We start from the raw sequence: 90,307 nt of genomic DNA on the forward strand, positions 1-90,307 counted from the left end.
AAAGACGGTCCTCTTTTCAATTACGACCGTGCAAATCGCCATTACGACCGTCCTAATCTTCGCGAGGTGCCGAGTGCACTACACATTAGCACGGTCGTAATGGCAAAGAGGACGGTCGTAATGGCTGGGAACGCTCAAAAAAGCGGAAAAAGTCCCTTTTTGAGGTCAAAAAAAGCCATTAACATTTGTTTTGTTTCGGATGCCTTTCGAGCCTGAAAAATGCGTTTTATACAATAAGCTACTCTTTGGGGGAGTTGAAAGTTTAGAGTTGATTCCTCTCTGTCTGATATTGTAATAATTTTTTTTTGTAACTTTTAATAGTCAGTAATACGGAAGACTTATATATTTGTCACCGCCTATTGATAATTATTTTGTGAGAAAATTATTATAAAAATGCGAACTAATCATCTTAATTTACTACTTGTACTCGTACTTGTATTATTTGTGATGAGTACACGCGCAAATGGCGCAGAGAAAAACGTGATGTTGTACACTCCCTACACTCAGATTGCGGTTCCGCCGGGAGAGTCTATCAATTACAGTGTTGACGTCATTAATAACAGTGACGAAGTGAAGAATGCTTCTATCCTTGTGGAAGGAATGCCGCGAGGGTGGAAATATGAGATGAAGGCCGGCGGCTGGACGGTGAGCCAGATATCTGTTCTGCCAGGTGAAAAAAAGAATTTCTCGTTGAAAGTCGATGTCCCGTTTAAGGTCAATAAGGGAACATATCATTTTACCGTGACTGCTCCCGGAGTGGTCGAACTGCCGTTGACGGTGACCGTCTCCGAGCAGGGTACTTACCAGACGGACTTTACGACAAAGCAGCCCAATATGCAGGGCAATTCAAAATCAACCTTTAATTTCAGCGCCACGCTGAAGAACCAGACAGCCGACCAGCAACTTTATGCGCTGATGGCGGAAGCTCCGCGAGGATGGAACGTGACGTTCCGGGTGGGTGGCAAGCAGGCCACTTCTGCGCAGGTGGAAGCCAATGCGACGGAAAATATCAGTATCGACATAACTCCGTCTGCAACCGTACAGGCCGGCAGTTATAAAATACCGATTCATGCGACAACCAGTTCGACTTCAGCCGATATAGAGCTGGAGGTCGTTATCACCGGTTCTTATGATATAGAACTGACCACCCCACGCGGTTTGTTGAGTACGGATATTACGGCGGGGGATACGAAGCGCATCGATCTGGTGGTGCGTAATAACGGATCTGCCGAGTTGAAGGATGTACAGTTGTCTGCCAGCAAGCCGGTCGATTGGGAAGTGACTTTCGAACCTTCTAAAATAGAGAAAATGACTGCCGGCAGTACAACTAATGTGACGGCGACGATAAAAGCTTCTAAAAAAGCCCTCCCGGGCGATTATGTAACCAAGATGACCGCGAAGACGCCGGAAGTGAATACGACTGCCGAGTTCCGAATCTCTGTCCGTACGCCGATGATTTATGGATGGTTAGGAGTTCTGATTATTGTGATCGTACTGGGTGGCGTTTATTATCTGTTCCGTAAATATGGAAGGAGGTAAGCGATGTGCCAGTATGTGATCGAACTTACCGGTTTGACGAAGAAATACGGGAACTTTACTGCTGTGAACGACTTGAACCTGAATATCCGCAAAGGTGAAATATTCGGGTTGCTGGGACCTAACGGGGCGGGAAAGTCGACGACTATCCTGATGATGTTAGGACTGACGGAGCCGACTTCGGGTTCAGTCAATGTGTGTGGCATCAACTCGACAACTCATCCGGTCGATGTCAAGCGGAAAGTCGGCTACCTGCCCGAAGACGTTGGCTTTTATGAGGATATGACAGGCATCGAGAATCTTCTTTATACCGCAGCTTTGAACGGGATCGGTAAGAAGGAGGGACGTGCCAAGGCCGAACAGCTGCTCGAACGGGTTGGTCTGGCAAAAGAGGCGGACAAGAAGGCGGGTAAATATTCCAAAGGGATGCGGCAACGCCTCGGGCTGGCCGATGTGCTGATCAAGAGTCCGGAAGTAATCATCCTGGACGAACCGACTTCGGGTATCGATCCGGCCGGCGTACAGGAGTTTATGGATCTGATCTTGCAACTGAGCCGGGAAGAGGGATTGACCGTACTGTTTTCATCCCATCATCTGAACCAGGTGCAGCAGGTGTGCGACCGCGTCGGGTTGTTTGGCGGTGGCCGGTTATTGGCGGAAGTCGAGTTGACCGATTTGCACAAGACCGAGCATGGGCTTGACGATATCTATAACCAGTATTTCGGAGGAGGACATGGCCATGAGTAATACGAATCATCCTTTTTGGGTTATTGTCAATAAGGAAATAGCCGATTATGTGAGAAGTTGGCGCTTTATCATCCTGATTGTTATCATTGCGCTGACTTGCATGGGGTCTTTATATACAGCTCTTACAAATATCCGCGAGGCGATAAAGCCGAATGATCCGGACGGGGCTTTCCTGTTCCTGAAACTGTTCACGGTATCGGATGGGACGCTGCCTTCGTTTGTCGTGTTTATCAGCTTCTTAGGGCCTTTGTTGGGTATCTCGTTAGGGTTCGATGCTATCAACTCGGAACAGAACAAGGGGACGTTGAGCCGTATCCTGTCCCAGCCTATCCACCGGGATTACCTGATTAATGCCAAGTTTGTGGCAGCTCTGATCGTGATTGGCATTATGCTGTTTGTACTGGGTTTCCTGGTGATGGGGTTCGGGTTGATTGCAATCGGGATTCCGCCTACGGCTGAAGAGTTTATGCGGGTTGTCTTCTTCCTGATCGTGAGTCTTTTTTATGTGGCGTTCTGGTTGAACCTGTCAATCTTCTTTTCAATCCGTTTCAAGCAGGCGGCTACCTCGGCGCTGGCATGTGTGGCGATATGGCTGTTTTTCAGTGTTTTCTATAATATGATCGTGAATCTGGTAGGGAAGGCGTTGAGCCCTTCGGCTTGGGCTTCCGACTATCAGGTGATTGCCTACCAGCGGTTTATGCTGAATCTGCTGCGTTTTGCCCCGAGCGAATTGTTCAATGAGGCGACCATGACGTTGCTGATGCCTTCGGTGCGCAGCCTTGGTCCGCTGACGATGGAGCAGGTACATGGTGCAATCCCCAGTCCGCTGCCTTTGGGACAGAGCCTTTTAGTTGTCTGGCCTCAGTTGACGGGGCTGATTGCTGCAACGGTTGTCTGCTTCGGCTTGTCGTATGTCTCATTTATGAGGAAAGAGGTACGATCCAGGTAAATAATGTGCCAATATGCCAATGAACAGGAAATTTCCCTCAATTGGCATATTGGCACATTAACATATTGGCATATTATTTCATTCTGTCAATTTGAAACGCATACGCAACCGTCCGTCGGCATAGTCGTAGGTGAGCATCTTGAAATGCCCGATTTCGGATGTGTTGCCGACATGTGTACCGATACAGGCACAAACGTCGTAATCGCCGATCCGGACGATACGCAATGTTTCGCTTGCATCTTCCGGCAATTTACTTAGATCGACAAGGGCTCCTGCCTCTGCTTTGGGCATAAACTCTATGGTAACAGGCAGATGCCGGTCGATCACTTCGTTAATACGACGTTCCACCTCTGCCATCATTTCTGCAGTCGGTTCTTCCGCCAACTCATAATCACATTTACTCTTTTTCCTCTCGATATGACTATTCTTCGAGCGCGGACAACCAAACATACGCACCATTGTCTGATTCAAAATATGCTCGGCTGTGTGCATTGGAGCGATTGACACATCCTGGAACTTGGGAGCTGGTTTATTTATTTCTATATTTGTCTCCATATAACTTGATATTGATTTAATTACTCAACAAAGATAATAATTTATGGAAAGAAAAGTTGCAATTTATTGTCGTGTAAGTACTCAACAACAGACAACCGATAGACAAAAAGAAGAGTTGTTGAGGTTTGTTTCTGATAACCAATGGAATGTTGAAGAGGAAAATATTTTTGTTGATGTAATAAGTGGTTTTAAAAAGGGAGAAGTAAGACCGTGCTATAGTAGAATGATTGAACAAGTAGAACAGGGTAACATAGATACAATTCTATTTTCTGAATTTTCTCGATTGGCAAGGAATGCAACAGACTTGCTGAATCAAGTGACTTTTTTTAAAGAATATGGAGTTGAGATGTATTTTCAGAAACAAAATTTGTGGTTGAAACATGATGGTTCTGACTTGGGTAGTACTATAATGCTTCATGTACTTGCTGTAATGTCAAGTTATGAGATTGAGCTATTTTCGGAGCGTTCATTAAGTGGGAAAATAACTAAAGTACAAAATGGGCATGGTGGAGGAGATGAGCGTGCTTTCGGGTATATGAATGATAATAAAAAAATTGTAATTAATCCAGATGAGCGAGATATAGTGAAGCGTGCTTTTGAAATGTATGCAGATGGATATTCTTCTATTGATATTTGTGAAGTGTTCAATTCGGAAAATATACCGTCCCCTTATGTTAATCGTCTTAACTCCTTTATAGAGATGAGAAAGAGAAAAGGGTTAGATGTAAAACAATATAAGTTTGATATAGGTAATTTGAAATGGAGACCTTCCTCTTTAAATCGTATGTTTCACAATGAATTATATGTAGGTAGACGAAAAATCGTTTATTATAAACCAGATCCAACAAATCCTGTTCCTGTAGATAAGAGAACGAATAGGGAGATAATATATGAGTATTCGGAACATGTTGAGGCTTTACGTATAATTTCAGATGAATTGTATCAAAGGGTACAAAATAAATTAAGCAATGCGCATTATAATAAAAATAATGCAGTGAAACATGATAACTTATTGAAACATTTGATGAAATGCGGAGAATGTAGTAGTAACTTTTCTGTAGGTAAGAGTGTCGATACAGCTAAAAATTATGTGGGAGGAGAACGTACTTATAAGTGTTATGGTAGGGTTAATCGTAAAGATAAGCCTCAAACATGTAAAAATGGAGCAGAGGTGAGGCAGTGGAAAATGGATGGGTTGGTATTACAATTGTCTTTACAGATGTTTGCACAAATTGATATAGAAAGTTCAAATAGCCAGCGAATAGAAAAATTGAATACTGAAATATCGGAGAAAGAGTGTATAGTTCAGTCCAAAAGGGATATTTTGCAAAATGCGGAAGGTGAATATAGGAAAGCCTTGAAACGCTTATCTCGTATTGATGATGAAATAGCTGATGAGTTGATTCTTGCAGCAAAAACAGAATATGATGAAGTGAAAAGAAAATTGAATGATGAGATTGTTAATTTGTCGCGTGAGATAATTTCAAATAAAGTGATTATAAATAATTTGGAAAAACTGAATGCAAACCCATTACTCAAAGATAGGATGAATGAAATTCGAGATGACAAGTTGTTGGTAAAGACAATGATAAATGAGTATGTAGAGACTGTATATGTTTATCGGATACATAAGTATTGGCTATTGGTAATAGTTTGCTATAAAGGAGGAGAAGAGATGTGGGGAACGATAAAGAGTGCTCGTTATAAGAAAGATGAAATGTTTTTTGACCCTTTATTGTGTAAGTATGGTGTAGAGTTTCAAGCATGGCTGTTGAATAATACAGAGAAATGTTTTTCTTATGATAAGGAAACTCATACAATTTCATACAATGGGAATAGTGAAATATATCTGGAGTTTCAGAAAGGGACTTATGATTATACAGCATTTGATGAGATGGTAAAGCGGACTGAATGGATAGGTTCTTTTCCTTTTTTTGATTTTGAAAAAGAAGGAGAAAAAAAGAATTTTTCTAAGAATATGGATATACAGCCTATAAATAATGAAATAAATTGGCAAAGACATAATGATTTACTTTTGGAGAGACTAACAAGAGGAAAACATTAGTTTAATTGTATTCAAAATCTGTGTGTATTCAAATTAATCTGCAAAAGTTGATGAATACACTTTAATTTGCATTCAATTTAATCTTTGATTTTTAGATTGTTGTTCTTTTGTTGTTTTCTTGATACTTGTTGCAGGTACTCGTTCAAGTCCTTGCAGCCTTGATAGATGCCGGAACGGTCTGTCACCTTTCCTCCGTAGCGTGTCCGCAGGGCTTCCATTGCCCTGCGTCCGGCTTCGTCTCGGTCGAGGTAACAGTCGATGCGCTCGTACCCGTCCAGATGTTTCAAAGCCTTTTCCACGTTGGCGACGGAGTTCAGCACAAGGCAGTCACCCGTTGCCAAACCGAGCGTGACGGCGGACAGGAAGTCCATAAAGCCCTCGAACACGCTGCACACGTCCGCCGGGATGTCCCCCGCCTTGACCAGCGACACGTCCTTTGGTGGTACGCAACCCTTGAAACGGCGGCTTCGGGTTTCATAGCCGCCCGACACGTTCGGAAAGCCGACGGCAAAGTACCGCTTACCACGCACGCCGTAGTTCAGGCGGCAGCAGTGGCGGGATGCAACGGCATAAGGGATGCCTCTTTCCTTCAAATACTCCGTCAGCGGAGAGCGGAGCAGCGGGACGGCTTCCACTCCCTCAAAGGCAGGTTCGGACGGTTCCGGCAGGTACAACGGCTTTTCTGCTGCGGCAAGCGGCATACGGGCGGTTTCCGCTATGAATCTCGCCTGCGCCATGAAATCCCCGCTTCGGGTAAACTCCCCGACAAGCGTGAAGATGTCGCCGCCCTTGCCCAAGCCGAAGTCGTACCAGAGCTGTTTCGCCACGTTCACACGGAAGGAGGGCGTGCGTTCACTGCGGTATGGCGCACGATACCACAGCTCGTTTCCGCTCCTTCGGACAGGCTCATGTCCCAGCCGTGCGAGAAAGTCCGCAATGGGTATCTGCCTCATATTCTCAATGTCCGTCCGTTCCATGCGACGTGTCAGTTGATGATTATCTTGACGCCCGCCCCGAACTGCGTATGGAACTTCCGTGTGTCGCCACCCCACAGCAGGCGCTCCCGGAGGTTGGCGAGCAGGGCGATACGGTCAGCCACGTAAAACTCCACATCGAGCGTCAGCGCACCGCCGTAGATGAAGGCGTCCCGGTCATGGAGCGTGGAGCCGTCATGCAGCACTTTCTCGCCCCAATTCACCGACTCATATCCGGCGAGAGCCGAAGCCCCCGCATAGACGAACACTATTTTACGGGCGTCGGAGAGTATCTTGAAATAATAACCGCCCTCCGCCGTGAACTGCGCCACAGGTATGGCGGTATCCTTGTACGGGTTGTTCTTCAAGAGGTATTCGCCACCGAACACCCACTTGTTACCGTTCTTCGTGTAGGTGGAGAGAGCCGCCCCGAAACTGTAACCGCCATTGTTGCCACTTAAACGCATACCGTCCACAAGGTTAGCTCTCAATTCGATGCCCTGCATCTTCGGCAGGCATCGCTGGGCGTGCGCCTGCCCCGTGAACAGGGCAAGCGACACGATGATTATTGCGATGTACTTTCTCATGGTCAGCGCACTTGAAGTTCGTTGATGGTATTGGCACGTACCAAGTCCTCGTTTTCAATCACGAAAGACTGGTGACGCCCCCCGTTCTTCTCGTTGAGTTCCACCACGAGGCATTTGTCGTCGGGAATGGTGAACTTCGCCATCGTGAATACCGTGCGCTCGCTCTTCTTGCCCGGCACGAGTGTGGCGTAATTCTGCGCACGGAGCGGCAGGATAATCTGCTCCTGCACGGCGGTACGCTTCGCCACCTTCTTGTCCACGATTTTCCATGTGATGTAGTCCACATCGAAAGGCACGTTGCTCTGGTTCTTTATCTCCGTGTGGAAATAGAGTAACCCATTATGCGTGTAGATACCTTTCAGCAGGTACTGGATGCCGAATCGCTTGCAGCCGATGTGCTTCACCTCACGCTTGTTCTGCTTGTGGATGGACTTCATGATAAGGCGCACCAGCATCGGGCTTTCGCTGCCCAGTTCCTTCAGGTAGATTTCCTGCGCGTTGTTCGGGCGGTTCACCTTCTCGCCGTCATGGATGAAGTCGCACATCTCCACGTTGAGAAGCAGCGGTTCGGAGGCGTACTTCACGTTAAAAGTATAGAAACTCCCGTCCTCCGTGATTACCGACATATTGGTTTCGTTCGGGAAGTTACGCACGGTAGCTTTCACGCGGATGACGTTCTCCGCTCCGTCGGCTTTACCCGCAATCAGGTCGGGCGAGCCTAAATCGACGTAGCGCACCTCCGAGGGGAAAATGACGTGGACGGTCTTGTCGTAGGTCACTTCCAATCCGTGCGGGGGAACCATGCGGTCGAAGGTCAGCTTCTTTGTCAGCCCGTGATACAGATCGCCGTCCGCCTCCTTCTGCGGATAGACCTCCTTTGTCAAGGTCGGTTGTTGGCTTTGCCTTCCTCCTCCTTGCGAGGCATAGTCAAGCGAGCTTGTCTCTGCTCTCGCTTCGTTCGTCGGTTCACTTCCGTTGTTCTCTCCAACGGTTACGTTCTCCTGCGCGTTGGCAGTTATGATGCCCATAGCGAGGGCAAACATGATGATTACTTTTTTCATTCTACTTTGGATTTTAGTGGTAAATAAAAATTTGGTTGTTGTTTTTTTAGTCGTTGATTGTTATTGTTTTCAATCTCTGTCCTGATATAGCATGACCTTGTATCCGGATTTCAGATGCACCTTGACGGTACGCATCTTCTTGGCGATATACTGGCTCGTGCCTTGTATCAGCCCCTTGCCCAAGTCGGAGGCGAGCTGCGCCCCTGCGTTGGTGGAGATATTAATGCTGCTGCCCAGCGAGCCGCCCATGTTGGCGGCAACCTCCCTGACGGCGTTCATCTCCATCGAGTTTGGAATGAAGATGCCGGGCTGTCCGTCCGTGTCATACACCGCCAGTTCTACCGGGATAATCGTACCTGCGTACTCCAGCGAAGTAATTTCAATATCGAGTCGTTCGCCCTGAATCTTTGCCGTGCCTACCACCACTGCATTGCGGGGTATGATTTTGTCCGCCACTGCCATCGGCTCCAGCAGCCGTAATCTTACCGCCTGCCCGTCAGTCACACTCTGCGCCCCATAGACACACGCCGATATGGTGTTCCTGTCCGATACAGTCGTGACACCCACCGCCGTATTGAAACTGCGGTTGCGCTCCTGCGAGAAGGAGGCGACAAACTCAGCGTTGCTCATCGGCTGTGAGAGCGAAGATACCACCTGATGCGTTACCTGCCTGACAGGTGCAGCCGTGTTCTTTCCGGCTTTCTGCACGGGGTAAGGCTCTGCCGCCTGTCCGACAGGTGGCTGTGTGCCGTTCTGCCCGCCCATGTACTTCGCCGCCAGTTCATAGGACTTCTCCATGAGTGCCACTTGGTCATCCATAGCGGATGCCTTGCCTTTCTCGGTTTCCAGTTCCGATTCCAGCGAGGCGATACGCTCTAACAGTTCGTCCATTTCCGCGTTGTCGTTCTTCGGCTGCTCATAGAAGTTGCCGAGCGTGGTATTGAGGTCGCGGTAGGCAGCTGCGGAGGATTGGATGGTTTTCGGAGCGGATGATTTTGCTGTTGCATCTTCCGCATTTCCGGGATTAGCAAGGTCGAAGTCCCTGCCGCCGTCCGTTTCCGCCACCTCGCGGTCGAACATATCGCCCAGTTCCTGCATGGCGCGGCTGCGGTTCTCCTGCCGTTCCTCCATTGCTCCCTGTTCGTAGGCTTTCGCCTTGTCGCCGATGATCTGGCGGTTCGCCTTGTCAGCGTCGGGCATTTCGATGTTGTAACCACCCGTTCCCGGTTGCTGCTCCTTGTCGGAAGACGGGGCGAATATCAGCCACATAGCACCGATGAATACCAGCACTATAGCGGGCAGCACTATCATTTTCTGACGTTTCAGCCTTTGGGCTTCGGTCAGCGGCTTGCGCTCCTTCTTCGGTTTCCCGTTGTCGGGAGCCGCCTTGTTCTCGTTTTTAGGTTCATTCTTCGTCTGTTCCATATAAATAAGGTATTACATTATGATTGTTGTCCGGCTTTATGGACAGTTCCACCTGTCCGGCATGGTCTGTTACCATCCGGCTGCCGTCATTCCTGCCGATTTCATAGACGGCTTTGCCGAAGGTGTAGAGGGCAAGCACCGCAAAGGCGGCGAGCATCGCCAGCACGATGCGCCTGCGTGTCTTCGGGGGCAAACCGTCCAGATAGCCTTTGAGCCTTGCCACCAGCATTTTCTTTTTGTCGTGGAGCTTCCAGTACGCACGCCAAAATGATTTTTTGATTTTCTTCATGTCCGTTTACCTTTTGATGGTTTGTAAATCCTTGTTCTCGATGATGGTGAATCCCTCGATGGTGAAACCGTTGGGATTGTCGTCCGAACGGGACGAGTTCAAGAGGCGGCACGTAGTCACGAGGCTGCGCTCGGTGACGTTGCTCTGCCGGATGATCTTCTGCGTGGCGTAGGTCACGGCACGGTAGGGATAGCCGTTGAAATCGCACACCACGCTGTCCACCTTCAACACCTGATTGATGTTCCCGGCGATGATGCGGTTGTAGTACCCCTTCTCGGCAAAGTCCGAATAGTAGTTGTACACGCTTTTGTCCGCTAATAGCAGGGCGCGTTTCACGTTATGCTCTATCGCGCTCTTTTCGGGTGAGAGCGTGAAGAACAGCTCGTGGAAACGGCGCACGTGTTCCCTCGCTTCTGCCGGACGGTTCTGCGACAAGTCTTGCGAGAGAGCCAGCATCAGCGACTTGCCGTTGTCCAGCACGTAAATCTTTTCCCGTTGCCGCTCCGCGAAGCGGTAGGAACTCCACACGCTCCATACCGTTATTACGGCACACAACGAGAGGAAGACGATACCGAACAGGCGTATCTGCCTGAACGATGATTCGATGTTTTTAAGTGACTTAAATTCCATTGTTGTTTATTCGTTTTTAATTGTCAGTTGATTATTTCAGCAGCTTCCCGACACGTCCGACCACGTTTCCTGCGGCTGCGCCCGCCACGCTGCCCGCCATACTTCCGGCTCGTCCTGCCGTCTGGTTCACGTTGCGACCGTAGCTTCCCATGCCTCCGGCTTGGATAATCCAGCCTGCTACCGTGGGGATGGTGAAGTAACCAATGATGCCGATTATCATGAAGACGATGTACACCCCGTCGCTCGAATCCAGCGAGAAGTTCGGGTCAGCCTGCATCCGTTCGATGTCGCTTTGCAGCATCAGCACTTGTATCTTCGCCAGTATGGTGCTGAACATATCCGACACGGGCAGCCACAGATAGACCTGTATGTAGCGGCATATCCACTGTGTAAGCGTGCTTTGGAAGCCGTCCCACACCGATATGGCGAAGGCTATCGGACCGAGTATCGCCAGCACCACGAGGAAGAACGTGCGGATGGTGTCTATCACGAGGGCGGCGGCTTGGAACATCAGTTCCAGTATCTCGCGGAAGAAGTCGCGGATGCCCTTCTTCATGTTGTACATCCCGCGCTCGATGTACATCCCCGCCATCGTCACCATGTCGCCGGGCGACCAGCCCAGTTCTTCCAGTTGTTTGTCAAACTCCTCATTTGACACGAGGTAGGCGGTTTCGGGATTGCGCATCATCGCTTCGTACTCCAGTTTGTCCTTCTGCTCACGGTATCGGTTCATGTCCAGCGTTTCCGCCTCCAGCATCTTTGCCGTACCCTGCACGACGGGCGACATGATGCTGTTTATCGTACCCAGTACCACCGTCGGAAAGAACATGATGCACAGACCGATAGCGAACGGGCGGAGCATAGGGAACACGTCTATCGGTTCGGCTCTCGCCAGCGACTGCCATACCCGGTAGGCCACATAAAAGAGTGCGCCCAGCCCGGCGATGCCTTTCGCCACGCCCGCCATGTCCCCGCATAGCGGCATCATCTGTTCGTAGAGCGAGCGCAGAATTTGGTGAAGGTTGTCGAAATTCATAGGCTACCAATATCTTTCGTTCATGTTCCCGTACAGCCCCATGATGCGGTCAAGGTCGTTTTTCTTCTTCGCACGCAGGTAACTCACGCTAATGTTCTTGTTGGTGTAGTAGCTCACGAGGTTGCGGTAACGCTTCATTTTGGAGTAGCAGCGTTCCACCACGTCCATGCGCTCCTTGTCCGTCATGGAGAGCGTGGTGATATTCACCACATTCTTCAGTTCCGTCAGCACATCGTTGGATTCCTCCAATAACTTGGTGTAGCCAAAGGCGATGGCTCCCAGTTCCTCCACCGTGAAGTTGTCGTCACGCATCATCTTCTGGAAACTGGTCACATAGGTGTCGGTGATGTCACCCACCATCAGAATGGTCTGCTGCACCTTCCGGGCGTCCTTTACCAGATTGTTCACGGATTTGAGTGCGTCGTAATACTTCTTGCCCTGTTCGTAAATCTTCACGGTCTCTTGAAAATTTTTTATCATATTCTGGGCGGTCGTGGAAGTGTGTACCACGTTCTTCGAGGTGTTCACGATGCTCTGCGCGATGTTGGACGGGTCTATCACCGCCCACTGTGCGCTTGCCCTGCCGACTGCAAACAGGCACAGGCAGATAATAAGTGTTATTCTTGTTCTCATGTTACTTTGGATTTTAGTGGATTTCATTATTTATTGCTCGCCTATCGGATGGTCCGGTTTCGGGTTCACACGCACGTAGTCCCCGTTCGGCGAGAAGGTCAGGATGTCCGTCGCCTCGTTGTAGGACACGTCGATGCGGAATCCGGTGTTCATGAACAGATTGCCGTTCTCCTCCTGCAAGAGATAGGTTTCCGGCTTCAGCTTGCGGCGGATGCCGCTCCGCTTGAATACCGTCACCTTATAGGCTTCGCCCTCCTTGTAGATAAGCACGTCGGGCTTGCCCTCCACACTCTCCCAGTTTCCGCAAAGCAGGTCGCGTCGGTTGTCCGTTATGTCGCAGGATTGCAGCACCATGACCGCCAGCCCGATTAAACACTTGCTGACTTGCAGCATTTTCGTTCTTGATATACTCATACGCATTTTCTTTTTTAGTTGATGAATCTGTTTCTATTTATTCCTTTTTTCTCCGCCTTTCGGCAAGCTGCCGGATGACGGCTTCAATGTCGCCGCCCAACTGTTCCGCCAGACGGTAAACCTCTACTTTTTCCGTTTCTTCGGTGGTGTACGCCAGATACTCTTCAGCACTAACTTCGGTGGCATAGACTGCCGACTGCGTGCCGCCCAGTCCTATCCACACTTCCTTGTAGAGCCTTGACGGGTTGTTCGCCATGTTGATGGAGAGTATCTGCGACTTCTCTTTCTCCGTCAGACCCAACAGGGACTGTATGGCATCAAACTTGTTCATGTACTTCCGCTGGTCAAGGAGTATCTTGCAGTCGGAGTTGTTGATGATGCTCTCCTTGACGACGGGCGAGGAAATGATGTCGTCCACCTCCTGCGTCACCACGATTGCCTCCCCGTAATACTTGCGCACGGTCTTGTACATATAGCGCAGGTACTCAGCCATGTTCGCCGAAGATAGAGCCTTCCAAGCCTCTTCCACTATCAACTGTTTCCTTACGCCTTTCAATCGGCGCATCTTGTTGATGAAGGCTTCCATGATGATGATGGTCACCACAGGGAAAAGCTCGCGATTTTCCTTTATACTGTCAATCTCGAAGACGATGAACCGCTTGCCGAGCAGGTCGATGTTCTCCGTGGAGTTGAGCAGGAAGTCGTAGCGTCCGTCCCGGTAATACTGCCGCATGGTGGTGAGCATATTGTCGATGTTGAAGTCGGACTTCTCCACCTTTATCTCACGTTCCGCCAGTTCGCGGCGGTAGTCGTCGCGCATATACTCGTAGAAGGTGTTGAACGAGGGGACGATGCTCCGGTCAGCCCTGATACGCTCGATATAGGCGTTCACCGCACTGCCCAGTTCGCCGCTCTCCGTCTTCGTCACTTTGTCGTCCTCCGACTTCCAGAGCGTCAGCAGCAATGTCTTGATGCTGTCCTTTTTCTCCACGTCGAACACGTAATCATCGGTGTAGAACGGGTTGAACGAAATCGGTTTCTCCTCCGTGTAGGTGAAGTACACGCCGTCCGCCCCGTTTGTCTTGCACCGGATCATCTCGCACAAGCCCTGATAGGAGTTTCCCGTGTCCACCAGCACCACGTGCGTACCCTGCTCGTAGTATTGCCTCACGAGGTGGTTCATAAAAAAGGATTTGCCGCTGCCCGAAGGACCCAACACGAACTTGTTGCGGTTGGTCGTGATACCCCGCTTCATCGGCAGGTCGCTGATGTCGAGGTGCAACGGTTTTCCCGTAAGCCTGTCCACCATCTTGATGCCGAAGGGCGAGAGCGAACTGCGGTAGTTGGTTTCCTCCGTGAAGAGGCACACCGCCTGCTCGATGAATGTATGGAAACTCTCTTCCGCCGGGAAGTCCGCCGCGTTGCCGGGCATCGCCGCCCAGTAGAGCGTCGGGCAGTCGATGGTATTGTGGTGCGGCACGCACTCCATGCTTGCCAGCTGGCTGCCCACATCGTTCTTGATATGCTTCAGTTCCTCCGCGTCATCGCTCCACGCCATGACGTTGAAGTGCGCCCGTACCGAGGTCAGCCCGTAGGAATGGGCTTCGTTCAGGTACTGGTCTATCCACTCGCGGTTGATGCTGTTGCTCCGGCTGTATCGGGATAGCGACTGCATATTCCTTGCGGACTTCTCGAACTTCTGCAAATTTTCCTCGCTGTTGTCGATAATCACATACTGGTTATAGATGTGGTTGCAGGAAAGCAGCAGCCCCACGGGGGAGGCGAAGGAGAGGCGACAGTCCGAGCGGTCGGTGGAGAGTTTCTCGTAGCGGATGTCGGTAGCCACCTTTCCTGGCATATCCTCCGCGTCGGAGAGGGTGTGCAGGCACAGGCGGTTGTCACCGATACGCATTTCTTTTGCCGAGAGGTCGATGTCCTGCAAGGTCGTGTCGCCTTCGGGCATGAGCGAGAAGTAACGCTCTATCAGCCCGGCGGACTTCTCCGTCCCGACAATCTCGTCGGTGGAGAGGCGGCGCAGCCTCACAAAGCCGCTGTCGTTCATGATGCGCTCGAACTGTTCGGCGGCCTCCATGAACTTCCCGGCGGTTTCCTTGTCCAGCTCCTTCGGGATGATATGTCCCCGGCACAGCGTACTGAAGTTGCTCTGCATACGGTTACGTTCTTTCGTCGTCTTGGTCAAGTAGAGATAGCAGGAGTGTTTCAGGTACGGACGCTCGTTGAAGTGGCGTTCAAAGGAACGGCTCAAGAAACTCATGTCGTCCTTCTGTAACTCCGGCATATATTTCTCCTTGATGAACCAATCCTGCTTATGCACGACGCAGAAGTACGGCAGCACCTTGATAGCCTTGCACCAGCAGCCGTGTATCGCCTCGTACTCTGCGCCCGTCACGGTGTAAAGCTCCGGCAGTTCCACCTCAAAAGCCACCGTGATGTCGGCGTCTTTGGAGATGATGCAGCCATGCTCCACCGCCAGCAGGGGGAACTTGTTTTCCAGTGTTGTCATTTTGGATGTATTTCTCATGTCGTTTCTTCCTTTCGTTGCCGTTTGAGTAATCGGGTGATCCGCCGTCGGTTGATAAGGTATCGGGGATGGCTCCTTGCCGCTCCCAATTTCATCAGCCCGTGTTCGCCGTACCGGGCGTTCAGCGCGAAGGTCTGCCATACGAGGACGGAAGACGATGCCGCGCCGAAGCCGATACATATCCACTGGTCGATGCCGACCATATAGAGGATGACGAACAGGACGAAGAGAGCCAGCAGACCTCCGCAGAAGATGAAGAGGTACTGAGCCTTCAAACCCTTGAACTCGACCGGACGGCCGATACCCTTGTTTATCGGGTATTCAGCCATACATTGTTTATTAAAGGAAGAATGAGCGCAGGATAGTGGCGGCGACAATCAAGAAGATACAAGCCCCGAACCACGAGGCGGCGGTCTTCGAGGTGTCCGGGTCTCCGGACGAGAATTTTCCGTACACTTTCACGCCACCGATAAGCCCGACTACCGCGCCGATGGCGTAGATTAATTTCGTGCCGGGGTCGAAATACGAACTCACCATAGAGGTGGCTTCGTTGATGCCAGCCAGACCGTTTCCCTGTGCGAAAGCGGAGGCGGTTGCGGCAATCATAAGTGCCGCAGCGATGATTAACTTTTGTCTGATGTTCTTGTTCATAAACTGTTCTTTTTTGTGCCGTCCAAAGGGTGGATAGTCCTTTTTCGGGCGGTTGATACTTGATTACTTTACTTTGGTTTTAGTGGTTGCCCGTTTGTTTCTACGGACTTGGGGCTGTCCGTTGCGGGTTGGCTGTACCTTGTACCGCCGTGCGCGTGGGTGTCGTCATTTTACGTTTTCATTTCCATTCTTTTTTAGTTGTTATACATAGTTTCGGAAGTCGAACTCCTCGATGTTGTCGGGAATCACGAACACCTTTTCCTTTTGTTGTGTCACGGTCATGTTCACCGTGTCCACGAAAACTGCCATCGCCTTTGCAATCCTCTCGCTCATTGCTTCATCGGTCAGGCGTTCCGTTATTCTTGTGAAAAGCTCTGTCCCGTCCAGTTCCGTCATGACCTTTCCGGCGTGTCGCATTTCCTCATCGGATGGTGATTCCTTCCGTATGGTGTGTACTGCCATGTCAATATCCTCGAAGCTACTTCCCGAAGCCTGCTTTTTGTCTGGTTCTTCATCCTCCGGTTCATCTTCTCCGTACTCCAGTTCCGAGGGCGGGATGCTCGTGAAGGTTTCATCGAGTTTGTCCTCCGGTACTTGTGTCGGGCGTGAGACGGTTTCCGTGTTTCCGTCGTCAAAAGTAGCCTCTTCCTCCGACAGCTCAATGCCTTTTTCCGAAGTGGCGGCTTCTTGCGTCGGTATGGCAGCGGTTGTCCGGGTCGATGCCATCTTGAAACGGCTCTTGCCAATGATGTCCGAGGTGTCTGCGTGAGGTATTTCCTTATCCTTTCCTTGCTCTGCCACCGTACTGTCCAATGACCGCCACAGCCCGGCAATATGTCTGAAGAAACGGATGAGCTTCATGTCCATGATGCGGTCATAGAACAGCAGAAACAGAAACCACACGTTGCAAGCAACCGATACGATTAAAAACGCCTTTGTCATAATCTTACTTTTTGGGCGTTTTCAATCTGTTCCATGTACTGCTGCCCGTATTGTCGGAAATGGTCGCGGAGGATGTTATCCACAAACTTGCCGATGCTCAAACCGTTTCCCATCCGACTGGTAACGATAGCGACTTTCTCATGAATTTCTCGGCTGATGTATATACATTGCCGCGTTTTGATTTCCGATGCTTGCAGGAAAGTCGAGAGCGGTTTGTCTCTGCCTTTATCCTTGCGGAAGTCAACGTCGGTATTTTCATGCCCGTAGTCGGTTACACACTTTGCTGCACGGACAGCGGTTCTTTCACTCTTTCCTGTTTGCAGATACTCAGCCTGACGGTTCTTATTTGTTCTTTTCATACTTCTTTGTTGTTTTTGAGTGTTTATAAATTATAGGATTCCATGTGCCGTTTGAACGATTCGGCTATCTCGTCTTGGAACAGCGTGAAATGGTGTGTCAGCACGTTGTCAAGAAATGCCGCGATAGTCACTTCGTTGCCTCCGATTACATGAAGCATCTTCTGTATGCGGTCGTGGTACTCCTTGCGGATATAGACCTGCTTGCCGAGCCTTGCCGTGATATTGGAACCGCATATGAATACTGTGTCATAATCCAATTTTTCCGGCTTGCTGTTCCTGCGCCTGCGTTCCGGCTCCTCTTTGGAGTGCGAGGCGGGTGGAGAAACGGCTTCTTGTATCGCTTCTTTCGGAGGTGGGACAGGAGCGTTCCCGTCCGTGCTTCTCGCTTCCGGCGGAATGCTTGTATCGTCCAGTCGAAATGAGTTGATTACGGCTTCGCTGTCGATGTCCTCGATTCTTGTTTTCTTTGCCATGCCGTTCAGTTTTTGATGATGCCGAGAATCTCATCGACGAGTTTGTCGAGGTTGCTGCCGCGTACCAGTATTTTGTCCGCCGGAAACGCCGTGGAGCGGAATACCGCCTTGCGTTCTGCCGCCGTCTCCTTGCGGAAGCGCTTACTGTCCGGTAGATGTGTTTCCAGAATGGGCAGGGCGAACTCGGCACAGACCTTGTCGTATGCCTTGTAAAGTTCAGTCTTTTCGCGTCCGTCCACCATGTTCCACACGAGGTAAATCCCTTTGATGCCGGACTTGCCCGTGCTTATCATCTGTTCGTTGATGACAGTGGCGAACTTGATGGAACTCTCCATCACCACACGGTCGGCGATGATGGGCGTGAAGATATAGTCCATTTGGGAAATGGTCTGCACCACATCGGCATTGTTGATTGTTCCCGGCAGGTCGAAGAACACGAAATCGAGGTCGGGCTGCGCTGCCACCAGATTTTCGGCGGTCTTTACCGCATCTTCCGCACGGCTGCATCTGATGGTGTACGGGTTCTTCTTCAGTCGTTTGAGCTGCTCATACGCCAGCACCTTGTAATGCCCGTCCTCCATGACGGCTTTCATGTCACGCTTGCGCATGTCATGGATACTGTACTGCGGGAAATCGCAGTCCACCACGGCTACGTTGTAGCCTTTCACATAGTGCAGATAGCTTGCTACAAGCACTGTCAGGGTTGTCTTACCCGCTCCACCTTTCTGCGTGGAGATTGCCACATAAGTTGCTTCTTTCATTTTTTTGATAATTTATTTGGTTATACATCTGTCCGGTGGCGGTAGCGTATTGTCATTAGTACGTACGCACGCACTCCCATTCATTTATTTATTCACTCCTTAATCCGGCTGTGCCTGCGGGTATTCATCGGTTTGTCCAACCGTCCATGCTTTTATCCGTCCGCACGGACGTGTGCTTGGAAAACTATCTGAATACATACACCTGTTTTCAACCGTTTGGATTGATGCCCGGATTGCTGTCCGAACATCCGGCGGAAGGAGTGTATTTTCAGTCCCACATCCGAATCACACTGCAAATAAACAAGGATATTTTGGAACTTGTATCACTTCTCCGGCAAGTGGCAGCACGTTGCGCCGGTTGGCACTGATTGTCCGGGTCAAGCCTCTGTCGGACATCGCCTTAAGGGCGTAACTTTGCACCCGAACGGCAGGGTACGCCGCAGGTAGCGCAGCCCGGAGTTTGAAAGGAATCATCCCCAATCCGTCCCCGACGGATTTTTATGTTCACCTGAACATAGCAAGATGTCTTTTCAGCCGCTCAAAATATTTTGAGCAGCCACGAAAAGCACTTGCCCTTGCAGGGGGCGGGCTTTCCCTCCGAAGTCGGGAAGCCTTTCAGAACTGCGGTGCTGTAATCCGAAGCGGCGGCTTATGCCGTCAATCCGCTAAATCCAAAGTAATATGAAAGAGAAAAGGAAAAGCAAATCAGGGAGAAATCCCAAACTTGATCCGGCGGTGTACCGGTACACCGTCCGTTTCAACGAGGAGGAACACAACCGTTTCCTCGCCATGTTCGGAAAATCGGGTGTCTATGCACGGTCTGTTTTCCTCAAAGCGCACTTCTTCGGGCAACCGTTCAAGGTGCTGAAGGTGGACAAGACGTTGGTGGACTATTACACCAAACTGTCGGATTTTCATGCACAATTCCGTGCCGTGGGTACGAATTACAACCAAGTCGTGAAGGAACTGAGGCTGCATTTTTCAGAGAAAAAGGCGATGGCGTTGCTCTACAAATTAGAGCAACACACCGTCGAACTCGTGAAACTGAGCCGCCGGATTGTGGAACTTTCAAGGGAAATGGAGGCAAAATGGTCGCAAAAATCAGTGTAGGAAGTTCGTTGTACGGCGCGATTGCCTACAACGGGGAGAAGATTAACGAGGCGCAGGGGCGGCTTCTCACCACCAACCGCATCTACAATGACGGTTCGGGAACGGTGGACATAGGCAAGGCGATGGAGGGTTTTCTCACCTTCCTGCCACCGCAGATGAAGATCGAGAAGCCGGTGGTGCATATCTCTCTCAACCCGCACCCGGAGGATGTGCTGACCGATATTGAGTTGCAGAATATCGCCCGCGAGTATCTGGAAAAACTCGGTTTCGGAAACCAGCCTTATCTTGTATTCAAGCACGAGGACATCGACCGCCACCACCTGCACATCGTGACGGTCAACGTGGACGAGAACGGGAAAAGGCTCAACCGGGATTTTCTCTACCGCCGCAGCGACCGTATCCGCAGGGAACTGGAACAGAAGTACGGATTGCATCCGGCAGAACGTAAAAATCAGAGATTGGATAATCCGTTGCGCAAGGTGGCCGCATCGGCAGGTGATGTGAAGAAGCAGGTAGGCAACACCGTGAAGGCTCTGAATGGGCAGTACCGTTTCCAGACGATGGGCGAATACCGTGCGCTCCTTTCCTTATATAATATGACGGTGGAGGAAGCGAGGGGCAACGTGCGCGGACGGGAGTATCACGGGCTGGTCTATTCCGTCACGGACGACAAGGGTAACAAGGTGGGCAACCCGTTCAAATCCTCGCTTTTCGGGAAGTCCGCAGGCTATGAAGCCGTACAGAAGAAGTTTGTCCGTTCCAAATCGGAAATCAAGGATAGGAAACTGGCAGACATGACGAAACGCACCGTCCTTTCCGTGCTGCAAGGCACTTATGACAAGGACAAATTTGTATCCCAACTCAAAGAGAAGGGCATCGACACCGTACTGCGCTACACAGAGGAAGGGCGCATCTATGGGGCTACCTTCATCGACCACCGCACGGGATGCGTGCTGAACGGTTCGCGCATGGGTAAGGAGCTTTCGGCGAATGCCTTGCAGGAACACTTCACCCTGCCATACGCCGGACAACCGCCGATACCGCTATCCATCCCTGTGGATGCTGCGGACAAGGCACACGGGCAGACCGCCTACGACAGTGAAGATATATCGGGCGGTATGGGCTTGCTCACTCCCGAAGGTCCGGCGGTAGATGCCGAGGAAGAGGCTTTCATCCGGGCGATGAAGCGCAAAAAGAAGAAAAAACGCAAGGGCTTGGGTATGTAATCAGAGTATCAACAATTAAAAAATCAATGTATGTCACAACAAGAAGACGATTTGAGGGCATTGGCGAAAATCATGGATTTTCTGCGTGCCGTGAGTATCATTTTAGTGGTCATGAACGTGTACTGGTTCTGCTACGAAGCCATCCGGCTGTGGGGCGTGAACATCGGCGTGGTGGACAAAATCCTTCTGAACTTCGACCGCACGGCGGGGCTGTTCCATTCCATTCTCTACACGAAGCTGTTTTCCGTCCTTTTGCTTGCCTTGTCCTGTCTGGGTACGAAGGGTGTCAAGGGTGAGAAAATCACTTGGGGGAGAATCTGGACAGCATTTGCCGTCGGGTTCGTGCTGTTTTTCCTGAACTGGTGGTTGCTGCCCCTGCCGCTGCCGCTTGAAGCGGTGACGGGACTGTATGTCCTTACCATTGGAACGGGCTATGTCTGCCTGTTGATGGGTGGTCTGTGGATGAGCCGCCTGTTGAAACACAATTTGATGGAGGATGTTTTCAACAACGAGAACGAGAGTTTCATGCAGGAAACGAGGCTTATCGAAAGCGAGTATTCGGTCAATCTGCCGACACGTTTCTATTACAGGAAACGCTGGAACAACGGTTGGATCAATGTAGTTAATCCCTTCCGTGCGTCCATCGTGTTGGGTACGCCGGGCAGCGGCAAGTCCTATGCCGTGGTAAACAATTTTATCAAGCAACAGATTGAAAAGGGCTTTAGTCAATACATCTACGATTTCAAGTATCCCGACCTATCTACTATTGCCTACAACCATTTGCTGAACCACCCGGACGGCTACAAGGTAAAGCCGAAGTTCTATGTGATCAACTTCGACGACCCGCGACGCTCTCATCGGTGCAATCCCATTCACCCGGATTTTATGGAAGATATTACGGATGCCTATGAGAGTGCCTACACAATAATGCTCAACCTCAATAAAACGTGGGTGCAAAAGCAGGGCGACTTCTTCGTGGAGTCACCTATCATTCTGTTTGCCAGTATTATCTGGTATCTCAAAATCTATCAGAACGGGAAGTTTTGCACGTTTCCCCATGCTATCGAGTTTCTGAACCGCCGTTACGAGGATATATTTCCGATACTGACCTCTTATCCGGAGCTGGAGAACTACCTTTCGCCGTTCATGGATGCGTGGCTTGGAGGGGCTGCGGAGCAGCTCATGGGTCAGATAGCGTCGGCAAAAATCCCGCTTTCGAGGATGATTTCACCGCAGCTCTACTGGGTGATGTCAGACAGCGAGTTTACGCTGGACATCAACAATCCCGAAGAGCCGAAAATCCTCTGCGTGGGTAACAATCCCGACCGTCAGAATATCTACGGTGCGGCACTCGGTCTGTATAATTCCCGTATCGTGAAGCTCATCAACAAGAAGGGGATGCTGAAGTCATCGGTCATCATCGACGAGTTGCCCACAATATACTTCAAAGGGTTGGACAATCTTATAGCTACCGCCCGAAGCAACAAGGTTGCCGTGTGTCTGGGCTTTCAGGATTTCAGCCAGTTAGTGCGTGACTACGGGGACAAAGAGGCGAAAGTGGTGATGAACACTGTCGGCAATATTTTCTCCGGTCAGGTGGTGGGGGAAACAGCCAAGACGCTCTCCGAGCGGTTCGGTAAGGTGTTGCAGAAACGGCAGTCCATCTCCATCAACCGGCAGGATGTTTCCACCTCCATCAACACGCAGATGGACGCGCTCATTCCACCGAGTAAGATTTCCGGGCTTACGCAGGGAATGTTTGTCGGTTCTGTATCCGACAACTTCAACGAGCGTATCGAGCAGAAGATTTTTCATTGCGAGATTGTGGTGGATGCCGAAAAGGTGAAACGGGAAGAAAGTGCCTACAAGAAAATTCCCGTCATTACAAACTTCACGGACGAGGACGGCAACGACCGCATGAAGGAAACGGTGCAGGCGAACTACCGGCGCATCAAGGAAGAGGTGAAGCAGATTGTGCAGGAGGAACTGGAGCGTATCAAAAACGATCCGGTGCTGTGTAAACTGCTACCAGATAATGAGACTGTCTAACAAGTCCCCAAAATTGAAAATTATCCCTATCGAAGTTTGAAGTGACCCCCAAAAGTTGGATACAATTTTTTTGGGGGGCACTTCAGTTCTGACGGGTAAAATCGTAAAATTCGGACTTGTTAGACAAATACTTACGCGGTTTCAACCTCAGGTACTGAATCTATCGAATTGACAAATTTAACCAATTGCGGATCTGAATCTTTTTGTATGAGGTTTCGGAGACTCTTTTTCAATTCATAAGCATCATCCCCTGCTGTATTTATTAAATCCATATAAAAATCTTTGTTTTGCAGAATCAATGAACGGCATGCCCCATCGGAAATTACAGGTTTCACTATTTTATCAATAACGTCTCCAGCTTGACTTTTCAAATTACCATGCGATCTAAGCCATGTTTCGAAAAATTGAAACTTTATTGCATTGATAGTCTTTTTACCGATGCAGAAATCATTTCTTATATCGGTAACTGTCGATTTAATTTTTCGTTTATCCAATCTTTCAACTATATTCTTGAAACAATTAGGGAAAGGATTCAAACTTTGAGTTCCAGAAGCAATATCCATCAGAATCTTTTTGCCAAATTCAGTCAAGTTATCTGGCAAGGATTTGATTTTAGCCAGTAAATGTTTTATTGCGACAAACCAATAATATGATGTATGTGCTGTTCTTTGGGCGTATAATGTATCAACACTTATTTCAGACAACGCTTCGAACGCTATTTTATTGATATGATCGGTCAGGACATTGCTTATTTTAGTGGTCAAATCGTAAAAAGATGCGTCAGGAATTACATCTTTAATATTGTTCTTAGTGATATACTTATCCAAATCGGTATTCCACTCTGCTAAATGCTCGATAAATACCTCATCCGTTACACCTATTCTGTTCTTAATATCTTCAAATTGGGGCAATATGTCTGAGAGCAATAATTTATAGCCAAGTTTATGATTTACCATGTATTGTAGTGTTTCATTTAATAGCGGTATATTCCATCCCACACTATTTACTAATAAGTCTCCATGATCCACATAATAGTCCATGAGTTCTGCAACATATTTTATATCTCCACCCTCTATTAAGGAAACGGAATGACCATGTGCCAATTGCATGGCGACTAAATCGTAATATCCAGACTCTTTAATGTTTCGGCCATCAGTTTCTAATTCAGAATGCAACTGATTTATGTAGGTTGAATCTAACGTTACAGGTAAAGGTCTTTCTTCGTCAGATGCCAATAAACGATAGGTTGTAAATATAGCCCCTATATTATCTTTATTTACATTCTGTTCATCAATGCAATTCGTGATCGCTTGCAAAAGCGTTGGAAACGTATAGGTAGAATTATCTTTTAACGTTTTTACAATATCTGCATGGTCGAAATTATCGGGTAGTAAGTTTGCCAAATAATTATCGAGCGCCTCCGAATTTGTTGCTACTTGATAATATTTATATGCTTTAGTTGTCGCGTTATCCCGATAGGCAGCATCTGTTGCATTTGCAGCTTGAATATAATCGATAAATGTATTTGGCTTGACTGTTTTTGCTTCAATCAATGACGTAAAATCGCACGCCAACTTATTTTGCGCAATAAACCTGTCTATTGCATCTAACGTTTTGAAATAGTCGCCGCCATTGAAGTCATTGAACCGAACTATCTTCTTATATAATTGAGCAATCACATGGTTTTGGCTTTCCGTGTCTAAATGCAACAGCAGTTCTTGGTATTCGACAGGGAACACCTGCTTCTCTATGGATTCTTTTAATTTCAATTGTGCTATTCTTTGCCATACACGCAGAATAACATCGCTCTTTCGAGTTAATTTATGCAAACAATGTATAATCTTATCGATAAGCGCATTGTCCATACATTGTATAACTTCTTCTAATACAGTGTCAAATTGTTTATTAGTCTCTGCATATTGATTTATGTCGTGGTCTTCTTCTCCGTTGATGCAGCCTTCAATATATTTTTTCAATGGAATTTGTCGAGCATCTTCAACATCGACACCATATACCAAAGCTGCAATTTCGCGTTGTGTTTGCAGATCATTGTTAATTATTGTTTGAATGCCATTCAGATAGTCGCCGGACAATATTTGTTCTACTGGATTTGCCAGAATATCCGTCTTCTTCAAACAGAACAATGCTATGTTTATCATCAAAATTTCGTTACACCACTCTTGTTTAAGAGCGACCATCTCATTGATATATGATATAATTTCCCTAACATTGGCATTAGGATTTACCAATCTGAATATCCGATTTATAGTTTCTTTCGCTTCATTTTCTGTTTCTCCAAATGCTTCAACAAACAGTTTGTTGAATATACTTCGATAGTCGGTAATAACAGGAGGAGCAACACGATAAACAATAGGGAAAGTTTTATTGATAAAATACTTGGTCAGTTGTTTCGTTTGTTCGTCGGTCTCATCTCCGAATGCACAAGCTAAATGTGTTTCATCGAAAGGAATAACAGCCCAAACATTTTCAAAACCGCTATCGGCGAAGAACGTATGGATAGAAGACCATAATTCTTTTACTTTTTCAGCGGGGAGACGATCCATGTTGTCAAAAACAAGGACTAATTTACGTTGTCCTTTTTCCTTGATAAAATCAGAAATGTCTTGCATCCATGTTTTGAACTCGTAAACCGTTGGTTCGTCTTCGCTCAAAGTCTCATAGCAAACGTCCTTTTCGACTTTATCTTGATAAATAGCTAACATATAACTCCATCCATATTTATGATCTTTGCTATATGCCCATTTCCAAACGCACAATGCAATAAGAACTGGCAGTGCAGCTATGATAATAGACAATAAAGAAAACCACCATGTTGTGGGTGTAGGTTTTACTGCATACGCAATAAATGTAAATATCGGAGTTAAAACTGCAACCAAAAATGCCGCAACCATACCATTACTGATAAGGGGATATTTTTCGGTTACGGTCTCCGTTTTACGGGCTAATAAATATTTCAGCTTTTCAGACCATGATACGGTTTTCGTACCTCCACCTTTGACTTTTATTGTTGCATTTCCAGATAGGATACCATCATCAATAAGTTTGCTTGTAAGCAATTCCAATATAGAGCGGCGTTGCAAGTCCTCTTGATGTCCCCATGCGTCATACTCAAAAAAGTAATAGTCGTCTGATAATTCACGTTCCAACATTTTAACCACGTTGGATTTTCCAGATCCCCAAATACCTTCGATGCCGATAATTCGAGGTAAAGTACATTCCTCATCCAATGAATCATTCTGACAAAAATGGCGAGCAATAGTTTTTGCCAACCTTTCTTGCGAACCTCCATCGAATTTGTCAATACCACACGGTTTATTTTGGATAAACCGCGGATATTGCTGTTTGGATTGTAGTTTTGTTTCCATATACGTAATTTATTGATTATACGAACTCCAAATAATTCTCCCGATTTACCACATGAAACTCGGCATAGGGATAGGCTTCTTGGAAGGCTTTCGGTGCGGCCGGCATTTTATTTCCCCACTTGAACTCCAAGGCGGTAAGACTGTCGGCACTCTCCTCAATCAGGTCGATTTCCTGTTTGTCGTAGGTGCGCCAGAAATAGAACTCCCTGTGCAGTCCCTCATTGAAGTTCGCTTTGCGCCGCTCTCCGATGATGTAGTTCTCCCACAGCGCACCGACATCCTGCCGAATGGCCAGCGGTGAGAAAGCCCCGATAATGGCATTGCGAATGCCGTTGTCGTAGAAGTACCACTTGCCAGCTTTTGTAACCTCCTTGCGTAGGTTACGCGAATAAGCCCCCAGACGATAGATAACGAAGACCTTTTCCAATAGGTCGAGGTATTTTTCAACGGTCGTCTTGCTCATGCCGAGTTGTTTACCTAACTCTTCGTAAGAAACTTCGCTGCCCAACTGAAAAGCTATCAATCGCAGTAGATCGCGCATCTTGCTCGAATTTTTTAAGCCGTCAATTGCTAAGATATCTTTAAGCAGGTATGCACCGACAATATCACGTAGGTAGTCTGTTTTACGTTCATAGTTCTCCATCATTACTACTTCGGGATAGGAACCGTAAATCAAGCGCGCTTCGAGGTTCTGGCGGGTTTCAAGTGCCGTTTCCGTCTGTGCGATTTCCCGTTGCGAGAATGGTGTAAGGAGAAATTGCGTACTGCGGCCGACCAACGGTTCACCAGTCTTATTCAGCAAATCGAATGACGAAGAACCACTTGCCAAGACACTTATTCCCGGTATTTCATCAACTATCAACTTCAGAATACTACCGATTTGTGGTATGTTCTGTGCCTCATCAATAGCCAGCAAATCAATACCATCCAATAAATGCCGATAATTGGCTATTGAGCGATTCTCCAATAGTGCTAATGTGTCGTAGTCTTCGCCGTTGAGCATCATCGTCCTACCTGAATAGTTGTCCACAATTTTACGCATCATTACCGTTTTACCAACACGGCGAGCACCAAAAATCAGTACTGCTTTATTGGGCGCGATTCGTGCTGTAATCTTCTCTTGAAGTATTCTATTTACTGTTTCCATACCTTATAAAATATAATGCAAAGATAATCATATTTTTTTAATTGGCGAATTTTACAAAAAAAACGGGCTATTAAATGGCGATTTTTACAACCACAATCTTATGGAAGTTGTTTCATTGTTTTTAGTAATGATATATGTTCATACTATGATGACTCAATAATTTACCAGACATACGTTTCTGAAATTTGTCCTTATAGGAATGAAAAACTCACATATATTGTGCTAATTAATATATAATTAAATGAAAATAAAAAGACAGGATACGAGTATTCCTGTCTTCTCATATGTAATGGATATTTTTTTATTTTCTCATCCGCTCCAACTCCTCATCACGCAACATTCTCTCGTTCAGTTTTTCCTGCATCCTGTCAATGAAATAGGTGCGGCTTTCGTTCTTCCGGCGTTTGATATCAGTGTAGAAGCGGTAGCAGTCTTTAGAATCAACCCCGAATATCTTATAGAGAAGTGGGGCGAGCTGTTTGAGCGGCATATTGCCGTTGTTGATGCAGCCCATCACGTCTATGCCGTAGATAAGTTCCACGAGGTCGATGGCATTGCCCGTCCATTGAAGAAGGCTGGCGGTGGTTTCTGTTGCGTTGTTGGCGGATATTAGTGGTGGCACTTGGGGCGTGGCAAGGAATTTCTGCATCTTTCTTACGAAAGACAGAGCCTTGCTGACGTAGGCGGCAATCTCTCTTTTTTCTTCTGACAGATTACGTACGGGATGGTGCTGCAACTCGATTTCGATGTAGGCAAGCGCGATGACGGTAAGGTTCATGTCCATGCCGCCGTTGCACAGTTCGATCACTTGGGTGGCGAAAGCCGTGTATGCCGTTTCCATATTGCAGTCGCCGGCTTCGTTTATCAGGCGGAAAAAGTCGGTTTCCGCCAGCAAGAAATAATTCATGGTTCTGTCAATTTTGAAAATTACACTTTGTTTTCTGCGTGCGCACATGAATATAATTGGCAAAAAACGCGGCAGAAAATAAAAAATCCAACACTCAATTTTACAAAGTGCTGGATTTCAGAGGTATAAAATTCAGTATTTTTTCACAAGGACAAATTATCTCCGACTTAAATTGTTTGTAATCGGAACATTTATTCTATTCCTGAAAATAGAAATGTATGCTTGCCGCACATTTTGGCTATCTTGCTTTTTTATCAAGGATATAGATAATGCGACATACACCGTTGGGATAGCTTTTCAAAGAGGAAAGCGTCCAGTGTTGCTCTGGCAGAGCCGACTTAAAAAAATGTCGTCCGCTTCCGGATATGAAAGGAACGGTGTATAGTATGATTTCATCCACAGCGTGCATCCGCAGCAGTCCGTTTATATAGTCTGCCGTGTCCGGTGTGGCTTCCGCGAGGTAACGGATGTTTGTGCAGTCTTTTCTCCATTCGTGCAGCATTGAAATGGAATAGTCCGGTGTCACACGGTAAAAGGCTTTCTTCCTGATTTCATCAAGACCGCAACGGTCAAGGCACAAATCCTGATGTGCTTTATCATATAACTCTGAAGAAAGACATCCGTCCATCGTCAGTACGGCGAGAATCTGAACTTTACCCATAATCGTTTCCTTTCGTTAGGCAAGGGTAAAAAAGTAGCGTGCAATTCACACTACCTTCAAGCGATGGCTCTGGTAAAGCCTTTACGGAGAGTACGTGAATGCACGCTATGCGTAAGCATAGCATAAGCATCACGCAATCGTCTCCGTAGTTCCAATTTACCAGATTTTCGCTTGAAACGCCTTGCGGTCTTATCCTATATGTTGGCGGCGAAAAGCTCCTGCCAATCGCCGTTTTTCTCAAATGTTATGCAAAGATAGCCAAATTCAGTGAATTACGGGCTATGATTGCTTGAATTTATATTTAAGTCCATACTCTTCAAGTTTGCTGTATAGTGTTGTCCTGCCTATGCCGAGCAGTTCTGCGGCGACACTCCGGTTGCCGTTTGCCTGTTTCAACGCACGCAATATCCGCTCCTTATCCTCCGCGTCATTGCGCAAGGCGAAGCTGACAGTAGAGGTCGGTTTCGTCACGGCAAGTTCCAGATGCTCTTTCATGACAACACCTTCCTGCGCCTGCAATACAGCACCCATAACTTTCTGCCGAAGTTCCCGCACGTTGCCCGGCCATGCGTGTGTCAGCAACGCTTTACGTGCTTCGGAACTGAACCCGCTCACGCTACACTCCAGCTCTCTGTTTGCCATATCACGGAAGAACTCTGCCAGCGGCATAATGTCTTCTTGACAGTCACGCAACGGAGGAACGGTTATCCCGAAGTCGTGCAGGCGGTACAGAAGATCCTGCCGAAAACGCTTTTCATTCACCGATACCTCCAAATCTTCATTGGTAGCAGCGATGATGCGGACATTGAAATTCCGGTCTGCCTTGTCTCCGACCGGGCGATACCGCCTCTCCTGTATGGCACGGAGCAACATCTGTTGGGTTTCCAACGCGAGGTTTCCTACCTCGTCCAGAAACAACGTGCCGCCTTCCGCCTCATGGAAATATCCTTTCTTGGCATTGTCCGCACCTGTAAATGCACCTTTGACGTGTCCGAAGAAAGCCGACGGTGCAAGCTCTTTGGAGAGTGAACCGCAGTCCACCGCCACAAATGGCTTGCCTGCACGTTTGCTCTTGTCATGCAACAGGTGGGCAATATGCTCCTTGCCCGTGCCGTTCTCACCAAATATCATCACGCTCATATCGGTGGCGGCTACCAGCCTTATGCGGTGCATGATTTTCTGAAAGGCGGAACCTTCACGGGCGAATATAGGCATACGGCGTTGTCCTGCCTGACGTTCTTTCAGTATGGAACGGATCAGGGGGACAAGTTTATCCTCCACAAGCTGTTTGGGAATATAGTCTATCGAGCCGAGTTTCATGCTTTCCACGGCGGTATTAACTTCGGCGTAGTCGGTCATAATGATGAAGGGCTGCATCTTTCCCTCCTTTCGCATCCAGCACAAAAGGTCTATGCCACTGCCGTCAGGCAGACGCAGGTCGGCAACCACGATATCATTATCTGTTGCCTGTTGCAGATGTTTCTTCGCGGTTGAGAGGTGGTAAGCCTTCATATTGCGGTAGCCCTCCCGTGACAGCATATTGCAGACATATTCGCAATACACGATGTTGTCTTCCACCACAATTATTTTTGTCTTATTCATCTTCGTATTTTCTCCTTTCCTCTTCTGCCAACCGTATTATTTCCACTCCCTTATCCAGCACGGCAGTCACGGCATGGCTTAACGCTTCACCATCCGGGAGAGCATCGCCACGAAGCAATCCGTAAAGTACATTCAGCGGTTGGTCGGCACGGAGCACCTCCCACGAACTGCGCAGGTGGTGGATCAGGGAATCCAGCTTTTGCAGGTCTTTTTCTTTTGCTGCATCCCGTACCGCCTGCATTTCCTTTTCTGTTTCAGTTATCAACTTTTCCAGCATGACGGCTTCATTGCCATAGGACAATAAGGCGGAAAAGTCCGGTTTCCCGTCCGGTGTCGCTTTTATGGCACACCTGTCGGAAACCTCCATCAGTTCCGATATGGAGAACGGTTTGAACAGGCATCCGGCAAAGCCTTTTGCCAATAGTTCCCCTTTGTTACAACTGCCCGAAGCGGTTGCCACAACCACCGGGATTGTTGGTGAATTGCCCACGTTGGACGAACGCAACAGTTCCAGCAATTCGAAACCGTTTATATCGGGCATATTCAAGTCTGTCAGCAACAGGCTGTATTCTTTCTGGCGTATCATTTCCATCAGTGCCGCAGCATCGGTGCAAGTGTCGCAGTGTATTCCTTCTTGGGAATACATCTCTTTCAGCATCAGAAGTAATACCTCATCATTGTCAATGGCGACAACATCATGGAATTTATTGTTATGATAAACAGGTGTATTGCTTGTATATCCAAGCTGTTCTTCAGCTTCCTGCATAGAAATTTCAACTGTGAAACGACTGCCTTTCCCTTTCTTGCTGTCTAAACGGATTGTTCCGCCAAGCATCGACACAATATTACGCATTATGGCAAGCCCAAGCCCGAAACCCTCCTTTGCGGCGGCATTTGATAGACGTTCAAACGCACCGAACGCTTGTTTCTGTTCCTCTTCTGTCATGCCTGTACCTGTATCTTCAACGACCAGTGTCAGAACTCCATTATCATATTCAGTAATCAAAGAAACACCGCCTTCTTCTGTGAACTTGACAGCGTTTGACAGCAGGTTATTCCCGATTTGTATTATTCGCTCTTTGTCGGTCAATACAATGGCATCGTGTCCAGTCTTCACGGACAAGGACAGCCCTTTGTTCACGGCAACAGGCATGAACTCCGTTTCAAGTGTGTGCGTGATTGCTGAAATCCGGCAGGGTGACAGACGGGGCTGTTCCTTGCCGTTGTCCAGGCGGAAGAAGTCAAGCAAAGTGTTAAGCATATCCCGCATACGGTCGGAGGATTGCAGTATGTTTTGGATATACTGCCCGGACTTATCCTCACACTGTTCTTTCCGTATCAGTCCGGCATAGCCTGTTATTGCTGTCAGCGGTGTGCGCAGTTCATGGGTGATAGTATGTACCGCCTTCTTCCTTGACGTTATCAGTGCCTCGTTCCGTTGTACGGATTGTTCCAGTTGCCTTATCAAATCAGTTGTCTTGTGCTTGTATTGTTTAATGCTTTTTGCATCACGATGTATGATGATGTAGGAAATTAACAACAATAGAAGAACGAATCCCATTAAACCGCCTACTTGCATAAATGACTTTTCACGCATGGCAACTATTTCGTTTTCCCGGCTTTGCAGTTCGGTTTGTACCTTTTCTTCTATTTGGCAAATCAATTCTTGCAGTTGTCTGTTAAGTTCTGCATTACGAGCTGCAAGGCTGTCGGCTTGTTCCGACAATTGGCGATCCTGCACTTTCTGTTCGCTGATTACGTTTCTATTGACCGAATGAAGGATAGTGGTTGATACTGCTGGAGTTACTTCCTTTTTTTTGCCGAATATGCCTAAGAAACCTTTTCGTTTTGGCTTTTTGGACTGTTCCTGCACACTTTTCTGTACAATAACCGGAATTTGATTGGCTATCTTCTTGTTAATAGATTGTTGTTCATCCATTAACCGGACTATCTGGAACATCTGTCGTTCCTTATCCTCTAAAAGACTGCGCACACTATCGATGCGCTCTGCTGGATAGGTGGCCTTGAAACGGCAGAGCATACTGTCCATTGCCATACGCCGTGCATGGTAATGCTCGATATCTTTATCGTTCCATTCCAGTATTGTTTCACCCAATAGAGAAAATTTTATCATTTGAATATTGATATTGTTTATTTCTTTTCGGAGCTCGTCTATTTTTTTATTGCCAAGTTCTAATGCTTCTATCTCCTGCCATTCATAGAGGCTATTATATGCCATACATCCGATAAGAATGGAGATAAGTATATATCCCAACCGTATTGCCTTATAGAAATTTCCTGACCGCTCCATTATTTTAATGACATTGATTTTTGGAACATGAATAAAAGTTTATCTTTTTCGTTCATGCGGATATTATCAGAATAACCGTCTTTTGTTATTTGATACCCACATGGCTTAACCATAAAAATGCCTAAGCCCTTAGTGTACGAACTTACTTCTGAGGCATAGTCTTTACTTGTATTTAATGGAACTTTCCCTTTAATATGACACCACTCATTATTACAACTGATGTCTTCAATCTCAGACATCAGTTTTTGCAAATCTGTAATAGCTTTGGAACTCGCTACTTGGGGTATCTGCAACTCAAAACAGAGCATCGGTTCGAGAATGTCCACACCTGACTGTTGCAAAGCCAGCCTGAAGACATAAGGGGTCAGCTGTCTGAAATCAGCAGGTGTACTTACCGGGCTATAATACTCGGCTTGAGTAAAAGTTACTTTCAGATCTGTCACTTCCCATCCATGTAAACCAGATTGGCAAGACATACGAATCCCTTCAAAAACGGCATTTTGAAAAGAATGGTTCAGATAACCATAGGAGATGTCACTTTCGATTTGCAACCCTGCCCCTAACGGTAAGGGTTCAAGAGTCAGCCCTATTGTGGCCCAGTAAGGGTTGGGTGGTACTTCGATCTGAATAATCTTATTGACCTTTTTTATAGGTCGTTCTTTGTAGATAGTCTTGATCTCATCAAAATGGACCTTTACGGAAAATCGTTCTTCCAGCAATGTCTGTATGATTTCCTTTTGGGTCAAACCATATAACGAGATTTCCAATTCATCACTATATGAGTTTATGGAAAAGGACAAAGACGGGTCTTCAATCCACAATGTATTCAGAGCGGATATCACCTTGCTTCTCTCTTCGGGCTTATTTGGCCGGACGGAGGATTTGAGAGCGGGATGCTGATGAGATAATCCTTGAATCAAACAAGGTTTAGCACCTAAATAATCTCCGATTCGAAAATCTTCTATATCTTCTACAATCGCGATATCATTGGCACCCACTTCATCAACATTTATCTCTCTGCCCTGATAAATAGTCTTTAGATTTTTAATCTTGATGAATTTTTCCGAATCGTTGATTCTTACAACGTCTCGAAGTCTCAGACTTCCGTCAATTATTTTAAGAAAACTTCTTTTATGCCCTTTGGGGTCATGCTCTATCTTATAGAGATAAGCTGAAAGTCTGTTTGAGACTGATGCCGGAGGAAGTATAAAAGAAGAAATGGCGTCCAACAACTCATTGATACCGATATTGAACATTGCTGATCCATGTAGCACCGGATAGACTTTGGCTTTTGCCACAAGAGCGATTATCGTATTCCAATAATCAGCCGGTGAAATTTCGCTATCCGCCAAATATCGTTCTAATATATCGTCGTCATGGTTGCATACAAATTCTTTGTATTCTTCCTTTATATATGTTTGGGAGCAAACCGGATAAACCGATCCATCGACAACAGTTTGCATAAACAGGACATCTTGCGACAGATTTGTTTTTATATCCATATACAAACGCTCCAAATTCACACCGGCACGGTCAATCTTATTGATAAATATAATTGTCGGGATTTGCAGCTTTTGTAAAGTACTGAACAGCAACTTTGTCTGCGCTTGTATGCCTTCCTTTGCGGATAAGATGAGGACTGCTCCATCAAGCATTTTGAATGTCCGCTCCACTTCCGCAATAAAATCCATGTGTCCCGGAGTGTCAATGATATTGCATTTCACTCCATTCCAGATAATAGATGTCGTAGAAGCCCGGACAGTAATTCCTCTACGTTTCTCTATATCCATAGAGTCCGTTATGGTGTCACCATTATCCACACGGCCGCACTTTTCCGTTGCTCCACTGGCAAACAGCAGATTCTCGGTTACGGAAGTTTTTCCTGCATCAATGTGAGCAAGAATTCCTAAATTTATAATATTCATTTGGATTAAGCAATAATATACTACAGTAGATGCATTGTCGAAACGCACCTTTTAATACCTCCTCGTAGCATATGAGAACTACAGGATTACTAACTCGTATTAATATGTATATTATTACTGCCGCATAACGATTACAAAATTACACAAAAAAATATATCTAACAAAAGTGGGAGGATTTTTTAACTTTTTACCATAGACATTTTATTAGGGAAGCGTAGGTTCAACTGGCAAGTACAAATAAGTAGAAATGTTTGAACAACACCGTTTTAGGAAGTTGAAAAATCAAGTTTCTCTCTCGGTATAGCGTTTATTTTGGCCAATATCTTCTTTAGTTTAGCATTTGTGTATTTCCCATTCGTGTTCTATTTAGCTCCTTATTATGAGTATGTAGCAAGTTACTTATCAAATTCAGCCTCTTTGAGGGTCAAATATGGTTTTGCAAATGGTGACTGACAAGACATAAACAAGGTCAGCAGGAATTTTTTACATAAATGGACATGAATGTATATAACCTAAAATAAGAATAAATTTTAATAAGGGCTGCCCAAAAAGAAAAAAATGCAGTTGCCATCCTATAGATACTTGCAGAAAGGATAAAATTTACTTTTAGACCTTTTGGGATAGCCCTTATTAATACTTCAGATAAAATTCCTTAGGTTATATTTTCAATCCTTTGGACCGGGTTTCCTCCTTGGCATACAGTCCCGGACGCCCGATTATGACATGGTTGGCAACGATACTATCCGCCGGACTGCGTATCTGCGGCGGTGCATTTTCGGGATATTGCGCCTGCCTGTTCCTCACATCTTCCGCTTCCGGCTTGAGCTGTTGCCCTTCATTCTCCTTTTCTGCGACTTCGGGCGTGGGTGGCGCAAGCTCCAGCTGAATTTTTCGGTCAAGGGCGGCAAGTTCGGACTTCAACTGCTTCAGCTCGTCCTCCTTCTTCCACACCTTACCCGCTATCTCCTGTAACTGCGGTATCTCCATCTCCAGCACCTCGTTCTTCGCCTTGTACTGGTCGATGATGGAGGGTATCCTCTCCATCGCGTTGAGGAAGTTGCGGGCGGCGGCCAACGGGTCAGCCATCGCCAGATGCCCGTTGTTGTAGGTGTACTTGTAGTTCCCCTCGACCACGAAGCGGTTGTCGGTGAACTCCAATCCCTCTTTGAGTATCCTTTCGCTCACCACCTTTATCGGAAAACCGTAAAGTTCACCGACCTGCGTGTACAACCCTCCGGTCGTGGCATTCTTGGCTATCTCCTGCAAACGCTTTCCGATGACCTTCTCATCGGCGGAATCCACTCCGTCCACCTTTATTATATTAAGGCGGTTGCCCTCCTTGTCGGTCTGCACCACCGACAGGAAGCGGTTCCAGTCCTCCGTCATGGCATCTATGAAAGCCGTGTTGTTGCGCAACTCGCCGGTCTTTGACTCCAGCTTGAACTCCGAATCACGCTTGCCCTTGTTGAACGACTTGCGTTCCCCTTCGAGCGATGCGATCCGCTTTTCCAGTTTCGCCTTGTCCAACAGGTCGGTATTGCCGGAGAGCAACGCCATGTATTCCGAGAAATTCATGCCCGATTTTTCGTCCATTGCCCCCTCGTCGATGGTACGCGCACCCATCGCACCGCTTTTGAGCTGGCTTATGAAAGTCTGCTTGCAGTGCAGGAGGTTGAACTTGTAGCTGTCCAGTGACTTCTCCACCGCGTAGATGATTACATCCACGTTGTTCCCGGCGAAATGTTTGGCAATCTCATTACCTGCCCTAACTCCGCGTCCGTCACGCTGTTGCAAGTCGGACGGTCGCCACGGCGTATCGAGATGATGGATAGCCACACACCGTTTCTGGGCGTTCACACCCGTTCCGAGCATAGAGGTAGAGCCGAACAGCACACGCACCGTCCCGGCGTTCATGGCGTCTATCACCGCCTTCCGCGCCTTGTCGGTCTTGCACTCCTGAATGAAGCGCACCTCGCTTGGCGGTATACCGTAGTCCTCCGTCAGTTTGCGCTTGATTTCCGAATAGACGTTCCACCCGTCGCCCGGCTGGTATGTCCCCAAATCAGAGAAAACGAACTGCGTGCCTTTCTGGGCGTCGTATTTTTGATAATACTCCGCGATCATCTTGGCACAGTGACTCGCTTTGTTGTCGGGATGATCTTCGTAATTCGGGTCTATCATGCGCATGTCGAGTGCCATTTTCCGGGCATAGTCCGTGGCGATGAGCATCTTCGCCTTTTCTTCCGTTTCCGAAAGCGGCAGCCTGCCCAACAAGGTGGCATCGCCCGTCTTGGCGAACTGCATCAGTTTCTGTATGAAGTCCTCCTGTTCCGGCGTGGGCGGTATATGGTGCAGTATCTCGTTCTTGGCAGGACGGTCAACGCCCACATCCTCCGCCGTGCGGTAGTCCGTGATTTCATTATAGAAGGCGGCAAGCTCCGGCACTTTGATGAAGTAGCGGAAACGCTCCTTCTGGACCACATTGTTCGTCACGTTAAATTCAAAATCCGTCGTCTTCTTGGCAAATATCGCCGCCCAAGCGTCGAAACACCTTATGTCCTGCCGTTCCAGCTCCTTCGGGCGCAGGTACTTGAACAGCAGGTACAATTCAGTCAGTGAGTTGCTGATAGTCGTGCCGGAGAGGAAGGTCGCACCCAAGTCTTTTCCTGTGCGCTCCTGTATGGTGCGTATGGCAAAGAGCATGTTAAGTGCCTTCTGGCTTCCCTCGCTGTTTCCCAATCCCGCCACACGGTCGTGGCGCGTGTTGAAAGTCAGATTCTTGAACTGGTGGCTCTCATCTATGAAGATGTGGTCGATGCCCATCTGCTTGAAATCCACCACGTCGTCCGTGCGTGACTTTATGGCGTGTTCCACCTTCTCCAGCTTCGCTTCAAGGTTGTGCTTGCGCTTCTCCAATCCTTTCAGCATCGCCCGCGACACGTTCTTTCCCTGCTGCCGTAGCACTTCGAGGTTTTCCTCCACCGTGTCAAGCTCTGCTTGCAGGATGCGCTGCTGCAATTCCGGCGACTGCGGTATCTTGCCGAACTGGTCGTGCGACATGATGACGCAATCGTAGTCGTTGTTCTTTATATTATTGAAGAAGCGCACACGGTTGGCGGTCGAAAAGTCCTTCTCCGAAGCGTACAGAATACGTGCGTTGGGATATGCCGCCTGATAGGTGGCTGCAATCTCCGCAACGTTGGCTTTCAGCCCGATAATCATCGGCTTGTGTGCCAAATTCAGACGCTTCATCTCATGCGCGGCGATGCACATTATCAGCGTCTTACCGGTTCCCACCTCGTGGTCGCAAATTCCGCCGCCGTTCTGTTTCAACATCCAGACGCAATCCATCTGTGAGGGATAGACGCTCTTGATACCCCGGCTTGCCAGCCCTTTCAGGTTGAGGTCGGGAAAGGTCTGATGGGAGCCGTCGTAGCGCGGGCGCACGAAACAGTTGAACTTGCGGTTATACATCGTCACAAGCCGCTCCTTGAACTGCGGCGACTGCTCTTCGAGCCATTCGGAGAAGCCGTTTCGTATCTCGTCAATCTTGGCGTTGGCGAGTTGTATTCCCTCGCTGTCGCGCATCTTGATGTCGTTGCCATGCTCGTCCTTGCCGATGGACTTCATCATGTCAGGGCAGGTGTTGTGCAGGGCGTGTTTTAGGAGGTGCATACCGTCATAGTTCCGGTAATACCCCTTCACCAGAAACTCGTCCGTGATTTTCATGGTGCGGTAGCCGCACACCACCGAAAACTCGTCCATGCTTGCGGAATAGGCGATTTTCACCTCCGTGTCGAACAGCCGGCTCATGTAGGCGGCATAGACACCCGTCGGAATCCAGCGTTCCCCGAAATTGAAGTCCAGATCCTCGAAGGCGATGCGCTGCGGCTCGGCATCTTTCAGAGCCTCCAACGCCTGCTTCACCTCCGGCATACGCTCATTTTCGGGATTGTCACCCATCCATGCCTCTATGCGTTCCGCTTTCTCTATGACATTTCCGGCGATGAAACGGTCTTTGATTTCGTAACCGGTCACGAGCGGATTGTAGTAGATGCGCCCTTGCAGGGCAGTGAGCAAATCCTCCGCCGTGCTGTCGGTTATCTCCCGCATATAGTCGAGATTGACCGTACCATATTTGTTGAGCGACGCAGACAGGGCTTCTTCGGGAGAGCCTACGTTGGCATGGCTCTCCACCGCGAAGGAAACAGGATGCTCGAAGATGTCCGCCTTGACGAACTTTCCGTTTTCCATCCGTTCCAGCGAAAGGATGTCGCGCCCGCCCGCATCCATCATCACTAACTTCACGTTCTGCTTGGCGTTGAGGTTGCCGTAGCGCATGACAAACTCATCGTAACAGGTATTCAGATGCTCTCGCCACGGAACATTTGCCTCGCGCCGGAGCGATTCATAACGGTACAGACGCTCGTAGGCGTCACGCAGCGACACATACAACAACGCCTTTTCCTTCTGGTATCCTTTCAGGTCGAGCGGCTGGAATGTCGCCCCGTATGGCGTGATGTCTTTCAGGTAGCCGATGTTATGACGCCCCCGGTCAGCCACCAGCGACCCTTCGCGCAGGTGCATCTCCGGCGTGCGGTGGTAGGCACGCGGAGAAAGGTCCACGACTTCCTCCTTCGGCTTTTCCGCTTCGATGTCGGGGAAAAGGAAAGTCCCCACCGCTTCCGATGGGGTATCTGTAACGGCAGGTGCGGCGACTGCCTCCGGCTGTGTTTCCTCCTGTCGTGGCTGCTCACGGGAAGTTTCCGGCACGGCTTTCACTTCCGTCTTTTCCGCCACTTGTTTCTCGTTATGCTGCCTTGCCAGTTCCCGAAGTTCTTTCCTACGCTCCGGCGTCAAACCCATCATCATTTCATAGAAACCGTTGATGGGAGGATTGGTATCCCAGTCCAGTGTGGCATAGATGTCGTCCGGGTCGGCAGGCTTGGCGGTGTTCTCCGCTTTCACCTCCTTATTCTCCATTGCGGGTTTTGCAGTTGGAGCTGTCGGTGTAACCGTGACTTTCGGTTTGGGCGGAGTGGACTTTGCCGTAACTGCCTTTTTCACCGTCTTTTTCTTTTTGGAGGTTTTCGGTTGGCTGACCTCTTCCGTCATCCCCCAGAGGTCAAGCAGGGTGAGCTGCACGCCTGCGGAATATTGCGGGCGCGGTTCTATCTCCGGCTTTTCATCTGCGGGTTGCGGCTTTTCTGTCGGAGTTTCCACCGTCTGCGCCGAGGATACTGTTTCCAATTTTATGGCAGGACGCTCTACTTTATTTTGAACGGCAACTTTTTCTTCCGTTCCTGCCTGCCGGATTGAACCCGAATACAAGCGCATGGCAAGCCTGTAATGGAAATCCTCGTCGAGCATACGGCGCAAATCCCCGGCGATGCCTGCTGCCTTGCCCTCGTGCAGATAAACCATAGCGGGCTTCCCGTAGGGGTCTGTGTCAAGTTTCGCCATCGTATGCACGATGCGTTCCGGGTGGTGGATGAAATAGGCGTTGTCGGTCAGGGCGGTTTTCGTGTCCGTCTGTATCACGGTCATCAGCCGCTCGTCCTGCGACATTTCCTTCTTGCTGAGGTTCTTTTGCAGGACAATCAGGTCACTGCCCACCTCCGTGCCCGCGTTGTCCGTGAACAGGTTGTTGGGCAGGCGTATCGCGGATACCAGATTGGCCTGACTGAACAGCTCGTTACGCACGGAGGTCTTGGTGCTATTCAATACCCCTTGCGAGGTGATGAACGCCACGATACCGCCGTCACGCACGGCATCCAGTCCTTTGAGAAAGAAATAGTTGTGGATGGTTTTCTGGGCGGAGCGTCTGCCGAAAGAGTCGCTCCGCTGAAACTCCGCGTCGAACACGGCAATGTCACCGAACGGAATGTTGGACACCGCCAAGTCGAAATAATTGTTGAACGGTCTTTCGATTTTCTCAAAACCGCAGGTGCGCATTTTCTGGTCGGGATAGAGATGCCTCAAGATTGTACCCGTGAGCAGATCCTTCTCGAAAGCCATCACATCCGCATTGGGGCTGTGCCGCAGCATGGAATCCACGAACACGCCGACACCTGCCGACGGTTCGAGCATACGGGCGGGGCGGACGCTGTAATCTGCCAGCACGTCCGCGATGGTGTCGGTTATCTCTTTGGGGGTGTAGAAAGCGGTCAGCACGGACGCTTTCAGCGAATCCACAAACCGCTTGTACTCTGTTTCGTCCTTGCTGTTCTCACGGATAAGCCTGTGCAGCTCCACCGTCGGGGCGAACAGTTCGAGGTCGGATTTCGCCCACCGGACGGCATCCGTCAGTTCCTTTGCAGGGTTGAGGATACATTTCAGACCGCCGAAACCGCAGTACCTTTGAAGTATGGCACGCTCTTCGGTTGTCGCTGTCCTATTTTCCCTGTCAAGGATGAATGCCGTCCGTATCGCCTCGATGTTGTCCCGCAGTTTCTGTTTGCGGTTAAACGCCATATTCGTCTAAGTAAAGGACGGTTGCTCCCGTCAGCTCCGTGTAGAGCAGGTCGTAATCGGAAGACAGGGCGAAATTGTCATCCGAGAGGTCATAGACGGAGAACACGTTGCCGACAAGCGGCAGCAGTTTCAGGACAAAGGCTTCACGCTTCTCTTCCGGCACTTCATCGGCAAACTCGTTTTCCACGACTTCGCGGAGGATGGCGTAACGGGAATAATGCAGCCCGCGCAGCAGCGTGTCCATCGCCAGTTCCTGCGCACCATCGGCGGGATAGCCTTCAAGCCGTGCCCTCTCATACGTTTCGGCGGCACGGTCGGCCCGTTCCCGTATGAAAGCGGTGTCGTCAGCCTGTTCAAACTTGTTCGTGCGGAGATAGTCCAGCAGGTACAGACCGTAATAGGAAAAGTCGGTCTGACCCTCGTTTTTCTTCTTGTTGTTCATTACTTTGGATTTAGCGGATTGATAATTAACGGGATAATCGGTTGGAAAAAGGAAGAAAAAGGCACTCGGTATCCCTCCGAGTGCCACCACTAAATCCAAAGTATGAGTGTAATCCGGTATCGAAGAACAATTCATTACTCTGAACAAGTGGCAAAGTTAATACTATTTCTTCCGTCCTGAAAATTTCTTGTCCTTTTTAGCCTCCGGGAACACAAAAGTCGTGTTATATTCCCCGTCAAAGGCGACAACAGCATCGAAACTCTTGCCCTGTTTGCTCTTGAACCCTTTGAGCAGCTTGGTATGCCCTTCGGTGAGCAGGTCTTTGATTTCATCGTCGGACAGGGTGCGTCCCGCTTTCAGCCGGAACACGGGCAGTCCGCACTCCGTGTTGTCGCAGCGTACCACCTTGCCGTAGAACCGCATCCTGCCCGTGCCACACTTGGGACACGCGCAGCCGGAGTCACGGCTGCCGAAGAGCTTGTCGCACGAGATCAGTTCGGAGGTTATCTCACGTGTGTACGCCTCTATCTCCTTGCGGAAGGTGTCGTCGGACAGTTCCCCGCGCTCGATACGCGCCAGCTCCTTTTCCCATTCGCCCGTCATGGCAACATCGGCGATGCGCATCGTCTTGACGACGGAATTGAGGGCAAGTCCTTTTTCGGTGGGAACAAGCGACTTCTTGCAGCGTTCCATGTAACCGCGCTTGAAAAGCGTTTCGATGATGGAGGCGCGTGTGGCGGGAGTACCGATGCCACAGTCCTTCATCGCCTGCCGCAGTGCGTCGTCCTCAATTTCCTTGCCCGCCGTTTCCATTGCCGAGAGCAGGGTGGCTTCGGTATGCAGCGGCTTGGGTTTGGTCTTTCCTTCGGTAATGGACGAGCCTTTCGGTGTCAGCGTGTCGCCTTCCTGCCAGCCGGGGATGGTAATTTCCTCTTTTTCCTCGCCATAGACGGCACGCCATCCGGTTTGCTTCACGACGCTGCCTTTTACGGTAAACTCCACTCCGGCACATTCCGCCGTGACAGTGGTCACATCCTTGACGCATTTCTCAGAGAATGCCTCGACCATGCGCCCGGCAATCATCTGATAGATGGTATTGTCCTCTTTGGAGAGGAAGAGCGGTTTCTCACCCGTGACGAGCAGGGCATGGTGGTCTGTCACCTTGCCGTCGTCCACGCTGCGGCGTGTCGGGGCGGCTTTTGCCCGCACCTTGTCTTTCCATTCGGGCTGTGTGCCGATGAAAGCGAGCAGTTTGGGAATTTCGGCAAACACGTCTTCGGGGATGTAGCGGCTTCCCGTTCTCGGATAGGTTATCAACTTCTTTTCGTAGAGTTTCTGCGCGATTTCAAGCGTCTGTTCCGCCGTGAAGCCGTGCTTGGCGTTGGCTTCTTTCTGGAGCGTGGTCAGGTCGTAGAGCAAGGGAGTTTCCTCCGTCTTCTCCTTGCGCTCGGCTTTCGTGACAGTGGCGCAACCTGCCGCCTTTACCTTATTATATAGTTCCATCGCCGGTTCTTTCTCTTTCCATTTCTCGGAGGATGAGAATTTCACGACTTCGCCGTCGCAACCGTCCGTTGCGATATGGAGCTGCCAGAATGCTTCGGACGTAAAGCGGCGGTTCTCCCAGTAGCGTTCACATACCATAGCCAACGTTGGTGTCTGCACCCGCCCCACGGAATACGTGCCGTGTCCGGCGGCGATGGATAACGCCTGTGTGCCGTTGATGCCCACGAGCCAGTCGGATTCGCTCCGCGCTTTGGCGGCGAGGTAGAGGTTGTCGTATTTGCTGCCGTCTTCGAGTTTCCGCAGTCCCTCGCGGATAGCTTTGTCGGTGAGAGAGCTGATCCACAGGCGCACGAAAGGAGTGGTGCAACCCGTATAGTGGTAGAGGTAGCGGAAGATAAGCTCTCCCTCGCGTCCGGCATCGGTCGCCACGATGATATGTTCGCTTGTGTCGAACAGTCTTTTGATGACTTTTATCTGCGACACCACGCCGCTGTCGGGCTTGTAACCTTTCTCCGTCCTGACCTGACGGGGGACGAGCGTGAATGTGTCGGGAATAATCGGGAGGTTGTCACGGACAAATCCGCGCACGCCGTAGCCGTCGGGCATGGCAAGCTGAACGAGGTGTCCGAATGCCCATGTCACGGCATAACCGCCTCCCTCGAAATATCCTTCCTCTCTCTTTGTCGCGCCCACGATGCGGGCGATTTCACGTGCCACGGAGGGCTTTTCTGCAATGATTGTCTTCATGTCTTCTTCTTTTTTGTTGATACTTTGGATTTTATTTTGGATTCAGTGGCGGACACGGGATTACATTTTCATGCCCTTGCCCGTTTTCTTCTGCGGCTTCTCCTGCTGCTGTTGCTGGCGGGCGTCCTTCGGGTTGGTCTGACCTTTCTGCAACGGCTCTCTCAGATTCTTTGTAGCCTCGTTGGTCTTGCCATCGTTGTTCACCGCCACCTGCGTGCGGCTCTCGTTGGACGGAGCAACCTGCTGTGCATTGTCAGGGTTCGTGTCGTAGCGGTACGGGCGTCCCTTCTCCGGGTTGAACTTGATATACATCGTGGCATGGAAGCCCTGCTTGTCGGTCACGTTCTCCAGCTTCACGGCTTTACCCGCCACATAGTCGGCTTTCTGCTGGTCGGTGAAGCTCACGCCGCTCCATTTGCTGATGGGGCGGATGCTGCCGTCCTCGTTCGTCCACGTGTTGCGGCGTTGCTCCTTCTTGGTCTGTGCGGCATTTTCCCCGCCCTGCGCCTGACTTTTCGATGTGTCGCCTTTGGTTTCCTGTGTCTGTGCGGTACGGGGCGACTTGCCGGTTCCCGGCACGAACTCCACGCCGCGCTGCTCCACGTTCACTTGCAGGGTGGTGACGAACTTTCTGCCGTCGTTGCGCTCGATGAGCTTGTCGCGTACGGGCAGTCCGGCGCGGAGCATGTCCCGCTCCTGCGTGGTGATTTCCGTCTTGCCGATGCGCTCCGGGATGCGCACCCTGCTTGCCGGAATGTCCGTGATTTCATTCGTCTTGCGGTCGATGCTGATGTAGGAGGGGATGATCTCGCCCGTTTCCCTGTCCACAATGTCCACGACCCTACCGAGATTGCCCGTTTCGCGGAGGTTCTTCCGGTCATTGTCGGAGAATTTGTGTTCCTTGTACTCATCCAGCTTCTGCTCCTTGCGGATGAAGTGCGGCACGAGGCTGATGTTTCCCTCACCGTCCTTCTTGAAGGAGAGGCGGGCGTCCAGCTCGAATGATTCGCCGCCGAAGGTCGGTTTGACCTTTACCAAGTCGGACTTGCCATAGTTGAGCATCTTCGTAAGGTCGCCGGACTTTTCAAGGTTGTCCCGCTTTACGCCCCATCTGTCCTCCAGCTCCTGCCAGTTGATTTTACTCTCGTCGATGGGCTGGTAGCCACGTTTGCCCTGCATCTGTTCGGATTTGTCCTGTTGCTGTTCTTTCCGTTGTTCCATGTTCTCCTGTTTTTGAGGTTCTTGTTTCTCTGTCTGTTGTGCTGCCATCTCTTCCTGCACCTTCTTCTCATAGTCGGAGGTGTCCACCTTGTGAGGGGCGAGCAGCTCCTTGTTCGCTTCGGGGTCTTTCAGCAGTTGCTTCATCACCTCTAAGAGATTTTCAGCTTGGTCTGCCGCAATGCGGTAGAAACCGAAGCGGCTGGGTTCCTTGCACTGCCGGAAGAAGTTCTTGAAGAAGTTGTCCAGCACGTCGCCATGTCGGTCGAATTGCAGGAAACTCTGCGCGTTCTCCGCTTTTGCGGGGGTGCGCTTGGGTGTGCCGTCCGCGTTCAGCCCGGCTACCACGCTGATCTCGCCTGTCTTCTCGTCACGGACTACCAGCACGTCCTTTTCGTCTTTTTTCTTTGCCATCTGAAAAATGTTTTAATGGGTTATTTATGAAAGAAATTATGGATACGAGCCTTGTAGAAGGCTATATCTTCCTTTTTGAAGTCCTTGATATGGTTGGAAAGGAATGTCAGCACGTCCTCCTCGCTGTAATAGGTCTTCTTGCCCAGCGTCTTGTAGGGCAATGCGCCTACGCTGCGGTAGCGTTGGAGGGTGCGTTTGCTTATCTGGAGCAACATGCACAAATCCTGATTGTCGAAAAGGCGGATGCTTTCCGTGATAGTGGGCTGTTTCCCCTCAGCCTTCATCGCCAGCAGCAGTTCGTCCTGACGGTCGAGCCGTTCCATCAGCTTCTGCATCCAGCCCTCGAAGTTGTTTCGTGTGAGCAGTTCCATGACCTATGTCCTCCTTCCTTTTGGTTTGCCGCCCGTGCGCAGCGTGTGGTTGTGGAACAGGGTGTCTATTGTCCCTTCCTCGTTCCTTACTGTGTTGTCCTCCAATAGCCGCAGTATCTCGGAAAGGCGGTAGCGGCAGCTTCCGCGTACCACCACATACTCGATACGGTGGTCGGTGCGCATACGCTGCATGGTGCGCTTGCTCACGTTGAGCATCTTCGCCGCCTGTGCCGTGTCAAGCAGCTTGTCTTCGGTTTCCCGCTTCCGTTTCTTCTCGTCCCTTGCCTCGCGGATGTACCCTGCGATGTTCGCAATCTGCGCCATCATCTCCTTGTAGGCGGAACTTTCCATTGTTATCACTTTCATGTTCAGTCCTTTCTTTTTGTTTCTGCGACAAAATTCGGCAATAAACAAAAGGGGCTTTAACAACTCACTACGTGACTCACGTAAGATTTTTGCGGAAGATGGCTCCGTAACCCGGTCAAACGGCGCAACAGGCAGCCTTTCAGCGGAAAACGATACGTCTTGTATGCCGTTTCGTTACCTTTGCGGCAAACTCTAAATGACATGAATATGGAAATAGTATCTATCGAGAAAAAGACTTTCGAGATGATGGTGGCGGCATTCGGCGCACTCTCGGAGAAGGTCGCCGCCCTGAGGCGCAAAAGCGACACGGGGCGCATGGAAAGATGGCTCACGGGCGAGGAGGTCTGCGGGCAGTTGAGAATAAGCCCGCGCACGTTGCAGACGCTGCGTGACAGGCGGCTTATCGGCTACTCGCAGATAAACCGCAGGTTCTATTACAAGCCAGAGGAGGTGAAGCGGCTGATACCGCTTGTCGGCACGCTCTATCCGCACGGCAGATGATTTGATTTATTCACCCACTGAATCCGAAGTTATGATGAACGAGAACAACGATGTTTTTACGATGGAAGACGAGCCGATAGCCTCTGTGGTGCAGGATATGCGCAAAGGCTCGAAATGGCTGTCCGCATTTCTGGAAAGCTACCGTCCTCCGCTGGACGGGGAACGTTACCTGACGGACGGCGAGGTGTCGGAACTGCTCCGTGTGAGCCGGCGCACCTTGCAGGAATACCGCAACAACCGCGTGTTGCCCTTCATACTTTTGGGAGGGAAGGTGCTTTACCCGGAAACGGGGCTGCGCGGGGTACTGGAAGCGAACTACCGCAAGCCGCTGGAGTGAGGCGGTTTCATGAAAAAGTAAACGGGTGACACCTTTTGTGGTGCTACCCGTTTACTTGTCTTATGGGGTATGTGCAATCAGCAATACCCGGCTTTTCCGTTCTGTATGAACATCACGTATGTCTGCCGTTTCTCTTGTGAGAGTGCCTTTCCCACCAGCCATGTGCGGAACAGGTGGGTGTTGTAGGTATTCACCCTGAAAGCGACCGGGATGATGATTTCAAGGGCGTACACGTCCGCGTGCAGCCCGTTTTCAAGCTGCATGTAGCGGCACACCTCGTAGTCGTTCAGCACGTCCGACTTGCGGACGGCTCTGATGGCGGCGTTCACTGCCGGGACGGTCGTATGGAACAATCCGGCTATTTCGGTGGCGGTCATCCACACGTCGTTACCGGTTACGCTGACTGCCTTGTCCTCGATGATGATTGTGTCACGTTTCATGGCTTTTCTTTTTAGATGGTGCAACCTGCAAATTCCTCGACGCCGTTCAATCTTGCGGCAAGGTTCTCCATGTCCTGATTGAGCTTCTCTTTGGTTATCTTTGCGTAAATCTGCGTCGTCTTTATGCTCTTGTGTCCGAGCATGGAGCTGACCGTTTCGATGGGAACACCGTTGGAGAGGAATATCGTCGTGGCTGCCGTGTGGCGGCTCTGATGCCACGTGATATGCTTGGTGATGCCGCAACGCTTGGCGACGGCACGGATACCGGCAAGGCACGTGTTATAATGCGGAACGGGAAATATCCTGCCGTCCCCGCACAGTCCCCGGTATTTGCCGATTATGCGGTTGGCGATGTCGAGCAGGCGGATGTTGGACACCACGCCCGTTTTCTGGCGGTTGATGTTTATCCACTCGTGTTCGTCGAAGTAGGTGCGGATATTCTCTTCCGTAAGGTTGCGCATATCCGCGAACGACAGCCCCGTGAAGGCGCAGAACAGGTAGAGGTCGCGGTACAATTCCTGTTTGGCGTTTTTCAGTTTCCCCTCCATCAGCAGGCGGATCTCATCTTTGGTCAGGAAACTGCGTGTTGTTTCCTCCTTCTTGATTTCATACTCGCGGAACGGGTCGCGCGTCAGCCACTCGTTGTTGATGGCGATGAATACCATCGTCCGTAACGGGCAGACGTACAGCCACACGGTATTGGTGCAGCAGTGCTTGTCCGTGCGCAGGAACATCTCGAAGTCGGAGATGAAAGCCGGGGTAAGCTCTTTTAGGGCGATGTCCTTCACATGGTAGCGGATGTCGAGGAACTCTTGCATGTGCTTGTAAACGGTGCGGTACTTCAGCAGCGTGCCTTTGGCTTTCATGCCTGCCTCCACCTGCTTCTCGTAGTCCTCGTTGTGCTGGCGGAACACCTGCATCAGCGTGTGGTAGCGGTGTTCCAGTCCGAGAAAGGCGTTCTTCACCTTCTCCGCCGTGACGAAGTTGTCACGCTCCATGATTTCCTGATAATGCCTGTTGATGCGTACCCGCATCTTGTCAAGCATACGGTTCGTTTCGAGTGCCGCCGTGCTTCTGCCCGTGACACGTCCACCTTTGGTGTCCCACAGTTTCGGATCGACAGTCAGTTTGCAGCTGAACTGTGTCTGGCTGCCGTCCACCGTGATGCGTCCCATGACGGGAACTGTCCCGTCCTTTTTCACTACCTGACGCTTGAGGTAGTAGATTACTGAAAATGTACTCTTCATTGTCCTTAATTTTTGGGTTTCAAAATTAGTTGGTGAAGAGTCCGGTGTTGGTACGCAAAACGGGGAGGAACGGCGCAATCTTTTTCCGTAACCTGATTTTTCGCATGAGTTATGGATAACTCACTATTCCTTAGAGCCTTGTTTCGCTATTCGTACCCGTTTGTCGCATTTTCGGGCATGGTTACGAACAAGTAACGTAGCGGCGTCAGGATTTGGCTTCGGCAGGGATTGTAATGGCTTCACGGATTATCGCCACTTCAACCAAAACCCTTGTAACTCAATTCTATCACTATATCTTTCCGCATTTCACTTTTTTGTAGTAACTTTGCATCATAAAAAATAATGTTTTTTATGAAAACAGCGGTAATATATGCACGGGTATCAAGTGTAACAGACAGGCAGAGTACAGAGCGTCAAGTAAATGACTTAAAAAAGTATGCGGAATTTGCAGAACTTCAAATAACAAATATCTTTGAAGAGAAAGTTAGTGGGGCTAAACGAAATGAAGAACGTCCTGTCTTAACCGAATGTTTAGATTTCTGTATTGCTAACAAAGTTGATATACTTTTAACTAGTGAACTATCACGTTTAGGGCGCAATTCATTTGAAGTACTTGAGACTGTTAAAAGACTGATTGATGCCAAGGTGAATCTATACATACAAAAAGAACAATTTTTATTATTGGATAATGAAGGGAAACCATCAACCTTTGCTCCAGTAATGATTGCTACACTTTCAACCTGTGCAGAACTTGAAAGAGAAAATATAAAATTTCGTCTCAACTCTGGAAGAGCACAATATATAGAGCATGGCGGCAAACTCGGAAGAAAAGCAGGTTCCTTCAAGACAATGGAACAGAAAAAAGAAGAGTATAAAAAAGTGATAAGTAACTTGAGAGCTGGAAAATCAATACGGGATGTTGCAAAACTAAATGATGTTAGCGTTAGTACAGTTCAAAGACTAAAAAAAGAATTTAACTTATAAGCCTCATTTTGAGGCTTTTTCTTTATCTATTAGCCACGTTTGATTCCTTTTTCGCAATTAAGCCTCAACCTTACATACAAAATATTACAGATCAACCTATTACATAGAACCTCGCACTCCTATATTTAAGAAAAAATGACGTATAGTAAGCGTAAGACACGGCTTGGCATGCAAAATTTATGCTGCAAAACATATAAAATTACATTAAACTATTCTTTCTTTTCTATCTTCTGCGACTATTTATATATATAATAAAAGATTAAAATATATAAATTACAATGAGAACTGTTAGAAATTTAAGCCCAATGACAAAGGGTAAAATCAGCAATGCCATGAAAAGCAAAACGAAAAGCGAAGAAACACGTCAAAAAATCAGCACAGCCATGAAGAAATATTGGTCAACTATTCCAACAGCAAATCCAGAAATTAAACAAAAGAATAATAAGCCTTCAACAGAAATTCCAACACTATGAGACCATTTTACAACATAGGTATAGATAAATTGACATTATGCTATACCATTGAGGAAAACTCAATACTGCATGACATTAACAATGAAGATCAAGAGATTGATATGGGGGATTTTAAGCTTAAAAGGATAGAGAGCGGACACTTTAAAAATTCCTTTTTAATACTGTCGCTATGGGATGCTCCCGATGGGAATGGTTTAACATGGCAAGTTTATGGTACTCTAAAATTTAACCGTTTTACCGACAAAGACGAAAAATGCAAATTAGCGTGGTTATATTTTGACAATCACACGTTGTACAAACAGGTTTATCCAAATGTTAGCTCGATAATATATGGGGAATACATATCCGTCCTCCTTGGCTTAGAGCTCCATAATATTACGGAGATAGAGATTTATATAGATACAAGTAGTAATGCCCCAAGGACCATCAAAAAAATGATACGCAACAATAGCATAGAAACCATTTTTAATGGTAATGTGTTGGAACGCAAAGAGAAACAACCAAAATTAGGATATTACCACACGGGAAACCTTAATAGATATACAGATCTAACCATATACATAAAACAGCAAGACAAAGAAGGTTTTATGATGAAAGCGTACGATAAATTAACAGAAATTCAAGAAGATAGCCACAAAAACTACATTTTAACATGGCATAGAAGAAATACTAATCAACCTTTGTTTCGTGTTGAATTAAGTTTGAAGCATCGTCATTTAAAAGACTACATCAATTCAAATAGCATAGAACTATCTCACAACCTATTCACGGTTAAAGAGTTCTTGTTTAATTGTTTTTTGCATTTCGCCGATCGCTTAATTCGATTTCGAGAGCAAAACGGGAAAGTACATTCTGCTCTTGAATTTATTTAAACTCACTTCTGAGAACCCCTATAACAAAGGGGGTTCCCAGAGGCTTTTTTATTAGATAACACATTGTTTCACAAGTAGAAAGCACGAATAAAAAGCTACTCTATTTTTTAACCTTTCTCAATACTATAAAATAACAATGTCGTTTTCTTGCATGAATAGTTGATTTATAAGTATTTACAAGCATATTTTTTGAAAGGCAAATAAAAATGTCCTCAACATTGACCCCCAGTCGTATTGCCTCATCCATGATGTACTTATGTACCCAAATTTGCTTTCCAGCATAATTGCTATCCCGTATCTTTACTATACATATCGCTTTATGTTTAGTATTTTATCTTCTCAACGATAGAGGCTTTACGAGCCTTAGAAGCGCTTACATTGAGCTTTTTTAGATGTGCCTTAATAGAAGAAACAGAACATTCATTTTTTTTGCGTTTTCTTCCAAGGCTAAACCTTTGTAATACCTTATAGCCATATTATGCAGGGTGCGTAAATTACGCAGGGTTAATCAGTGCCGATTAACCCCACTATATATACAAAAAATTTAATTAACTCTTTTGTATGTTTCTTTTAGCACACATGGGACAAGTTCCCAATTCCCATTTAAATATTCAGCTTCTTGACTAATTATCAATGTGTTATCTTTCAATTCAATCGTAGCTTTTAGCGGAATAGGCAATATATCGGACGTTATTGTTAAGGCAATCCCAGATAACTTCCACTTACCGCCACCTATATCACTAACTCCACACGGGCGATGATCCGAATATGTTCCATTTGATTCAAATTCCACATACCCTTCAAACTCGCATTTCTCATAATCTTCTGCCATTTCTTTTGGCGAAACGCTTGTTAATTGCCATTTTCCTACGATTGAAGAATCCCCTGTATTATTCCCTTCATCATCATCACCACAGCTAAGTAGTGAAAAGGAACTAATAAAACATGCAAGAATGAAATAAAGGTTAAGATACTTTTTCATATTATTATAATTTAGAATTTATATGCAGCATTAACACCAAATACAACTTGATCAAAATCAGAGACAAATTGATATTTTAGCTCAAACCCTAAATCTAAGTTAGGTAAAACAGGATATTGAATACCTGCACCTAAGTTCGCTCCAAATTTAGTCATATTACCAGAGTCACCTTCCATATCATCCAACTCTTTGTCATAATCAGGGTAATAATTACTCCAATCATCATCTATATCAACATCTCCACTTCCTGCACCTGTTGATCCTAATAATGTTAGACCAACAAGAGGATAAATCTTTAGCCCTTCAACACTTTTAATGTCAAATAGATAATGTCCATTTACATTAGCACTCCATAATCCAACGCCATCTCTTTTAAGGAAATAGTCGAAACCAGGTGCAATTCTAATAGCATCCGTAACGTTGTACTTAAACTCTGCTCCAATTTTGAAAGCTTTATGAAAGCTTCCAGAGCCATAACCCAAATTTACACTTGCTGCCTTTTCTCCTTTCTGAGCAAAGGCAGAACTAAAAGCCATTAGTACAGCAAATAGCATTAAAGTACATCTTTTCATATCATATAACTTTTTAAAAATTAATATTTCGCTGCAAAGATAAACACTCACGGATACGTGGGCAAATAAATCGTATATAAATCTTTGTTTTGTAACAAAAAATGAAAACAAAGATAGAACAGTATGTTATAGATAGAGTAAAAGCTAAGCGGATGGAACAACATATTAGTCAAGTTGTTTTAGCCGATAGCATTAATGTTAGTAAAGGGTTTGTAGGAAATGTAGAGGTCCCTACGAATGATTACAAGTATAATATAAATCATCTCAACGAAATAGCAAAAGTGTTAAAGTGTTCTATAAAAGATTTTTTTCCAGATGAACCATTAGAATGATTTTTTTATGTTAAAGTGCTGATTTATTGTGCTTTAAATTAGGAGTGTGTTAAAATCGGCTGTGTGCATGGGTGGATACTCCGCTTTGTTGTGTTCGTTTAATTGGATTTCTGGTTCCATATTAATTATTTTGATTGATTAAATTGACTACTACTTTGACTATGATATCTTTTTCTTCTGTACGGCTTTCGGCTATCATCAAAGTGAGAGCTACCAATGTATTATCAGCAATCCGTTTTTCTCCATTTTCACGATAGAGTATGCCGTTATTTTCCATGAACCAAAGAAACAGCATAGCAGCAATACGCTTATTTCCATCGCTGAACGAATGATTCTTGGTAACGAGGTATAACAACATAGCAGCCTTCTCTTCAATGCTTGGATAGAGTTCTTTACCTCCAAAAGTCTGATAGATAGTGGAGATGGAACTTTTAAATGACTGGTCTTTCTCATGGGCAAATAGTTTGCTTCCTCCAAACTTTCCTTTTAGACTCATAATGGCTTTCATTGCATTTTCGTAAGTAGCATGGAATTGATTGCTTTGGGTAGTTTGTTCGATAGTGAGTTGCTGATAGTCATATTTATCAAGTGTATCGAGAGCATAAACATAGTCAGTTACTACTGCTAATAGTCCTTTGGATTGTTCGGAAGTTAGTTGTTCTTGGTTCTTAATTGTGTTACTGAGAATATGAATCATGCCTTTCAGCTCATCATACTGTTCTAATTTTATCTTTTGGTTAATGGCATATCCTTTAATAAGATAGTCTTTCAATATCTTGTTCGCCCAAATGCGGAATTGGGTGCCACGTTTAGATTTTACTCGATAACCAACAGATATAATAACATCCAGATTGTAAAGAGCGGCTTCATACTTTTGGTCACCTTCAGAACCCATATGTGCAAATTTTGCACATGTGATATGTTTTTCTAATTCTCCTTCTTTATATATATTATTGATGTGTCGTCCAATGACTGTTCTGTCTTTTTGGAACAAATCTCCCATCTGTGCCTGTGTCAGCCACACAGTGTCTGCTTCCATTTTTACATCTAATTGGATTTTACCATCTTCTGCTTGGTAGATAATAATATTATTTGAAGCTGTGTTTAATTCATCTATATACATGGGTGGATACTCCGCTTTGTTGTGTTCGTTTAATTGGATTTCTGGTTCCATATTTATTGTAGTTGTTGTAAATGACGAAAAGATATGCTTATGTCGAAAAATATTTTTGTTTTTCCGGTTGGAAGTTTGACGTTGAATACGTCATATTTATTTTCGAGGGTGGCTTGTTGTTGAATGGATTTTGCTTGAAGCGGTTTAAAAATGATTTCATATTCATCCGATACGCATATCACTTTGTATGCTGTTTCTGTACTGGCGCCATTACCTGTTGCTAAAATCGCTTGGATGATTTGTTGATAACGCAGAGAAGTGTTCTCGAGAAATGATTGCAAATCGGGATCTTTCAGTGCTATGCTACATGTCATTGCTTTAATAAGCAGGCTTAAAGAAAGCGGATTCCTTTTGAGTTCTTGCTTAATCAAAGGAAGTGCCGTTGCAAAATCATTTTTTGAGTAGGCTTTATCTATATTCATGTAAAGTGCGAAACTGTTATATTCATCAGTAAAAGGAAATCCATAATAGATTTGGGCTACTTCTTCCTTGGAAAGAGTGGGATCTCCTTGCTCAAAGCGTGTGAGTAAAAGATCGTATTCGATACGTTCATCTTTGACAAATCGCTCCATTTCAGCATAATCGATTTGCATAAATTCATTTTGAGCAAAAGCAGTAAAAGTGTTGGTAATAAAGAATAGTATTACTCCCATTAAAATTCTTGCCATGACCTTATTGTTTAAAATCGTTTTTCAGTAAACTGTATATATTGATATCCGTATATTCTCCCGACAGCAGCAATTCCCCTTCCCGTTCCGTTCCTTCAAGGGTAAATCCTAAGCGTTTAGGGATAGCGTTGCTTGGGTGGTTACCGACAGCACAGCGGATTTGGATGCGATTAATATTTCGCTCATGAAAAGCCCACTGGCAGAGGTAGCGGACTGCGTTTGTTACAATTCCTTTACCACGATAGGCGGGAAGCAGCCAATAACCGATTTCGGTGCGGTGATTAGATGGATCGGAGAAATGGAAACCTGCTAATCCGCAGATATCTGTATCATGCTCCAAGATAAATACCGGATCACGTTTTTCATAAGGGGTCGCCAGTATAGGATGCAGAAATTGCTGTTCATCGGCTACGCTCTGAAGACTGTCCACAAACGGGAGCCAAGTGCGAAGATCATCCCGATTCTTGTCGATCGCCTCGAAAATGATGCCGGCATCTTCATAAGTCGCTTCCCGGATTGTGTAGCCGGGAACTCCGATCGGGTTGGAATGGGGACGGAGTGTTTTCTCGAAAGCTTTTCGGGCACTGTTGTTCCGGTAATACACTTCCCCACAATAGTTGAAATCCAGTGAGTCAATCAACCGGAGCATATAAGCATTGTCATATTTCGTATCGACACGGAAATTGTAGATCCCTTTTCGGCGGCTGACTTCTTCGGCCTGCAACATGAACTGTTTCGCCATGCCTTGCCGTTTCATCTCGTCGGCGACGGCAAGCCGGTGAACGATGAGATACGGCAAATCATTCGACCATTGATCTTTTATCTGCTCGTACACAGGTTCGCCGTCAAAAGATACGACACCATAAGCTACAACCCGGTTTTCCCGGCAGATCACATATCCGTTTCCGTCCCGGATATCTTGCCGGATATTTTCGATGGACGGGTAATTTTCATCCCATTGCTGGCTGCCGAGCCGGCGCATTTGCGCTTTCGCCTGTTCGATGATTTGCCATATCCGTTCTGTATCTGTTTCTTCTGCTTTACGAAAGATGTCGGGGTTGTCTGAGTATTCCATTAAGTCTCTGATTTTTGTTCTTTATGAACATCAAAGATACTCTTATTTTTCTTTTTCTCAATACCTTTTGTCAATATGTTAAAATGAGAAATAGAATTCAGTTTTTATAAACATTTGCTATTCTTAACCCGGAAATTGGAATCAAAACAGTTTAATTTTTGTTATAAAGATAAATTTAAGTCTGAAACGGTCTAAACAATTTATTAGGTATGATACGAAAACTATTGATTCGGGATCTGACTCTTCGGGATGGTCAGCAATCTGCTTTTGCGACGCGGATGTCACAGGAGCAAATAGACAGAGTGCTTCCTTTTTATCGGAAAGCCGGTTTTTATGCGATGGAAGTGTGGGGAGGCGCAGTGCCTGATTCTGTTATGCGTTATTTGGGAGAAGATCCTTGGGAACGGTTGGAGAAAATAAAAGCGGCCGTCGGTAATGCCTCTAAGTTGGCAGCTCTTTCACGTGGGCGTAACTTGTTTGGTTATGATCCTTATCCGGATAAGATAATCAAAGGGTTTTGCCGTAACTCCATTGAGTCCGGATTGGATATTATGCGTATATTTGATGCTCTGAATGATGTGGAAAACATCAAGTCGACAGTAAAATATGTAAAGCGTTTTGGAGGGATCGCCGATTGTGCTGTTTGCTACACGATCGATCCGCATCATTCGGCTGTCGAAAGGATCAAGGCTGCTTTGCATGGACATGCTCTGCACAAGCCGGTTTTCACGAATGAATATTTCCTCGACAAGGCACTTCAGATGGAGGCTTTAGGGGCAGATATGATTACGATCAAGGATATGAGCGGTCTGCTTCCTCCCGAGAGAAGTGCGGAGATCGTGCGGTTATTTAAAAAACACCTGAAAGTTCCGGTTGATTTCCATACTCACTGTACGCCCGGTTATGGCCTGGCCTCCGTTCTGGCGGCTATCGTCAACGGGGTGGATATTGTCGATACCAATATCTGGTATTTTGCCGGCGGAACGGCAGCTCCGGCTGTTGAACTGGTATATGTGTTCTGTAAGAAAATGGGGATTGAACTGGATATTAATATGGAAGTGATTACGAAGATTAACGCCCATTTGCTGGATATCCGCAAGGAACTGTCTTCTTTCGATATGGCAAAACAATTGCCGAAACCGTTTAATCCGTTGACGGATAAAATTCCGACGGAAGTAGACCGTTTCTTTAATGATGCGATCGAGGCGGCGCGGAAGGATAAAGAGGACGATTTGCTTATATTCTGCCATGCGATAGAAGAATATTTCGGTTTCCCCGAGCCGAATGAATTGGTGAAGAAAGCCCAGATACCGGGAGGGATGTACACGAATATGATCGCCCAATTGAAACAGCTGGGTCAGTTGGATTTATTGGAAAAAGCAATGTCATTGATCCCCCAGGTGCGTATGGATGCCGGTTTGCCGCCTTTGGTGACACCGACCAGCCAAATTATCGCGGCACAAGCTGTTTCATGTGCACAGGACCTGTTAAATGGGCGTCCGTTGTATAGCCACCCTTCCAATCAGTTTATTGCCTTAGTCAAAGGGGAATATGGAAAGACGCCTGTTCCTGTCGATCCGGAGTTCCGGTTGATGATTACAGGGTCGAGAGACGAGGTTCCTTATGATCCTTCGGATTATGAGATGCAGGAGAATCCTGTGATAGAAGAAATCGGTGTCCAGTTGGCGGAAAATGAAAAAGAGGTTTTGCTTTTGGAACTTTTCCCGATGATGGCACATCACTTTCTGGCAAAAAAGAAACAGAAACGGGCGCATACTACTTTTCCTCCGGTCTGATGACCGGGGAAAACTTTTTTTGTCTTACATTTGTCTGCCGGATGTAAGCCCGATAGGATATGAGAGAGAGGTGGAGGATAATTTTGTTTTTACTTTTTACTGCAAATATAGCTTTTGCGGACAATAACCTCGACTCAATATTGATCCGTCTGGATCAGACAATCCTCCGGCATGAGATATATAAGAACGCAAGGGAAGCCCGTATCCGTGTCCTGAAGGAAAAAGCAGTAAATGCCGAGCCTGTCTCTCTTGCCGCTTATCAGTTGAATGATAGTATTTTCCGGGAGTATAAATCCTATATGTGTGATTCTGCGGTTCATTATCTGAATAAAAACGTCGAGATTGCCCGTAAGCTTCATGACCGTGAACGGGAATATAAAAGTATATTTCTTTTATCTTCATTGCTTGCTACTGCCGGCATGTATCAGGAAGCTGTCGATATGTTGGGAGATATCCGGCGAGAGCAGTTACCCTCCTCCCTTATTCAGGATTATTACGTTTGTAAGGAACATGTTTACAGGGAAATATCGGGGAACTCCCGTGAACCGAAAAGTAAACGCCGTTATGGGGATTTGTCTCTGGCTTACCGCGATTCGTTATTAAGGATACTGCCGGAAGGTGTAGACAAGCGGATTGAGTTGCAGGAACTTGTCTTACGAGCAGACGGACGTATGGAGGATGCTTGCCGGATAAACGATGCCAGGCTGGCAAGAGTGCCTTTCGGCTCTCCGGAGTATGCACTGACCTCTTATCAACGTGCCATGATCTACCGTCAGGAGGGGAATCGGGAGAAAGAGAAACTCTATTTGGCTCTGTCATCTCTGTCAGACGTGCAATCTGCCATCACGGATCATGCTTCTCTGTGGATGCTGGCCGATTTATTGCTCAAGGATGGCGATATAGAACGTGCTTATCACTATATCCGTTTTTCCTGGGATGAGACAAACCGGTTCCGGGCCCGTTCGAGAAGTTGGCAGAGCGCTGATATCCTTTCGCTGATCGACAAGAACTATCAGGCAACGATCGAGAAAAAGAACCGAATGCTGGTGACCTACCTGGCTCTGATCAGCTTGCTGACCTTGTTACTGATATCTGCCGTTATTTATATCTACCGACAGATGAAACGCCTGGCGGAAGCCCGGAATCATTTGCAGGAAACAAATGGGCAGTTAAAGGTTTTGAATGGGGAGCTGCATCAGATGAACGCACGTTTGCAGTCGGCCAACCGGCAACTTTCCGAATCCAACCAGATTAAAGAGGAATATATCGGACGTTTCATAAAGCTATGTTCTACTTATATCGATAAGCTGGATGGTTACCGCCGTATGGTCAACAAGAAAGTCTGTGCCGGACAGATAGAGGAGCTGGCCAAAATTACCCGTTCTTCTAATGCGCTGAACGCGGAATTGGATGAATTGTATAAGAATTTTGATACGGCATTCCTTCATTTGTTCCCTAACTTTGTGGCGCAGTTTAATGCGCTTTTGCAGGAAGACGAACAGATCGTATTGAAGAGGGATGAGTTGTTGAACACGGAACTCCGTATTTTTGCTTTGATTCGCTTAGGCATTAATGATAGTTCCCAGATTGCAGAATTTCTTCGTTATTCGGTTAACACGATCTACAACTATAGGGCGAAGGTAAAAAACAAAGCCTGTGTTTCCCGGGATGATTTTGAGAATTTGGTGCGTGAAATACATTAATCCTTTCACTGCTAATCCACTTTTTTAGTAACATTGTTTTGAGTTATTATGCTGTAATATAGTGTATTAATATTTTTGTTTGTCCACTTATTTGTTCACTGATCCTGTTTTGTCTTTTCTTTCTGCTTAATTTTGAATCACACAAAAAGTAATACGCATGGAGAAGAACATAGGGGAGTTTCTATCCCGCAAAAGTACGGAGATAATCGCTATAATTGCCTGTATCGGTTTAGTTGTTACTCTGATTCTTGCTGCCGGAACGATTCGAATTGAGCAGGAGAAGGCGTGTATTGTGTCGCATAAATAAAGAAAGTGTTTTTGGTATTCTCTTATATATAAATACCCGGTTTAATGTTTTTAGGGTACGCTGTTTGTGATAATCCCCGAACTTTCTAAAATGAAAGTGGCGGGGATTCTTTTTTTCTTATTACTTTTGCCGTTGAAACAGGTTTCGTTATCCTTTTCAGGATAAGGATTAAAAGGGAACCGGGTGGGAATCCCGGACAGACCACGCGTTCCCGTGGGGTAGGATAAGACTTGTCGGCAAGAAATAAAATAAATTGAATATGAAAAAGTGTCTGGTAGGATGTTGCCTGCTTCTGTCGTTATTGGTTGTATCATCGTGCACAACCAATAACAACCGGCAGACTGAAAAGGAAGAAGTAGCCGAACAAAATGCGTATTCTGCTACCGTCCGTATTGTGCCGGAATATGCCTGTGGTTTTAGTGTATCTTACAATGACGGATATGTTTTGTTGGATATTCAGGACCCGCAGAATGAGGAAAGTACGACTTTCCATTATGCACTTGTCAAGAGAGGGACTAAGCCGGCGGGTATCCCTGAATCATATACGGTGATCGAGACGCCTATCCGGAGTGTTATTTGTATGACATCCCTTCAACTATCCAACTTTATTAAAATGGATGCCTTAGATAAAGTTGTGGGAATTACCAGCACGCGGCATCTGTTTAACAAAAAAATGAATGAACGGTTGGAGAGCGGGAAGACTGCTAAGATCGGTATAGAAGGAAATTTCGACAATGAAGTGATCATGAGCATGAATCCGGACTTGATTCTCGTTTCACCTTTTAAGCGGGGTGGATATGAAACCTTGAAAGACGTCGGTATTCCACTGATTCCCCACTTGGGATATAAGGAGATGACGCCGTTAGGACAGGCGGAATGGGTGAAGTTCGTAGGTTTATTGTTGGGTGAAGAACAGAAGGCGAATGAAACCTTCTCGACCATAGCAATGCGGTATAATGAATTGAAAGTATTGACGGCGGAAGGAAAGGTAAAGAGACGTCCGGTCGTTCTGAGCGGTGAGATGAGAGGGGGAAACTGGTATGCCGTGGGAGGCGAAAGTTTCCTGGCACAGCTTTTTAAGGATGCCGGAGCCGATTATTTCCTGAAGGACGACAAACGATCGGGCGGTGTGATACTCGACTTCGAGACTGTCTATAACCAGGGTGACGAGGCCGACTATTGGCGCATCGTGAACAGCTATCCAGGTACATTCAGCTATAAAGCCCTGCAAGACCAGGACCCGCGTTATGCAGATTTCCGGGCTTTCAAGGAAAAAGGCATCATCTATTGCAATATGAAAGATACTCCTTTTTACGAAAGCATGCCGACCGAGCCGGAAGTTGTATTGGCCGACCTGCTGCATATCTTCCATCCGGACCTGTTGCCCGGCCATACGCCTGTTTATTACGCACTATTAAAATAAGCTACGTTGATGAGACACTCTACTACTTTTCTGATGTTGCTGATCGTGGCGTCTATCCTTGTTTTGATGTTCCTCAATCTGGTGTTGGGATCGGTATCTATTCCGTTGAAGTCTGTCTGGAATATCGTATGCGGAATAGGAGAGGAACCGGTGACCTGGCAGAATATCGTCTGGAAATCCCGTCTTCCGCAAGCCTTGACGGCATTGGTGGCAGGAGCCGGTCTGGCGATAAGCGGTTTGCAGATGCAGACGGTTTTCCGGAATCCGCTGGCTGGACCGTCCGTTTTAGGCATCAGTTCCGGTGCCAGTATGGGGGTCGCCTTTGTGGTGCTGTTGAGCGGAAGCCTGGGCGGTGTGGCGCTTAGCAAATTGGGGTTTATGGGAGAGATTGCCCTTTCTATTGCGGCGGTGATCGGTTCGTTGTCGGTGATGGCGTTGATTGTCTATGTTTCGCAAAAGGTAAAAGGGAATGTGACGTTATTGATTATCGGTGTGATGATCGGATATGTGGCGAATGCGGTGATCGGCGTGCTGAAGTTTTTCAGTGTGGAGGAGGATATCCGTGCTTATGTGATCTGGGGGTTGGGTAGCTTCTCCCGTGTATCCGGCAATCAGATGATGCTGTTTGTCGCGATCATGTTGGTTCTGATCCCGCTATCTTTCCTTTTGATAAAGACGTTGAACCTGATGCTGTTAGGAGACGGGTATGCCCGCAACTTAGGCTTGAATATCAAGCGGGCGCGCTTGTTGGTGATCACTTCGGCCGGTGTGCTGACGGCTATCGTAACAGCTTATTGCGGTCCTATCATCTTTTTAGGGTTGGCGGTTCCGCATCTTTGTCGGGCGATATTTCAGACATCCGACCACCGGATACTGATGCCTGCCGTATTGTTTGCCGGGGCTGCATTGGCGCTGGTTTGTAACCTGATTGCCCGTATGCCGGGATTCGAGGGAGCTTTGCCGGTCAATTCGGTGACGGCTCTGGTCGGTGCTCCGGTGATCGCTTCCGTACTATTCAGCAAACGTAAGAACGAACTGAACGAATGATGAAACAAGATACAATCCATATAGATAACCTCTCTATCGGCTATCAGTCGAAGAATGATACAAAACTGGTTGCAAGCCATATACAGGCCCGCATCTACAGTGGTGAATTGACGTGCCTGTTAGGAGCGAACGGGGTGGGGAAGTCGACGTTGTTGCGCACCCTGTCCGCTTTCCAACCAAAGATAGAAGGGGTAATTTCTGTCTTAGGACGCGACGTCGACAGCTATTCGGATAAGGAACTGAGTACGACTGTCGGCGTTGTGCTGACCGAGAAATGCGATATCCGGAATATGTCCGTGCATGAACTGGTCGGGATGGGACGCAGCCCTTATACCGGTTTCTGGGGGCGGTTAAGCAAGGAAGACAAACGGATTGTGGAAGAGTCGATCGCCTTGGTGAAAATTGAAAACCTCACCTCCCGGATGGTACATACCTTGTCTGATGGAGAACGGCAGAAGGTGATGATCGCGAAAGCACTTGCCCAGGAAACGCCTGTAATCTTTCTGGATGAACCGACTGCCTTCCTTGACTTTCCGAGCAAGGTGGAAATCATGCAACTACTCCACCATTTGACAAGAAGCACGAACAAGACGATCTTCCTGTCTACGCACGACCTGGAACTGGCCTTACAGATTGCTGATAAAATCTGGCTGATGGATAAGGCTAACGGTATTACGACCGGAACCCCCGAAGACTTGGCTTTAAGCGGTCACTTGAGCGGTTTCTTTGCCCGCAAGGGAATTGTGTTCGACACCGAGACCGGCCTGTTCCGCATCGATAACCAATATTCGACGGAAATACGCCTGAACGGGCACGGGCAGAAATACGCAATGGTTCGCAAAGCCCTCCAACGAAACGGCATACGTGCCGACCGTCGTGTGGAATCGTCCGCTTGGATAGAGACGACGGGAGAAACCTCTACATTTATTGTTCATTTGCCAGACGGACAAGTCCGCAATGCCGGGACTATAGAGGAGCTCTTACAGATTATATCTACCCATCTTTAACAAACTTCCCTTTCCGTTTGTTATCAGTAGACAGATTGTCAAACGCTGAAAAACTAAACGATATGAAAAGGTATTTTCTTTATGTTTCCCTGCTGTTTGCGGGTGTGCTTACCTCTTGCGGAGATGATGCTCCGAACGAGATCGATCCGTCGGTCCCTTTCTACCAGAATCTGGGTGTCGAATACAATATTACGCAGAATCATACGCATATAGGTGCAAACTTCAACAAGTATAACAGCGAAGGTGTGAGTCTGAGGCTGCCGGATAAAGACATCCTGTTCAATGGGAAGGAACCGGATTTCTTAGGACAGGGTACTTATATGTATATGCTCTCGGAACCCGGACTGGATCCGGTTACCTTTACTTTCACCCGTTGGAAAGGTCAGGTGTACACGAATAAGGTCTCTATCGAAGATGTCGATCCGATAGCCATTCCCGAATCATTTACGACTATCAAGGGAAGCGGAAGTACGGTTATCACTTGGGAAGGTAATCCGATCGGGAAAGACGAATATGTCCAAGCGCATCTCACCTATAGCGGAGGCGTTTATGACCTCAACAATACGCAGGAGGGTGCAACCTCTATCACGCTGAACTTTACAAACCCGACCTCGGCTGCTAATGGAACGCTATATCTGAGCCGTGTCAGGAAATTACCTTTGCAGGAAAGCAATGGCGATGCCGGTGGAAAGATCGATGTCTCATACGTGCAAAATAAAGACGTTGTATTCGAGTGATTACATCCGGTAAGGTATTTCTCCGTTTTCCGAGATCAATAGGATAGACAGTTTTCCATCCGGTAGCAGGGGGGCACAATGCTCTTGGCATTTCTTCAACAGAAGCGGGAAGAAACGTGCTTGCCCGGCCGGATCGAACAACTCCCATAGCTCACGAGCCTGGGTCAGGGAATCTATCCGAATGATTGTTTCGGGGGGACATCCGGCTTGTCCGGCAACTTCCTTTAGGAAGGATTTGTTCATGACGACCTTCTTGCTATGCGTGTCCAATGCCCCTTCCGCCAGTTTGACGGCTTTGCCGATCATGATGCCCATGATTACCTCTTCGAAGTGCAGTTCGGAAGCAATCTTCAATGTCTCGCCGATGAAATTCCCATAGTGGATGAACATTTGCGGGGGAAGTTCCCCCCCAAGTTTGCCTGTCAGATATGCTTTCAGGAAGTGTTCGCTTTTAGCGCCGGAGTTGATGACCAGGCGGGAACAGCCTATTGCTTTGGCTACCTCCGCCTCTTTGCGGATGGAAGCGATAAAAGCCTCGTTGGAGAAAGGGCGGACGATACCCGAAGTACCGATGATGGAGATTCCGCCAATGATCCCTAATTTAGGGTTGAAGGTTCGGGAGGCCAATGCCTGTCCTCCGGGGACGGATATTGTGACGATTACTTCTTTAGTCAGGCCGGCCAAGCCATTTTCCTGTAACACTTTGGTTAGCTCTTCCGTCATTAGCCGGCGTGGAGTAGCATTGATCGCAGGGCTGCCGATTTCGAGTCCCAGGCCCGGAAGGGTAACTGTGCCGACCCCTTCACCGCCTCTGAACAGGATAGAAGGGGTATGGCCTTTCCCGGCAAAGCTTGAGTCCGCATTTACCAGTTCGATACGTGCTATGATGGAACAGCCGTTTGTCACGTCCGGATCGTCACCCGAATCCTTAATGACAGTGCATTGTGCCGCCTTGTTCTCCCATTCGGTCGAGGCTACCGGAAGCGTGATGCATTCGCCCGACGGCAGTGTAATCCGGCTGTCCGGCTGCTCTTCTCCCGTCAGCAATGCCAGCAATGCCGCTTTGGCTGCAGCAGTGGCACAGGCCCCGGTTGTAAAGCCACTGCGGAGTGGGAAGAAGTCTGGCGCCAGCCGTTCAATAGCCTTCCGCAATCCTTCTACGCCTTGTACAAAGGTGAATGTCTCAGGTAGGGCAGGCCGTTGGATGACATAAACGGGAATGCCGCAGGCTTGTGCCGCCTCCACTTTTTCGTTGAAATAACCGCTTTCCCCACTTTCTTTCGTTAGGATCGCATCCGGGCGGAGCTGTTCGAATAATCGTTTTTCATCTTCTCCCTCTTTAAAAAAGACAAGCCGTTCGCGGGGGAAACCGCTTGCATCGGCCAGTGAGAGCGACTCTTCCCGGTTCAGGATACGGAACCGGCAGGGCGTCTTTTCCCAATAAGGACGCAGCTTGGCGATCGTCTTTACACCTGTCAGCGCCAGCAGGTCACGGATACCGTCGGCACGGAGGCGGTCGATGGCGTCTGCATAGTCCGTACACCATATCAGCCGTCCGTCCCGTGCGGGATATTGCCTTTCGAGACGGACAACCGGGATTTGCAGTCTGGAAGAAACTTTGGCAAGTGTCCGGTGCAACTGGATGGCGAAAGGATGGGCGGCGTCTATCAGTAATGATATTTGTTTCTCACGGCAGAACTCCGTCATCTCTTCTTCCTGCATACCGCCCGTGATTCGGATGGCATGAGCCGTTTCGATCGTTTGCTCATTGCTCACCGTCGAGTAGTAGTAAGGCTTACCGGCACTTTCTACTACTTGGATGGCTTTGCGCCCTTCTGTTGTTCCTCCCAGAATCAGAATCATACTTATTTCCGGAATAGATGTTTAAACTCGTCTGCATATAGGCGGGAAAGTCCCTCTCGGTTATCAATGGCGTCGCCTACGACCAGCAGGGTTGTCAGCGTCAGGTTGTTGTCCTTGACGATCCGCGCCAGGTCTTTCAGTTCGCCCCTGTAAATACGTTCGTCTTTCCAGGTCAGCTTGTAGCAGGCGGCAACCGGCGTCGTCGGCGGGTAATGTTCCAGTAGTTCTTTCTGCACCTGTTCGACGATTCCGGCACTGAGGAAGATACACATGGTGCTTTGGCTGGCAGCCAGTTTATGTAGTTGTTCCTTTTCGGGCATGGGCGTACGCCCTTCGCCACGTGTCAGGATGATCGTTTGCACTTTTTCCGGTATGGTGAATTGGGAGCGGAGGGCAGCTGCGGCAGCCTGGAAAGAGGAGATTCCCGGCGTGATGTGGTAGCTCATTCCGTATTGGTCGAAGAAGGCCATTTGCTCTTGTATCGCTCCGTAAATGCAAGGGTCCCCTGTGTGCAGTCGGACTACAAACAGGCCTTTGTCGTAGAACTCTTTCATCAACATAAATTGCTCTTCCAGATTCATGTCGGCAGAGCTTCGCACTGTAGCCCCTTTTTTGGCACACAATGTCAGTTCTTTCGGGACAAGGCTGCCGGCATACAGGATCAAGTCTGCCTTTTCCAGCATTCGCCTGCCCCGGATGGAGATCAATTCGGGGTCGCCCGGTCCGGCTCCTACGATTTCGATATGTCCCTGTTTCTCTTCCTGACGCTGCGCATGCTTGTCCAGAGCAACTGAAAAGGTGAAGTCGCATACATCCCGTGTCTGTCCTTTATGTTTTTCGATAATCAACGGGCCGCCTTCCGCACTCCGGATGGCTGCTGCTTCCGAGACACTTGCCGAGCTGGTGACATCTTCTACTTTGGAAGAGGGATTCGGTACGTTGATCTTATTCAGTTCCTCTGCCGGATAAGTCTTAAACGGACACTTCAGATACTCTTTTGCAAAGGTGTTGAGCAACGGTTCGTCCTTTTTAAGGTCGATGGACGATACATCCGCAATGGCTTTCGGATTGATATGAAAGGAGGATAGATGCCGGGTTACTTCTTTTGTAAAAGCATCCATATCGTCCAGTCCCTTCTTACAGCCGACGCCCATATGGAGCACCTTTGGAAAGAACGACAGGCAAGGAATCGGTGAATCTCCGTAGAAATAGGGACTGACTGTAATCAGTTGTTCGTATTTCTCCATATCGATATCCGGATAGTGATAGAATATGTCCACATGAGAAGGGCAGGTCTGTTCCAGATAGTCCGTATCTTTTGTACGGACATCGAGCAGAAGGGCTGTCGGTTTCAGGTTGACGAATCGTGTAATGCATTCGTTCATCAACTTCTGTGGGCACTCTTGCGTGCCGGCCTTCCGGTCGTATATATCCGTCTCCCAGCCGAACTGTTTGGAGAAAGTATCCAAAGCCCAGAGCCCCTGATTGTCGCTTTGAGTCGTAACGACTGCCTCGGCATTCAGCATACGGGCCAATACATGCGTCAGGCTGTTTGCCCCGCCTATATGCCCGGAGAGGACCGATACGACATACTTCCCGGTACTGTCGATGCAGACAACCGCCGGATCTGTATATTTACTCTTTATATAAGGTGCGATGCTCCGCACGCAAATACCCATTGCCCCGATGAAAACAAGGTTTCCGGATGCTGCGAACAACTCGCCTGTCAGCTCCTCGAAGGAGGAGAACTGGCAGATATCATTCGCTATGTCCTTGCTATAAATAACTGTCTCTCCGGGATATCCGTCCCGTATCTTGCGTGCTAACGGCAGGCTGCTTGCCGACACTACAATGATATTCAAAGAATCTTTATACATAATGTTTACCGGTTGCGCAAAGTATTGTTATCGGATTATATTGATCGAGCGTGATATTCATCTCCGAATGCAGCTTCAGACCGTTCTCTTCAACCGCCTCCCGGAACAGTTTGCAGCTTTCTTCCGATACGGAGTTGAATACGATCTTGCCATTCAGCGAATCCAGGTGAGGAACGATTTTCCGGACCATTTCTTTTAGCTTGCCGCCATGTCCGCCGATAAAGACCGCATCTACAATCGTATTCTCTTCGATAGTCGTATCCAGGAAGTCGCCTATATGCAGGTCGATGCCGGGAGCGCTATGCAGCCGTGCATTGGATTGTATGATCGTTTCACATTCTTCCCGCACTTCGAAAGCCCGGATGTGAAGATGCGGATATTGCCGGCGCGCCTCGATCGAGATAGACCCGGTGCAGGCGCCAATATCCCAGAAGCTACGGCTGTTGTGCAGCTCCAGCAGGCTCAGGTCGATTGTGCGGATCGGCGCTTTGGTGATCATTTTTGCCCTGTCATCCAGTAAGAGAAATTCCGTGTCCGGAATGCCGACAGCCGGACGTTGCCGGTTGCAATGCGGAGCCTTGAACAACAAGACGCAGTTCGGCCTTTTGAAAGTCATCCGGCTGATTTCTTCGATAGAATATATCTTATATATCTTTTCTTCATCCGGATTGCCCAAATGTTCGGCAACCCGCATTGTGTAGTCTTTGTCCAGATGGTATTCTACCATTCTTTTAGCAATCGCATCAGGCGTGTGGACATGGTCGGTCAGCACGCCGATCAGCGGATGGTATTCTAACAACGCCCGGTCAAGTTCGTGCCAGGGGCGTCCGGTTACGGACACGGCGTGCATATTCTCGTAGGCTATCTGTTCCCGGTGGGCAAACATCTGCAAGGAATTAAAATAAGGGAATACTTTCATGCCGACCCCTAAAAGGTGTTTCCGGACGGTAGAAGCAAAGCCGAAGAAGAACGGGTCGCCCGAAACGAAGGAGACTATCACTTTATCCTCCTGAATCAGCCGGCTGTATTCAGCCATAACCTCGTCTATCGGCGCTTTTATCTCGATCCATACCGCATCGGCGGGTAGAAAAGGCTTCACGATTTCGTAATGCCGTTTCCCTCCGGAAAAGATATTGTCGTGTTTAATACTCTTGATGATTACTTCTATATGCTTGGGTTGTGGATTATCGTCCATACCGACCATATAGATGTGTGTTTTGCCGTAAGTCTCGACTATTTCTCTTGTGTTCATACGTCTCTACCTGGTTTTAATTGTTCTGCGTCATTGTAGCAAAGTATAGCGTTTACCAAAGTTGCGGCCAGGTTGCTACCTCCTTTCCGTCCTTCGACAATGAATTTAGGAATGGAGACAAACGGTTTTACCATGTGTTTGGATTCCTGTACGTGTACAAAACCGACAGGAGCGGCAATGATGCCGGCGGGTGTGGCTTTCCCTTTCCTTATCAGGTCACAAAGTTCTATCAGCGCCGTGGGCGCATTGCCAAAAACATATAATGCATCAGGATGTTCACTCGCCGCAAGCCGGATGCCCGCCTGTGTACGGGTAATACCTTTTTCGGCTGCCAAAGCAATGGCGCGTTCGTCCTGCAAATAACATTTTACTTCGATCCCCATTCGTTGCAAAGCTCCTTTTCGGATGCCGGAAGCGGCCATTGTCACATCGGTGATGATGGTGCGTACTTCGCCTTGGCTAAACTGCTTGTACAAGGAGGCGACGGCATTGTCGTCGACCCGCAGGATGTTCTCCATGTCGAAATCGGCGGTCGTATGGATAGCGTGGAGCAGGGCCCACTTCTTGTCGAGCGGGATCTCTTTATTCTTCAGTTCTTTCTCTATCGTGCGGAAACTGCGGATCATGATGTCCTGGCCGATGCCGACATCCTTGTTCATCTTGATCTCGCCATAGTAGCCACGCGGTGTGATGAACTTGTCGCCTGAGATGTATGACTGGGAGTTCCCGATCAGGATGACCGTAAACATATCGACCTGTTCGGGGTCGAACTCGCCAAGTGTAGTCAGATTGACAACCTGCTCCTCACGTCCGGCCTGGCGAACATAACCGACAGGCGTCGTCGGGTCGCGCTCTTCGAGGAAGAGTTCTTTCAGGCGGTATAACTGCCAATAGCGTCCTTCGCTTTTCGGATTGTAGACGGCTGTCACGAAATCTCCGATAGCTGCCGCCCGTATGCGTTTCTCGATCCGTTCCCAAGGCGTCATCAGGTCGGAGAGGGAGATGATGCAGAGATCATGCCCGATAGGAGCACCCAAAAGCGAAGCCGCTTTCTGGAAAGCACTGATGCCGGGCACTACTTCTATCTCTAACTGAGATGCTTCTTGCTTCACGCTCATCTCATAGATCAGCGGAGCCATTCCGTAGATTCCGGCATCGCCGGAGCTGATCACCGTCACCGTCTTTCCTTCCAAAGCATGTTTGCATGCCTCTTCGGCACGTGCTTTCTCGCGCTTCATCCCGGTGTCGATGCACTGGGCGTCCGGACGGACAATATCTTGTATGAATTGAAAGTAATAATTATATCCGATGATGACATCCGACTGCCTGATGGCAGACAATGCCGCCGGTGTTATATCTTCACGGCTTCCCGGACCGATACCGGCGACAATGATTTTCCCTTTGCTCATATATAATCTGTTTGTAGATAATAGAAGCAAAGGTACGATTTATATTTAGTTTTCTTCCGCCGGCTGATACAAATATCGCTTGATACTCCGCTTCGGAGTCTTTTCGAACTCTTCCTGATAGAGCTTGAAACAGGATACTTTGCTGTACGCCGGCATTTCGGCATTCAGCTGGTCGACGTTCTGCTGCATCAGCCTTTCGATCTCGGAGTGTTGCATGCCGGCCTTGTCCACCTGTTCCCAGTCCGGATAGATCAGCGCCACCAGTTTGCCGCCTTGCGAGATGATGATGGACTCGGCGACATAAAGCATATTGTTCAGGCGGTCTTCGATCTCTTCGGGGTAGATATTCTGTCCGTTGGAACTCAGTATCATGCTCTTGCTGCGTCCGCGTATGTAAAGGAAGCCGTCCGCATCGAGCGTCCCTAAGTCGCCGGTGCGCAGCCAGCCGTCGGGCATCATGACTGCCTTGGTCGCTTCCGGGTTCTTGTAATAACCCAGCATCACATTCATGCCGCGGACCAGTATTTCGCCAACTTCGTTTTCCGGATCGTTCGAGTCGATCCGTACTTCCATGCGGTCGACGATCCGGCCGACAGAACCTTGTTTGAAAGTGTCCCATTGCTCATACGACACCAGCGGCCCGCATTCTGTCATGCCATAGCCGACCGTATAGCGGAAGTTGATGGATTTGAGGAATGTTTCCACCTCTTTGTTGATGGCAGCCCCGCCGATCACGATCTCGCCGAAGTTCCCGCCGAAAGAGTCGTTCAGCTTCTGGGCGATTTTGTCTTTTACCTTCTGGTCTACGTAGGGCACTTTCAGCAGCAGCTTGATAAGCGGCTTTTCGAGTTCGGGGAATACCTTATTCTTAATAATCTTTTCAATGATAAGCGGAACGGCAAGGATCAGTGCGGGACGAATCGTGGCGAAAGCCTCTGCAATGATCTTGGGGCTCGGCGTACGCGTCAGGAAATGGACGTGGCAACCTTTGTTGACGGAGTTCAGCACCTCGAACGCCAACCCGTACATATGCGCCATCGGCAGCATACAGACGATGTTGTCTCCCGGATGGATGAACGGCAGGCGGTCGTAGGCGAACTGCGTGTTGCTCCACAGGCTGCGATAGGGAATCATGACGCCTTTGGAAAAGCTGGTTGTTCCCGATGTATAGTTCAAGACCGCTAATTCTTCCGGGTCTTCGACATGATATTTCACGTCTTCGGCCTTGAAAGAGCGCGGATATTTCTTGCCGAAATACTCGTTGATGCGGTCACGCACGGTGCGGACCTCCTTGTTTTTACAGTCGATGATGGAGAAGTTGTCCAGCATCATGAAAAGTCTGACCTCCGGCATCATCTTTTCGTTCATATTCTCCCAGTTGTTGGAACCCGCCAGTACGGCTTTCGCTCCCGAATGGTTGACGATATGGTGGATGTTATCCGGCTTGAACTCATGCAGGATCGGCACGGCAACAGCTCCGTAGGCAAGTATCCCGAAGAAGCAGATCGCCCAGTTGGACGAGTTGCGCCCGACGATGGCCACTTTGTCGCCTTTCTTGATACCGGCATGTTCCAGCAGGATGTGGAACTTCTCTATCCGGCGGGCAACGTCTTTGAAATGGTAAGTATGTCCATTGTAATCGGAGAAAGCGGGGAGGTCCCAATGCTCCTTGATGCTTCTCTCTATAAGGCCTAAGAAACGATTATCCATATTGATACAGTTTTAAAAAGAACCGGGAATCCCGGGAGAATGTTGCAAAGATAACAAAGAAACAAAAATTCCATAGGCAGGGAACAAAAGTTTCATGCCTATGGAACAAAAGTTTCATGCCGAGGAAACAAAAGTTTCACGCCGAGGAAACTATTTTAATCTGCTTACCAGGGAGTGACCGTTACGTTACGGAACTGCACTTCCTTACCTTCGCTCTGCAGGCCGATGTAACCTTCTTTCACCTTGTTTGTGCCGGTGTTTTGATAAACGCCGTTGATGTAAACCGTGATGACGCCGTCTTTCACGAAGATATTCGCTTCGTTCCATTCTCCGGCAGGCTTTTCGCTGTCCGGATTGCTCTTCCGTACGACGGGGAAGCCTGGGCGCGGTTCTCCCGGTTTGCCCTGGTATTCGGCCAGGTCGGAACCTCCCAGAAGAACGAAGTCGCCGGCGTTATCCTTCATCAGGTTACACTCGATGCCGTTCGGGAACGGGTTCTTCGGATCTTCGATCAGCAGGAAGATACCGCTGTTAGCCTTTTCCTTACCGTTCGGCCAGCGATATTCCACGTGCAGCTTATAGTTGCCATATTTCTCTTTTGTGTACATATATCCGAATGGCTGTCCTGTAATGTTGATGACACCGTCTTTTACAGAATATACCTGGTCGGCGGGGACAGAATTCTTGTCGACAACGAAGTTCCAGCCCGAAAGGTCTTTCCCGTTGAACAACTTGGTCGTTTTCTGCGCACTCGCTTCACTTCCGAAGCACAAAAAGGCGGCAGCCATTACTGCCATTGCTAACATTCTTTTTTTCATGGTCTTACAAAATTATAAATGTGATTAATCAACAATAAGTTTACGGTAACGGACACGTTTCGGTTCGACATCACCCAATTGCTTGCGCTTGTATTCTTCGTACTCCGAATAAGAGCCTTCGTAGAACACGACATTGGAATCTCCTTCGAACGAAAGGATATGTGTACAGATGCGGTCCAGGAACCAGCGGTCGTGCGAAACGACAACGGCACAGCCTGCGAAGTTTTCCAATCCTTCTTCCAGCGCGCGGAGCGTGTTCACGTCGATATCGTTGGTCGGTTCGTCGAGCAACAGGACGTTTGCCTCCGCCTTCAGCGTGAGGGCGAGGTGCAGGCGGTTTCGCTCACCACCGGAAAGCACGCCGCAGAGTTTTTCCTGGTCGGCCCCGGCAAAGTTGAATTTGGAAAGATAGGCGCGCGAGTTGATCTCCTTGCCGCCGACGCGGATAAATTCTTGTCCGCTGGAAACAACCTGATAGACCGTCTTGTTCGGGTCGATATCTTTGTGCGTCTGGTCGGCATAACCGACTGTCACAGTTTCACCCACTTCGAAAGTTCCCTTGTCGATGCTTTCCATGCCCATGATCATCTTGAACAGGGTGGTTTTACCGGCGCCGTTCGGACCGATCACGCCGACGATGCCGTTAGGCGGCAGCATGAAGTTGAGGTCGTCAAACAGCAGTTTGTCGCCGAATGCCTTTGCCACGTGTTGGGCTTCGATCACCTTGTTGCCTAATCGCGGACCGTTCGGGATGAAGATTTCCAACTTGGCTTCCCGCTCTCTCTGGTCTTCGTTCAGAAGGGCTTCGTAAGAGTTCAGACGGGCTTTGCCTTTTGCCTGGCGGGCTTTCGGGGCCATATTGATCCATTCCAACTCGCGTTCGAGCGTCTTACGCCGCTTGCTGGCCTGCTTTTCCTCCTGTGCCATGCGTTTTGTCTTCTGGTCCAGCCAGGAAGAATAGTTGCCTTTCCAAGGAATGCCTTCGCCGCGGTCCAGTTCGAGAATCCATCCGGCTACGTGGTCGAGGAAGTAACGGTCGTGCGTGATACAGATAACCGTACCTGCATATTGTTGAAGATGCTGTTCCAGCCAGTCGATCGACTCGGCGTCCAAATGGTTGGTCGGCTCGTCCAGCAGCAATACGTCCGGCTGTTGCAGCAGCAGGCGGCAAAGGGCTACGCGGCGGCGTTCACCACCTGAGAGCGTGTCGACAACCTGATCTTCGGGCGGACAGCGCAGGGCGTCCATCGCCCGTTCCAGTCGGCTGTCGAGGTTCCATGCGTCTGTTGCATCTATCTTATCTTGCAGTTCGGCCTGACGGTTGATCAGTGCATCCATCTTGTCCGGATCTTCCAGCACTTCGGGATCGCCGAACTTTTCGTTTACTTCTTCAAACTCCTTGAGGGTGTCCACAATCTCCTGTACGCCTTCCTGCACGATTTCCTTCACCGTCTTGCCCGGTTCCAGCTTCGGGTCTTGTTCCAGATAGCCCACGGAATAGCCCGGAGAGAAAACAACTTCTCCCTGGTATTCTTTTTCAATGCCTGCAATAATTTTAAGCAGTGTGGATTTACCGGAACCGTTCAAACCGATGATCCCGATCTTCGCTCCATAGAAAAAGGACAGGTAAATATTTTTCAATACTTGTTTCTGAGGCGGAAAGGTCTTGCTCACTCCCACCATCGAGAAAATAATTTTCTTGTCGTCTGCCATATTATAATTGATATGTATTTATATGATTATTGTTGTTCGTGGACAAACTTACTAAAATATCTTCATAGTTCATATATGTCGGATGAAAATAGCGTGTATTAGTGGTTCTCGTATACCTCTTCAGCCAGAATGATGCGTGCGCTTTTTTTGAATATGTCATACAGCCATATACGAGCTTTTTCATTATCTTTGCTTCCGGAAGTTAAAAAGAAGAAAGGATAACAGTTATGAAAGCAACAATATCATTAGAAGGAATCTGGAAGTTTCTACAGTCTTTATCTTTAAGTGCTAACAATAAGGAGTGGCTAGGTGAAAAACTACTTGAAGAAGCGCGAAAAGAGAAGGCAGAAAAACAGGAATCTTATGAAGATTTCATTTGGAATATGTGCGGTGCCTGGAAAGATGATCCGCGTACAACGGAGGAAATCATAAAAGATATCCGCAGTTCTCATCAGTTTGGAGTGACACGTCATATAATGCCTTTGGATGATGAAGAAAAGTAAGTATTTATTAGATACCAACATTTGCATAGCTTTGCTTCGAGGAAACGAAGATGTTGCGCAAAAACTGATCAAGATAGGTGAAGGAAACTGTTGTTTGTCAGTGATTACACTCTATGAATTAATGTTTGGTGCATATTATTCCAGACATGAAGATCGGGAGGTCCCCAAAGTAAAGACTTTTACCGGTCGTTTCCCGATTGTCTCATTACTGGATTTTGCAGAGGATTATGCTAAGATGAAAACGCTATTGCGTTCAGATGGAGTAATGATTGATGAATTTGATTTATTGATAGCTGCTACAGCTTTATCCGGTAATTACATATTGGTTACAGATAATTTGAAACATTTTCAGAGAATAAAAGGTCTATCTTTAGAGAATTGGATAAATCGTTGATTACTCTTTTTCTCCTCCCCCTTAAAAAGATCGTCCCGCCTGGCCCCGTGCTACAAGCGGGACGTTCCTATTAACACATCCCCTTTCTTATAATTAATTACCTTTGTCCTTCGCCGATCATCTCTTCAGCCAGGACGATGTCTGCGTCCTTCTGGATGTTCGGGAGTTCGAGGCCGTAACCTTTGATGCGGTCTTCGCGTTTCAGCAGCAGGGAGATGAAAAGCGCCAGAATGCCGAAGCAGGTGAAGATCATCATCGGGATCATATAGTTGTAAGTCGGTTTACCGTCTACCATGCCGGTAATACAGTATTTGTCCAGTACGATGCCGATCATATACGGAACGCCCATCAGTCCCCAGTTCTGTACCCAGAAAATCAGTGCATATGCCGTGCCCAACTTGTTTTCCGGAATGATCTTCGGAACAGAAGGCCACATGGCGGAAGGAACCAACGAGAAAGCGATACCTAACAGGATGATGAGGCAGAGTGCCACAATCCAGTTATTCAGCATCGGGATGGAGAACATACAGTGAATGAAGATCAGCATAACAGAGCCGATAATCATAATAGTCGCCCCTTTCCCTTTACGGTCGTAAAGGTTACCGAAGAACGGAGTCAGCAGGATGTTTCCGAAAGGCAATAACGCCGGGATGACGCCCGACCATTCCGGGTCGATACCAAACTTATTGATCATCAGGTTCGGTGCATATTTTAGGAAGGGGAATACAGCGGAATAGAACAATACGCAAAGCAACGCCATATACCAGAAGCCTTTCAGCGTGATGATATCCAGTATGTCGCCGAAACGGAACGGCTCTTCGGCTTCTTCTTCGCCTGTGGCGGCGGCAGCGTCTTCCACATCACGTCTCTTATCCATGACAACAAAGACGATGAATGAAATCAAACCGATGCAAAGCAGGATCAGTCCGATAAAGATCGGCATACTGATAGAGTTGCCGAATGCGCGGCTTAACAGCGGGGTAATACCGATTGCCAATCCCGTACCGATACGGGCGCAAGCCATTTCGAGTCCCATTGCCAAAGCCATTTCCTTGCCTTTGAACCATTTGACTATAATCTTTGAAACGGTAATACCGGCGATCTCAACCCCAACGCCAAACAAGGCATAGCCAAGTGAAGCGACCAGCAGCGGATAGCCCCATTCCGTACCGAAGATAGAAACTGTTTCGCCACCGAAATCGTGCGATACGCCGAACCATTTGATAAATACGCCGACAAGCATGATGCTGGTTGCCATAACTCCGGTGAAACGTACGCCCATCTTGTCCAGGATCATTCCGCCGAAGATAAGCATCAGGAAGAATACGTTGAACCAGCCATAGGCACTGGTGAATTTGCCGTATTCATTGGCTGTCCATCCTAATCCTCCACCATCGACCGGTGTTTGCAATAAGTCCTGAAGCGGAGCCATCATATCTGTGATGAAGTATCCGCAGAGCATTGTAAATGCAACGAGCGCCAATACAGCCCATCGTGCTGTCTTTGATTCGCTCAGTTTTCTCTGAATTTGTTCTGTCATGATATTTGTTTATTGAATTAAGTTATTATTATCCTTTGATGAACAGGGGCAAGGCGTCGGCAACGACAAAGGTGCTGCCGCCAATAAAAATCGTGTCGTTTTGCCCGGCGCGTGCCAGCGCTTTCTCTACGGCTTCCGGAACAGAATTGCATACGACACCCGACAGTCCGTGCCGGATGGCCAGCGCAGCGAAGTCTTTTGCCGGCATTGCCCGTTGTACGGACGCTTGGGTGAAGAAGTAAAATGCTTCCTTCGGCATCAGTTCGAGCACACCGTTGATGTCTTTGTCGTTGACCATGCCGACGATCATATATAGTTGCTTGTGTTGCGTGATCTCTTCTTCCAGTTGGATGTTCAGGTATTGCCAGCCTCCGACATTGTGCCCGGTGTCGCATACGACCTTCGGGCTTTCCTGCAAGACTTGCCAGCGTCCCATCAGGCCTGTCAGTTCGACGACGTGTTCAAATCCTTCGCGGATTGCTTCCACGGGTATGTTGACTCCGGACGCTTTTAGCAGGTCGATGGCTCCCAATACGGTTGTTGCATTCCTGAACTGTACGACACCGCCTAACTGTCCGGACAATTGTCCGTATTCTGTCGAGTCCAGATGCCATTTGCCGGTCTCCGTCAGGTAGGATTCTTTCAGATATTCTTTGTCTTGTGCAAAAAGAACTTGCGTACCGGCTTTGTCTGCGGCATCCAAAAAGACCTGTGCTACGCTGTGGTGGTCTGCCTCGCCGATCAGTGCAGGAACATCTTTTTTGATGATGCCGGCTTTCTCGAAGGCAATCTTTTCGACCGTGTCGCCCAAAAATTGCGTATGGTCCAGGCTGATATTCGTGATTACGCTTAGGATCGGAGTGATGATATTCGTACTGTCTAACCGCCCTCCCAAACCTACTTCGATCACGGCATAGTCCACTTCCTCCGTACGGAAATAATCGAAAGCCATGCTGGAAGTCAGTTCAAAGAAAGAAGGATGGAGAGGCTCGAAGAATGAGCGGTGGCGTTCTACAAAATCTATAACATATTCCTGGGATATCTTTTGCCCGTTCACCCGGATACGTTCGCGAAAATCGATCAGGTGCGGGGAGGTGTACAGTCCGACTTTATATCCCGACTGCCGTAGAATAGCTGCCAGCAGATGGCTGACGGAACCTTTTCCGTTTGTTCCTGCGACATGGATTGTCTTATAGGCTTTATGCGGGTTGCCTAAATAATCATCCAGTGCGATGCTGGTTCCCAGTCCGGGTTTGTAAGCTGAAGGTCCGGCATTCTGAAATACAGGAATGCTGGTATATAGATAGTGTAGCGTTTCTTCGTACGTCATACAGTTGTCATTTATGTTTCGCAAAGTTAGGTACAAATATTTTAGGAAAAAAGAAATTACCTAAAATACTACTCGAAGTCCCGCCGGCAGGTTAAATGGGCTATAAACAAAGAAAAGGATATCCGCTATCGGGTATCCTTTTCAATACAGTTCTTATAATTCAGTGAATTAATTTCTTGGTAGTGCTTCTTTAACAACCATCGGACGGCCTTCGTATGTAGCTCCGTTCAATTCTTCGATTGCTCTTTTTGCTTCTGAAGTTTCCGGCATTTCGATGAATGCAAAACCTTTTGATCTTCTTGTGTCGCGATCTACGATAAGTTTTACTGATTCAACAGTTCCATACTCTTCCATTACTTCTCTCAAATCTGCTTCCCTAACGTTGTAGCTAAGGTTACCAATGTACATGTTCATAAATATAAAAATAAAAAATTAATAATTCAACAACAGAATATAAGGAAGTTCTTAATCAGAGGTGGAAATACTCAATCTGGATAACTGAGGAGATACATATGAAAAATCAAATCGAAATAAATCTCTTATTGTTTGTTGATACAAAGGAAAGCATTCTTTTTGGATAATGCACTATCTTGTTCCGTTTATATTGAATAATACATTTCTTTTATGAAATAAGGTCAATACTTAAGGTTTAAAATACCTTTCCAAATTTATTTATACCTTTGCACCCCGTTATAGACGACATTACGGATAAATAAAATAAGGAAATGAATAAACAACGCGTGGCATACACTCCGACCGGCGGAGTGTGTTCTAAGATGATGATTATCGATTCGGAAGATAATGTGATTAAGAATGTTCAGATCGTCGGCGGTTGCCAGGGCAACACGCAGGGGCTGTCCAGATTATTAGTGGGTATGGATGTAAACGAAGCTATCCGGAGACTGGAAGGTATCGACTGCCGCGAGCGGGGAACGTCGTGTCCGGACCAGCTGGCGCAGGCCTTGAAGCAGATCAGTCGATAATCAGTTTGTAACCGATCCCACGTACATTCAGGATTTTGATCGATTCGTCTTTTGACAGTTTATGCCTCAGTTTGGTGATAAAGACATGCAGGCTGCGGGCATTAAAGAATGAATCGTCTCCCCATAGTTCCAGCAGGACGTCTTTCATGGGTAACACGTGATCTTTGTTTTCACACAGCCGCTTCAGTATTTCGGACTCCCGGTTGCTCAGCAATTGTTTTTCTCCGCAGTACTGAAGTGTTTGGGTGATGGAATCGAATATATATTGACCGAGAGTGAAAGAACTGGTCTCCTCCTTGGAAACAGTTATCTTGTTCAATAACGCTTTAATACGGATGATCAGCTCTGCCATGCCGAAAGGTTTTTTCAAGTAGTCGTTACCGCCTAATTCGAAACCTTCTACGACATCATTTGCCGCCGAGCGGGCGGAGAGGAAGAGCACAGGTATTTGATGGTCTGTCTTCCGTATATGCCGTACCATTGTGAAACCGTCTATCTTCGGCATCATGATATCCGAAACGATGATATCCGGCCTGGTCTCTTTATAGCGGGATAATCCCTCTTCGCCGTTAGCTGCAATAAATACTTCAAATTCATTCCCGTCCAGCGTGTCCTTTATGATCATGGCAAGGGTGGGTTCGTCTTCTACTAATAAAACTCTGATCTTATCCATTGATATTAATTTTTAAAATGAAGGGTAAACATAGAGCCTTTTCCCGGCTGGCTCTTGACTGTCACAGTTCCATTGTGTTTAGCCATCATGTCACGGACATAGTATAATCCGAGGCCGAAGCCTTTTACATCGTGCAGGTTCCCGTTTGGAACACGGTAGAATTTATCGAAAACTCTTTTCTGATTGGCTTCGCTGATACCGATTCCCTCGTCTGTCACCGAGAGGGTCGCCTCTTTGGAAGACAGTGCGCTTTTGATCCGTATGCGGCAAGGTTTCTCGCCGGAATACTTGATAGCATTCCCAATCAGATTACTGAGCATATTATATAAGTGGGTACGGTCGGCCGTCACAGCCATCCGGTCCGGTATTTCGGATATGATACTGACCGGCTTGTCTGCTTTCAACTTGAATTGTTCGATAAGCGGTGTAAGCACATCCGCCACTTGTACCGATTCGGGATGAAGGCGGAATGTACTTCTGTTCTCAACGGAAAGGGTCAGGATTTGCTCGACCAATCCGGACAGATGGTTCAACTGTTCCCGCACGATATTCAGGTATTTCCTTTGTTTCTCGTTGATTGTATCGCTGTAGTTCAACAACACATCGTTAGCGGCAAAGGCGACAGAGATAGGTGTCTTCAGTTCGTGTGTCATGTTGTTGGTGAAATCTGTTTTCAGTTCCTCTACTGTTTTTTGTCTCAAAATGGTGTAAAGCAGATATACAAAAGCAATCAGGATAATCACAAAAAGCAAAAAAGAAGAAATTAATATACCAGCCATCTGCCGGAATACAATCTGGTCGGGAGATTGAATTTCCAGATCATAGTAATATTCTCCCGGCTCGATAATATGGGTGAAGCGAACGGCATTTTTCCATGATCCTTCTTTCCGGGATGTTTCCGTATAAGTATAAAGTACGGAATCTTTCGCTTCTTGCCGAATCACCCGCAGACGGTATGGAGCGGCGATTTCTCTTTCCTGTAACCCATCCTTTAATAAAGTATTAAATTGCGCATAATTAATAGGCAGTAATGAGTCTATCTGCTGGTGCATGAGTATTTGTACGTTTCTTTCCAACGTACCGATCATCTGTAAATATTCATTTAATGTCTTGGCTGCTTCCATATACTGAATTGTATAGCCCGGAGAAGATTCCATGATTTTATCCAGAGAAATAGACTCCTTTTTCTTTTCCCATGCCGTGTCTTGGCTAAAGCTGAATTGAGGACTTATTTCGCCGTGGAAGTCGTTTTTGCTCAGCGAGTCCAAGCGTAGGAATATTTCCATATAGTCAGCCATTCGCATGGCTTCCTCTATTTTATCCCATGTGTTTTTCTTGTTGGATACGTATAATCCCTTCAGCCAGTATCCCTGTGAAATCAACAGTCCGGCAAGTGAAAGGCATATAAGCGTTGCTATTATCTTAAATCGGAGACGTGTTTTCATTTCTTCTTCTTTACGGCAAAAGTAAATGTTCCGATTCGATTTATAACGAATCCGATAAGACTAAATAACACTTTTATTAGTTTTGTGTCAGTTTATAATCATCAGGGGCTATCCCCGTATTCATCTTAAAAATACGTCTGAATTGTTGTACATTGGGGTATCCCAGCCTTTCTGCCACTGCGCCGGCAGTACATCCTTGTTCCAACAGCATCGTTTTGGCGGCTTCCAACTGTTTGAACTGGAAATATTCGTCGATATCCTCTCCCGTCTCAAAATACAATAAATCATTGAAATATTGGGAGGATAAATGGAGTTTATCGGCACAATATTCAGCCGAAGGTGAAATTCCTTTTTTTAGCTTTCCGGATTGGATGTACTCATCCAGTAATATGTTTGTTTGGCGGATAAGAGACTTGTTTGCCTCACAGCGTGTAATGAACTGGCGTTCATAGAAACGGGTACAATAGTCAAGTAAGAGCTCGATATGCCTTGAAATCAGAGTTTTGCTATGGTTGTCTATAGCGTGTTCCAATTCCTCTGCGATGTTATGCTGGCAGTCTATGATTTTACTTTTCTCGCGCAGGGACAAGTGGAGGGCTTCATCCGGTTTATAGAAGAAAAATGTATAATCCTCTATAATCCAGTCCAGCGAAGTACGGCTGAGTAAATCAGGATGGAATGCAAGCAGCCTACCTTTCCGGCGGAGCAGTTCGTTATGGTCTATATCGATGGATTCGCCCGGAGTAAGGAACAGGAGCGATGCATTGGAGTAGTCACAAGACTTGCGTCCATATGAGAAATCTTCCACATCCCCTTCCAACATAATAATAGTATAGAAATCGAATTTGATGGTACATTGCTCTAAATTAGCCTTCGACAGGTCGACAACACTGACAAGCGGATGGAGCGTCTTGCATCCTAAACAACGGTTGCACTCGTGTATTGTTTCTATATTTAATATACTTTCTTTCATAATATATTCATTTTCTTGTATTCATTGGGCGAACAACCCACATTCTTCTTAAACAGGCGCGAGAAATGTTGTGCATACTGAAATCCCAGTTCGTAGGCTATGTCTGATACGGGTCGGTTAGTGTTTACAATCCGGTCTTTGGCGAGGCTTATGAGCTTGGATAATATATGTTGCTGGGCTGTCTGTCCGGTTTCCTTTTTAATGAGGTCGCCAAAATAGTTTGGGGAAAGGAAGACCTTGTCTGCAAAGTATTTCACTGTGGGATACCCCTTGTTTTCCGCATTCCTGCCCTGAAAATAATCGTCCAGAAGTTTTTCGAACTGTACAAGAATATCTTTGTTTACCTTACTGCGAGTGTTGAACTGCCGTTCATAGAAACGCATACAATAATCAAGTAGCAGCTCGATGTTTTTGGCTATCAGTATTTTGCTGTGCTTGTCTATGGCATGGCTCAACTCTATCCGGACTTTATCGAGGCAATCGATGATGATTTGTTTTTCTTCTTCGGATACATGGAGTGCTTCGTTTACTTCGTAGGAGAAGAAAGAATACTGTTTGATATTCTCTCCGAGCGATGTACCCCGTATCAAATCCGGATGGAAAACAATGCCGACTGAAGAGGGGCGGGCATCTTCCTTCAAATCAATCCCGATTACCTGTCCGGGAGCGAAACTGACGATTGTCCCTTCCTGGTAATCATACAGTTTTTTCCCATATTTCAAGTCGCCGCATATGGTCTGTTTCAGGAAAAGCGAGTAAATACCCATATTCATGCGGATATGGTTGGGATAGGCAGTCGCTTTTGTCAAATCCACAACTCCGACCAGTGGATGCATGGTTTCCAGGCCATACAGCTTGTTGTACTTGTCTATAGTATCTATTTTTACTATTTCATCCATATTTATAGTGCATTATATAAAAATTAAATTGAGCTATTGCATGGCCTGTCTGTGTTGCAGTCTGTATTCGTAAACGCAAGTGTTTAAATTAAAGCAAAGATATGAATAAAAACCATAAGAATTTCAGACAGTACGTGAAATCTGTAATATTAAGGTACAATTATTTCAGTTTGTCATATTCTGCGTCAGTCACCGGTTCGAGCCACTCCGCACTTGCCCCTTCAGCCGGAACGCCGATGGCGATATGTTGAAACCAGCTGTCGGCTGTGGCACCATGCCAATGTTTGGTTTCGGCAGGAATATCGACCACGTCACCGGGATGTAATTCCTGAGCTTGTTTGCCCCATTCCTGATACCATCCTCTGCCGCCTACGCAGATAAGGATCTGGCCGCCTTTGTGGTGGATATGCCAGTTGTTGCGGCAACGTGGCTCGAAAGTGACATTGTCTACATGCAACTTCCCTTCACCGGTCGCCAGTCCGGCCAAATAGCTGTTCCCGATGAAATATTTGGCATACGCCGTATTGGGTTCGCCTTTTGGAAATACGCAGTTCTCTATTGGTTCACCTTCTCTGAATTCTTCACCATAAACTTCTGCAATAGCTTTCTTGGCACGGTAGGCTTCGGGCTCGCCTACTTTTTGCAGTAGCACGCCGGGGATGGAATGTATTTCTGCATCCGTCAGCCCCATGTTCTTTGCTCCACGCACGTGCGATTTCAGTTGCGGTTCCACTCCTTTGATACCGGACAGTGCGCTGACCGTTACCAACTCACGTTCGGGGAAAGTCAGGTTGTTACGTGCAAAGATGTCGCCGAAGAGATGCGCTTTCAGATAATAATCGGTAGCCGGAGCGAAGCTATAGTCGAAGGGGGCGCCACTGAGTTTCGTCTGTATAGCCGTACCTTCTTTCAGAGCATCGAAATCATCGGGTAGGGGATCGGCTTCTTTGCCTTCTTTGTCTCTGATACCCTTTGCCTTGCGTTCGGCCAGTACTTGCTGGAGGACTCCCAACGCATTGAGGCTGCGTGGAAAACCGGTATAAGCATAGAGATGCGAGAGCGCTTCTTTTATTTTACTGACTGTCAGACCTTCGTCCAACCCCGTATGGATAGCTCCGGAAAGATTTTCCAGGTCACCTTTTGCCTCAAGGCATGCGATGGCAACGATGTTCTGTTGCCGCTGGTTCAATACATTCTCCATATTTTGTTGTGCTTTAATGGGATGGCAGGCGGCTATGGTTAATAGCGCTACTGCTATCCGTTTGTTTATTGTTCTCATACAATCTGTTTTTTCTTAGTTACTGTGACAAAGGTACTCTTGGTCCGGCGATTGGCTTGTGCATGAATTACTGATTATTCAACCATTATTACTGTTTTAAGCATACCGTTTCGCCGAGAGGATAATCATGCAAATAAATTATCAGGTCTATAAACAATGAGAACGTTTGCAGATTTTGGGAACGTTCCCGCAATCGTTCCCAATAAAGTGCGGTTTCATTTCTTTTAAATTGTTCTTTCCGCTCCTTTTCTTTGCACAAGAAAAATCAATATTAAATTAAAATATCATGAAAACAAAAAGAAATTATGTAGTGGGAATCGGTGAAGCTTTATGGGATGTACTTCCAGAAGGAAAGAAATTAGGCGGTGCTCCGGCCAATTTTGCTTATCACGTATCGCAATTCGGACTACAAAGCCGGGTGGTCAGTGCAATTGGCGAGGATAAATTGGGAAATGAGATATTGGATAATTTTCAAGGCAAGGGATTATATACCCTGATTGAAAAAGTCGAGTATCCCACCGGTACGGTACAGGTACAATTAGACAATGAAGGAGTACCTTGTTATGACATTAAAGAAAATGTGGCTTGGGACAATATCCCTTTCACTGACAAGTTGAAGCAACTCGCACAGAAGACATGTGCCGTTTGCTACGGTTCTTTGGCTCAACGGAATGTTGTATCCCGTGAAACGATCAATGCCTTTCTGGATGCCATACCGGATGGTAAAGGACTATATAAAATATTTGACATTAACTTGAGGCAGGGCTTCTATACCAAAGAAATTATTTGCAACTCCATGCAGCGGTGCAACATCCTGAAGATAAATGATGAAGAATTGGTCACCGTCAGCCGTATGTTCGGTTATCCAGGTATTGATTTGCAGGACAAATGCTGGATTCTGCTTGCAAAGTATAAACTTGAGATGCTTATTCTGACTTGTGGCGTAAATGGCAGTTATGTGTTCACTCCCGGCAGTGTGTCATTCGTCGAAACTCCGAAGGTTGAAGTTGCCGATACGGTAGGGGCGGGAGATTCTTTTACCGCCGCATTTGTTTCCGCCATCCTTAAAGGAAAACCTGTAAACGAAGCGCACCAACTGGCCGTAAATGTTTCCGCTTACGTTTGTACCCAAAACGGGGCGATGCCGGAACTGCCGGAAAACTTGATAAACAGAGTTTTGTAATCACTTGATTTTTATCGCTAATACTATGATATCAAAACACAAAGATACTCATTCTGACGAAGTACCGTTTGCTGTGGATGCACGCATCTTGATTTCAGCATTGAGCACGATCGAACGGTTGGGAGAGGCCGGATTTTTAATTTTCTCCAGAATTAACTCGGCGGCATTCTTTCCCATTTGGTACAAAGGCGGCTCAACCGTCGTGAGTTTCGGATAAACAATCGTGGAAAGTTCGGTCCCGGAAAAGCTGGCTATGGCTACTTCTTCCGGGATTTTTTTGCCCGCGTCTCTCAGCCTGTTCATGGCACCAATGGCTAATGTATCCGTAAAAGCAAAAATTGCATCAAAGGGAATATTTTTTTCCATCAGGCTATCCGCTGCATTCTTTCCGTCTTCAAAAGTCAACCCGGACTTTATCAGCATATCGTCATCAAAAGAAATCCTGAACTTCGACAAAGCATCCTTATATCCTCTGACCCGTTCGATGGAATTATACACATCGTCGGGACCTTGTATGTGAACGATACGCTTACGCCCGTTCCGGATGAGATGTTCTATCAGAAAAAAAGATTTCATGTAATCGTCCACTATCACCTGCGGCACATCAAGTCCGTGAGGGATGCGGTCGTAAAACACCATTGGCATTTCTGCCTTTTGCAAGCGGAGATATTCCTCCCTGTTCTTTTTATAGCTACATAGGCTGATAATGATGCCGTCCACCATAAAACGCTCCATCAATTGCAAGTTCTCCTTCTCTTTTTCCGGGTCTTCCCCTGATTCTGCAATAATCACTTTTATGTTGTTAGCATAGAGCACTTCCTGTATTCCATTTATTACTCTTGAAGCGAACGGAGTAACCATTTCCGGTACTATCACCCCTACCGTATTTGTATGGCCATATTTAAGGTTAGTCGCGACAGGGTTTGGTTTGTAGCCTAACTTTTTTGCTGTTTCCAGCACTTTCTCCTTGGTCTCTTTGCGGATGTTCTTGTCATCCACCAATGCACGGGATACGGTGGAAACGGATATGGACAGATGTTGGGCTATGTCTTTGATGGTTATGTGTTTCATGGTCATTCTTTTTTTTAACCAAGGCAAAAATATCTATTTAAACTGACAAATCCTAATCTTTGAGAACGTTTGCAGATTTTGGGAACGTTCCCGCAATCGTTTGCAGGCAAATGGATGGGAAAAGCCTGTCTTTTTAATTCCCTGCTCCTTATTTTTGCTGTATCAGAATTGATGTTGAACATTTAAAAACAAAGAAAATCATGAAAACACAAGTCATTTCTTACCGTTACAACCGTGAACAAATCAAACCGGGTATCCTGCATATCGGAGTCGGTAATTTCCATCGTGCTCACGAAGAGTTTTTCACCAACAGATTGCTTGAAGATCCCACCCAACAGAATTGGGGTATCTGCGGTGCCATGCTGCTTCCCGGTGATGAATACTTGTATAAGGCACTGAAGAAGCAGGCTAATGAATACACGCTGACCGTATGTGGACGCGACGGCAACGATGAAGCCTATCGTATTGGTTCGCTGGTGGAACTAATCTGGGGAGTGGAAGACCCGGAAGGTGTCATCACTAAAATCGCAGACAAAGACATCCGCATTATCACACTGACCATCACCGAAGGCGGTTATAACATAGAAAAGGCATCGGGAGAGTTTATGCTGGATGATGAGAAAGTGAAACATGACCTGCAGCAACCGCATAGCCCCGTAACAACATTCGGATTCATTGCCGAAGGATTGCGCCGGAGAAAAGCTGCCGGAAACGGTCCCGTCACCATATTGTCTTGCGACAACTTGCAACATAATGGCAATACTGCGCGCAAGGCTTTCACATCCTTCATCAAAGCACAAGATGAAGAACTGGCAGCATGGGTAAATGAGAACATTACTTTCCCCAACAGCATGGTAGACCGCATTACGCCTGCCACTCGGCCCGATGATATTATCCGCCTGAACGCCAAGAATGGAACGGATGATGCCGCACCGGTCTACTGCGAAGATTTTATCCAGTGGGTGATTGAAGACAACTTCATAGCCGGACGTCCCGCATGGGAAAACGTGGGAGCCGAATTCACGCAAGACGTCACCGCCTACGAGAATATGAAACTCAGTTTGCTGAACGCTTCGCATACATTGCTTTCTTATCCCTCGTTCCTGAGCGGTTACCGTAAAGTGGACGACGCCATGCATGATGAACGGATTGCCAAGTTTGTACGTACCTTTATGGATGTGGACATCACTCCTTATGTTCCGGCTCCGGGCAATACAGACCTTGAACTATACAAACAGACCTTGATTGAACGCTTCGGTAATCGTTCCGTCAGCGATCAGATAGCACGTTTGTGTTTCGACGGCCTGTCCAAGTTTCCGGTATATGTGATGCCGAATCTGATCAAGATGATAGCCGGTCATGCCGATCTCACCCGTGTTGCCTACCTGATAGCCGCCTACCGCCATTATCTGAAGTTCAAGACCGATGACAGCGGCGTAGCCTTTGATGTGGCAGAGCCTTGGATGAATGCCGATGATGAAAAACTGATAAACAGCGACGATGCTGTGGACTTTTTGGGCCTTTCTGCTTTCCGCAGCACTGACCTGAAAGCTGCCGGTGAGTTTGTTCCACTCTATCTGAAAATGACAAATGCTATCAGTGAGCAGGGCGCAATGGCTGTCTTGGAAAGCATATTGTAATAGAAGCACATTCAACCTTTACATCATGAATACACAAAAGAACAATAGTCTGGGACCCTTCGTGGTCCTGACTTTCATTTATTTCATCGTAGGCTTCCTGACTACCGTCAACGGGCAGTTTCAGGGACCACTGAAAATTGCGTTCCTTTCCCACACCGAGGAACTGAAAAATACGCTGACCACGCTTATCTCCTTTTTCTTTTTCCTCGGCTATCTGTTGAACAGTTCGCTGGGAGGGCGGTGGATTAACAGCCACGGTTATAAAAGTACGTTGTTGCGGGCACTGGCCGTCATGGTGGGTGGACTGCTGACATATTCCTTCTCATCGTGGCTGGTGGTACATTATGGCGAAGCCGGAATAAATATTTTGGCTGACCGTATCCCTTATGGTTATTTCGTTTTTCTGCTGGGCTCTTATTTAATGGGGACATCCGCTGCACTGTTGCAGGTGGTGATAAACCCTTACATTGCAGCGTACGACTTGCCGGGCACGCAACCGGTACAGCGGATGAACATCGTTTGCGCCATCAACTCGTTCGGCACAACGATTGCACCTTTCTTCGTCACCGGAATCATGTTCGCAGGCGTGGCATTGGAGAGTGTTACTGCCGACCAACTGCTGGTTCCCTTCCTGCTGATAGCCTTGTGCATCATCCTGACTACGGCGGTAACCTCGCGACTGAGTCTTCCCGATATTCAGGGAACCCGCGCTGACAGCGGCGAAAAACTGTCCCGTAGCATCTGGTCCTTCCGTCACTTGAAACTGGGAGTTATCGCCATTTTCTTTTATGTAGGCGCTGAGGTATCGGTAGGTGTGAATGTCAACTTGCACGCCATGGAATTGATAGAAGCTGGCCACGGCCTTTCCTTCTTCGGCAAAGACCATCTGATTCTTTGGGGATTGGATTTGGGTATTCCCGCATTGTTAGCTACCCTTTATTGGGGCGGCTTTATGGTGGGCAGGCTTACATTCAGCTTTTTCAATCAGGTTTCCTCCCGTGTGTTGCTGGTTGTCACTACTTTTATTGCTATTGTCCTTACGTTCATTGCCATTTTTACCAATAATCTGTGGGTATTGGTCTCTGTCGGTCTATGTCATTCGGTCATGTGGAGTTGCATTTTTACATTGGCCATCAAGGGGCTGGGGAGATATACTTCCAAAGCGTCCGGTGTCTTTATGATGGGGGTGTTTGGCGGTGCCATTTTTCCGGTGTTGCAAGGTGTGCTTGCCGATATATGGGATTCATGGCAATGGACTTGGCTAATTGTGATTGTCTGCGAGCTGGTAATGCTGTACTATGCTCTGTCCGGTTCACGCATCAAGGATGCCGACAAATTACAATAACCCCCCTTTTCAGACATTTTTCTATTTCGTCCGAAATTTTGATCCATTTTGGATTGACTTTTTTCATGGTTTTGGCCTTTTCGGTTGACAACAGAGAAAATGAGGTGCCGAGGTCGTTCTGAAAAGTATTCTTTTTGATTGCTGAAAATCGGAAACACCGACAATGTGATAAAGCTTAACTCCCGGAGAATCGAATATTTGAAAACAAAACGGACGGCGTTCCAAATATCCCAAGGAAATTC

The 90,307-nt window shown here is 47.5% G+C and carries 81 protein-coding genes and 1 riboswitch; of the genes, 28 read left to right on the plus strand and 53 right to left on the minus strand.

Annotated features, from left to right (window positions below; genetic code table 11):
- The 4 genes from DWU89_RS20855 to DWU89_RS05245 form a co-directional block, all read left to right on the plus strand.
- The coding region (locus tag DWU89_RS20855) for a hypothetical protein (RefSeq protein WP_208642457.1) at positions 1-216 on the plus strand (216 nt) is incomplete at its 5' end.
- A 177-nt stretch (positions 217-393) separates the two neighbouring features.
- Positions 394-1,539 carry a COG1470 family protein gene (locus tag DWU89_RS05235; protein WP_115498622.1) on the plus strand — a complete coding sequence of 382 codons (1,146 nt, stop codon included), beginning with the start codon at positions 394-396 and terminating at the stop codon, positions 1,537-1,539.
- Between the two features lie 3 nt (positions 1,540-1,542).
- The gene (locus DWU89_RS05240) at positions 1,543-2,283 is read left to right on the plus strand and encodes an ABC transporter ATP-binding protein (protein WP_115498623.1); all 741 of its coding nucleotides are present in this window, start codon (positions 1,543-1,545) and stop codon (positions 2,281-2,283) included.
- Positions 2,276-3,232, plus strand: coding sequence for an ABC transporter permease (locus DWU89_RS05245; protein ID WP_115498624.1), 957 nt, complete (start codon positions 2,276-2,278; stop codon positions 3,230-3,232). Before DWU89_RS05240 ends, DWU89_RS05245 begins: the two co-directional genes overlap by 8 nt.
- A 78-nt stretch (positions 3,233-3,310) precedes the next feature.
- Here DWU89_RS05245 and DWU89_RS05250 read toward each other — a convergent pair whose 3' ends face one another.
- Positions 3,311-3,787 carry an alanyl-tRNA editing protein gene (locus tag DWU89_RS05250; protein ID WP_115498625.1) on the minus strand — a complete coding sequence of 159 codons (477 nt, stop codon included), beginning with the start codon at positions 3,785-3,787 and terminating at the stop codon, positions 3,311-3,313.
- A 43-nt stretch (positions 3,788-3,830) separates the two neighbouring features.
- Here DWU89_RS05250 and DWU89_RS05255 point away from each other — a divergent pair, with 43 nt between their 5' ends.
- The gene (locus DWU89_RS05255) at positions 3,831-5,852 is read left to right on the plus strand and encodes a recombinase family protein (RefSeq protein WP_115498626.1); all 2,022 of its coding nucleotides are present in this window, start codon (positions 3,831-3,833) and stop codon (positions 5,850-5,852) included.
- Between the two features lie 77 nt (positions 5,853-5,929).
- On the opposite strand, the gene DWU89_RS05260 is transcribed toward DWU89_RS05255, so the two are convergent.
- From DWU89_RS05260 to DWU89_RS05335, 16 genes are all read right to left on the minus strand, one after another.
- On the minus strand, positions 5,930-6,829 hold the full coding sequence (locus DWU89_RS05260) for a toprim domain-containing protein (protein ID WP_115498627.1): 900 nt from the start codon (positions 6,827-6,829) through the stop codon (positions 5,930-5,932).
- An 8-nt stretch (positions 6,830-6,837) separates the two neighbouring features.
- Positions 6,838-7,413 (minus strand): conjugal transfer protein TraO, encoded by a 576-nt coding sequence (locus DWU89_RS05265; protein ID WP_032588474.1) that lies wholly within the window; start codon positions 7,411-7,413, stop codon positions 6,838-6,840.
- Positions 7,414-7,415: 2 nt separating this feature from the next.
- Positions 7,416-8,474, minus strand: a complete 1,059-nt coding sequence (gene traN, locus DWU89_RS05270; RefSeq protein ID WP_032588475.1) for a conjugative transposon protein TraN — start codon at positions 8,472-8,474, stop codon at positions 7,416-7,418.
- Positions 8,475-8,543: 69 nt separating this feature from the next.
- Positions 8,544-9,899 (minus strand): conjugative transposon protein TraM, encoded by a 1,356-nt coding sequence (gene traM / locus DWU89_RS05275; protein WP_032595739.1) that lies wholly within the window; start codon positions 9,897-9,899, stop codon positions 8,544-8,546.
- Entirely contained in the window at positions 9,880-10,188 is a 309-nt protein-coding gene (locus tag DWU89_RS05280) for a TraL conjugative transposon family protein (protein ID WP_004308924.1), read from the minus strand. The genes traM and DWU89_RS05280 overlap by 20 nt, the downstream gene beginning before the upstream one ends.
- 6 nt (positions 10,189-10,194) lie before the next feature.
- Positions 10,195-10,818, minus strand: a complete 624-nt coding sequence (gene traK / locus DWU89_RS05285; RefSeq protein WP_004308925.1) for a conjugative transposon protein TraK — start codon at positions 10,816-10,818, stop codon at positions 10,195-10,197.
- 31 nt (positions 10,819-10,849) lie between these two features.
- The gene (traJ, locus tag DWU89_RS05290) at positions 10,850-11,854 is read right to left on the minus strand and encodes a conjugative transposon protein TraJ (protein WP_004308926.1); all 1,005 of its coding nucleotides are present in this window, start codon (positions 11,852-11,854) and stop codon (positions 10,850-10,852) included.
- Positions 11,855-11,857: 3 nt separating this feature from the next.
- Positions 11,858-12,487 (minus strand): DUF4141 domain-containing protein, encoded by a 630-nt coding sequence (locus DWU89_RS05295; protein ID WP_004308927.1) that lies wholly within the window; start codon positions 12,485-12,487, stop codon positions 11,858-11,860.
- Between the two features lie 30 nt (positions 12,488-12,517).
- On the minus strand, positions 12,518-12,901 hold the full coding sequence (locus tag DWU89_RS05300; RefSeq protein WP_004308928.1) for a DUF3876 domain-containing protein: 384 nt from the start codon (positions 12,899-12,901) through the stop codon (positions 12,518-12,520).
- 37 nt (positions 12,902-12,938) lie between these two features.
- Positions 12,939-15,443 (minus strand): TraG family conjugative transposon ATPase, encoded by a 2,505-nt coding sequence (locus tag DWU89_RS05305; protein WP_005827325.1) that lies wholly within the window; start codon positions 15,441-15,443, stop codon positions 12,939-12,941.
- A complete protein-coding gene (locus DWU89_RS05310) occupies positions 15,440-15,772 on the minus strand; it encodes a DUF4133 domain-containing protein (RefSeq protein WP_004311206.1) in 333 nt (110 codons plus the stop codon). Before DWU89_RS05310 ends, DWU89_RS05305 begins: the two co-directional genes overlap by 4 nt.
- Positions 15,773-15,782: 10 nt before the next feature.
- Positions 15,783-16,094: a DUF4134 domain-containing protein gene (locus DWU89_RS05315; protein ID WP_004311205.1), complete on the minus strand. Its 312-nt coding sequence runs from the start codon at positions 16,092-16,094 to the stop codon at positions 15,783-15,785.
- A gap of 201 nt (positions 16,095-16,295) precedes the next feature.
- Positions 16,296-17,036, minus strand: coding sequence for a hypothetical protein (locus DWU89_RS05320; RefSeq protein WP_032595736.1), 741 nt, complete (start codon positions 17,034-17,036; stop codon positions 16,296-16,298).
- Positions 17,033-17,422 carry a DUF3408 domain-containing protein gene (locus tag DWU89_RS05325; RefSeq protein WP_299338276.1) on the minus strand — a complete coding sequence of 130 codons (390 nt, stop codon included), beginning with the start codon at positions 17,420-17,422 and terminating at the stop codon, positions 17,033-17,035. The genes DWU89_RS05320 and DWU89_RS05325 overlap by 4 nt, the downstream gene beginning before the upstream one ends.
- Positions 17,419-17,868 (minus strand): DUF3408 domain-containing protein, encoded by a 450-nt coding sequence (locus DWU89_RS05330; RefSeq protein WP_004311202.1) that lies wholly within the window; start codon positions 17,866-17,868, stop codon positions 17,419-17,421. Before DWU89_RS05330 ends, DWU89_RS05325 begins: the two co-directional genes overlap by 4 nt.
- A gap of 5 nt (positions 17,869-17,873) precedes the next feature.
- A complete protein-coding gene (locus tag DWU89_RS05335; protein WP_005643916.1) occupies positions 17,874-18,629 on the minus strand; it encodes a ParA family protein in 756 nt (251 codons plus the stop codon).
- A gap of 146 nt (positions 18,630-18,775) precedes the next feature.
- Between DWU89_RS05335 and DWU89_RS21320 the strand changes: the two genes are divergently transcribed.
- The 4 genes from DWU89_RS21320 (at position 18,776) to mobC (ending at position 23,014) form a co-directional block, all read left to right on the plus strand.
- Complete coding sequence (locus DWU89_RS21320; RefSeq protein WP_032595732.1) at positions 18,776-18,997, plus strand: hypothetical protein; 222 nt, start codon at positions 18,776-18,778, stop codon at positions 18,995-18,997.
- A gap of 313 nt (positions 18,998-19,310) precedes the next feature.
- Positions 19,311-19,739 carry a conjugal transfer protein MobA gene (gene mobA / locus DWU89_RS05350; protein ID WP_004291488.1) on the plus strand — a complete coding sequence of 143 codons (429 nt, stop codon included), beginning with the start codon at positions 19,311-19,313 and terminating at the stop codon, positions 19,737-19,739.
- The gene (mobB, locus tag DWU89_RS05355) at positions 19,718-20,965 is read left to right on the plus strand and encodes a conjugal transfer protein MobB (RefSeq protein WP_004291483.1); all 1,248 of its coding nucleotides are present in this window, start codon (positions 19,718-19,720) and stop codon (positions 20,963-20,965) included. Before mobA ends, mobB begins: the two co-directional genes overlap by 22 nt.
- 30 nt (positions 20,966-20,995) lie before the next feature.
- On the plus strand, positions 20,996-23,014 hold the full coding sequence (gene mobC, locus DWU89_RS05360; RefSeq protein ID WP_004291482.1) for a conjugal transfer protein MobC: 2,019 nt from the start codon (positions 20,996-20,998) through the stop codon (positions 23,012-23,014).
- 131 nt (positions 23,015-23,145) lie between these two features.
- Here the strand turns inward: mobC and DWU89_RS05365 are convergent, their stop codons facing one another.
- The 13 genes from DWU89_RS05365 to DWU89_RS05425 all read right to left on the minus strand — a co-directional run bounded on the left by DWU89_RS05365 (position 23,146) and on the right by DWU89_RS05425 (position 46,551).
- Complete coding sequence (locus tag DWU89_RS05365; RefSeq protein WP_004291481.1) at positions 23,146-26,400, minus strand: P-loop NTPase fold protein; 3,255 nt, start codon at positions 26,398-26,400, stop codon at positions 23,146-23,148.
- A 16-nt stretch (positions 26,401-26,416) separates the two neighbouring features.
- Positions 26,417-27,547: an ATP-binding protein gene (locus tag DWU89_RS05370; RefSeq protein WP_004291480.1), complete on the minus strand. Its 1,131-nt coding sequence runs from the start codon at positions 27,545-27,547 to the stop codon at positions 26,417-26,419.
- Positions 27,548-27,848: 301 nt separating this feature from the next.
- On the minus strand, positions 27,849-28,454 hold the full coding sequence (locus DWU89_RS05375) for an RteC domain-containing protein (protein WP_004304269.1): 606 nt from the start codon (positions 28,452-28,454) through the stop codon (positions 27,849-27,851).
- Between the two features lie 238 nt (positions 28,455-28,692).
- Positions 28,693-29,115, minus strand: a complete 423-nt coding sequence (locus DWU89_RS05380) for a dihydrofolate reductase family protein (RefSeq protein ID WP_004291474.1) — start codon at positions 29,113-29,115, stop codon at positions 28,693-28,695.
- Between the two features lie 279 nt (positions 29,116-29,394).
- Complete coding sequence (locus DWU89_RS05385; RefSeq protein ID WP_004291471.1) at positions 29,395-30,717, minus strand: sigma-54-dependent transcriptional regulator; 1,323 nt, start codon at positions 30,715-30,717, stop codon at positions 29,395-29,397.
- The gene (locus tag DWU89_RS05390; protein ID WP_004291467.1) at positions 30,710-33,028 is read right to left on the minus strand and encodes a hybrid sensor histidine kinase/response regulator; all 2,319 of its coding nucleotides are present in this window, start codon (positions 33,026-33,028) and stop codon (positions 30,710-30,712) included. Before DWU89_RS05390 ends, DWU89_RS05385 begins: the two co-directional genes overlap by 8 nt.
- A complete protein-coding gene (gene tet(Q), locus DWU89_RS05395) occupies positions 33,028-34,953 on the minus strand; it encodes a tetracycline resistance ribosomal protection protein Tet(Q) (protein ID WP_004291466.1) in 1,926 nt (641 codons plus the stop codon). The genes DWU89_RS05390 and tet(Q) overlap by 1 nt, the downstream gene beginning before the upstream one ends.
- A 657-nt stretch (positions 34,954-35,610) precedes the next feature.
- The gene (locus tag DWU89_RS05400) at positions 35,611-41,427 is read right to left on the minus strand and encodes an N-6 DNA methylase (RefSeq protein WP_004291462.1); all 5,817 of its coding nucleotides are present in this window, start codon (positions 41,425-41,427) and stop codon (positions 35,611-35,613) included.
- On the minus strand, positions 41,417-41,869 hold the full coding sequence (locus tag DWU89_RS05405) for a DUF1896 domain-containing protein (protein ID WP_004304266.1): 453 nt from the start codon (positions 41,867-41,869) through the stop codon (positions 41,417-41,419). The genes DWU89_RS05400 and DWU89_RS05405 overlap by 11 nt, the downstream gene beginning before the upstream one ends.
- A 162-nt stretch (positions 41,870-42,031) precedes the next feature.
- Positions 42,032-44,119: a type IA DNA topoisomerase gene (gene topB, locus DWU89_RS05410; RefSeq protein WP_004291456.1), complete on the minus strand. Its 2,088-nt coding sequence runs from the start codon at positions 44,117-44,119 to the stop codon at positions 42,032-42,034.
- A 60-nt stretch (positions 44,120-44,179) separates the two neighbouring features.
- Entirely contained in the window at positions 44,180-45,751 is a 1,572-nt protein-coding gene (locus DWU89_RS05415) for a DUF3945 domain-containing protein (RefSeq protein WP_004291455.1), read from the minus strand.
- 20 nt (positions 45,752-45,771) lie between these two features.
- Entirely contained in the window at positions 45,772-46,122 is a 351-nt protein-coding gene (locus DWU89_RS05420) for a helix-turn-helix domain-containing protein (RefSeq protein ID WP_004291454.1), read from the minus strand.
- A 3-nt stretch (positions 46,123-46,125) separates the two neighbouring features.
- Positions 46,126-46,551 carry a helix-turn-helix domain-containing protein gene (locus tag DWU89_RS05425; protein WP_004291432.1) on the minus strand — a complete coding sequence of 142 codons (426 nt, stop codon included), beginning with the start codon at positions 46,549-46,551 and terminating at the stop codon, positions 46,126-46,128.
- 138 nt (positions 46,552-46,689) lie between these two features.
- Here DWU89_RS05425 and DWU89_RS05435 point away from each other — a divergent pair, with 138 nt between their 5' ends.
- Positions 46,690-46,989 carry a helix-turn-helix domain-containing protein gene (locus tag DWU89_RS05435; RefSeq protein ID WP_004291426.1) on the plus strand — a complete coding sequence of 100 codons (300 nt, stop codon included), beginning with the start codon at positions 46,690-46,692 and terminating at the stop codon, positions 46,987-46,989.
- 31 nt (positions 46,990-47,020) lie between these two features.
- Positions 47,021-47,326 carry a helix-turn-helix domain-containing protein gene (locus DWU89_RS05440; RefSeq protein ID WP_004291424.1) on the plus strand — a complete coding sequence of 102 codons (306 nt, stop codon included), beginning with the start codon at positions 47,021-47,023 and terminating at the stop codon, positions 47,324-47,326.
- Between the two features lie 77 nt (positions 47,327-47,403).
- Here the strand turns inward: DWU89_RS05440 and DWU89_RS05445 are convergent, their stop codons facing one another.
- Positions 47,404-47,766, minus strand: a complete 363-nt coding sequence (locus DWU89_RS05445) for a hypothetical protein (RefSeq protein WP_004291423.1) — start codon at positions 47,764-47,766, stop codon at positions 47,404-47,406.
- An 11-nt stretch (positions 47,767-47,777) separates the two neighbouring features.
- Positions 47,778-49,013, minus strand: coding sequence for a site-specific integrase (locus tag DWU89_RS05450; protein ID WP_004291422.1), 1,236 nt, complete (start codon positions 49,011-49,013; stop codon positions 47,778-47,780).
- 351 nt (positions 49,014-49,364) lie between these two features.
- Here DWU89_RS05450 and DWU89_RS05460 point away from each other — a divergent pair, with 351 nt between their 5' ends.
- The 3 genes from DWU89_RS05460 (at position 49,365) to DWU89_RS05465 (ending at position 51,342) form a co-directional block, all read left to right on the plus strand.
- On the plus strand, positions 49,365-49,997 hold the full coding sequence (locus tag DWU89_RS05460) for a recombinase family protein (RefSeq protein ID WP_115498664.1): 633 nt from the start codon (positions 49,365-49,367) through the stop codon (positions 49,995-49,997).
- Positions 49,998-50,275: 278 nt separating this feature from the next.
- Positions 50,276-50,470: an NUMOD3 domain-containing DNA-binding protein gene (locus DWU89_RS20510; RefSeq protein WP_147292094.1), complete on the plus strand. Its 195-nt coding sequence runs from the start codon at positions 50,276-50,278 to the stop codon at positions 50,468-50,470.
- Positions 50,467-51,342 (plus strand): hypothetical protein, encoded by an 876-nt coding sequence (locus DWU89_RS05465; protein ID WP_115498629.1) that lies wholly within the window; start codon positions 50,467-50,469, stop codon positions 51,340-51,342. The genes DWU89_RS20510 and DWU89_RS05465 overlap by 4 nt, the downstream gene beginning before the upstream one ends.
- Before the next feature lie 544 nt (positions 51,343-51,886).
- On the opposite strand, the gene DWU89_RS05470 is transcribed toward DWU89_RS05465, so the two are convergent.
- Both DWU89_RS05470 and DWU89_RS05475 read right to left on the minus strand, forming a co-directional pair.
- Positions 51,887-52,324, minus strand: coding sequence for a lipocalin-like domain-containing protein (locus DWU89_RS05470; protein WP_115498630.1), 438 nt, complete (start codon positions 52,322-52,324; stop codon positions 51,887-51,889).
- Positions 52,325-52,335: 11 nt separating this feature from the next.
- A complete protein-coding gene (locus DWU89_RS05475; RefSeq protein ID WP_115498631.1) occupies positions 52,336-52,896 on the minus strand; it encodes an outer membrane protein in 561 nt (186 codons plus the stop codon).
- 101 nt (positions 52,897-52,997) lie between these two features.
- Here DWU89_RS05475 and DWU89_RS05480 point away from each other — a divergent pair, with 101 nt between their 5' ends.
- Positions 52,998-53,228, plus strand: coding sequence for a helix-turn-helix transcriptional regulator (locus tag DWU89_RS05480; RefSeq protein ID WP_115498632.1), 231 nt, complete (start codon positions 52,998-53,000; stop codon positions 53,226-53,228).
- A gap of 121 nt (positions 53,229-53,349) precedes the next feature.
- On the opposite strand, the gene rhuM is transcribed toward DWU89_RS05480, so the two are convergent.
- The 3 genes from rhuM to DWU89_RS05495 are packed head-to-tail and all read right to left on the minus strand — an operon-like array spanning position 53,350 to position 56,145.
- Complete coding sequence (gene rhuM, locus DWU89_RS05485) at positions 53,350-54,351, minus strand: RhuM family protein (protein ID WP_244205862.1); 1,002 nt, start codon at positions 54,349-54,351, stop codon at positions 53,350-53,352.
- Between the two features lie 53 nt (positions 54,352-54,404).
- The gene (locus DWU89_RS05490) at positions 54,405-55,070 is read right to left on the minus strand and encodes a DUF4919 domain-containing protein (RefSeq protein WP_115498634.1); all 666 of its coding nucleotides are present in this window, start codon (positions 55,068-55,070) and stop codon (positions 54,405-54,407) included.
- Between the two features lie 4 nt (positions 55,071-55,074).
- Positions 55,075-56,145, minus strand: coding sequence for a GNAT family N-acetyltransferase (locus DWU89_RS05495; RefSeq protein ID WP_115498635.1), 1,071 nt, complete (start codon positions 56,143-56,145; stop codon positions 55,075-55,077).
- 209 nt (positions 56,146-56,354) lie between these two features.
- Here DWU89_RS05495 and DWU89_RS05500 point away from each other — a divergent pair, with 209 nt between their 5' ends.
- From DWU89_RS05500 to DWU89_RS05525, 7 genes are all read left to right on the plus strand, one after another.
- A complete protein-coding gene (locus DWU89_RS05500; RefSeq protein ID WP_115498636.1) occupies positions 56,355-57,941 on the plus strand; it encodes a carboxylase in 1,587 nt (528 codons plus the stop codon).
- A 59-nt stretch (positions 57,942-58,000) separates the two neighbouring features.
- Complete coding sequence (locus DWU89_RS05505) at positions 58,001-59,644, plus strand: DUF6377 domain-containing protein (RefSeq protein ID WP_115498637.1); 1,644 nt, start codon at positions 58,001-58,003, stop codon at positions 59,642-59,644.
- A gap of 157 nt (positions 59,645-59,801) precedes the next feature.
- A complete protein-coding gene (locus DWU89_RS20755) occupies positions 59,802-59,951 on the plus strand; it encodes a hypothetical protein (RefSeq protein WP_167451642.1) in 150 nt (49 codons plus the stop codon).
- Between the two features lie 128 nt (positions 59,952-60,079).
- Positions 60,080-60,203: riboswitch (cobalamin riboswitch) on the plus strand.
- A 7-nt stretch (positions 60,204-60,210) separates the two neighbouring features.
- Positions 60,211-61,374 (plus strand): ABC transporter substrate-binding protein, encoded by a 1,164-nt coding sequence (locus tag DWU89_RS05510; RefSeq protein WP_115498638.1) that lies wholly within the window; start codon positions 60,211-60,213, stop codon positions 61,372-61,374.
- Between the two features lie 9 nt (positions 61,375-61,383).
- On the plus strand, positions 61,384-62,421 hold the full coding sequence (locus DWU89_RS05515; RefSeq protein ID WP_115498639.1) for an iron ABC transporter permease: 1,038 nt from the start codon (positions 61,384-61,386) through the stop codon (positions 62,419-62,421).
- Positions 62,421-63,428 carry an ABC transporter ATP-binding protein gene (locus tag DWU89_RS05520; RefSeq protein WP_115498665.1) on the plus strand — a complete coding sequence of 336 codons (1,008 nt, stop codon included), beginning with the start codon at positions 62,421-62,423 and terminating at the stop codon, positions 63,426-63,428. Before DWU89_RS05515 ends, DWU89_RS05520 begins: the two co-directional genes overlap by 1 nt.
- Before the next feature lie 62 nt (positions 63,429-63,490).
- The gene (locus DWU89_RS05525; RefSeq protein ID WP_115498640.1) at positions 63,491-64,165 is read left to right on the plus strand and encodes a hypothetical protein; all 675 of its coding nucleotides are present in this window, start codon (positions 63,491-63,493) and stop codon (positions 64,163-64,165) included.
- On the opposite strand, the gene cbiD is transcribed toward DWU89_RS05525, so the two are convergent.
- The 7 genes from cbiD to ettA all read right to left on the minus strand — a co-directional run bounded on the left by cbiD (position 64,166) and on the right by ettA (position 74,807).
- A complete protein-coding gene (gene cbiD / locus DWU89_RS05530) occupies positions 64,166-66,028 on the minus strand; it encodes a cobalt-precorrin-5B (C(1))-methyltransferase CbiD (RefSeq protein ID WP_115498641.1) in 1,863 nt (620 codons plus the stop codon).
- Between the two features lie 2 nt (positions 66,029-66,030).
- Positions 66,031-67,905, minus strand: coding sequence for a precorrin-4 C(11)-methyltransferase (gene cobM, locus DWU89_RS05535; protein WP_115498642.1), 1,875 nt, complete (start codon positions 67,903-67,905; stop codon positions 66,031-66,033).
- Positions 67,898-69,157: a precorrin-6y C5,15-methyltransferase (decarboxylating) subunit CbiE gene (gene cbiE / locus DWU89_RS05540; RefSeq protein ID WP_115498643.1), complete on the minus strand. Its 1,260-nt coding sequence runs from the start codon at positions 69,155-69,157 to the stop codon at positions 67,898-67,900. The genes cobM and cbiE overlap by 8 nt, the downstream gene beginning before the upstream one ends.
- Positions 69,154-70,566, minus strand: coding sequence for a precorrin-3B C(17)-methyltransferase (gene cobJ, locus DWU89_RS05545; RefSeq protein WP_115498644.1), 1,413 nt, complete (start codon positions 70,564-70,566; stop codon positions 69,154-69,156). The genes cbiE and cobJ overlap by 4 nt, the downstream gene beginning before the upstream one ends.
- A 45-nt stretch (positions 70,567-70,611) precedes the next feature.
- Entirely contained in the window at positions 70,612-72,276 is a 1,665-nt protein-coding gene (locus DWU89_RS05550) for an AMP-binding protein (RefSeq protein ID WP_115498645.1), read from the minus strand.
- Between the two features lie 164 nt (positions 72,277-72,440).
- Entirely contained in the window at positions 72,441-73,094 is a 654-nt protein-coding gene (locus DWU89_RS05555) for a 3-keto-disaccharide hydrolase (RefSeq protein ID WP_115498646.1), read from the minus strand.
- A gap of 24 nt (positions 73,095-73,118) precedes the next feature.
- A complete protein-coding gene (gene ettA, locus DWU89_RS05560; RefSeq protein ID WP_115498647.1) occupies positions 73,119-74,807 on the minus strand; it encodes an energy-dependent translational throttle protein EttA in 1,689 nt (562 codons plus the stop codon).
- A gap of 227 nt (positions 74,808-75,034) precedes the next feature.
- Here ettA and DWU89_RS05565 point away from each other — a divergent pair, with 227 nt between their 5' ends.
- On the plus strand, positions 75,035-75,310 hold the full coding sequence (locus tag DWU89_RS05565; protein ID WP_115498648.1) for a hypothetical protein: 276 nt from the start codon (positions 75,035-75,037) through the stop codon (positions 75,308-75,310).
- Complete coding sequence (locus DWU89_RS05570) at positions 75,294-75,704, plus strand: PIN domain-containing protein (RefSeq protein WP_244205861.1); 411 nt, start codon at positions 75,294-75,296, stop codon at positions 75,702-75,704. Before DWU89_RS05565 ends, DWU89_RS05570 begins: the two co-directional genes overlap by 17 nt.
- Positions 75,705-75,801: 97 nt before the next feature.
- On the opposite strand, the gene DWU89_RS05575 is transcribed toward DWU89_RS05570, so the two are convergent.
- The 3 genes from DWU89_RS05575 to DWU89_RS05585 all read right to left on the minus strand — a co-directional run bounded on the left by DWU89_RS05575 (position 75,802) and on the right by DWU89_RS05585 (position 78,988).
- The gene (locus DWU89_RS05575; protein ID WP_115498649.1) at positions 75,802-77,244 is read right to left on the minus strand and encodes an MFS transporter; all 1,443 of its coding nucleotides are present in this window, start codon (positions 77,242-77,244) and stop codon (positions 75,802-75,804) included.
- A 28-nt stretch (positions 77,245-77,272) separates the two neighbouring features.
- Positions 77,273-78,574 carry a bifunctional folylpolyglutamate synthase/dihydrofolate synthase gene (locus DWU89_RS05580; RefSeq protein WP_115498650.1) on the minus strand — a complete coding sequence of 434 codons (1,302 nt, stop codon included), beginning with the start codon at positions 78,572-78,574 and terminating at the stop codon, positions 77,273-77,275.
- A 168-nt stretch (positions 78,575-78,742) separates the two neighbouring features.
- Positions 78,743-78,988 (minus strand): RNA recognition motif domain-containing protein, encoded by a 246-nt coding sequence (locus tag DWU89_RS05585; protein ID WP_115498651.1) that lies wholly within the window; start codon positions 78,986-78,988, stop codon positions 78,743-78,745.
- A gap of 311 nt (positions 78,989-79,299) precedes the next feature.
- On the opposite strand from DWU89_RS05585, the gene DWU89_RS05590 reads away from it, so the two are divergent.
- Positions 79,300-79,557: a TIGR03905 family TSCPD domain-containing protein gene (locus tag DWU89_RS05590; protein WP_115498652.1), complete on the plus strand. Its 258-nt coding sequence runs from the start codon at positions 79,300-79,302 to the stop codon at positions 79,555-79,557.
- Here DWU89_RS05590 and DWU89_RS05595 read toward each other — a convergent pair.
- The 5 genes from DWU89_RS05595 to DWU89_RS05615 form a co-directional block, all read right to left on the minus strand.
- Positions 79,547-80,230, minus strand: a complete 684-nt coding sequence (locus DWU89_RS05595) for a response regulator transcription factor (RefSeq protein ID WP_115498653.1) — start codon at positions 80,228-80,230, stop codon at positions 79,547-79,549. The two genes, DWU89_RS05590 and DWU89_RS05595, sit on opposite strands and share 11 nt — an antisense overlap.
- Positions 80,231-80,235: 5 nt before the next feature.
- Entirely contained in the window at positions 80,236-81,675 is a 1,440-nt protein-coding gene (locus tag DWU89_RS05600) for a sensor histidine kinase (RefSeq protein WP_115498654.1), read from the minus strand.
- 76 nt (positions 81,676-81,751) lie between these two features.
- On the minus strand, positions 81,752-82,648 hold the full coding sequence (locus tag DWU89_RS05605; protein ID WP_115498655.1) for a helix-turn-helix domain-containing protein: 897 nt from the start codon (positions 82,646-82,648) through the stop codon (positions 81,752-81,754).
- Positions 82,645-83,547, minus strand: a complete 903-nt coding sequence (locus DWU89_RS05610) for a helix-turn-helix domain-containing protein (RefSeq protein ID WP_115498656.1) — start codon at positions 83,545-83,547, stop codon at positions 82,645-82,647. The genes DWU89_RS05605 and DWU89_RS05610 overlap by 4 nt, the downstream gene beginning before the upstream one ends.
- A 160-nt stretch (positions 83,548-83,707) precedes the next feature.
- Positions 83,708-84,826, minus strand: a complete 1,119-nt coding sequence (locus DWU89_RS05615) for a carboxymuconolactone decarboxylase family protein (protein WP_115498657.1) — start codon at positions 84,824-84,826, stop codon at positions 83,708-83,710.
- 286 nt (positions 84,827-85,112) lie between these two features.
- Between DWU89_RS05615 and DWU89_RS05620 the strand changes: the two genes are divergently transcribed.
- A complete protein-coding gene (locus DWU89_RS05620; protein ID WP_115498658.1) occupies positions 85,113-86,009 on the plus strand; it encodes a carbohydrate kinase family protein in 897 nt (298 codons plus the stop codon).
- Between the two features lie 48 nt (positions 86,010-86,057).
- On the opposite strand, the gene DWU89_RS05625 is transcribed toward DWU89_RS05620, so the two are convergent.
- Positions 86,058-87,080 (minus strand): LacI family DNA-binding transcriptional regulator, encoded by a 1,023-nt coding sequence (locus DWU89_RS05625; protein WP_115498659.1) that lies wholly within the window; start codon positions 87,078-87,080, stop codon positions 86,058-86,060.
- A 200-nt stretch (positions 87,081-87,280) separates the two neighbouring features.
- Between DWU89_RS05625 and DWU89_RS05630 the strand changes: the two genes are divergently transcribed.
- Together DWU89_RS05630 and DWU89_RS05635 are read left to right on the plus strand one after the other, a co-directional pair.
- Positions 87,281-88,720, plus strand: a complete 1,440-nt coding sequence (locus tag DWU89_RS05630; protein ID WP_115498660.1) for a mannitol dehydrogenase family protein — start codon at positions 87,281-87,283, stop codon at positions 88,718-88,720.
- Between the two features lie 25 nt (positions 88,721-88,745).
- Positions 88,746-90,065 carry an MFS transporter gene (locus DWU89_RS05635; RefSeq protein ID WP_115498661.1) on the plus strand — a complete coding sequence of 440 codons (1,320 nt, stop codon included), beginning with the start codon at positions 88,746-88,748 and terminating at the stop codon, positions 90,063-90,065.
- The last annotated feature ends 242 nt before the right edge of the window (positions 90,066-90,307 follow it).

This window comes from Parabacteroides acidifaciens (assembly GCF_003363715.1).
GTDB lineage: Bacteria > Bacteroidota > Bacteroidia > Bacteroidales > Tannerellaceae > Parabacteroides > Parabacteroides acidifaciens.

Excerpts from the sequence above, each read along its gene's own strand:
- DWU89_RS05400 (WP_004291462.1), bottom strand. The coding sequence starts at position 41,427 with ATGGCGTTTAACCGCAAACAGAAACTGCGGGACAACATCGAGGCGATA.
- DWU89_RS05235 (WP_115498622.1), top strand. The coding sequence starts at position 394 with ATGCGAACTAATCATCTTAATTTACTACTTGTACTCGTACTTGTATTA.
- DWU89_RS05615 (WP_115498657.1), bottom strand. The coding sequence starts at position 84,826 with ATGAGAACAATAAACAAACGGATAGCAGTAGCGCTATTAACCATAGCC.
- DWU89_RS05600 (WP_115498654.1), bottom strand. The coding sequence starts at position 81,675 with ATGAAAACACGTCTCCGATTTAAGATAATAGCAACGCTTATATGCCTT.
- cobM (WP_115498642.1), bottom strand. The coding sequence starts at position 67,905 with ATGTATAAAGATTCTTTGAATATCATTGTAGTGTCGGCAAGCAGCCTG.
- mobC (WP_004291482.1), top strand. The coding sequence starts at position 20,996 with ATGTCACAACAAGAAGACGATTTGAGGGCATTGGCGAAAATCATGGAT.
- DWU89_RS05550 (WP_115498645.1), bottom strand. The coding sequence starts at position 72,276 with ATGGATAATCGTTTCTTAGGCCTTATAGAGAGAAGCATCAAGGAGCAT.
- DWU89_RS05575 (WP_115498649.1), bottom strand. The coding sequence starts at position 77,244 with ATGACAGAACAAATTCAGAGAAAACTGAGCGAATCAAAGACAGCACGA.
- DWU89_RS05265 (WP_032588474.1), bottom strand. The coding sequence starts at position 7,413 with ATGAGAAAGTACATCGCAATAATCATCGTGTCGCTTGCCCTGTTCACG.
- DWU89_RS05595 (WP_115498653.1), bottom strand. The coding sequence starts at position 80,230 with ATGGATAAGATCAGAGTTTTATTAGTAGAAGACGAACCCACCCTTGCC.
- DWU89_RS05305 (WP_005827325.1), bottom strand. The coding sequence starts at position 15,443 with ATGAGAAATACATCCAAAATGACAACACTGGAAAACAAGTTCCCCCTG.
- DWU89_RS05610 (WP_115498656.1), bottom strand. The coding sequence starts at position 83,547 with ATGGATGAAATAGTAAAAATAGATACTATAGACAAGTACAACAAGCTG.
- DWU89_RS05570 (WP_244205861.1), top strand. The coding sequence starts at position 75,294 with ATGATGAAGAAAAGTAAGTATTTATTAGATACCAACATTTGCATAGCT.
- DWU89_RS05240 (WP_115498623.1), top strand. The coding sequence starts at position 1,543 with ATGTGCCAGTATGTGATCGAACTTACCGGTTTGACGAAGAAATACGGG.
- DWU89_RS05445 (WP_004291423.1), bottom strand. The coding sequence starts at position 47,766 with ATGAAACGTGACACAATCATCATCGAGGACAAGGCAGTCAGCGTAACC.
- DWU89_RS05475 (WP_115498631.1), bottom strand. The coding sequence starts at position 52,896 with ATGAAAAGATGTACTTTAATGCTATTTGCTGTACTAATGGCTTTTAGT.
- ettA (WP_115498647.1), bottom strand. The coding sequence starts at position 74,807 with ATGGCAGACGACAAGAAAATTATTTTCTCGATGGTGGGAGTGAGCAAG.
- DWU89_RS05405 (WP_004304266.1), bottom strand. The coding sequence starts at position 41,869 with ATGAACAACAAGAAGAAAAACGAGGGTCAGACCGACTTTTCCTATTAC.
- DWU89_RS05635 (WP_115498661.1), top strand. The coding sequence starts at position 88,746 with ATGAATACACAAAAGAACAATAGTCTGGGACCCTTCGTGGTCCTGACT.
- rhuM (WP_244205862.1), bottom strand. The coding sequence starts at position 54,351 with ATGTATATAGATGAATTAAACACAGCTTCAAATAATATTATTATCTAC.
- DWU89_RS20755 (WP_167451642.1), top strand. The coding sequence starts at position 59,802 with ATGGAGAAGAACATAGGGGAGTTTCTATCCCGCAAAAGTACGGAGATA.
- DWU89_RS05250 (WP_115498625.1), bottom strand. The coding sequence starts at position 3,787 with ATGGAGACAAATATAGAAATAAATAAACCAGCTCCCAAGTTCCAGGAT.
- DWU89_RS05370 (WP_004291480.1), bottom strand. The coding sequence starts at position 27,547 with ATGGAAACAGTAAATAGAATACTTCAAGAGAAGATTACAGCACGAATC.
- DWU89_RS05510 (WP_115498638.1), top strand. The coding sequence starts at position 60,211 with ATGAAAAAGTGTCTGGTAGGATGTTGCCTGCTTCTGTCGTTATTGGTT.
- DWU89_RS05620 (WP_115498658.1), top strand. The coding sequence starts at position 85,113 with ATGAAAACAAAAAGAAATTATGTAGTGGGAATCGGTGAAGCTTTATGG.
- DWU89_RS05490 (WP_115498634.1), bottom strand. The coding sequence starts at position 55,070 with ATGGCAAGAATTTTAATGGGAGTAATACTATTCTTTATTACCAACACT.
- DWU89_RS05555 (WP_115498646.1), bottom strand. The coding sequence starts at position 73,094 with ATGAAAAAAAGAATGTTAGCAATGGCAGTAATGGCTGCCGCCTTTTTG.
- DWU89_RS05420 (WP_004291454.1), bottom strand. The coding sequence starts at position 46,122 with ATGGAACTGCTCACACGAAACAACTTCGAGGGCTGGATGCAGAAGCTG.
- mobA (WP_004291488.1), top strand. The coding sequence starts at position 19,311 with ATGAAAGAGAAAAGGAAAAGCAAATCAGGGAGAAATCCCAAACTTGAT.
- mobB (WP_004291483.1), top strand. The coding sequence starts at position 19,718 with ATGGTCGCAAAAATCAGTGTAGGAAGTTCGTTGTACGGCGCGATTGCC.
- cobJ (WP_115498644.1), bottom strand. The coding sequence starts at position 70,566 with ATGAGCAAAGGGAAAATCATTGTCGCCGGTATCGGTCCGGGAAGCCGT.
- DWU89_RS05435 (WP_004291426.1), top strand. The coding sequence starts at position 46,690 with ATGAATATGGAAATAGTATCTATCGAGAAAAAGACTTTCGAGATGATG.
- DWU89_RS05390 (WP_004291467.1), bottom strand. The coding sequence starts at position 33,028 with ATGGAGCGGTCAGGAAATTTCTATAAGGCAATACGGTTGGGATATATA.
- DWU89_RS05585 (WP_115498651.1), bottom strand. The coding sequence starts at position 78,988 with ATGAACATGTACATTGGTAACCTTAGCTACAACGTTAGGGAAGCAGAT.
- DWU89_RS05380 (WP_004291474.1), bottom strand. The coding sequence starts at position 29,115 with ATGGGTAAAGTTCAGATTCTCGCCGTACTGACGATGGACGGATGTCTT.
- DWU89_RS05480 (WP_115498632.1), top strand. The coding sequence starts at position 52,998 with ATGAAAACAAAGATAGAACAGTATGTTATAGATAGAGTAAAAGCTAAG.
- DWU89_RS05625 (WP_115498659.1), bottom strand. The coding sequence starts at position 87,080 with ATGAAACACATAACCATCAAAGACATAGCCCAACATCTGTCCATATCC.
- traK (WP_004308925.1), bottom strand. The coding sequence starts at position 10,818 with ATGGAATTTAAGTCACTTAAAAACATCGAATCATCGTTCAGGCAGATA.
- DWU89_RS05450 (WP_004291422.1), bottom strand. The coding sequence starts at position 49,013 with ATGAAGAGTACATTTTCAGTAATCTACTACCTCAAGCGTCAGGTAGTG.
- traN (WP_032588475.1), bottom strand. The coding sequence starts at position 8,474 with ATGAAAAAAGTAATCATCATGTTTGCCCTCGCTATGGGCATCATAACT.
- DWU89_RS05495 (WP_115498635.1), bottom strand. The coding sequence starts at position 56,145 with ATGGAATACTCAGACAACCCCGACATCTTTCGTAAAGCAGAAGAAACA.
- DWU89_RS05630 (WP_115498660.1), top strand. The coding sequence starts at position 87,281 with ATGAAAACACAAGTCATTTCTTACCGTTACAACCGTGAACAAATCAAA.
- DWU89_RS21320 (WP_032595732.1), top strand. The coding sequence starts at position 18,776 with ATGCTTTTATCCGTCCGCACGGACGTGTGCTTGGAAAACTATCTGAAT.
- DWU89_RS05465 (WP_115498629.1), top strand. The coding sequence starts at position 50,467 with ATGAGACCATTTTACAACATAGGTATAGATAAATTGACATTATGCTAT.
- topB (WP_004291456.1), bottom strand. The coding sequence starts at position 44,119 with ATGAAGACAATCATTGCAGAAAAGCCCTCCGTGGCACGTGAAATCGCC.
- DWU89_RS05580 (WP_115498650.1), bottom strand. The coding sequence starts at position 78,574 with ATGACGTACGAAGAAACGCTACACTATCTATATACCAGCATTCCTGTA.
- DWU89_RS05330 (WP_004311202.1), bottom strand. The coding sequence starts at position 17,868 with ATGGCAAAGAAAACAAGAATCGAGGACATCGACAGCGAAGCCGTAATC.
- DWU89_RS05605 (WP_115498655.1), bottom strand. The coding sequence starts at position 82,648 with ATGAAAGAAAGTATATTAAATATAGAAACAATACACGAGTGCAACCGT.
- DWU89_RS05295 (WP_004308927.1), bottom strand. The coding sequence starts at position 12,487 with ATGAGAACAAGAATAACACTTATTATCTGCCTGTGCCTGTTTGCAGTC.
- DWU89_RS05335 (WP_005643916.1), bottom strand. The coding sequence starts at position 18,629 with ATGAAAGAAGCAACTTATGTGGCAATCTCCACGCAGAAAGGTGGAGCG.
- DWU89_RS05315 (WP_004311205.1), bottom strand. The coding sequence starts at position 16,094 with ATGAACAAGAACATCAGACAAAAGTTAATCATCGCTGCGGCACTTATG.
- DWU89_RS05470 (WP_115498630.1), bottom strand. The coding sequence starts at position 52,324 with ATGAAAAAGTATCTTAACCTTTATTTCATTCTTGCATGTTTTATTAGT.
- DWU89_RS05590 (WP_115498652.1), top strand. The coding sequence starts at position 79,300 with ATGAATAAACAACGCGTGGCATACACTCCGACCGGCGGAGTGTGTTCT.
- DWU89_RS20510 (WP_147292094.1), top strand. The coding sequence starts at position 50,276 with ATGAGAACTGTTAGAAATTTAAGCCCAATGACAAAGGGTAAAATCAGC.
- DWU89_RS05415 (WP_004291455.1), bottom strand. The coding sequence starts at position 45,751 with ATGGCAAAGAAAAAAGACGAAAAGGACGTGCTGGTAGTCCGTGACGAG.
- cbiE (WP_115498643.1), bottom strand. The coding sequence starts at position 69,157 with ATGAACACAAGAGAAATAGTCGAGACTTACGGCAAAACACACATCTAT.
- traM (WP_032595739.1), bottom strand. The coding sequence starts at position 9,899 with ATGGAACAGACGAAGAATGAACCTAAAAACGAGAACAAGGCGGCTCCC.
- DWU89_RS05320 (WP_032595736.1), bottom strand. The coding sequence starts at position 17,036 with ATGACAAAGGCGTTTTTAATCGTATCGGTTGCTTGCAACGTGTGGTTT.
- DWU89_RS05440 (WP_004291424.1), top strand. The coding sequence starts at position 47,021 with ATGATGAACGAGAACAACGATGTTTTTACGATGGAAGACGAGCCGATA.
- DWU89_RS05245 (WP_115498624.1), top strand. The coding sequence starts at position 2,276 with ATGAGTAATACGAATCATCCTTTTTGGGTTATTGTCAATAAGGAAATA.
- traJ (WP_004308926.1), bottom strand. The coding sequence starts at position 11,854 with ATGAATTTCGACAACCTTCACCAAATTCTGCGCTCGCTCTACGAACAG.
- DWU89_RS05310 (WP_004311206.1), bottom strand. The coding sequence starts at position 15,772 with ATGGCTGAATACCCGATAAACAAGGGTATCGGCCGTCCGGTCGAGTTC.
- DWU89_RS05565 (WP_115498648.1), top strand. The coding sequence starts at position 75,035 with ATGAAAGCAACAATATCATTAGAAGGAATCTGGAAGTTTCTACAGTCT.
- DWU89_RS05260 (WP_115498627.1), bottom strand. The coding sequence starts at position 6,829 with ATGGAACGGACGGACATTGAGAATATGAGGCAGATACCCATTGCGGAC.
- cbiD (WP_115498641.1), bottom strand. The coding sequence starts at position 66,028 with ATGATTCTGATTCTGGGAGGAACAACAGAAGGGCGCAAAGCCATCCAA.
- DWU89_RS05525 (WP_115498640.1), top strand. The coding sequence starts at position 63,491 with ATGAAAAGGTATTTTCTTTATGTTTCCCTGCTGTTTGCGGGTGTGCTT.
- DWU89_RS05365 (WP_004291481.1), bottom strand. The coding sequence starts at position 26,400 with ATGGAAACAAAACTACAATCCAAACAGCAATATCCGCGGTTTATCCAA.
- DWU89_RS05515 (WP_115498639.1), top strand. The coding sequence starts at position 61,384 with ATGAGACACTCTACTACTTTTCTGATGTTGCTGATCGTGGCGTCTATC.
- DWU89_RS05255 (WP_115498626.1), top strand. The coding sequence starts at position 3,831 with ATGGAAAGAAAAGTTGCAATTTATTGTCGTGTAAGTACTCAACAACAG.
- DWU89_RS05385 (WP_004291471.1), bottom strand. The coding sequence starts at position 30,717 with ATGAATAAGACAAAAATAATTGTGGTGGAAGACAACATCGTGTATTGC.
- DWU89_RS05505 (WP_115498637.1), top strand. The coding sequence starts at position 58,001 with ATGAGAGAGAGGTGGAGGATAATTTTGTTTTTACTTTTTACTGCAAAT.
- DWU89_RS05280 (WP_004308924.1), bottom strand. The coding sequence starts at position 10,188 with ATGAAGAAAATCAAAAAATCATTTTGGCGTGCGTACTGGAAGCTCCAC.
- DWU89_RS05300 (WP_004308928.1), bottom strand. The coding sequence starts at position 12,901 with ATGAGTATATCAAGAACGAAAATGCTGCAAGTCAGCAAGTGTTTAATC.
- DWU89_RS05520 (WP_115498665.1), top strand. The coding sequence starts at position 62,421 with ATGAAACAAGATACAATCCATATAGATAACCTCTCTATCGGCTATCAG.
- DWU89_RS05500 (WP_115498636.1), top strand. The coding sequence starts at position 56,355 with ATGATACGAAAACTATTGATTCGGGATCTGACTCTTCGGGATGGTCAG.
- DWU89_RS05460 (WP_115498664.1), top strand. The coding sequence starts at position 49,365 with ATGAAAACAGCGGTAATATATGCACGGGTATCAAGTGTAACAGACAGG.
- DWU89_RS05375 (WP_004304269.1), bottom strand. The coding sequence starts at position 28,454 with ATGAATTATTTCTTGCTGGCGGAAACCGACTTTTTCCGCCTGATAAAC.